Raw genomic sequence first — 114348 nt, 5'->3', positions numbered from 1 at the left:
CCAGCACCGAACCAAAGAAGAGGTTCATGGCGCGCTGCACCTGATTCATCAGCACGGCCCTGATCGCCCCCAGGCCTTCCGGTGAGAGGATCAGCAGGGCCACCAGGAAACCGGTAAACTGTGCCGGTGCATTCAGATCCGTCAGCAGGCTTTCCAGCGTATTAGCATTCATCTTGGTCACGGCAATGACCGCAATCAGATGCACGATCAGCCAGCTGGTATGCCAGAAGCTGCTGTGGGCAGAGGGTTTGCCATGATGCGGGTCGCCATCATCGCTCTCATCTTCATGCTCATAGACAAACAGGCTCTGGTGGGTTTTGGTCTGAATCAGCAGGAACACGCCATACATCGCCGCTGAAATCGCCGCGATCAGCAGTGCCTGAGTGACAGAGAAATTACCGCCCGGCAGTGCGTTGGGAAACACCAGCACCAGAATCGCCAGGGGAAAGATAGCGATCAGGTATTGCTTCACGCCCGCCAGATTCACGTATTGCGTCGCAAACTTATTACCGCCCAGCAGCAGCGCAAAGCCAACCAGTCCACCGGTTACAATCATCACGATCGAATAGAGCGTATCGCGCATCAGCCCGGGTGCGGCATCGCCGGTCGCCATCAGCGCCGAGATCAGGCTCACTTCCAGAATCACCACGGACAGACTCAGGATCAGAGAGCCATAGGGCTCGCCCAGCCGGTGCGCCAGCACGTCGGCATGTCGTACAACGCTAAAGGCACTGCTCAGAATGGCAACCAGCGCCACTAAGTTGATACCGACTACAATCGGAAATGATGTGGTTGCACCAAAAAAATAGAGTATACCCAGCGTGATAAGGGGAAGTATCAGCGAGAATTCCTTGTGACGTGTTTTTTCATGTGAAGGCATTCACCATCCTCTCTGGTTAATGATTATCCGGACACAGCGAGTGCTGCTGTTAGAAATATAATCAGTTTTAGGGCAGGGCGCAGTTTATCTTTTCACCGGTCCGAACGGGAAAAATTTACTGCTTTTTACTTAAATGCAATAAATGGTCGAAGCGGTATTAACCTGAAGTTATCTCAAATATTGCAATATTAATCAGGCCACAACAATTTCTCTTTAATCATCTATCTGACCGCCAAATGCCGGAAAATCTGCTTATCATTGTAACTTGTGTGGCCTGTTTCTGGTTTTTAATTTGAAGTGGAGATAAGTGGCTGTTTGTATTTTTGTTCTGTTGCGCCAGGCTTAACAGGAATCCATAAACTGAGGAGCCGTTATGCCTTACTCTAAACGAACCGACTTACCTGACAACGTAAAACACGTGCTTCCCGCGCATGCGCAGGATATCTATCAGCAGGCATTTAATAGCGCGTGGGAAGAATATAAAGAGGCTAAGGATCGACGCGGCGATGATTCGCGGGAAGAGGTGGCGCACAAAGTCGCCTGGGCAGCCGTAAAGAAAGAGTATGAGAAAGGTGATGACGATAAGTGGCATCCTAAACGTTAATGCCGTCGCTAGCCTGTTCACGCCAAAGGGCCAGGATTATCTGGCCCTTTTTTTCATCTTCGCTATAAGGTTTATCTGGTTTTTTTTGACCTGCGACCGGAATCACGCTTGTAACCCCGCGCGGAAATAGATTAATGTCAATTTGATGAACGAAACGCAGCGCCGTTTTGGAGATCATGTTACAGGAGCCATTCTGCAGGACGCCGTTGACGTTGAGGAGGTCGCATTGCTTACCCGGGAATTTCTATTAAAAGCGGATTGTAAAACGTCGTTCGGGGATATCGAAGAGGCATTGCTCTGGAGTTGCGAGCAGCGCGCGGCCTCGCTGGCAGCCACGCTGGCCTGTCGTCCCGATCACAGCCCGGTATGGATCTTTGGTTACGGCTCGCTGATGTGGAACCCGATTTTTGAGGCGGATGAAGTGGCGTCCGGTTCGCTGGAGGGCTGGCACCGTGCTTTCTGCCTGCGGCTGATTGCCGGACGTGGCACCGCCACGCATCCCGGTCGCATGCTGGCGCTGAAGCAGGGCGGCAGAACCACGGGTCTGGCGTTTCGTCTGCCGGAAGAGCGGCTGCATGAAGAGCTGGCGCTGCTGTGGAAGCGTGAGATGATCACCGGCTGCTATCTTCCAACCTGGTGTGAATTACAGCTGGAGGATGGTCGCAGCGTCACTGCGCTGACCTTTATTATGGATCCGCGTCATCCGCTGTATGAATCGGACTCCTGCCCGGAGGCGATTGCGCCATTAATCGCCGCGGCCAGCGGCCCGCTCGGCTCGAATGCGCAATATCTGTTTGCTCTGGAAGAGGAGCTGACCCGGCGCGGCATGGAGGAGGAGAGTCTGAGCCGGCTGGCCCATCAGGTGCGCACACTTCAGCAAGCCTGCCTGAAGCAGGCCTGAACCGGGGCTTAACCAGAGTAAAAGGGCGCGACACTGTCGCGCCCTTTTACGAGTCGACTGCGGATTACCGGGCTTAGTTACCCGGATTAATCAGCCAGGTGCCGGGCTTATCGATGTTCAGGGATTGAGTGTGCGTCTCACTGCCATTCTTAACATCAATTTTGTACTGTCCCGCCGCCAGATTCAGCGCGGCAAATCCACTGCTGCCCGGTTTTACCTCGACCGGCTGTCCGTTAAGCACCACGCTTTCACCGCTCTCCAGCTTAAGATAGACGGTCGCCAGCGCGGCCGGAACGGCAGCGGCTGACGGAATCGATGCGGGCGCCTGCGTCATGGCTGAGCTGTTGTTAACCACCTCTGGTGTGGCACTGTGGCGATTCGCCAGCCAGGTGGCGACAACCACGGCCAGAATAGCCACGGCAGCCAGACCCAGCAATCCAGGCGACAGTTTACGCACCGTGCGCGGCGTCACCGGCTCGGCGGACGCGGCGGCATGATTCATCGCCATCACCACCGGCGCAGCAGCCTCAACCGGCTCCTCGACCGGCAGAGCAGGCGACTCGCCCGGCACCGGGAAGCTGTTTACCACCGCTTCCACATCACTGACCGGCAGATCAATCAACGCGGCAAAGGCATCAATCGTTTGTGGGCGATCGCCTGGCTTCATTGCCAGCGCGCAGTCAATGGCATGCAGCAGCGGCAGTGAGTAGCCTTCTGGCTGGCGTTCCACCAGCGGCTGATAATTATCTTCAATGCAGCGCACCACGCTGACCGGCGGCGGATTACCGGTAATCAGGTTATGCAGCACCGCGCCCAGGGCGTAGATATCGGTCCACGGCCCCTGTTCAACTTCACCCTCTTCGCTGTACTGCTCAATCGGCGCAAAGCCAGGTTTAAGCATGATTTCCGTTTCGTCAGAGAGGTTGCCAATCTCTTTACGCGCCGAGCCAAAATCGAGCAGAACCGGCAGCTGGTTCTCCTGAATCTGAATATTGTCGAGCGAGATATCGCGATGCAGATAGCCGGCCTGATGGATGGTGCTGATGGCACCCAACAGCGGCGGCAGCAGGCGGCGGATCCAGGCTTCAGTGATCGACGCCGGGCTGGTTACCTGCCACTCTTTCAGCGTCATACCGCTGTAGTAGAGCGTGCCCATATAGGCTGTGCCGTTCTGCTCCCAGAAGCGCAGCACGTGCAGCAGTCCCGGATGATTAAAGCGGGCCAGCAGACGCGCTTCCTGAATAAAGCTGGTGAGCCCGGCATTAAACAGCTTCTGGAAACGCTCACCGCGCAGCTCCAGCGTTAAATCGGCGGCACGGACTGCCAGCGACACCGGCATGTACTCTTTGATTGCAATAGTGCGTTCAAGCTGGTGATCCCACGCGCGATAGACGATGCCGAAGCCGCCGCCTCCGATCACTTCCTTGATCTCAAACTCATTGAAACGGTATCCGTCAGGCAGGGCATTCGGAACGGTTTTCGGATTATCATTTGCCGACATAGTGAACTCTCTGTACACGGCCTGCTCGCCAGGCTGCGCGGTAATTAATTGATGTTACGCCAGGCACCAATGGCAGGATCAACCAGATCCGCGTGCAGGGTGTCGATGAGTAACACATTCACTTTTTGCTGTGGCATGAAATAGGGCGCCCAGTGGCTGCGCAACGTATCAACTCGCGATTTCACAGCGTCAGCATCCTGCTGCGCAGCATTCTTATCCATCTTTATCAACAGGGCACCATTGAAGCGCCAGACATGTTGTTTGGCATCAAAGGGCAGCACCAGCCAGCTATCATTCGCATCCGGGCGTGTCACAATCATGCGCTGATTGTTCGCGGCGATAACCTCCAGCTTGCTGTCCGGGATCGTCAGATTGGCGATGGGATAGCCCTGATAAAAGGTGACTGCCACCGGCGTTGGGTGGTCAGGGGTCGCCAGCATCAGCTCACTTTTGCCTTCTGCCCAGCCATCCGGTGAGCACTGCTGCTTGCTGACATCCGGGATAAACAGGGTCTGGGCATTTTCATCCCAGGCGGTGCGAAAATGGCAGCCGCTGGGGAGATCAAAATGTTGCAGCGGCGTACTGTTGGCGGGCCGAGACAGGTCAAGCGGTGCAGCATTACTCTCACTTGCGCTGGCGGTGGCATCTGCCATCACGATAGGACGCCAGTTCTGCAGCTTACTGGCGCTGCCGCTGGCCAGTACGCCACCCTCTTTACTGGTCATCTGCCAGGGCAGCTCGTCCAGTAATCCGCACTGATTAGCGAGCAGGGTGCCGACGCGCGGTAAAAAGGTGGTCAGCACCGCCGAATCCTTACTTTTGCCGGAGACGATGCGCAGTGGCAGCGTCTCTTTGCACCAGTCGTCAGGCGCTTTACTCACCACATTATCGATATAGACCTCCAGCGCCAGGCTGGGGGAGTAGACAACCCGATAATTTTCAGCCTGGGCGTGAAAGGCAATCAGCAGGGTGATGATGCCGGGCAACCACAGTTTCATAAGGATCCTTGGAATCAAAAACGAGGCGGCAGAAAGCGCGCCGAATCAGCCAGTGAATAGAGCAGCGTTGCCTCCTCCGGCTCACCAATCCAGACCGCCAGTGCGCTGAGATTATCTTTCTTAACGTTGCGGCTCACCGCCTGTTCCATCAGAGCCAGCCACTCTTCGCAGGCATTCACCATGCGCAGCGCCTGTTCCATTTCATGACTGGCCAGATTCAGCCAGAAGCCATCGGTGCAGACCAGAAACGCGTCGCCATCCTCCAGCGCAATCTCCTGCGAAAAGCTCACTAAGCGAGGCGGTTCAGCGCCGAGCGCATTATAGAGTAAATTACTGTTAATGCCGGTATTTTCATAGCCCGCTTCTTTCAGCTGCTGGGCCAGACTGTGATCGCGAGTGACCTCATGAAGCACGCCGCGGCGGAAGTGGTAAACCCGGCTGTCACCGGCATGCGCCCACCATGCGCGCTGTTTTTCACGGTCAATAAACAGGGCCGCCAGCGTGGTGCTCATGCGTGAATATTTCGGATTTTTACCCTGTGCCTCATGCAGCGCTAAGCGGCACTGTTCAATCGCCTGATGGGTTATCTCCGGCGTCAGGTCGGCGTGCGCCTGTAACTGGCTCAGCAGGGTGTCACGCACCAGCTGTGCCGCCATCTCGCCGCCGGGCAGACCGGCCACGCCATCGCAGACCACAAAGCAGGCTTTACGCTCATCCAGCTCTGCGCCGGTGCGATCCTGATTCTCATCGCGTAGCCCCTGCTGGCAGCGGCTGGCAAAAACGATTTTCATGGTTCATCTACCCGCGTCTGAGAGTCCTTGTACTGATTCACCTCCATGTCATAGGCATGGAGAAAGGCCTCGCCAAACAGCGTATGGAAATCATCTTCGATCTCTCCGGCCGTACGCTGATAATTACGGGTGAAGTAGTCCCACAGCGCCGCCTTCTTCATGGCGGAAAAGGGCATTTTTGACACCACGCCATCGGCACGCGCCTGCTCCTCCAGCCGCTGCGGATTAAAGGATTGCAGCATCGCCGCAATAATGGCGCGGATACCGGCAATCATCCCCAGCTGGTGGGCCTGCAAATCGACCAGGGCATCGCGTACCGCCTGTTCCGGCGGCATAAACCCGGGCATCTGGCTCTGGTACATCTGCATCAGCACGGTTTTGCCGGAGGGCAGGATCTTGAACGGATTGTTGGCCTCATTCAGGATCATCGTCATGTCCGCTTTGACACCACGCTTGAGAATGGATCGCGAAGAGAGCAGCGCGACAGTGCCCTGGGAAAAGAGGCTCAGCATCCGGCCAGTAATGCGCATCTGCTCTTCATCCACCGGCGTGGCGTGACCGTTGCTCAGCCCCATCCCCTCCAGCAGTGCGGCGATCAGCCGATCCTGATCCACCGGCTGCGCCGTCAGCGCCCGACGCGGCTCGCTGGCCTGGGGATCGATAGCCAGTCGCGCATCGTTGTGGCGCTCGTGGCGTGAGGGCGTTGCCTCACTGACCAGCAGCCGGTCCTCAACCTCATGATGTTCGTGGATGCCCAGCGGATTTGCGGGCTGAGCGCTGTCGCCAGCAAACAGCGCCAGCGGATCGCTCTGCGTGTCGTGGCAGGCGGGGTCTCGTACTTCCAGCGCATAGTCACCGATGCGCAACGCATCGCCATGCTTCAGCACGACCTGCATGCCGCGACCCAGGGTAATGCCGTTATGCTCCACCGGGGTCACGCTGCCCTGGTTCGTCAGACGGCACTCCCCGTCATGCGACAGGTGAACCAGCGCCTGCAGACGCGAAATGGCCCGAGTCTCATCTGGCAGCACCAGATCGTTGTCCTGACTGCGGCCAATGGTGCCGCCAGGCGGTTGAAACGCGACGCTTCTGACCGGAACATCCGTAGTGCATTGCACAATGGTAAATTGCATGAGTTATCCCAGATTGAACGGCAAACGCTTCCGGCCTCACTCGAACATCGGAGGATAGAGGCCATTACGTCCCGGCTGTGAACCTGCCGCCGGGTTAAACAGTAACGAAAACAGTTGCGCGGTGAGGTTGCCGCTGTGCTTGTGGGTCGCGTGGGCAAAACCATCACTGCGGTTACTCCACCAGTAGCTCATATGCTGCTGAGGGTCGAAACGTTCAGCCACTTCACGCCAGCTCAGCGTGCAGGGCAGATCCTGAAAACCGATCACATCCATGATTTCAGAGGGCTTCCTGGCCGGCACCAGCAGCGGTGGTAAAGCCTGTATCTGCTGCTCTAACTGCTCGCCGTTCAGCGGTGTCTGAACCGCCCGTAACAGTGTCGCGCCCAGATCCTGAAACCAGTCGCCGGAAATGGTCAGCTGAGCAGGATGCCACTGAGCCAGCGTGAAGCTGTGCAGGGCCAGCAGCGGCCAGGCGCGTCCGACGCGGTCACAGGAGGGCAGCAGACAGCCCATCTGTATCTGCGGCCGGGTCGCGGTAACCGGCAGCACAAAGTTCCACACCGGCGCATGGAGAAAGTCCGCGCTGTAGGAATACGCCTGCTGATGCCAGTGCATTAATCCCTGCTGGAACCAGTGATTCCACGGGCTAATCTGTTGCTCGCTCAGTCGATGGTGCAGAAAGTCACCGGTCGACGGCAGCTTGCCATACCAGCCGGGGGCCGTGTAAGCAGCCATGTTCACCTCACCATTACTCGCTATGCGAGTTTGATTGCGGGGCCGGGTGCCGCGGCGCTACCGCCAGCATGCCGCCCGCCTGGTCCGCAATTTTCAGATTCTCTGCAAGCTTGCGCATCATCAGTGCATTATCACGTGCATAAGGCGACGACTGAATCTGCTGATCCAGCAGCTGGCTCAGGTGCCAGTCAAGCTGCTGCAGGTCACGGGCGCTTACCGTATCGGGCAGTGAGCGCTGTAAATTTTGCAGCAGCCAGGCCCGTAAAAATTCGCCATCATAATTACGCGGTTGATAGAGCATCTGATAGGCGCGCAGCGCATTGCGGCTGTAGGCGTTATCATCACCCGGGTCGTTGCGCAGGATATTCGTGATCTGCTGCGCCACACGCGGCAGCAACAAAGACTTAAGCGCATTTTGATAAAGCACCCAGGCGGCATCGCTAATCTGATTACCCCGGTATAAGCCCGCCCGCATAGTAAGCGGCGGATTATCGAGGGAAAAGCGCGCCGAGAGCGGCAACTTCACCAGGTTATTCAGAAAGGGTAGCAGATCAAAAATATTATCAGCAGGCTGATGAATCACCTGCTGACTTTGCTCACGGATAAGCGGTACCCGTGCGGCTACCTGCTGCAGATACTGTTGATTCTGGTAGTAACTGATGCCCCACAGGCTGGAGGCGATCAGCAGGGCGCCTGCCAGCACGCCGTAGCCAATCCAGTGGAACAGCTGATTACGGTACTCCCAGCGGCGATTACTGCCGGCCAGGCCGCTCTCTTTGAATATCAGATCGCTGAGCAGGTCACGAATAAAGAAGCTCTGGCCTTTGTTACCGGGAATCGGACTGTTGCGATTAACGCTGTCCCAGGCCGCGATCGAGTGATCGCCCGCCTGACGCAACTGCAGTTTGCGGCTCAGTTCACCCATCACCCGATCAAACGGCAGGCCTTCCTGCGTTCCGCTGGTGAAGAAGAGGCCGCGCGGGCTCCAGGCGACCGCATCCTGGTGATCAGAAAAAACGATATCCAGATATTCGTTCAGCAGTGGACGCAGCGAGGCGAACTCCTGCGGGAAGAGGAAGCACTCAGCGCGCTCGTTCAGGTCGCGCTCATGGGTCATCTGCTCCGCCAGTTGTTGCTGGAGCTGCTGTTCCAGCCGCTGAAACTGCTGGCCAAAATGGCGATGCCAGTCATCTTTGTGCGGCTTGCCCAGCTCCCAGTTAAACGTGAAGCCCCAGATAGCATCTCGCCGCGCTTTATCAATCGAGCCGAAGTAGCTCATAAAGCCTTTCAGCAGATCGGTTTTGGTGACCATCACATAAACCGGGAAGTGAATACCGGTCTGCTGATGCAGTTCTGCCATGCGCTCTCGCAGCGCGCTGGCCTGGGCGAAACGCGCCTCGGCTGAATCACTCAGCAGATCGGCGACGCTGATGGTCATGATCACACCGTTAATCGGCTGGCGGGTGCGATAGCGTTTCAGCAGGTTGATAAAACTGTGCCATTCCGCGGCATCTCGCACGCGCTGGCTCTCCTGCAAAGCATAACGACCGGCGGTATCAATCAGCACCGCGCTGTCAGTAAACCACCAGTCACAGTTGCGGGTGCCCCCGACGCCGCGGACCGCATTTTTGCCCAGCGTATCGGTCAGCGGGAAATCGAGGCCGGCATTAAACAGCGCGGTGGTTTTACCGGCGCCGGGCGCACCCATGACCAGGTACCAGGGCAGCTGATAGAGATAATTAGCGTTAAAGCGTGAGAGCAGGTTCCCGCTGTGACGACGGCCAAACTGGGTGCGTTTCAGCTGCATCGCAGCTTCGCTGAAGCGCTGGTTGAGCCGCTCTTCGGTCATCTGACGTTCCGCCGGGTCGTCGTTGCCCGACAGCTGAAGCTGGGTCAGTAAGCGGCTGTTGAACCAGGCACGATAGAGCGACGGGATCAGCTGGAACAGGATCCAGAGAAAATAGAGGGCGCTCACGGTGAGCTGGCGAGGCAGCACGGGTTCCAGTGGGCGCGATTCGCCCCATGACCAGAACGGCCCCAGCATCCAGACCAGACAGCTCAGCGCCGTGACGCCAATAAAGCTCCACAGCAGGCGATGCGTTAGCAGCAGGCGAAGGGAGGCGCGCATTATTGTGCTCCTTGATGATTACTGAGCGTTTCAGGCGCGGCAAACAGGGTGATTTCAACGCGGCGGTTGCGGGTCCGGTTTTCGCTGCTGTCGTTGGGCAGCAGCGGATCGCTGTCGCCGCGGCCTTCAGAGCGAACCGTATGACCGTCAGCCAGTTGCAGTTGTAACAACTGGGTGATGGCGCGGGCGCGGGCAAATGAGAACTCATAGCTGGAGGCAAAGCGGCTGTTATCCACCGGATGATCATCGGTAAACACCGACACCAGAATGGTCCCTTTGACATCTTTCATCGCGGTTGAGACGCGGGCCAGCAGGGCGCGCCCCACCGGATTGATCACCGTGCCCTGTTCGGCGAACAGTTTGTCTGCGGGGATGATCACTTTGCTGCCAAAGGCACCATCGCTGACCTCGAGCTGCCCGGCTGCAATCACATCATTCAGGCGCTGACGCAGATCGAGCAGCGCCTGCGGGGAAGAGGGACGACGGCCCGCGGTAATCTGCGGCAGCGGCGTCTGATAGATGGTACGCAGCAGCGGTTCGGCGGCATTGCCGAGACGCCAGTTCAGGCCGCTGTAGATCAGGCAGCCGATCAGCGCGACCAGCATGGCACAGGCCCAGAGCGGCACCATCGGGCGGGCGAGGGTGCTAACCAGCGGATGCACTTCAACCAGTGGCGGTTGCGCTGTCTGGCGCTGGGCACGCGTTTCGTCAATCAGGGTTTTCAGGCGTTTACGGATACCATCGCACTGGGCGCGACCATTTTCACTGCCGCGATAGCGGCCTTCATAGCCCAGCAGCAGGCAGTATTGCACCACTTCCAGCAGCCAGAGGTGTTGTTGCGGGCTTTGTGAAATGCGCGACAGCAGTTGAAAGAATTTCTCGCCGCCCCAGCTTTCATTATGGAAGGTCACCAGCATGCCGTTGCCAGACCAGACGCCGCGCGTGCCCCATGGGGTTTGCGCCGCCGCTTCATCGAGCGCGCTGCAGATGCAGTAACGCGCGCCGATAATCATCTCAAACGGCAGCCCTGCCTGTTTACAGCGTTGTTCAAACTGGCGGATTTCATCGATCAGAGACTGGCGCAGACCCGCAGGGTCATCGTGGGTGGCTGCCTGACGAATTTGCACCACCGCGTTCAGCAGTGGCGCCGCAGCCTGAAGTAAGAGATTCTCATTGCCTGAGGGGGTCGCCTCACGCGCAGGGGATTCCACAGTCATTAATTCGTGATCTTCCAGCCAATGGCAAATCCCTGTACCCGCAGCCCGGGACGGTTCTGCGGGCAATATGCGCCGGATTTCATATTCAGTCTAAGATCCAGGTCGCGGTATCGTTAGTCCGGCAGGCTTTGCTGGCGCCGCCGACGGCCACACAGACCTGTTTCGTTTTGCGGGGACGGGGACGATCGCTCTGCACGGTGGCATCATAACGGCTGCTCTCTACACCCGCTTTTAATGGCACATAACCGATCAGTGGGCCGTCAGCCTGGTCAGCAATCGCCAGCCAGCTGTGTTCCACATTACCTAATACTTCGAACGGTTTACCCGTTTCGAGATAGCGAACCACTTTGCCGCCGTAATCAGGCGAGGTCATGACGGATGCGCCATAAAGCGCCCGCCAGGTCTGATTGACCGGCTCAAATTCAGTCGGTGCCGCGACAGCGTGTCGATGGACCAGTTTGACGCCGTTAATTTCGCTGGTAACCAGCGTATCGTCAGTGACGGGCGGCGGCGGGGCCTTACAGCCTGCCAGGGTAAGAACCGCCAGCAGCGTTAACGCAAGACTCTTTTTCACCATGTTCCTCGTGATCTCATCAAAGTATCTGCATATTGCCAGGCCCGATGCCAGGAGGCGATCTTTATCGCGCCGCATCGTGCCGAAATTCTGTTTTTAAAAAAAGGGTCAGATTACATCGGGATAGTAACGCATTCAGTTTACCTAAGACTTTTGAGAATTCAAACCATTGCACCCGCGGCTGATGCGTGATAGCAGGCGCTTTACGGGCGGGTTTCGGTATAAGAAAAGCGCCAGGTAATGTGATAGTTAAATCGAACTGAATTATCGCAGAGACAAACTGGTTGAGAACAGTGCCGCGCATTCTGACATGCAATGAATCCGATTGGAAACTATTAAGATTTACTAATAACTTGTTGCCGAAAAAATTTATCAGTTTGCGTTAAGAAACTTATCAAAATCAGATTTTACGCCCCTGCTCAGACCCTCTTTTTTCAGGAAAGCGGCACGCCTTTTGCTTTTGAAAGGTTTTAACCGCACTGAGGTGAGCAATGAGGGACGCCCTGACCTGGCTGCAGGCATCACGCGCGAGCGATATCGCCAGCCTGCAACGTCTTCTGGAAACCGGCGAGCTGATGGCTGCCGTCAGTGAACTGGTCCATCGGTTGCAGCGGGAACGTGGCGCAAACAATCTCTGGATCTGCTCTGACGGAGCGCTGTTCAGCGCCGAACGTCATGCCCGCCAGCAGGAGGTCAGCGCCGGCCTGGAGCATTTTTATCAGGCGCTGCCGGCCGCCATAGCGCAGCCCGGCTACAGCCGCTTCTGCAACCTGATTGCCGCTGCCCTGCAGGCGCTGGCCGGACTGCCTGCGCTGCGCCAGCAAATCAGCCAGCGTGAGCTTGATCAGGCCGCGGCGATGGCCGCCTTTAACCAGGTTATCCGTACTTTACTCAATCTGGTGTTTGAGGCGGCCGACACCGCCAGCTATCCCGGCATCTCCCGTGCACTGATCGCCCTGTTCAGTTTTATGCAGGGCAAAGAACTGGCCGGGCAGGAGCGGGCCATCGGCTCAGCCGGCTTTGCGGCGCGTCAGTTCACCCCCGACCAGCGCAGCCAGATGGTCGCCCTGATTGCGGCACAGGAGCAGAGCTTTATCACCTTCCGGGAGTTTGCTGACAGCGCCGCGTGTGAATCCTGGCAGCCGCTGGCTCAGGCCAGCCGCGACATCGAACGCCTTCGTCGCATCGCCTGCACCGGCGGCCGTTGTGATGAGACCGGCGCGCTGCACTGGTTTTCCCTGCTCTCTGAGCGGCTGGATCAGATGAAAATGCTGGAGGATGCCCTGACGGCGACATTGATGCAGCGCTGCCGGGCTGCCATTGATCAGGCACAACAGCAGGCGGCAGGAACAGTGGTGCAGGGCGACAGCAATTTTTCGCTTTACGTCTCCGGGGCGGACTGGCTGCCTGGCGCGGCGGCGCTCGACAGCGACGGTCTGGCCCCGCAGCTGGGGCGCTCGGTGCTATCGCTGATTGGCGAACAGTCGCAGCGTTTGCAGCAGCAGGCGGATGAACTGGCGGCGATGCGCGCCTCACTGGACGAGCGGCGGGTGATCGATCAGGCCAAACACTGGCTGATGCAGCAGCAGGGTTTCACAGAAGAGGCCGCCTGGCAGGCATTACGCAAAAGTGCGATGAATCAGAATAAGCGGGTACTGGAGATCGCGCAGGCGGTACTGGCGGTAGCGAAGACCCTGAGCAACTAACCCGGATGAGGTAGCTGCACAACCTTTGTGCGTGATCTGCGTCAGAAACGTGCAAAAACGGTTAATTTTTCAACAGTGCGTCACCGCAGATCGGCATTAAGGCTGTTTCGGCGATCTGGCACATCCTTTGCTTAATCCCTATAGAGAGTACGCATTGCTCCCGCCAATGGCGGTGGGGTCAGTGCTTTGGATAAAGGCGTCCATCCGCAGGCTTCGGCTTGTCGGAGGACGCCTTTTTTTATTTCTGTTCAGGGGCAACAAGATGAGCAAAACGCCATTTTCACTGACACGACGTCAGGCGCTGATCTCCGGCGCCGCGCTGGGTGCGGCCTGGATCGTTCCGGGATTACGAAATGCGGTCTGGGCAGCGGGATCAGATGCGCCAGAAAAAGCGCAGGTGCGGGTCGGCTTTATCCCGCTCACTGACTGCGCGCCGGTGGTGATGGCCTCTGTGAAAGGCTTCGACAAAAAGTATGGTCTCACATTGCAGGTCAGCAAAGAGGCGAGCTGGGCGGCGGTGCGCGACAAACTGACCTCCGGTGAGCTGGATGCGGCGCATGTGCTCTACGGCATGATCTACGCCCTGCAACTGGGCGTAGCGGGTCCGCAGCACGACATGGCGAACCTGATGACGCTCAACCATAACGGCCAGGCGATCACCCTGTCGAACCAGCTGAAAGCCAGTGGGGTCACCGATGCGGCCAGCCTGAAAAAGGCCATTGATGGCAGCGCCAAAGGCAGCTTTACCTTCGCCCATACCTTTCCGACCAGCACCCATGCCATGTGGCTCTATTACTGGCTCGCCAATGCGGGCATCCACCCGTTTGATGACGTGCGCACCGTGGTTGTGCCGCCGCCGCAGATGGTGATGAACATGAAAATTGGCAACATGAGCGGCTTCTGCGTTGGTGAGCCGTGGAACCAGCGCGCCATCAGCGACAACATCGGTTTTACCGCCGCCACCAGCCAGCAGATCTGGCCGGAGCATCCGGAAAAAGTGCTCGGCACCCGCGCAGAGTGGGTGAAAGAGAACCCCAACACGGCCCGTGCACTCACCGCCGCTGTGCTGGAGGCCGCGCGCTGGATTGATGCCTCGGACGACAACCGCCGCGAAACCGCGCAGGTTTTAGCCGGCCGCGCCTGGATCAATACCAAAGTGGAGACGTTACAGGGTCGGATGCTCGGTCAGTATCAGAACGGCCTGGGGCAGTCGTGGCAGGACGCTCACCCGATGCGCTTCTTTGACAACGGCAACGTCAGTTTTCCCTGGCTCTCAGACGGCATGTGGTTCCTGACCCAGATGAAACGCTGGGGCCTGCTTGCCAGCGATCCCGACTACCTCGCGGTGGCGCGCCAGATCAACCGCATCGACATCTACAAACAGGCCGCCAGCGCAGTCGGACAGGTTGCACTGCCCGCCAGTGAAATGCGCAGCAGTACCTTCATCGACGGCAAGGTCTGGGATGGCAGCGATCCTGCCGCCTATGCCGCCAGTTTCGCTATCAAACGTTAAGAGAGGTTGCTATGAAAACTGACGCGCGCGCCCTGGCGCAGCCGGTGCAGAGTCACAACAGTGCCACCGTTATTCCGTTACAGGTCACCCCGAAAGCCGCAGCCCGTCCGGCGCGTCTGCGTCCGCTGTTGCAGCGCGCCATTCCCGCCACCGGTGGCCTGTTATTAATGCTGCTGGTGTGGCAGATCGCGGCGCTGTCGCAACCGGGTTTCCCTTCGCCTTACGCCACCTGGCAGGCCGCTCAGGTCCTGTTCGCTGACCCGTTCTACAGCAACGGCCCCAACGATCAGGGCATCGGCTGGAACGTGCTGGCGTCGCTGCAACGCGTCGGCATTGGATTCGGCCTGGCCGCGCTGGTCGGCATTCCGGCGGGCTTTTTAATCGGTCGCTTTAGCTTTATGGCGCAGATGTTCAATCCCGTCATCGCCCTGCTGCGGCCGGTGAGTCCGCTGGCCTGGCTGCCGATTGGCCTGCTGCTGTTTCAGCGCGCCGAGCCTGCCGCCAGCTGGACCATTTTTATCTGTTCGATCTGGCCAATGATCATTAACACCGCCGAAGGGGTACAGCGTATTCCGCAGGATTACCTCAACGTGGCGCGGGTGTTACAGCTTTCTGAGTGGACGGTGATGCGCCGGATCCTGCTGCCCGCCGTGCTGCCCGCGGTGCTGACCGGGGTCCGTCTCTCTATCGGCATCGCCTGGCTGGTGATCGTCGCCGCCGAAATGCTGACCGGCGGACTGGGCATCGGCTTCTGGATCTGGAATGAGTGGAACAACCTCAACGTGGAAAATATTCTGGTCGCCATTCTGGTCATCGGCGTAATCGGGCTGCTGCTGGAACAGGGGCTGATGCTGCTGGTCCGTCGTTTTAGCTGGGATAAATAAGGAGAGCACGATGCAACAGATCATTCGCGTCCAGCAGGTCAGCCAGCGTTTTGCCACCGCCAGCGGCGAGTTTCTGGCGCTGGACAATGTCAGTTTTGATATTCACGAAGGGGAAACCCTGAGCCTGATCGGCCACTCCGGCTGCGGCAAATCGACGCTGCTGAACCTGATTGCCGGTTTAACCCGGCCCAGCAGCGGCGTGCTGCTGTGTGATAACCGCGAAATCACTGGCCCCGGTCCGGAGCGCGCGGTGGTGTTTCAGAACCATTCGCTGCTGCCGTGGCTGACGGCATTTCAGAATGTCGAGCTGGCGGTGCAACAGGTGTTTAAAGGGCGCTTCAGCAAAGCGGAGATGCGTGACTGGATCGAGCACAACCTTAACCGGGTGCAGATGAGCCATGCCATGCACAAGCGGCCCGGCGAAATATCCGGCGGTATGAAGCAACGCGTCGGTATTGCGCGGGCGCTGGCGATGAAGCCACGCGTGCTGCTGCTGGATGAGCCGTTTGGCGCGCTGGACGCCTTAACCCGCGCTCATCTGCAGGACAGCGTGATGCGCATTCAGCAGGAGCTGAACACCACCATCGTGCTGATTACCCATGACGTGGATGAAGCCGTGCTGCTGTCAGACCGGGTGCTGATGATGACTAATGGCCCGGCGGCGCAGGTTGGCGAGATCCTCACTGTCGATCTGCCACGTCCGCGTTCACGGGTGGCGCTGGCGGATGAGCCGCGCTACCACCAGTTGCGACAGAAAGTGCTGCATTTCCTCTATGAAAAACAGACCACTGCGGCGTAAGGAACAGACCATGAAGCAACGGTTGCTGGTGATAGGTAATGGCATGGCGGGAATGCAGATGGTGGAGAGCCTGCTGCAACGTGCACCGCAGCGCTTCGCCATCACGGTCATTGGCCGCGAGCCGCACGGCAATTACAACCGTGTGCTGCTCTCGCCGGTGCTGGCGGGTGAAACGCCGTTCAGTGAAACGCTGATCCACGATCGCGACTGGTATGAGCGGCACGGCGTCACGCTGCTATCCGGCGAAACCGTGCTGCAGGTCGATCTGGCGGCACGTACAGTGCAGACCGATTATCGCCAGCTGGGCTGGGATCGGCTGGTGTTTGCCACCGGTTCACAGCCCCGTTTGCCCGCCATTCCCGGCATCAACGCGGATTGCGTACTGGGTTTTCGCAGTATCGCCGACGTCCGGCAACTCCTGGCGTGCCAGGGACCGGTGGTGGTGTTGGGCGGTGGTTTTCTCGGCATTGAAGCGGCGGCGGCACTCTGTGCCCGTGGGCGTGAGGTTACGCTGGTTCATCACAAACCCTGGCTGCTGGATCGCCAGCTGGATGCAAAGGCGGGCGAGCTGTTGCTGACGGCACTCCAGCAGCGCGGTATCCGCTGCGTGCTGAACAGCGGACTCACGGCGATTGACGAGGCGGGTGTGACGCTGACCAGCGGTCGTCACTGCGCCGCCACGCAGGTGGTGATTGCCATCGGCGTTCAGCCGGAGATAACGCTGGCGCAGGCAGCGGGTCTGCCGTGTCAGCGCGGCATTCTGGTCGATGGGCAGTTACGCACAGCGGTCCCGTCGGTGTACGCCGTAGGCGAGTGCTGCGAAATTGCCGGCGAAACCTTTGGCCTGGTCGCACCCTGCCTGACGCAGGCGCAGATTCTGGCCGCACAGCTGGCGGGGTCGCCACTGGCGGATTTTGTCAGCCAGCCGCAGGCGACGCGGCTCAAAGTCAGTGGCATTTCGCTGTTCAGCGCCGGGGATGTCAGTGAGGCACCCTCCATCAGCAGTTTTGATCCGATCTCCGGCGACTACCGCCGTCTGTTTCTTCGTCAGGGCCGCCTCTGTGGCGTATTGCTCTCTGGCGACACCCGGCAGGGTCCCGCGCTGCTGGCGCGTCTGCTGCACACCGAAGCTGTCACGCTCGAAGCCCTGTTCGATTCCCGTCAACCTGAACCGCAGCCGCAGGCTGCAGAGAGTCCTGAGATGAGTAAACCGGTATTAGCCGTGGTGGGTCACGGCATGGTCAGTCACCACTTTCTTGAACAGCTGGTTGCCCGCGAACTGCATCAGCACTACCACATCGTGGTTTACGGCGAGGAGCGTCAGCAGGCTTACGATCGGGTGCATCTGTCGGACTATTTCAACGGCAAAACGGCCGACGATCTGTCGCTGGTCAGCGCGGACTTTTTTACCCTGCACGGCATCGAACTGCGCAGCGGCTGCGCAGTCGTAGCGATCGATCGTCAGCAGCGCAGTCTGCGTGACAGCGCGGGCAATGAGCTGGCGTGGGATAAGCTGGTGCTGGCTACCGGCTCGCGTGCTTTTGTACCGCCGGTACCGGGCCACGACGACGAACGCTGCTTTGTCTACCGCACGCTGGATGACCTTGATGCCATTGCTGCCTGCGCCCGCAATAGCCAGCGCGGCATCGTGATTGGCGGCGGCCTGCTGGGTCTGGAGGCGGCGAATGCGCTGCAGCAGCTCGGGCTGGAAACGCATGTGGTGGAGTTTGCGCCACGCCTGATGGCAGTGCAGCTCGATGAGGGCGGGGCGCTGATGCTGCGCCAGAAGATCGATGCGCTGGGCGTCACGGTTCACACCTCAAAACAGACCGAACTGATTGAGCGTCAGACCAACGGTAGCGTGGTGCTGCGCTTTGCTGACGGCAGCAGTTTACCCGGCGATCTGGTGCTGTTCTCCGCCGGTATCCGGCCGCGCGATGAGCTGGCACGTGAAGCGGGCCTGACGCTGGGACCGCGCGGCGGCATTGAGATTAACGATCGCTGCCAGACCAGCGATGAAGAGGTGTTTGCCATTGGTGAATGCGCATTGTGGAACGGTCAGATCTTCGGTCTGGTCGCGCCAGGCTATCAGATGGCACGCGTGCTGGCCGGGCATCTGGCGGCTGAATCCACCGCCTTCAGCGGCGCGGACATGAGTACCAGACTGAAACTGCTGGGGGTGGAGGTGGCGTCGTTTGGTGACGCGCATGGCCGCACGCCGGGCAGTCAGCACTATCACTGGACCGACGGGCCAAAAGGCATCTACAAGAAAATCGTGGTTTCTGCCGACAGCACCCGGCTGCTGGGCGGCGTGCTGGTCGGTGACAGCAGCGACTACGCCACGCTGCTGCAGATGATGCTCAATGAGTTACCGCTGCCTGCCGCGCCAGAAAGCCTTATCCTGCCTGCGCTGTCGGAGGCGCCGAAAGCGCCAGGCGTCGCGGCGTTGCCTGACAGCGCCCAGGTCTGCTCCTGTCACAACGTCAGCAAGGGCGAAATCTGCGCGGCGGTGAAAGGCGGATGCGGTGAGATGAGCAGCATCAAAAGCTGCACCAAAGCGGCTACGGGCTGCGGCGGCTGTGCGGCACTGGTAAAACAGGTGATGGAGTTTGAGCTGGAAAACCTCGGTGTCGAGGTAAAAAAAGATATCTGTGAACATTTCAGCTATTCGCGCCAGGAACTTTATCACCTGGTGCGGGCCGGTGAGTTCAGAACCTTTGATGCGCTGCTGACGTCACATGGTCGGGGGCAGGGTTGTGAAGTGTGCAAACCGCTGGTGGCGTCACTGCTCGCCTCATGCTGGAACGACTATCTGCTAAAACCGGCGCATCTGCCGTTGCAGGACACCAACGACCGCTATTTCGCCAATATCCAGAAAGATGGCACCTATTCGGTGGTGCCGCGCGTCCCGGCGGGCGAAATCACGCCGCAGGGGTTGATCGCGATTGGCGAGGTGGCGGCGCGTTACGATCTTTACACCAAAATCACCGGCGGTCAGCGTATCGATCTGTTTGGCGCGCGGCTCGATCAACTGCCCGATATCTGGCAGACGCTGCTGGCGGCGGGTTTTGAAACCGGTCACGCCTACGGCAAGTCGCTGCGCACCGTGAAGTCCTGTGTGGGGGCGACCTGGTGCCGCTACGGCGTGCAGGATTCAACCGCTTTCGCCATTGCGCTGGAGAACCGCTACAAAGGGCTGCGCGCCCCACACAAGATCAAGATGGCGGTATCGGGCTGTACCCGCGAATGTGCGGAAGCGCAGAGCAAAGATATCGGGGTGATCGCCACGGAAAAGGGCTGGAATCTCTATGTGTGTGGCAATGGCGGCATGAAGCCGCGCCACGCCGACCTGTTCGCCAGCGATCTCGATGATGCCACGCTGCTGCGTTATGTCGACCGCCTGCTGATGTTCTATATCCGCACCGCAGACAGGCTGCAGCGCACCAGCGTCTGGATGGACAATCTGGAAGGCGGCCTGGACTATCTGCGTCAGGTGGTGATTGAGGATAGCCTCGGTCTGGGCGAGACGCTGGAGCAGGAGATGCAGCGGGTGGTGGACGCGTATCAGTGCGAGTGGCAGACCACGCTGGCGGATCCTTCACGACTTGCGCTGTTTACCCCTACGGTCAACAGCGATCGCCCGGATGAGACGCTGCACTACAGCCGGGTGCGCGGTCAGCGTCAGCCGGAGGCCGTTACCGATCGTCCGCTGTTACCGCCGCCAGCCGAGCCGTGGAGCGCGGTGTGTACACTGGAGGCGATTCCTCAGCAGGCGGGGATCGGGGCGCGACTGGGTAGCGAACGTGTTGCGCTGTTCCGCTTTGGCGATGCGCTTTTTGCGCTGGAAGACCGCGAACCCGGCAGCGACGCCAGCGTGCTCTCACGTGGGATCCTTGGCGATGTGGGCGGCGAGCCGGTGGTGATCTCCCCGCTCTATAAGCAGCGGATACGGTTGCGTGACGGACAGAGCCTGGATAACCCGCAGCATCAGCTGCGCTGCTGGCCGGTGAAGTTGGAAGCGGGTCAGATCTGGCTGGCAAATCGTCCGCTGGATCAGCTGGCGCAGGCATCATGAACAGTACCTGTCCCTATTGCGGCGTCGGCTGTGGCGTCTGCGTCACCCCGCAGGGGGCGCATCAGGCAACCGTGATCGGCGATCCGCACCATCCCGCGAATGCAGGTCGGTTGTGCGTAAAAGGCGCAGCGCTGGGCCAGACCCTGACGCCGCAAGGGCGTTTGCTGAACGCCGAGGTTAACGGGCAGCGCGTCAGCCTGGACGCTGCGCTGGATGCGGCGGCGGCGGGATTGCGGGCGGTTATCGATCAGTATGGCCCGCAGGCGGTGGCGTTTTACGGCTCCGGCCAGCTGTTGACCGAGGATTACTACGTCGCCAATAAGCTGATGAAGGGCTACATCGGTGCAGCCAACATCGATACGAATTCGCGGCTCTGCATGGCGTCGGCGGTGGTCGGTTATAAGCGGGCGCTGGGGGCCGATGCGGTGCCCTGCTGCTATGAGGATCTGGAGCAGGCCGACCTGGTGCTGCTGGTGGGGTCTAATGCTGCCTGGGCGCATCCGGTGGTGTGGCAGCGGCTGATGCAGGCGAAGCTGCAACGTCCGGCGATGTGTATTGTCGTTATCGATCCGCGGCGTACGGCGAGTTGCGATCAGGCCGATCTCCACCTGCCGTTGCGGCCCGGCAGCGATACGGCGTTGTTTTCCGGTCTGCTGCACTGGCTGGCGCAGCAGGATGGCATTGATGCCAGCATGTTGCCGCACCTGAATGGTGTGGACGAGACGCTGACCGCCGCAGCGCAGTGGGGTGTGGCGCGAGTGGCAGAGGCATGTGACTTAACCGTGCAGCAGGTCGCGCACTTTTTCCAGCTTTTCAGCCAGCACGATCGGGTGCTGACGCTATGGTGCATGGGGATTAATCAGTCCGCCACCGGCAGCGACAATAACCAGGCGATTCTTAATCTGCATCTGCTGACGGGCAAAATAGGCCGCGCGGGCTGTGGTCCTTTTTCGCTGACCGGACAGCCAAATGCCATGGGCGGACGGGAGGTGGGTGGCCTGGCGAATCAGCTGGCGGCGCATATGAATTTTACTGAAGCGGATTGCGAACGGGTGCAGCGTTTCTGGCGCAGTCCGGCCATTGCCCGGGAACCGGGACTGACTGCACTGGATCTTTTCCGGGCACTGGCGGATGGCACGGTGAAAGCAGTGTGGATTATGGGCACCAATCCGGCGGTGTCGATGCCTGAGGGCAACCGCGTCGCGCAGGCGCTGGCGGCCTGTCCGCTGGTGATTGTATCAGATGTGATGGCGCAGACCGATACCAGCGCCTTTGCCAATATTCTGCTGCCCGCCCAGGGGTGGGGCGAGAAGAACGGCACGGTGACCAATTCCGAGCGGCGTATTTCACGTCAGCGCGCTTTTGCCGCCGCACCCGGTGACGCCCGGCCTGACTGGTGGTTGCTGTCGCAGGTGGCCAGGCGTTTAGGGTTTGATGAAGGCTTTAACTGGCAGCATCCGGCAGAGATTTTCCGTGAGCATGCGGCGTTGTCAGGTTTCGAGAACCGGGGCGCCAGGGCGTTTGATATCAGCGGCCTGGCGCAATTGAGTAATGCTGACTGGGATGCGCTGCGTCCGGTGCAGTGGCCGGTTAACGCGGCCTGTCCGCAGGGCTGCGCCCGGCTGTTTGGCAATCGTCGGTTTTTTCATCCGGATGGTAAGGCCCGGTTGCGGGTGCCGGCCACGCCGGTTGTCGCCCCGCGCGAACCGGCGTATCCGTTGTTGATGAATACCGGACGGGTGCGCGATCAGTGGCACACCATGACGCGTACCGGGCTGGTGCCGCGTCTGATGCAGCATTGCGATGAACCGTTTGTCGCGCTGCATCCGGCGGATGCGGCAACGTATGGCGTGACGGCGGGCGGACTGGCGCGGGTGCAGTCTGTTCAGGGCTGGATTAGCGTGCGGGTGCGTGTCGATGCCGGGATGCGGCGCGGCGAGCTGTTTGTGCCGATGCACTGGAACCGGCAGTTCAGTCAGCAGAGTCACGTCGATTTACTGGTGGCCGCCCGCGCCTGTCCGTTTTCGGGGCAGCCCGCGCTGAAGCAGACGTCGGTGCGGATTCTGCCGTTGAGGGTGAGCTGGCAGGGCTGGCTATGGCAGCGCGAGATAGCGCAGCCCACAGGGTTGCGTTACTGGGCGCGTACCCCCTATCCGGCGGTGCAGCGTTATGCGGTGGCGGGCGAGGGCTCGCCGCAGGTCTGGCTGGACGGGCAGGTTGTTCTTTCAGGCTGTCACAGGCAGGTTGCGACCGGCAGCGGCAATGATTACCGGTTGCTGGCATGGCGTGACGGCGAGTTGCAGCTGGCGTTTTATGCCGGCTCCGTGTTGCCGTCGATTGATAGTGCGTGGGTCGCCGAGGCCTTTAGTCATGCGCCGCAGGATGCGGCAGGGCGGCACAGTGTACTGGCAGGACAGCCCGCGCAGGGCGCGGCCACGGGACGGATTATTTGCAGTTGTATGGCGGTGGGTGAGCAGACGATTTTACAGGCGGTGGCGCAGGGGTGTCGTACAACTCAGGCGTTGGGCGAAAAGCTAAAGTGCGGCACGCAGTGCGGCTCCTGTATTCCGGAGCTGAAGCAGTTGTTGCTGTCCGAAGTGATGTCGGAGGAATGATGACACGAGCAATTGATTCTCTGGATAAGTTACTGGCCCCGGTGGATGCCGTGTCGCAACAGGGCGCGGTGTGGCTGGTGGGTGCGGGCCCTGGCGATGTGGAACTGCTGACCGTTAAGGCGTTGCGGTTGCTGCAGCGTGCTGAGGTGGTGGTATATGACCGGCTGGTGAGTGACGCGGTGATGGCGGAGGTGCCGGAGCAGGCGTTGTGTATTGATGTGGGTAAGCAGCCGGGGCAGCATGGTCTGAAGCAGGCGCAGATTAATCAGTTGCTGGTGGAACTGGCGCGCAGTGGACGCAATGTAATCCGGCTGAAGGGGGGCGATCCGTTTGTTTTTGGTCGCGGAGGCGAGGAGATGGTGAGCGTGCAGCAGGCCGGGATTCGCTGTGAGGTCGTGCCAGGGATTACGGCGGCTGTGGGCTGTGCGGCAGCCAGCGGAATTCCGTTGACGCATCGGGATTGCGCGCAGTCTTTGCGGTTGATTACCGGGCATGGGCGGAACGGCGAGCCGCAGCTGGAGGCGGCTGCGCTGACGGCGGTGAATCAGACGCTGGTGTTTTATATGGGGTTGAGCTGGAGTGCGTCGATCAGTGCGCAGTTGCAGGCGCAGGGACGTGATGCGGAGACGCCGGTGGCGATTATTGAGAATGGGACCCGGCCCGATCAGCGGGTGTTGATTACCACGCTGGGGGGATTAGCGGAGACGGTGGCGCGGGATAAGCCGGTGTCTCCGTCGTTGCTGATGGTGGGTGAAGTGGTGCGGTTTTATCGGGCGGATTTGCAGGTGCGGGGTGGGGAGACGGTGAGCCGGTGCGTCGTGCAGGAAAGACCTGCCTGATCGCAAAGGGATCCCGCATCCCTGCGGACTGAGCTCGCCATCCCTGGCTCGCACACTTTGCTCTTCAGGCAGGGCTTACCTGCACTGTTGGCATTGGTGCGGTTTTTTTTGGGATCAGATCTGGATTGAGTGCGGTTGATGAGAGTGGAAGTGCCCGAGCAGGACGAAAAGAGCAGTCCAGTGTGGGAAGGCAGGTGAGGGTTGGTAAGACGGTGCGTCGTGCAGGAAAGGCCTGCCTGATCGCAAAGGGATCCCGCATCCCTGCGGACTGGGCTCGCCATCCCTGGCTCGCACACTTTGCTCTTCAGGCAGGCCTTACCTGCACGATTAGCGATAGTACGTGCTTACAGTGGAGGCACCATCGTGCAGGTGCACTGTATAAAAGACGATGGAGCTTTAGCTGGCTTTAAAGCTCCTCCCACACAGGCAGGTTGTGAACCTTTTTTCGATATGCGTGAAACAGTGCCATTGTCGTACCGAAGAACAGACCTGCGATCAGATTGGGTATCAGCGAATAGTTGTCGTCAGACACGCCCGGAAGAGAAGGCAATAAGAGCAGCAGTGGCATCATAAGCGTGTACATGCTGGCAAACACCACAAGATTGAGCCAGAAAGGAGTGAAACTCGGGGGTGGAAGATGGATATTCATTTTCCATAACAAACGATGTAATGGCGGAGCAGAGTTACTCGGCCATATTTTCTTCGCTGCCATCAGGGCTAAAGCCCGCGCTTTCCTGCGCTCGAAAATCTCGTTTTTCATCGTTTTATCATCCGTTACATCCCTGCTTAGCATTCGCTCTGGAGCGTAACTTAATCCTGTGGCTGTCTGATGACAGCGAGTGGCTGAATCGATGTTGTTTCAACAAGCATTACATCGCCCGCTTCAGCGGCAGCGGGGCCACCAGCACTTTCACGCCTAGTGCTTCAAACGCTTTTACCTGCGCAGTGCTGATGCCGCTGTCGGTGATCAGGTAGTGGATATTGCTCCAGTCACAGGGCAGCGCGAACATCGAAACCTTGTCGATTTTGCTGGAGTCAGCGACCACGTAAACCGTGCTGGCGGATTTGATCATCGCCAGCTTTACCTTGATGTCGGTTTCACTGGGGAAGCTCAGGCCCAGACGCGGTGAGATGCAGGCGGTCGCCAGGAAGAGTTTACCGGCCAGCACGTTTTCGAAGAAGCTGGCCGCCTTTTCGCCGGAGGTAGAGAGCGTCGGAAATTTAAAGGTACCGCCGGTCAGCAGGATGTTGATCCCCGGCTCGCCGCCCAGTTTCAGGGCGATATTCACCGCGGTTGTCACGACCGACAGGCGGCGGATGTGGCTGATGGCATCGGTGATCGCGGTGGTCGTGGTGCCGGAATCGAAAATCACCGTGTCGCCATTTTCGATATGCTGCGCCGCCAGCCGGCCAATCGCCTCTTTCTCTTCCAGATGTGTCTGCCGCTCCAGCAGCATCGCCCCGGTATTCTGTTTGCCCGTCATCAGCGTCGCGCCACCATGGTAGCGCTGCACAAAGCCCTGTTTTTGCAGCATGCGAAGGTCGCTGCGTAAGGTGGCTTCGGTCAGTCCAAAGGTCTCCGTCAAAGCTTTCACCGTGACCGTGCCATCCTCACGGATCATCTCCAGAATTTTCTCGCGGCGTTGCTGCATGTCAGCGAACTGCTCACTTTTGCTTTTCAATCGAAATGCTCCCTTTTCCAATAACCTGAGAAGTCGGGCGAACAAGGTCTTTGTGGCTGAGTTTAACGCGCCATTTTTATGAATGCGAGATAGCCTGATCTGCCTTTGGTTTTCGAACGAAAATATAAAATGTGCAGGTTATTGAATCTCTCACGCTTTCCGGATTGCAACCAGCTGCCTTTATTTCGGGACTGGAAGCCAGATCACGTCTTTTCAATCAGATAAGCCGCTTTGCAGGGCAGATGGTCGAAATTTGATCTGCTCCACACAACATTTCTTTTCGATAGCTTATATTTTTGTTCGAAAATGAGTGAGTCAACGGCATCGGCAAAAATCTGAGGGGAAGAGTGGGATGAGTGGTGAATATGACGTAAACCTGCGCTACGGCGTGGATACCGCAATGAATCTGGCCGGCAAAGTGGCCGTCGTGACCGGCGGGCTGGGCGGTATCGCGATGGCGACCAATGGCATGTTGCTGGAGAAGGGCGCGAGTCTGGCACTACTCTATCCGCCGTTTGAAGCAGAGAAGGTGGCCAGCCTGAGGGCAGATTTCCCCGTCGAGCGGGTGCAGTTTGTCTGCTGTGACGTTACCGATCCCGCGTCGGTTGAACAGGCTTTTGACGATGTGGTTTCCCACTATGGCCGGATCGATATCCTGGTGAACTGCGCAGGCTACGTGATGCTGCAGCCGGTGATCGAGACCGATTTTGCCGAGTGGCAGAAGCAGATTGCGGTGAATCTCACCGGGCCTTTTCTCTGCTCACAGGCCGCCGCACGGCTGATGATCCGTGCCGGTGCGGGCGGCAAAATTATTAATATCGCTTCCCAGGCGGCATCCATCGCTATCGACAACCATGTCGCCTACACCTCAGCCAAAGCGGGCCTGCTGGGCATGACCAAAGTGATGGCCAAAGAGTTTGCCCCGCATCGCATCAACGTTAACACCCTGTCGCCCACCGTGGTGCTGACGCCGATGGGCGAAAAGGCCTGGCGCGGCGAGAAGGGCGAGCAGATGAAGAAACTGATTCCGCTCGGACGCTTTGCCTATACCGATGAGATCGCCGCTGCGGTGCTGTTTTTCGCCAGCAACGGCAGCGACATGATCACCGGCGCCGATTTGATGATCGATGGGGGCTTTACCATCTGGTAAGGCCAATCCAGCACCCGGGAATTCATACCCTGCCATAACGATAAGAGAGAACATCATGAAAAACCGTACTTTGCTGTGCACTGCCGTGGCTGCCTGTCTGGTTTCGCAGGCGGCGTTTGCCGCCGAAAAGGGCACCATTATGATTCTGGTTAACTCACTCGATAATCCCTACTACGCCTCCGAAGCCAAAGGCGCCAATCTCAAAGCGCAGGAACTGGGTTACAAAACAACGGTGCTGTCGCACGGTGAAGATGTGAAAAAGCAGAGCGAACTGATCGACGCCGCTATCGGTAAAAAAGTGCAGGGTATCGTGCTGGATAACGCCGACTCCACCGCCAGCGTGGCGGCGATTAAAAAAGCCAAAGATGCCGGGATCCCGGTGGTGCTGATCAACCGCGAAATCCCGGTGGATGATGTGGCGCTGGCACAGATCACCCACAACAACTTCCAGGCGGGTTCAGACGTTGCCAACGTCTTTGTTGAAAAGATGGGCGAAAAGGGCAAATACGCCGAACTCGCCTGTAACCTGGCGGATAACAACTGCGTGACACGCTCGAAATCGTTCCATCAGGTGCTGGATCAGTATCCTGATATGCAGAGCGTGGCACGGCAGGATGCCAAAGGCACGCTGATCGACGGCAAGCGCATTATGGACAGCATCCTGCAGGCGCATCCGGATGTGAAAGGGGTGATCTGCGGTAACGGCCCGGTGGCGCTGGGCGCCATTGCCGCGCTGAAGGCGGCCGGTCGCAACGATGTCATCGTGGTGGGGATTGATGGCAGCAACGACGAACGCGATGCGGTGAAGGCGGGCACGCTGAAAGCCACGGTCATGTTGCAGGCGCAGGCGATTGCCGCTGAAGGGGTGACCGATCTCGATAACTTCATTCAGAAGGGCGTGAAGCCGGAAAAACAGCGGGTGATGTTCCGCGGCATTCTGATTACCCCGGAAAACGCTAAAGGTGTACAGGACTTTAACTACAAGTCGTAATTAAACGCTGTCGCGCCTGCGAAAGCGGGCGCCAGGGAGAAGATGATGTCCCGAAGAGTCTGGCTGACGCTGGTGGTCTTGCTGTTAAGCGGCTGCAAAATTGTGTCGCAGCAGGAGCTGGCTGCCCTGAAAAATCCCCCCAACCCGAAAATGGCGAACATCGACCAGCTCTGGCAGCAGAAACTGGTGCCGCAGGTTCAGGCAGAGGCTAAACCGCTGGCGACGCTGATGAAGTCGCTTCAGTCTGCTAAAGACTTCGACAGTGCCTGTCAGAGCTACGGCTATCGCAGTCAGGCTGAGAATCCCTGTGTCTTCAGCGTCTCGGTTAGCGGCGAGGTGACCGCCGTAAATACCACGTCACGCAGCGGGAAGATGACCGTGAAAGATGAATCAGGTGACAGTGTCACAATCCAGGTAGGGCCAATCATTCGTGGCACCGCTTTGCGGGATGTCTACAAAGGCGTGAGCTATCAGGACTTCAATGACCAGGTGCTGTTTGGTGATTACGGCAAGGCGATTAACCAGCACGCCTCCACTCTGATGCAGCAGTTTGCGCCGAAGGTGGGCGATAAAGTGAGGGTTTCCGGCGTGTTCAGCAGCTGGGACATTCCGCAGCAGCTGCCGGATATCACTCCGGCTGCGATCACCCGGCAATAAGGAGCGGCAGATGCAAAATCCTCAACCGCAACAGTCCGGCGACGTGATTATCGAAACGCGCAACGTGTCGCGTCTTTATCCCGGCGTGACCGCGCTCGATCAGGTCAGTTATCGGGTCTACCGCAATAAAGTTAACGTGCTGATCGGTGAGAACGGTGCCGGTAAGTCCACCATGATGAAGATGCTGGCGGGTGTAGAGACGCCGTCCTCGGGCGAGATTCTGCTGGATGGCAAGGTGGTGTCGCTGAACTCCACGCATCAGGCGGAGAAGCAGGGGATCAGCATCATTTTTCAGGAGCTGAATCTGTTTCCCAACATGAACGTGATGGACAACATCTTTATCGCCAATGAGTATTTCCAGCGCGGGGTGATCAATGAAAAGTATCAGTACGCGCTGGCAAAGTCGCTGCTGGAGCGGCTGCAGCTGGATGTCGATCCTTACGCGCCGCTGGGTGAGTTGGGTATTGGTCATCAGCAGCTGGTGGAGATCGCCCGGGCGCTGTCGAAGGATACCCGGGTACTTATCATGGATGAACCGACCAGCGCCCTGAGCCAGTCTGAAGTGAAAGTGCTGTTTAACGTCATCGATCAGCTTAAGCGGCGCGGTGTCACCATTATCTACATCTCTCACCGGCTGGAAGAGCTGATGGAGATTGGCGATCACATCACCATTTTCCGCGATGGCCGTTTTATCAGTGAGCGCGAGGTACGGGACGCCAGCGTGCCGTGGATTATCGCCCAGATGGTGGGTGACAAGAAAAAGCAGTTCGACTATCAGCCTGCGCCACAGGGGGAAACGGTGCTGGAGGTAGAGGGCCTGACTGCGCTGCATCAGAACGGCGGTTACAAGCTTAATGACGTCAGTTTTACGCTGCGCAAAGGCGAGGTGATCGGCATTTATGGTCTGCTGGGTGCCGGACGCACCGAGCTGTTCAAGGGGCTGATTGGCCTGATGCCCTGTCAGTCGGGCCGGGTACGTTTAGCGGGCAGGGATCTGGCGAAGCGCAGCTTCCAGCAGCGGCTGAAAAGTGGCATAGCGCTGGTGCCCGAAGATCGCAAAGGCGAAGGGGTGATTGAACTGATGTCGGTCACCGCCAACATGACTCTCTCTGACTTCAGCCTGCGCGGTTTTCGACGTGCGCTGGGGCTGTTGAATCCTGCCAGGGAGCAGCAGCGGGTCAGTGAGATGATCGGCCATCTGGCGATTAAAGTCAGCGATCCCGACCTGCCGGTTACGGCGCTGAGCGGCGGTAATCAGCAGAAAGTGGTGCTGGGTAAAGCGCTGATGACCGGGCCACAGGTGGTGCTGCTGGATGAGCCAACGCGCGGTATCGACGTGGGTGCCAAAACCGACGTCTATCACCTGATTGGCAGTCTGGCACAGCAGGGGCTGGCAGTGATGTTCTCCTCGTCTGAACTGGATGAGGTGATGGCGCTGGCGGACCGCATTTTAGTGATGGCCGATGGCCGGATTACTGCCGATCTGCCGCGCGCAGCGGCGACGCGAGAACATCTGATTGCGGCATCAACCCCGCAGGATTAAGAGCCTGACCCATCAGGCTATTTTATTTGTCCGTCTGAACCTGGGCAGTGGTCACACAGGCTGCTTTAGCAACCTGAACGCCCGTCAGGGCGGCCCTGAAGGGGCGAGCACAGCGAGTAATCCTGACGTACTGCGTGTACGTGCCGGTTGTTCCGCGCTGTCCGTGTCCAGACTGCCTGAAACCATTACGCCTGGCGGGCCAGGCTCTAAGCTGGCCGGAGAATTTCATGAACCAAAAATATCTGCTCTATATGTACCTGCTCAAGGCCCGCACCTTTATTGCGTTGCTGATTGTGGTCGGCTTTTTCAGCGTGATGGTGCCGAACTTTCTCACCCCCTCTAACCTGCTGATCATGACGCAGCACGTGGCGATTACCGGCCTGTTGGCCATTGGTATGACGCTGGTGATCCTGACCGGCGGTATCGATCTCTCGGTGGGTGCGGTCGCCGGAATCTGCGGCATGGTGGCGGGCGCACTGCTCACCAATGGCATCCCGTTGTGGGGCGGCAATACGCTGTTTCTCAACGTGCCTGAAGTGATTCTGGTGGTGGCCATCTTTGGCGTGCTGGTAGGACTGATTAACGGCACGGTGATCACCCGACTGGGCGTCGCACCCTTTATCTGCACCCTGGGCATGATGTATGTGGCGCGCGGTGCGGCGTTGCTGTTCAACGACGGCGGCACCTACGCCAACCTGGTGGGAGTGCCCGTGCTGGGCAACACCGGCTTTTCGCTGCTCGGCTCCGGCACCGTACTGGGCGTTTATCTGCCAATCTGGCTGATGCTCGGCTTTTTACTGCTCGGCCTCTACCTGACGCGCAAAACCCCGCTGGGTCGTTACATCTACGCCATTGGCGGCAATGAGTCCGCCGCGCGACTGGCGGGCGTGCCGATTATCAAGGTGAAAGTCTTTGTCTACGCCTTTTCCGGCCTCTGCGCGGGACTCGTCGGGCTGGTGGTGGCCTCTCAGTTGCAGACCGCGCACCCGATGACCGGCAACATGTTTGAGATGGATGCTATTGGTGCCACCGTGCTGGGCGGCACGGCGCTGGCAGGTGGACGTGGTCGGGTTTCCGGCTCGATTATTGGCGCTTTCGTTATCGTCTTCCTGGCGGATGGCATGGTGATGATGGGCGTCAGCGATTTCTGGCAGATGGTAATTAAAGGTCTGGTGATTGTGACTGCGGTAGTCATCGACCAGTTCCAGCAACGTCTGCAAAGCAAAGTGGTGCTGCTGCGTCGCCATGAAAAAAAGCAGCAGGCAGCCCCCCTTACTGATGTTCGTCACAGTTAACAGGAGCGATTATGAGCCGCGAACAACGTGGAAAAACAGTGGTGATAACCGGTGCCTGTCGTGGCATCGGGGCCGGGATCGCGGCGCGTTTCGCCCGCGACGGGGCCAGGCTGGTGATGGTGTCGAATGCTGACCGGGTGTTCGCTACAGCCGACCAGCTTCAGCAGCAGTATGGCAGTGAGATTCTGGCGCTGCAGGTCGATATCACGGATGAAGCTGCGGTGCAGCAGCTCTATCAGCAGGCCTTTGAACGCTTTGGTCAGATCGACGTCTCGATACAGAATGCGGGCGTGATCACCATCGACCGCTTCGACACCATGCCGAAAAGCGACTTTGAGCGGATTCTGGCGGTTAACACCACCGGCGTCTGGCTTTGCTGCCGTGAAGCGGCGAAATATATGGTGCAGCAGCGCAGTGGCAGCCTGATCAACACCTCATCGGGGCAGGGACGACAGGGCTTTATTTACACGCCGCACTACGCCGCCAGCAAAATGGGGGTGATAGGCATTACCCAGAGTCTGGCGCTGGAGCTGGCGCCGTGGAACATTACGGTCAACGCTTTTTGCCCTGGCATCATTGAGAGTGAGATGTGGGATTACAACGATCGCGTCTGGGGCGAGATCCTCAGCAGCGAGGAGAAAACCTACGGTAAAGGGGAGCTGATGGCGGAGTGGGTGAAAAACATTCCGCTGAAGCGTGCCGGTCAGCCGGAAGATGTCGCCGGACTGGTGGCCTTTCTGGCATCAGAGGATGCGCGATACATCACCGGGCAGACCATCAATGTGGATGGCGGGTTGATCTTCTCCTGATGCGGTGAGAGATCGCAGGCCTGCTGTAAACGCAGGCCTTTTTCTGACCCGGACTTTTCTGTTATATGCACAATTCGCCGCTGCTGTCCTGCATCGCCGTCACAATATGTTAAGGTAATAGCTGATGATTTTTGTTTAATTGCAGCTACGAACTAATCAATGTGCCGGGTGACATGATACGGAAAACAGGGGTTCTCTCTTTGATTGCGCTGTCGCTGACTGCCACGCAGAGCGCCCGCGCCTTCCAGACTGAAACAGCGGTGTCAGAGACGCCATTCGACAATCCTGCGCGCTACAGTCAGTCGCTGCCGACGCTCGGCGGTGCCAGCGATCAGGATGAAGAGTGGAGCAAAAAGCTGGCGGCCGTGGCCAAAAGTATCGGTGAAGCGAGTAACAACAGCGACAGCAATGTCACGTTTGGTCAGCAGGCGGGCGTCTGGGCGTTCAATCATCTGCGCGATGAAGTGGCCGATCGGGTTGAGAGCGAAGGGCAGTCACTGCTTTCCCCTTACGGCACCGCGCAGCTGGATCTGAAAGTCGACATGAACGGAAACTTTACCGGCACCGGCGGCGATCTCTTCAGCGCACTGGCCGACGAAAACAGCCGGCTCACCTTCAGCCAGCTTGGTCTGCACGATACCGGCGATGGCCTGGTTGGCAATGCAGGACTGGGGCAACGCTGGGATGCCGGTGACTGGCTGCTGGGTTACAACGGCTTTGTTGACCGCGTGTTCAGCAGCGGCCTGCAACGCGCCTCTGTGGGCACGGAAGCGTGGAGCGATTCAATGCGCTTCTCGGCCAACTACTATCAGCCGCTTTCCGGCTGGAAAAATCTGGGCGATTCGCAGCAGCAGCGCATGGCGCGCGGCTACGATATTACCAGCCAGAGCTATCTGCCCTTTTATCGTCAGCTGGGCGTTTCGGTGAGCTATCAGCAATATCTGGGTGAGAATGTCGATCTGTTTAACAGCGGCAACCGCTATCACAATCCCTCCGCCATGTCGTTTGGCCTCTCTTACACTCCCGTGCCGCTGGTGACGCTGTCCGCTACCCATAAAACCAGCAGCGCCGGTGAGAGTCAGGATCAGCTGGGGCTGAAACTCAACTATCGCTTTGGCGTGGCGCTGCGACGTCAGCTCGATGCCGGAAACGTCGCTGAGGCGCACTCCCTGCGCGGCAGCCGTTACGATACCGTCACCCGCAGCGATACGCCGGTGCTCGCTTTCCGTCAGCGCAAAACGCTGTCCGTGTTTCTGGCAACCCCGCCCTGGCAGTTAAGCAGTGGCGAGAGTCTGCCGCTGAAGCTGCAGGTGCGCGCCAGCAATGCTATCAAGGCGGTAAGCTGGCAGGGCGATACGCAGGCGCTGAGCCTGACACCTCCGGCCAATAACGCCGATCCGCAGGGCTGGAGTGTGATCTTACCGCAATGGGATCCGTCGCCAGACGCCAGCAACGAATATCGCCTGTCGGTAACGCTGGAGGATAGCAAGCAGCAGCGTGTGACCTCTAACTGGATCACCCTGAAAATTCAGCCACCGATGACCGTGGACGAGGCCCCGCAGAACGATCGTTATGATTTGATGGCACCCGGTGGCACCACACTTTAGCAGGAATGCTTTACTGCACAGAAAGGATAGGGGGGAGTTAATAGCGGCGGTGGTGTGCAGACGGCGTTGTTAACGTCTGCAGGCCCGACAGCGGTTACTGGCAGAGATAAGTTGTCGGGATGACGAAGGCGCGGCAGAGTGACATCACTATTGATCCTGAAATGAGAGCGGGAACCACTGGGTGAAAGCAGGAACGACGCTGCGCAGCGGGCAGGGTATTTATATTAAGAAGGCGCGGGCAGCGCCGCTGTTTAGCACAGCGGCCCGGTTATCAGTTAACCATGCTCATCACAATACGCACCGCTCTGGCGTAGACTTCTCGCTGACCGTTTACCGACCGTGCCTGCTGATGCTGCAGGAATGCAATTATGTCCTGTAAGCCTGCCGTCTTGCCTGACTTCAGCAGGCTCGACACGGCCTGCCCTACAACGGCATGGACGTCAGCCATATCTGCCGGTTTATCGGTACTCAATTGAAACTCCAGCGCAACCGTTCTGTTGAATAGCACCTGAAGAGGTAACACTCAGGCGATTCAGCTTTATCAGCCTGGTCACAGGTTTTTTATAAGCCAGCATCATGGCAGGGCCTTAAGCAGCTTTTCACGCAGCGTTGCCACCTGGGTTGTCAGCTCACCGAGTTCACTACAGGCGGTATCCATCACCGAGATCATATCAGCCGGGACGCCAGCCGCCGCGACTTTAAGCTGGTGGCCCTGTTCTGTCAGGGAGATCAGCACCCGGCGCTCATCATTTCCCGTGTCACGCTGGCGGCAGATAATGCCCGCGCTTTCAAGCCGCTTCAGAAGCTGGCTGAGCGTGCCGGAATCAAGCCGGACGCGTGCACCAATATCAGAGACGGTCAGGCGATCTTTCTCCCACAGCACCAGCAGCACCAGATATTGCGGATAGGTCAGACCCAGCGGTTTTAACCGCGACTGATAGAGCTTTGTCATGGCAAGTGAGGCGGAATAGAGCGCAAAGCAGAGAAACTGGTCGATGGTTTCAGGCGCTGCACTGGCGGGAGGCGTATCGGAGATCCCCGCGGGTTCGTCATTCATATCTTTACTCATTCTGAGTCCGGGGTGGGACAGCCAGACCCCAGGCTGTTGGTCAGCCGTGAAATCTCGCGAATAGTATCTCGGGGAGATGTTGATTTCGGCAGCATCTCTTTCTGGTGTAAGACACCAGACTTTTAAGCGCTATCGCAGCGGGAGAAAAAGCCTTTAGCTGCGCCGCCGATTGAAAGTCGGCACAGTATTGAGTCAAATTAAATTGAAGTCAACATAACCGGTCGCAACCCTTGCGCACAACGTGCGCCGGGTGCAACGCAGCTAAGATCGGCAGGACAATTTCAGCATTTAACCCAGGCTGAAGCCGCCCGCCGATACGGCTTATACGGTGAAGGTCTCTACCATGCCGCGCAGGTCGCGCGCCTGGGCCAGCAGTGACTGCGATGCAGAAGAGGACTCTTCCACCAGCGCGGCGTTATTCTGCGTGACGCCATCCATCTGACTCACCGCAATACTGACCTGGGAGATGCCCTGCATCTGTTCACCGGAGGAGAGGGAGAGGTTGTCCATAGCATCGGCCAGTTCACCGACGCGGCTGACAATCTTCAGGATGCGCTCACCCGTTCCGGCCGCTACGGTCACGCCATCCTCGACCTGCGTCACGGCCTGCTCAATCAGCTGCTTAATGTCGCGTGCTGCGGTGGCGCTGCGCTGGGCCAGTGAGCGGACTTCACCCGCAACCACGGCAAATCCGCGGCCCTCTTCACCAGCGCGCGCGGCTTCTACGGCGGCGTTGAGCGCCAGAATATTGGTCTGGAAAGCGATGCCTTCAATCACCGACGTAATATCGCGTACCCGAACGGCACTCAGCGAAATGTCATGCATGGTTTCTGACAGGCGCTGGACATCTGCTTCGCCCGCCTGGGCCAGGGTGGCGGCCTCGCGCGCTGAACCGGCAGTCTGCTGCGCGCCCGCGGCGTTGCTTTTTACCGTGGCGGTGAGCTGCTCCATGCTGGCGGCCGTTTCCTGCAGCGCAGCAGCCTGCTGCTCGGTACGGGATGAAAGCTCGGTATTGCCCTGCGAAATCTCATCGGCCGCCAGCGCCACCGAGGCGGATGCCCCTTTGATCTGCGTAACCAGTTCGCGCAGGTTGGTCTGCATGCCGCTGAGCGACGCAAGCAGGCTGGTGCTGTCGCCACGGCGCAGCGTGACCGGCGAGGTGAGATCACCGGCGGCAATCGCAGCAGCCAGCGTCTGAGCCTGCACCGGTTCGCCGCCCAGCTGGCGCATCAGTATCCGCACAATAAACGCGCAGGTGACGACGGCAGCCAGCACGGAGAGCACCGCCAGGATGATCAGTATCCAGGTGGTGCGGGCGATAGCGATGCCGTTATCCACTACCGCATCCCGGCTGCTGCGCATCTCAAGCTCGGTCAGATCGTTTATCGCCTTCAGCAGGCTCTGCTGAGCCGGACGCGCCACCTTTAACAGATAGTCGGTGACCTCCTGCTGACGATTTTCCATCCCCAGTTTCCCGGCGGTCATCAGCGTGGAGAGAGCGGCCTCTTCAGTGGACTCGATTCTGCTCATCGCCTCCCGTCCTGCCTGTCCGGGGTCGGTCTGCATCATGCCTGAGAGTGCTTCGCGGTTGCTGATATAAAGCGCGCGCTGTTTTTGCAGACGTTCCCATTCTGGCTTCATGGCAACGGGATCGGTCAGCAGAGCAAGGTTACGCACCGCGATTGCCATATCCCGCACGCCACCGCGCATATCCAGCACCGTCTGGTACTTTTTCAAACGGACATTAACCACCTCGTCCATACCATCGCGAGCGCTATCCAGCGCGTGAATCGCGGTGCCGGTACAGATAATAAACAGCAGAATAAGCAAGCCAAAACCTGCGCTAAGGCGCGTTGAAATTTTCATCTCTCGTTCCGAAAGAGTTCATTGGGTAAACCGGTATCGGCAGGCGAGAGAACTTCTGGAGAGTTACGTTTAACTAAATTGTTCGCTATTTAATTTAACGAAATTAAAAACTGCACGTATACCCACCCCGTTATGCCACAAAAATCGTAACGGGAGTGATAACGAAATTCCGGCCAATATCCTGATAAATCGCTTTTTATCGCCTGACGAATGTGCGCCTTTTCGCGCTTTGTAGCCGCGCGATACGCCAGCGTCATAACCCGTTAAAAACACCGGAATGCACAAATTTAACCGGACGGGCCTGTTAATCTGGCTGCTGCTGCCGATAGAACACTATTCGACATTGATGACGTAACCGACACGCATCGGGCTTCGCAGAACGTCTGCCTCACTGCCGTAAGGCGGGTGAGAACGTGCGAATGCGATGAGTAAAAATAGCGGAGGGGTGATAATTGTCGGCAGCTTAGCAGACATTGTATGAGAAGTACGCCCCGGTTTTTTACTGAAAATTAAAACAAAACTCTGACACTTTCCATCACCGGGAACTAACGCATGCGCCTGAAACTTTTCTGGCTCGCAATGCTGAATATTGCGACCATCATTTTACTCTCCACGCTGTGGGAATTCGGGCTCGAGGCGTGGATCTCCAGCCTGCTGGGCCTGAGCTATGATCCCGATTTTGAAACCAGCGAGCGGCTGCGGTTTATCCTGACCTCCACCTCGTTTGCCGGACTGGCAATGATTATTCCGGCGCTGCTTATCGCGGGTCTGATCCACAACACGCTGCGTGCGGAAAAAAATGCGCTCAGGCTGGCCGGAACTGATGCGCTGACGGGAGTCATGAACCGCCGATCGTTCACTGCACACATTGCTGCGCTTGATGCCGACGGGACGCCCTACACCCTGACGCTGCTCGACATCAATGACTTTAAGAATATCAATGACCTGAACGGTCATCGTCAGGGCGACGCCACGCTGGTCGCGCTGGCCAATCTGCTGATCGCTTCGGCGGATACCGGGAGTCAGGTGTTTCGCATCGGTGGGGATGAATTTGCCATTGTTGCCCAGGCTTCACAGGCAGATCAGGCGCTGGCCGCCGCCGAAAGCTTCTGCCAGCATGCGGTATCCATCCGGACCGGTCCGCACACCTTCCTGAGCCTTTCAGCAGGCATCGCCAGCTCAGCCTGCACGGGTCAGGCCGATGTCGTGCGGGCGGCGGATCTGGCGCTGTACGAGGCGAAGCAGGATAAGTGCGCCTGTCTGGCACGATTCTCCCCGGACATGGAGCTGCGCTTTCGCCAGCGGGAAAGGCTGGAGCAGGAGGTTGTTGCCGCCGTTAGCGGACATGCCATCGTTCCCTTTCTGCAGCCGCTGGTTTCACTGCGCACTGGTAACATTACCGGCTTTGAGATACTGGCGCGCTGGATCACTGCGTCCGGTCAGACGGTTTCACCTGCAGAGTTTCTGCCAGTGGTGGAGCGGCTGGGGTTGATGGACAGCATGACCGTGGCGCTGCTGCAGGATGCTGTCAGTGCAACCCGGGCATGGCCAGCCGGGCTCTGCCTGTCGCTGAACATTACCCCGGAGCAGTTGCTGAGACCGTCGCTGACCAGCTGTTTGTCCAGCATTATGCAGCATGCCGGGCCGGTAATGCTGGAACTTGAAATCACCGAACAGAATGTCATGGCCATTTCTGACGATGCCCGCCAGGCGATCCGTCTGCTGAAAGAGGCCGGTATCGGAGTGGTGCTGGATGATTTTGGCACCGGCTACTCCAACCTGTCGGTTTTGCTGGGGCTGGGTATTACCAAAATCAAAATTGACCAGACGTTTATCGCCGGAATCGTGACCGGATCTGAGCAGCGAAAAGTGGTGGAAACGCTGCTGGCACTCTGTCAGGGGCTTAATGTGATCATTACTGCTGAGGGCATTGAGGATGTTGCCACGCTGAGGTGGCTGAGAAAGCGCGGCTGTGATTATGGTCAGGGATATCTCTTCAGCCGTCCGGTTCCTGCCGGGCAGGCCACCACGTTGCTGGCGTCCGCTAACGTGGAGGAATTGATGCAGGAAGAGGCGATGGCCGTTAGCTTAGTCAGGTCGCTGGGCTGAAAGCGCGTAACACTCTCTGTGGTCGTGTTTAAAACAAAAAACGGGCCCGGCGGTCAGAGCCGGGCCCGCTGTCACATCAGAACTGGTAAATCAGACCCAGGGCTGTGATGTCGTCGGTCGCCAGGCGAAGCGGATTGTTATCTTTCAACAGGTTGATGCGGTATTCACCATAGACCGACATGTTCTTGTTGAAGTAGTAAGTGGCACCCACGGCGGTGTATTTAATGATGTCGGCATCGCCGATATTCTCAATTTCCTTGCCTTTGGATGAGACGTAACCCACGGACGGACGGAAGCCGTTCAGGAACTGATACTGCGCCACGGCTTCAAAGTTCTGCGCTTTGTTAGCGAAACCGCCAGTAATTGGCGTGGCGTTCAGCGTTTCACCGTACATGGCAGCCAGATAGACCTGGTTCGCATCATATTTCACCGAGGTCGCCCAGTGCTGGGCTTTTTCGCCTTCTCCGCGTGCGGCAGCGTTCTGCGCCGTGGTGCGATCCAGGCTGGCAAACGCGCCGGCAAAACTCAGGCCGAAATCGAAGTCATAGGAAGCGGAGAGGGCGAAGCCGTCGCCGTTGGAACGACGCACGCCGTCAATGTTACTGCTGCGATCGTTTTTGCCCTGATACTGCGCGGCAAGGTTTAAGCCGTCGACCAGACCAAAGAAATTGCTGTTACGCCAGGTCAGCACACCGGTTGAGCGGCCAGAGAGAAAGGCGTCGGTATAACCGGAGTCGCCGCCGAAGAACGGCAGCATATCGGTATAACTCAGCACGTCATAGACCAGGCCGTAGTTACGTCCGTAATCCAGCGAACCCGCCTCGCCAAACTTCAGGCCAGCATAGCCCAGACGGGTACGGTTGGTGGCCTGGGCGTCACTGCCCTCGGAGTTATGCAGACTGTACTGATACTGCCAGAAACCGTAGCCGGTAAGCTGGTCAGTAATCTTTGTCTCGCCTTTAAAGCCAAAGCGGGCATAAGAGGAGGTATCACCATCGTTGTTGTTATCGTCAGAAAAGAGGTGTGACACGTTAATCTTGCCGACCAGATCCAGCTTATTGCCATCCTTGTTATAAACTTCTGCGGCCTGCGCGGAGGAGAGACCGATCAGTAACGGCATGACAGCCGCCAGTAAAGTGCGCTTCATCATTTAATTATTACCCTGTATTCATTAATTATTATTCCCCTGGTATGGGGTGAAAAGAAAATGACACAAAAAGGTAAAACTACAAAGTGCAATAAAAGTAACAAAATGTGATGTCTATATTCAGCTGATGAATAACAGCCAGGAACAGAAGATTAAATTGTAAAGTAATAAGATTTTCTTCTAATAAGTAATCATGAGTTATCTGATTTTATATATATTTATCAATGGATTGTATTTGTGTGTAGTGGTCTTAAATGGGCTTTTTTTGTACATTTTTAAATCAATATAACCCCTGATTTAATTATGGGTGATTATCCGCTAAGAATAGCCTTATAAGGCTTTTATCCTAACCATTAGTCTGCGTATTAATATTTGTTCATCTTTCTGGAATATTCTTTCTGGCCCGATAATCACCTCCGGAATAATAGTCAGAGTTGCTGATTAAATATTGATCAGCCTGTTTATAAAATAGCCTGAAAAAGATACGCAGATTAATGTGTCTGCAGGGGGAAATGAAAAACTTTTGTTAAATAAAACTAGGGTGTTCTGACATTTCCGGGCGAGTTCCCCGCGTAATGGCTGCACCAGCGCGAGGCAAACTGCGCTAAAACAGGGCAGTGGAGGGGCTTTTCTGGAGAGATAATTTATCAGCGATCACAAAAGCGATATTTCATCCCGTGAATGCATAATTCTGCTGTTTAAAACCCGGTTCTGGCGCTGCAATCAGACAACTATTCACTATATATGCAAATTAAGTGAATATTGTCAGCATGTAACTCATTGATATTACGTCGTGAAGACCATTTTATGCATTAATTCTCTGGCTGGCACGTTAACTGCACTCTACAGTAGGGCTGCACTACAACATCTTTTAACAATTTTAAAACATAAGCTTTACCCGGCCGGTAAAGTAAAGCAGGAGAGTGGGTTATGGCACTGCACGTTTCACGTCACGATTTCGATCAATGGATGATGCCGGTTTATGCGCCTGCGACTTTTATACCGGTTCGCGCGGAAGGCTCCACCGTCTGGGATCAAAACGGCAAAGATTATATCGACTTCGCCGGTGGCATCGCCGTCAATGCGTTAGGGCATGCGCATCCGGCATTACAACAGGCGCTGCAGGAACAGGCCGCACGTTTATGGCATACCGGTAATGGCTACACCAACGAACCGATCCTGCGGCTGGCGAAGCAGTTGATCGATGCCACCTTCGCTGACCGGGTGTTCTTCTGTAACTCCGGGGCGGAGGCGAACGAAGCGGCGCTGAAACTGGCGCGCAAGGTGGCACATGATCGTGTTGGTCCGCATAAAAGTGGCATCGTGGCGTTTAAGAATGCATTTCATGGCCGCACCCTGTTTACGGTAACAGCCGGTGGTCAGCCCGCTTACTCAAAAGATTTTGCGCCGCTGCCGCCAGAGATCCAGCATGCCCCGTTTAACGATCTGGCGGCGGCGGCTGAACTGATTAATGACCATACCTGCGCAGTCATTGTTGAACCGATTCAGGGTGAAGGTGGCGTGCTGCCTGCCGATCCGGCGTTTCTGCGTGGATTGCGTGAGCTCTGTGATAAGCATCAGGCTTTGCTGATTTTTGATGAAGTGCAGAGTGGCGTTGGCCGTACCGGTTCGCTTTATGCCTACATGCATTATGGCGTCACGCCGGATGTGCTCACCAGCGCCAAAGCGCTGGGCGGCGGCTTCCCGATTGGTGCGATGCTGACGCGCGAAGATCTGGCGCTGGTGATGGGCGTTGGCACCCACGGCACCACCTATGGCGGCAATCCGCTGGCGGGCGCAGTGGCAGGTAAAGTCATGGAGCTGATCAACCAGCCTGAACTGATGGCGGGTGTAACAGAACGTCACCAGTGGATTGTTGCGGCACTGGATGAGATCAACCAGCGTCTGCATCTGTTTAAAGAAGTGCGTGGTCTTGGCCTGCTGATTGGCGCGGTGCTCAGCGACGATTTTGCCGGTAAAGCCAAAGCGATCAACCTTGCCGCCGCGGAAATGGGCGTCATGGTGCTGATTGCGGGTGCCAATGTGGTGCGTTTTGCCCCGGCGCTGAATATCAGTGAGCAGGAAGTGAAGCTGGGCATGGCCCGCTTTGCCGAAGTGTGTGAAAGCCTGGTGCGAGGGTCAACATCATGATGGTAATCCGTCCGGTTGAACGCGATGACTTAAGCCAGCTGATGGCGCTGGCGGGCAAAACCGGTGGCGGGCTGACCTCGTTACCGGTTGATAGCGCGACGCTTCAGGCGCGTATCGATCGATCGCTGCAGACCTGGGAGGATTCTCTGCCACGTGCCGAACAGGGCTATGTCTTTGTGCTGGCCGACAGCGAAGATAACCGCGCCGTCGGTATCTGCGCCATTGAGGTGGCGGTGGGTCTGCAGGATCCCTGGTACAACTTTCGCGTCGGTACCCAGGTGCACGCCTCAAAAGAGTTGAATGTTTATGCCGCGCTGCCCACTCTGTCGCTGAGTAATGACCATACCGGCAGCAGTGAGCTCTGCACGCTGTTTCTCGATCCCGATTACCGTGATGGCAAAAACGGCTATCTGCTGTCGAAGTCACGCTTCCTGTTTATGGCCAGTTTCCGTGAACGTTTCACCAACCGGGTGGTGGCCGAGATGCGTGGCGTCAGCGATGAGCAGGGCCATTCGCCGTTCTGGGAGAGCGTCGGCAGCCGCTTCTTCTCTATGGAATTCAGCAAAGCGGACTTCCTTAGTGGCACCGGACAGAAATCGTTTATCGCTGAACTGATGCCGAAACATCCGCTCTACATCGACTACCTGACACCGGAAGCGCAGGCGGTGATTGGACAGGTCCATCCGCAAACCGCGCCTGCGCGGGCTGTACTGGAAGCGGAGGGCTTCCGCTACCTCAATTATGTCGACATTTTTGATGGCGGCCCGACGCTGGAGTGCGATATCGATCATATCCGCGCCGTGCGTAAAAGCCGTCTGCGCAGCGCAGAACGGGGCGAAAACCCGGCTGATGCACCGCTCTGTCTGGTTGCCAATAGCGATTATCGCCAGTTCCGTGTGGCGCTGATTCCGGCAAAGGCTGACAGCGACAGCGTGCAACTCACGGATGAACAGATGCGGGCGCTCCATTGCCAGCCGGGCGACAGCCTGCGCGTGGTGACGCTCTGCAAAGAGGAGAAAACAGCATGACACATCTGATAAATGGACAATGGCTGGACGGTGACGCTGAGATTCTGACGAAAGCGGATCCGGTCAGCGGCGAGACGTTATGGCAGGGTCACGCGGCATCAGCCGCTCAGGTCACCGCAGCCTGTGAGGCGGCGCGCGACGCATTTCCAGCCTGGGCCAGACGCCCGCTGGCGGAACGGCAGGCGATCGTCGAGAAATTTGCCGCCGGGCTTGAGGCGCATAAAACGGCGCTGGCGGAAACCATCGCCCGTGAAACCGGCAAGCCGCGCTGGGAAGCGCTGACCGAAGTGGGCGCGATGATCAACAAAATCGGCTTTTCGGTGAAGGCCTACCATAGCCGCACTGGTGAACAGCATGAAGGCGAAAGCTCGCTGCGCCACCGCCCGCATGGGGTACTGGCGGTGTTTGGTCCCTATAACTTCCCGGGACATCTGCCAAACGGCCATATCGTTCCAGCGCTGCTGGCGGGCAACTGTGTGGTATTTAAACCCAGCGAACTGACGCCGCTGACCGCCGAAAAAACCGTTGAGCTCTGGCTGGCTGCGGGCCTGCCTGCCGGCGTGCTGGCACTGTTACAGGGCGGACGTGAGACTGGTCAGGCGCTGGCCAACTGTCAGCAGATTGATGGCCTGCTGTTTACCGGCAGCGCCCATACCGGCTATCAGCTGCATCGCCAGTTTGCCGGTCAGCCTGAAAAGATGCTGGCGCTGGAGATGGGCGGTAACAATGCCCTGATTGTTGAAGATCCGGCGGACACTGATGCGGCTGTCAACATCACGTTGCAGTCAGCCTTTATTACCGCCGGTCAGCGCTGCACCTGCGCGCGGCGTCTGCTGGTCAGACGCGGCGATGCAGGGGATGCGTTTCTGCGGCGACTGGTGGAGGTGGCGGGGCGACTGCAACCCGCCGCCTGGAATGCTGAACCGCAGCCGTTTATGGGCAGCGTGATCTCCACCGGCGCAGCAGAGAAGATTATGGGTGAGTGGCAACGGCGGGTTGAGGCGGGCGGCGAGGTGCTGCTGGAAATGCGCTGGCCGGATCGCCACAGTGCCATCCTGACGCCAGGTATTATCGATTTAACCGGCGTGCAGGGCATTCCGGATGAAGAGGTCTTTGGTCCGCTGTTAGGCATAGTCCGCTATGAGACATTTGAAGAGGCGATAGCGCTGGCGAACCAGACCCGTTATGGCCTGTCGTGTGGATTGATCTCACCGTCACGTCAGCAGTTTGATCAGCTGCTGCTTGAAGCGCGTGCTGGTATCGTCAACTGGAACAAACCGCTGACCGGCGCAGCCAGTACCGCACCGTTTGGCGGCATTGGTGCCTCGGGCAACCATCGCGCCAGCGCCTGGTATGCGGCGGACTACTGCGCCTGGCCGATGGCCTCACTGGAGACGCCTGACCTGACGCTGCCCGCCACGCTGTCGCCGGGCCTCGATTTCTCCACCCAGGAGACGACGTCATGAAGGCAACCGAGGCCAACTTTGATGGGCTGGTGGGGTTAACACACCACTACGCCGGGCTGTCGTTTGGCAACGAAGCCTCGACCCGCAATCAGCTGCAGCCGTCGAATCCCCGTCTGGCGGCAAAGCAGGGGTTGCTCAAGATGAAAGCGCTGGCCGATATGGGCTACGTTCAGGGGGTGATCCCGCCGCATGAGCGGCCCAATATTGCGGCGCTGCGCCAGCTCGGCTTTGGTGGCAGCGATGAGCAGGTGCTGGCTGCGGCCGGCAAAACTGCGCCGGGATTACTCTCCGCCGTCAGTTCAGCCTCGGCGATGTGGGTCGCCAATGCTGCCACGGTCTCGCCGTCAGCGGACAGCCTTGATGGCCGGGTTCACCTGACGGTGGCGAACCTTAACAACAAATTCCACCGTGCGATAGAAGCGCCGGAAACGGCCTGGCTGCTGCGTTCCATCTTCCGCGACGATCGCCATTTTGCGGTGCATGATGCTTTGCCGCAGGTGGCGATGTTTGGCGATGAAGGGGCGGCGAACCATAACCGACTGGGCGGCGCCTATGGTGAGCGCGGCGTGCAGCTGTTTGTCTATGGCCGCGACAGCAGCCATGAGGGCAAAGCCCCGCAGCGCTATCCGGCACGTCAGACCCGGGAAGCCAGCGAGGCGGTCGCCCGTCTGCATCAGCTCTCACCGGAAAGCGTGCTGTATGCGCAGCAGAATCCTGCGGTGATCGATCAGGGCGTGTTTCATAACGATGTGATTGCGGTAAGTAACCAGCAGATGCTCTTCTGTCACCAGCACGCCTTTGTTAATCAGCCTGAACTGCTGGCGCAGCTTCGGTCGCGCGTTCCCGGTTTTGTGGCACTGGAAGTGCCGGAAAATCGGGTGTCAGTGAAAGATGCGGTGGAGACCTATCTGTTTAACAGTCAGTTGCTGAGCCGTCCCGACGGCACCATGATGCTGGTGCTGCCGGAGGAGTCACGTCAGCATCCGGGTGTCTGGCGCTACCTGTGTGAACAGGTTGAGGCTGACACGCCACTCAAAGCCCTGAAGGTGTTTGATCTGCGCGAAAGCATGTATAACGGGGGTGGTCCAGCCTGCCTGCGTTTGCGGGTGGTGCTGACACTACAGGAGCAGCAGGCAGTGAATCCGGCGGTGCTGATGAACGATCGGCTCTTCAGCACGCTGAATAACTGGGTTGACCGTCATTACCGCGATTGCCTGACCCAGGCCGATCTGGTCGACCCACAATTGCTGCGTGAGGGACGCGACGCGCTGGATGAACTGACGAAGCTGCTAGACTTAGGAAATGTATATGCATTTCAGCAGTGAAGGAGGGGGCAGCACAGGCTGCCGCCTGCTCAGGGCGAAAAGGAGGAACGATGCAGGACTTTTTACAGCAAACGCTCTCCGGCGAGGTGCCGCGTAAGCGTAGTGGTGAAACGGCGCATCTTCGCTGGCAATGGTTGTATCACGGCATACTGTTGATGGAGCCGACGGTGCCGGTTAAACAGGCGCTGGTGCTCTCTGCCGGGATCCACGGCAATGAAACGGCCCCGGTAGAAATGGTGAACCAACTGGTTAATCCGCTGCTGCGGGGCGAAAAGCCCTTACAGCAGCGCATGCTGGTGATTCTGGGTAATCCCTCAGCGCTACGCACCGGTAAGCGCTATGTGCGTTATGACATTAACCGGCTGTTTGGCGGACGCTGGCAGCAGATTGATGATGGTGATGAGGCCCGCCGCGTGCTGCGGCTGGAGCAGGCGCTGGAGACCTTCTGGCAGCTGGGCGAGTGCGATGAAACGCGCTGGCATCTCGACATGCACACGGCTATTCGTGGCTCTTATCATCCTCAGTTCGGCGTAATGCCGCATAATGAACGCCCCTGGCCGCCCGCGTTTCTTGACTGGCTGGCCGCTGCCGGGCTGGAAGCGCTGGTGTTCCATCGCTCGCCGGGCGGCACCTTTACCCACTTCAGCTGCGAGCACTTCGGTGCGGCCAGCTGTACCCTGGAGCTGGGCAAAGCGCTGCCGTTTGGCGAAAACGATCTCAGTCAGTTCAGTGCGGCACAGCAGGCGCTGGCGTCTTTACTCTATGGCGAAGCGCTGCCTGCGGCGGCGGTCAGACCGCGTCACTATCGGGTCGCGCAGCAGATCACCCGACTGAGTGAGCACTTTACGCTGCATATGTCGCCGGAAACGCTGAACTTTACCGCGTTTCCACAGGGGACGTTGCTGGCGGAAGATGGTAGCACCCGCTATTACGTGCAGCAGGCGCGGGAGTATGTGCTATTCCCTAACCCTAACGTGGCCGCCGGGCTGCGTGCCGGACTGATGCTGATTGAAGAGAGCGAACAGACTCAGGCGCTGCCGGTCTGATAGCGGTTGTTAACAGCGCAGACCCTCGGCGCTAAAAAACCGACAGGAAAAGTGGAAGATCGGCTTCCGCTTTCCTGTCGTAACCCTTACACTCCTCCATGATTTCTGCCAAATTCGCTTTAAATTCATAAACATTTTCAATTCCTCACGCCTTTCTTCTTATTCTCTTCATGATTGCCCGATTTTTATCTTTTATGCTTTCACGGCTTTACTCAGGCTCTGAGTAGTTGACGTTCAGCGTCGTATGCTTGTTTCCGAAGACGCGACAGAGTGCTGTCGTCATTATCATGAATTATAAGGACACTATTATGCGCAAACTGACTTCCCTTTTACTGGCTTCTTCGCTGGCGTTTGGTGCAGCCAGCGCCGTCCATGCAGCCGCTGACAACCTGACTCCACCGCCAGCAGGCAGCGAAAAAGCGATGCACAAGCCGCCAATGCGCCACGGCATGGAGATGATGTTTAAAGGTCTGAACCTGACCGACGCGCAGAAAACTCAGATGCGCGACATCATGAAAGAGAGCCACAAAGATATGAAACGCCCGTCACTGGACGAGCGTCGTGCGGCCCACAGCATTATTGCCTCTGACAGCTTCGACCAGAGCAAAGCAGAAGCACAGGCAGAGAAGATGTCCGCCAATGCCAAAGAGCATGCGCTGAAGATGCTGGAAACCCAGAACAAGCTCTATAACGTGCTGACGCCGGAGCAGAAAAAACAGTACAACGCTAACTTTGAAAAGCGTCTGACTGAGAAAGGCCCGCAGGAGGGCAAAATGGCACCGCCAGCAGAACCGGCTGAATAACACTCGTTAAGCGAACGGTCTGAGACCGCCGGCGCTGTCCACTGAAGGTGAGTGGGCAGCGTCGGCGGTTTTTTTATAGCGGCAGAATAGGGTAGGCACCTGACAGAATCGGGCGGCAGAGGATTTTGTAGCCGTCATGATCAAAACCGCCTTTGGGCCGCTGCAGTTTTCTGGCCTCATCCATGCTGCTGACCGAACCGAGATAGAACCAGTGGTCGATAACGTGGATCTGCGTCATCTCTTTGCCTTCCTCCACCAGCCCCACGGCACCCTGCCATGGCCAGCAGAACACCCGCACGTTTTCCAGCGCCTCCAGCAGTCGATCCTGATGATCGCTGACCGGCTCTTTTCCACAGCAGGCCCCGGCGCAACGGCGCAGTGCCGAGCGGAAGCAGCCTCGCCCCGCACTCAGCGCTTCCAGACCCAGCAGGCCATGACAGAGCTGATACTCATCCGCGAGCTGCTTGAGCCGTTCCAGCGCGGCGAAGCGACTGCGATAGAGCCCAAACAGGTTGGGGGACTGGCTGAAATCGAGGTCTTTTGCATAGACCACATTCGGTTTGCCGTCGGTAATCTGCAATGAACAGAGCTGCCGGTTTTTGCGCAGTCGCTTATTGAACAGCGGCTGCTGGGTTTTGATCATCTGCGCTTCCAGCAGCAGCGCGCCGAGGTCGCCCGCGGTAGGGATCCAGCTTACACGCCGCGACTGGCGCAGCATTTTCGCCTCATCCGGGGTGCGGAAATGGGACATCACCCGCGAACGCAGATTCACACTTTTACCGATATAGAGCGGCAGCGACTCACTTTCGCCATGAAAGGTATAGACGCCAGGATGATTTGGCAGGCCTTCCAGCCATTCACGCAGGTGTTCGGGATATTGATAAATTGCATTCGCGTCGGGTTCGGGGCGAAGTATGGCAGAACGTCTGACCAAGATGGACTCCATTTACTGGTTGTCCATACAGCATAACAGGCAGGTGAAATGATCGCCAGCCGTCTGGTTACAGAGACCGTGTTGCCCGCCAGCAGATTAGCGAGCCGAGCGTGATCATCGCCACGCCCTGCCAGAAGGCCAGCGGCGGCGTCAGGCCCAGCCACAGCGATCCCAGCAGGGCCGACAGCACCGGCGTAAAATAGGAGGCGGTGGCCAGCAGCGTCAGATTGCCCTGCTGAATTCCGTGATTCCAGACGGAATAGGCGATGGCGGTGGACAGCCCGACAAACAGCACCTCCAGCAGCGGCACCAGCGTAAAGGTCATCGGTGCAGTGTGATCGCTGAAGGCATATTTCAGCCACAGCGCCAGGGCGGTCAGGATAAAAAACAGCGTGACGCCATTGGAACCACGGGCAAAGCGGCGGGTGAGATTATTGTAGAGCGCCCAGGTCAGGGCGGCGATAAAGGCCAGTGCATAGGCGACCGGGTTGCGCAGCATATTCTGCCACAACAGCGCCGGCGATCCGTTGCCGCTGCCTTTCATTACCCAGACGATCCCCAGCAGCGACAGCAGCAGTCCTGGCCACAGCCAGACACGGAAACGCTGCTGATTAAACGGGATCGCCAGCACGATGGTCAGACAGGGCCAGAGATAGTTAATCATCCCCAGTTCCAGCGACTGGCTGCGATCGCTGGCCAGCCCGATGGCCAGCGCCAGACAGATTTCATAGCCGACAAAGAGTACGCCCCCCAGCCACAGGTAGATGGCGGGCATTGCGCCAGGTCTGGGCAGGCCCCGGCTCAGGCAAAGGAGACACGCCGTAGTGGTGTAGATCAGCGCCGCGCCACCGGTGGCGCCAAAGGCTTCACTGACGCTGCGCAGCAGGCCAACGGTCGTACTCCAGAGCAGAATGGCGACAAGCCCGATGAGGGTCGCGCGCGAAACGGTGGCAGGCATGCAGCGATCAACAAGGTCAGTGAGAGAAGCCTCCCTTGCCGCGGCAAGGGAGGGGCAGGATTACTTCCAGAAGTCGTCGAATACCGTGATCGGCGGACGACGTTTGTGCTCGGTTTTCTGATACCAGCCTTCGATGATGCGGGCGCTGTCAGGATTGATGCTTTTGCCTTCCAGGTAGTCATCAATCATCTCATAGGTGACGCCCAGCGCCACTTCATCCTGCAGGCCTGGACGATCATCTTCCAGATCGGCAGTCGGTTTCTTCAGATAGAGATGCTCCGGGCAGCCAAGGTGTTTCAGCAACTGCTTGCCCTGACGCTTGTTCAGGCGGAACAGGGGATTGATGTCCGTGCCGCCATCGCCATACTTGGTGAAGAAACCGGTCACGGCTTCAGCCGCGTGATCGGTGCCGACCACTACGCCTTTGGTCATGCCGGCGATGCTGTATTGCGCTTTCATCCGCTCACGGGCTTTTTCATTGCCGCGGACAAAATCGGAAAGCGTAATACCCGCCTCTTTCAGCGCGCGCTCACTGGCCAGCACCGACTCTTTGATGTTTACCACCAGCGAACGGTCGGGTTTGATAAAGGCCAGCGCGTCCTGACAATCCTGCTCATCCGCCTGCACACCATAAGGCAGACGCACGGCAATAAAGGTGTAGTCGTTATCACCGCTCTCCTGACGCAGTTCGGTGATCGCCCGCTGTGCCAGCGCGCCCGCCAGGGTTGAATCCTGACCGCCGCTGATCCCCAGCACCAGCGTTTTCAGGCCGCTGTGGCGTTTCAGGTAGGCTTTAAGAAAATCGATGCTGACGCGCACTTCCTGGTCGGCGTCGATAGTGGGCTTCACACCCAGGGCTTCAATAATTTCCTGCTGCAGTGACATGAACTTCTCCTCAGGTCAGTGGCCTGTCGGCTCGATGCGAACGTTTTATTAAAGCTAACGTGCCTTTGCGAAAACAACAAGCCAAAGCGGTAACTGATTGCCGTGAAACGTTGCGAAATCAGTGAGTTTTTACCTGCGGCAGCGGTTTTTTCGCCAGCACGTTAAACATCAGAATCGCCGTCATAAAGCAGCCAAAAATGGTGGCGCACATGCTCAGCACCGAGGTGCCGCCGATGCCGGTAATCGGCACGGTAATCGCACCCAGCGTGAACATCGTAACGCCTATCACTGCAGAGGCGCTGCCAGCGCGATGGCCCTGACTCTGCATCGCCAGGGACGAGGCGGTGGTAGCGATAACGCCGTTACTGGCAATGGTAAAGAACAGTGCCACCAGCAGCAGCGCTAAGGGAGCATGCAGCAACGCGGCCAGCAGCAGCAGACTGGAGGCGACAAAGGCCAGCGTCAGTCCGCCTTTCAGCACCCGATATTCGCCCCACAATGGACAGAGGCGGGCGCTGGTCTGTGAAGCAATCACCAGGCCAAACCCGTTGGCCGCAAAGCAGAAGCTAAAGGCCTGGGGCGAAAGACCATAGAGTTGCTGCAGCACGAACGGCGAGGCACCGATGTAGGCGAACATGCCGGACATCATAAATCCCTGGGTCAGGCAGAAGCCCATGAAGGGGCGATGGGTAATCACCTGACCCAATGCCGCGTAGGCGGAGAATATTGATCCTTTACTGCGGCGTGCGTCAGGCAGGGTTTCATGCAGCTTCCAGCGCGCCAGCAGGATCAGCAGAATGGCAATGCCGCCCAGCACCATGAAGATGCCGCGCCAGTTTAAAATCGTCATCAGCACGCCGCCTAATACCGGTGCGCCGATCGGTGCCAGACCGTTGACCAGCATCAGCAGAGCGAAGAATCGCGTCAGCTCGTGGCCACTGTACATATCGCGTGCAATCGCCCGTGACAGCACCGCACCGCCCGCACCTGCTAACCCTTCGAACAGCCGCGCCAGCAGCAACTGGTTAATATCCTGCGCCAGCGCACAGCCCATTGAGGCGATAAACAGCAACACCAGTGACAGGGTCAGCGGGCGCAGGCGGCCGAACTTATCGCTCATCGGGCCAAAGAGCAGCTGGCCAAAGCCGAGACCTAACAGGCCAGCGGTCAGACTCAGCTGCGCGGTAGCGGTTTCGGTATGCAGGTCCTGGGCCATTTGTGGTAGTGCAGGCAGATAGAGGTCGATGCAGAGCGGGCCCAGCGCGGCCAGCAGGCCCAGCGTAATGGCATAAACCAGGCGATTGGAGTGTACAGGGGTCATTTATCCTCGGGATTGTCAGCGATGGGGTAAACAGAAAGCGGGTAAGGCTGCGAAAAACAGCGTCCGGTAACGCGACATTCACGCCGATCTGCGTCTGCGCGGATGACGGTGCGGTCTCTGAAAACGGGGCGCTATCGGGTGCCTGTTTTGCCGGGCAGTATACGTCTGCGTTGACAGCAAAACAGCCTTCTTTACGAAATCCTGACATTTGACAGGCCACTAATTGTTCGTCATAAACTTGATAAATCAGCATTTATGTTCCAGGCTTGTTTCCACATGGACAATAAATGAGGAACAACAAGATGAATAAAGTGATGGGATGTATCGCTGCGGCGCTGACGCTGGCTGCACTGTCTGGTTGTACGACTTACGATCGTGCGGAAAGCTACGTGACTAAGCCAGTGGTAAAGGATGTTAAAAAGGGTATGACCCGTGATCAGGTTCGTCAGATCGCCGGTACGCCTTCGACTGAAATCACCATGGTTCACGCGCGCGGCACCTGCCAGACTTATGTACTGGGTCAGCGCGACGGTAAAGCTCAGACTTACTTCGTGAGCTATAGCGACACCGGCCGTGTCATGAACTACGGCTTCCAGAGCTGTGCGGAATATGACACCGATCCGCAGGTTCAGCAGTAACTCTTAGCACCCCTGAATAGTAAACGGCCCGTCATCATGACGGGCCGTTTTTCGTTGTGGCACTGACTACAAACCTGCCGGGCGCGGCACCTCAACATAATCGCCATCTATCTGCCGCTGGTAGAAGTGGCCAGCCTGCACATAGAAGCGTTTGCCGTTAAAGTCGAGTACCCGCATTTCACTGCTGACCCGCGACTCTGCAGGCGGCTCTGCCACCACATACTCATCGCCGTGACGCTGATAATAATTGCCGTTGAGCAGATAGTAAGTCAGTCCGCCTATCAGCACCGCGGTTGCGGCTTCAGGCAAAAAGCGCACCGGCCCGGGTCCGCCCCAGTGTGGCCCGTGGCCGCCATGGCGATCCCATCCACCCGGCGGGCCCCAGTCGCCAGGATGAGCGAAAGCCAGAGCGGGTGTCAAAAGCGTCAGCGTCAGAAGCGAGGCGATTATCTTTTTCATCAGGTGTTCTCCTCATAAGACTGGATGCAGAATTCGCTTTTTACCCGGCAAAGACAAGCACTAAAGCGGCGATTTTTCGCCTGTTTACCATGCTTAACGCTTTCTTAACGGCGTTGCCATTAATGGGGGAGATTATGGAGAAGAAGGGCGGGAATAACCTGGCGCGGGCGCGCCAGGTTCAAAGCAGATTAGCGGTGCGCCAGTTCGGCGTTGTCGTCGCTTTCCAGGACACGCTTATCGGTCATACCTAACCAGCGACTGGTGAGAGAACCGGCGGTCATGGAACCGTTGACGTTCAGGGCTGTACGACCCATATCGATCAGCGGCTCAATGGAGATCAGCAGCGCCACCAGGGTGACCGGCAGGCCCATCGCAGGCAGGACAATCAGCGCCGCGAAGGTTGCACCACCGCCGACACCGGCAACGCCTGCTGAGCTCAGCGTCACGATCCCGACCAGCGTCGCAATCCACAGTGGGTCAAACGGGTTGATCCCGACGGTTGGCGCAACCATCACTGCCAGCATAGTTGGATAGAGACCGGCACAGCCGTTCTGGCCGATAGTGGCACCAAAAGAGGCCGCGAAGCTGGCAATCGACTCAGGCACGCCAAGACGACGGGTCTGGGTTTCCACGCTCAGCGGAATGCTGGCTGCGCTGGAGCGGCTGGTAAAGGCGAAGGTAATAACCGGCCACACTTTACGGAAGAAGCGCATCGGGTTGATACCATTTACCGACAGCAGCAGGGCGTGGACACCAAACATGATGGCCAGACCGAGGTAAGAGGCGACCACAAAGCTGCCCAGCTTGATGATGTCCTGCAGGTTAGAACCGGCAACCACTTTGGTCATCAGCGCCAGCACACCATAAGGTGTCAGCTTCATCACTAAACGCACCAGCTTCATGACCCACGACTGCAGCGTATCGATCGCGACCAGCACGCGCTGACCTTTAACTTCATCATCTTTCAGCAACTGCAGTGCAGCTACACCCAGGAAGGCGGCGAAGATAACGACGCTGATAATCGAGGTCGGACTGGCTCCGGTCAAATCGGCAAACGGGTTTTTCGGGATAAAGGAGAGCACCAGTTGCGGCACGGTCAGGTCAGCCACTTTGCCGACATAGTTGCTCTGAATCGCACTGAGACGCGCAGTCTCCTGCACGCCCTGAACCAGACCTTCTGCGCTCAGGCCAAACAGGCCGGTCACGAAGACGCCGACCAGCGCCGAGATCGCGGTGGTAAACAGCAGTACGCCAATCGTCAGTACGCTGATTTTTCCCAGCGACGAGGCGTTATGCAGACGGGCGACCGCACTCAGAATGGAAACGAACACCAGCGGCATTACGACCATCTGCAGCAACTGGACATAGCCATTACCGACGATGTTAAACCAGCTGATAGACTCTTTGACCACTGCGCTGTTTTCGCCGTAGATCAACTGCAAAACCAGGCCGAACAGTACGCCGATTACCAGACCGGTCAGCACTTTTTTCGACAGGCTCCAGTTCTGACGGCTGAAGCGAGAGAGCAATACCAGCAGCACCACAAAGGCTACGATATTAAGCGTAAGAGGAAGGTCCATACTGAAACTCCAGAGTAATGCGGCCTTTCGCTCTGGAAAGGCCGCATAATGTTAATCACGAATTAAGACAGCAGGAATGGTAACAGCAGGCGAAGAGGGTGCCTTATATCCAAATGGCATGGTTTATAACTTAAAGGCGTTTTGTGCTGATTTATTGTGCAGTATGACTGGAAATCAACCGTCCGACGCCATTTTGTAGCGTATCGAACAGCTGTGACGGCCAGCCGTTTGCACCAAAAGATGGCATGCCCACCGGAAACCAGAGCGCATATCCCACCAGTCCCAGGCACAATGCCCGCTCAAGCTGGTTGCCTTTCTGGCTGCGCAGAATCGGCAGCCGGAAACGCCAGCGGCAGGGCCACAGCAGCGGAACCCCGGCAGGCGTCAGCATATCGGCCACAATATGGCTAAGGTAGCCCAGCGTCAGACCCTGCAGGACATCAGGCGGTATCGGCGACGACTGGGGCAGGTTTATCTGAAAAAGCCATAAACCGGCGGCTATCGCCAGCAAACTGTGGGTAAAGCCGCGATGGCCGAACGCGCGCGCAATAGGATGAGAGAGCCAGCGCAGTCGCTGTCCCAGCAGAGATTTAGGGTGATCGATATCGGGCAACAGACATGTCAGCAGCGCTGAGGGAACAAGATGCCACCAGTCGGCCTGCGCCAGCACTGGTGTCAGCTCAGCACGCTTCGCAAAGATAGCGCTGGCAATGGCAAAAATGATGTGGCCTTCGCCCGTCATGATAGAACCTGGTTGCAAAGAAAACTGTCGATGCATCCAGTATAGGGATTTATCCAGTAAATGAGAACATGTGACGCTGTAACGAAGCATGAATATTATTAACAAGGCGGACAGCGATGAAACCCTGTCCGCCAGTAAGGTTAACGCGCCAGCCAGCCGCCATCCACCGCCAGGGTGTAGCCATTCACGTAGTCAGACGCGGAAGAGGCCAGGAAGACTACCGGGCCCATCATGTCATCCGGCACGCCCCAGCGGCCTGCCGGAATACGCCCCAGAATCTCTTCACTGCGCGACTCATCATTACGAAGCTGTTCCGTATTGTTGGTGGCCATGTAACCGGGAGCGATGGCATTGACGTTAATGCCATGTTTTGCCCACTCGTTCGCCATCAGACGGGTCAGTCCCATCACGGCACTTTTCGACGCCGTATAAGAGGGCACCCGGATACCGCCCTGGAAGGAGAGCATGGAGGCGATATTGATGATCTTGCCGCCATTACCCTGCGCGATAAACTGACGGGCAACCTGCTGCGACAGGAAAAACAGGCTCTTGCTGTTAAGGTTCATCACGTCATCCCAGTCCTGCTCGCTGAAATTCAGTGCGTCCTCACGGCGGATAATGCCGGCATTGTTGACCAGAATGTCAATTTTACCGGCAGCGGCCAGCGCCTGTTCAACCACTGAGGCCACCACGCTGGTCTGCATCAGATCGGCCTGCACCGGCCAGAACCGGCGACCCAGCGCCTCCACTTTACTTTGGGTATCATCCGGGCCATCACGGTTAACGCCGACGATATCACAACCCGCCTGGGCCAGACCCAGCGCCATACCTTGCCCTAAACCGGTGTTACAGCCGGTCACCAGCGCGACTTTACCTTCCAGGTTAAACGTACTCAGTACCATGGTATTTCTCCTCTGCTCAGCGCAGTTCACTGATTTTGACGTGGTCCATGTCATCAAAGACCTGATTCTCACCCACCATGCCCCAGATAAAGGTGTAACGCTGGGTGCCGACACCGGCGTGAATTGACCAGCTGGGTGAGATCACCGCCTGCTCGTTGTGTACCAGCAGATGGCGGGTTTGCTGCGGTTGCCCCATCATGTGGAAGACAGCGCACTCTTCGCTCATATCGAAGTAGAAATAGACTTCCATGCGGCGTTCGTGGGTGTGGCAGGGCATGGTGTTCCACAGGCTGCCTTCATCCAGTTTGGTTAAGCCCATGGTGAGCTGGCAGGTGGGCAACACATCCGGCACGATAAATTTGTTAATGGTGCGGCGATTGGAGGTCGCGGCATCACCCAGCGTCGCGGTGGCCGCTTCCTGCAGCGTGATCTTCTTGTCCGGGAAGGTGCTGTGTGCTGGCGCACTGTTGTAATAGAATTTGGCCGGCTGTGCCGGGTTCAGGCTGCGGAACAGCAGGTTGCGCGCACCTTTGCCGATGTAAAGTGCCTCTTCGTGACCGATTTCCCACGCTTTACCGTCAACTTCTACCAGACCCGGGCCGCCAATATTGATCATACCCAGCTCGCGGCGTTCAAGAAAATAAGCGACGCCCAGCTGTTTTCCCATCTCATCACCGATAGTGACCGGATTATTCACCGGCATGACGCCGCCAATAATGATGCGGTCGATATGGCTGTAGGTCAGGGTGTAATCATCGGCAGTAAATATCTTCTCAATCAGGAACTCGCGGCGCAGTGCTTCAGTGTCGAGTTGCTTAGCGTGATCGCTGTGAATGCTTTGACGAACGTCCATCTCAGGCCTCTCTGCAGGTCAGGTTATTCATGCCCCAAACGGGGACGCTTTTGGCATCTTAGGCAGAGCGGGATGGGAATTCAATAAAAATGAAACGTTGTTTTATTTTTTGCGGGTCAGATCAAGTGACAGGTGCAACAGGCAATAAAAAGCCCGCCATAAGCGGGCTGATATTATCCCTGCAGATGCTGCAGGCTAAGCTGGGTCAGATTGTCCAGCCGGACATCCGCCAGCGTCCAGCGGGGATCGTCACGGTGTTCAGCGGCGGGCACCACAATCGATCGCATTCGCGCTGCTTTGGTGGCGATCATGCCGTTAAACGAATCTTCCAGCGTGACGCAGTTGAGCGGATCGATCGCAAGGCTGGCGGCGGCGTTGAGATAGACCTGCGGATGGGGCTTGCTGTAGGGCAGCGCTTCTGCTGAAGCCAGTACGTCGAAATAAGGGCGCAGATTGAAGATCTCCAGCACCTGTTCCAGCATCTTTAGCGGTGATGCGGAGGCAAGGCCGATTTTCAGCCCCTGTTCCCGGCACAGTTGCAGCGCCGTTTCCACGCCCGGCAGCAGTGGCCGCGTCTGATCCACCAGCGTCATGGCGCGCGTAATAATCCGCTCAGTGACCTCCTGCTGAGAGGGGCCATGCCAGGGCAGTGTTTCGTACCACATCCGTACAGTCTGATCGATGCGCAGACCCAGGGTATCGGGCATTTCACTGCGACGTGACAGGTCAACATCCAGCGTTGAAAAGATATCCAGCTCAGCCTGATCCCACAGAGGCTCAGAATCGATCAGTAAGCCATCCATATCAAACAGGGCGGCAAGGACAGGGCGGTGATAAGGCATCAGGGGGTCTCCTTTTAAAGTCAGCTTTACCTTAACATCATTCTTTGCTGGCGCACGCTCTGCCCGACAGGCCACGCTTTATTTGGGAAATTTCACCGTTGGCAGGTAAACTGACGGCAAATTGGATTCCGGGTTCAGGAGATATTATGACCTATCAACAGGCTGGCCGTATCGCCATCCTCAAGCGAGTGGCAGGCTGGGTGCTCTTTTTAGTGGCGCTGCTGTCGACCATTATTTCTGTATTGAGCTTTATGTTTAAGCATAGCGAAAAGCAGCCAGGCATTGATGCCGTCATGCTCGATTTCGTCCACGTCATCGTCGATATGCTGCGCTTTAACACGCCATTCCTGAATGTCTTCTGGCATAACTCGCCGGTACCGGAATTTAACGGTCAGATGAACCTGGGTTTCTGGCTAATCTACATTCTGATTTTTGTCGGGCTGGCGCTGGAGTCGTCAGGCGCGCGGATGGGACGTCAGGCGCGTCACGTCAAAGAAGGCATTGAGGATCAGATGATTCTGGAGCAGGCAAAAGGCAGTGAAGGGCGTAGCCGTCAGCAACTGGAAGAGAAGGTGCGCGTACCTCGCCACACCATCTTCCTGCAGATCTTCCCGCTCTATGTCCTGCCGGTGGTGATTGCGATAGCCGGTTATTTTGCGCTGTCGCTGCTGGGCTTTATCTGACCGCGAGCTTTGTCAGGCCGGTCTGGCCTGACTGGCGCCCAGCGCATCCTCATCCAGCAACTGGCCAATGGCGAACTGTGCATCGCCTGGCCAGTGCCCGCCAAAGACGTTAGCCCGGTTGAGCAGATAGTAGAGCTGGTAGACCGGCAGACGCTGCGAAAAACCATCCGGTAACGGCCACACCGCCTGATAACCGTCGTAAATCTGGCGAGGCAGGTCAGGGTACCAGCTCAGCATAGCTAAATCGCACTCACGGTCGCCCCAGTAACAGGCAGGATCGAACAGCCAGGGGCCACTCTCACTGCTGGCGCAGTTAGCCGGCCAGAGGTCGCCATGCAACAGCGACGGCTGCGGATGATGTGACGCGAGCACCCGCTGCACGCAGGCAACGATCAGCTCTGTATCCCCGTACTGAATTCCCTTTTCCGCTGCCAGTTGCAGCTGCCAGCCAATGCGCTGTTCAGCAAAAAAAACCGACCAGCGGCGCAGCCAGCTATTGGGTTGGGGCGTCGTGGTGATGTTATTGTCGAAATCGAGGCCGAACTGCGTCTGCTCGCTCCACTGATGCAGATGCGCCAGTTGCTGACCGAGCTGATATGCACTCTGCTCATCAAGCGGCTGTGGCCTGATATATTCCAGCAGCAGAAAGCTCTCCTCGCGATGATGACCCACACCATAGACTTTAGGCACCCGAACCGTGCCGGTGCGCGCCAGCAAATCCAGCTGGTCTGCTTCCCAGGTAAAGAGCGACAGCATATCGCGGCTGTTACTTTTGACGAAGACGTCGTGATCACCGTAGCGGATCTGCCAGGTGGGATGGATATCACCCCCCGCGAGGGCGTGACGTTGAATGATTTCGGCGTTGCCTAACTGCTCGCTTAACAGACGACTAATGGCTGACCACATTGGGCTATCCTCGTTATTCGCTGCGTAAGTTCGATTGTATTGCGTAAATATTCACCAAAAACCGCGCAATTGCACCCTTTATTCTGGCGCTGAGGTGGCAGGGCGATGATCGGCAGCATCGCGCAGATACTCTTCGAAGGTCGTGACGGTCACCTCGGGTTCCTGACCCAGCGCGCTTTCACCGGCCGCAGTGACCTGCTGCCGCAGATCCTCAGCCTCCAGCGTGCTGACGATGCCATAGCTGTTCGTACCGAGTTCATGCGGATGGCCGTCGTCATCTGTCATCGTGGTCGTGAAACCTGCGGCGGTCATTGCGCTGGTCAGCTCCAGGATGTCACTTAAGCCCGACTCCTGATAATGAAAGGTCACGATATAGCGGGTTAAGGTGTTGCTCATGAGGCACCTCCGGGGAAGGGAAACTGAACTGAGCGTAGACCATGGTGAAAAATCAGGCGAATTATGAAGGAGATGCCGTGTGTGTGACGTGATGCATAGCGTAAATTCGTGTCAGGAGCCAGCAGCATAACGTAAAAATCTTCTGCCGTTGCGTCTGGCTTTTCATTTGGGCAGCACTATAATGCGCCACGTTAATAAGATGAGTCCCAATTAACAGGGGTTGTCAGGGCGATTCCAGGCATTTTGTGTAAGTTAATAATTTTTTACAAAACTTACCGTAAATTGCATTGAATGCCCGGCAAAACGCTTCAGACTCTCCGTTTTTTAAACAGTCGCACGGATCACATTTAATGAAAGCCTATAACAAGCTGTCTGCTGTTCTTTTGCTCTCCGCCGGAGCTTTTTGTCACCAGGCAATGGCCGATAACGCCGTATTTACGTCAATGGATGACCCTTCAACAGCTAAAAAGCCGTTTGAAGGTTCTGCTGCTGCGGGATATCTGGCGCAAACCGGTAACACCACCAGTTCATCAATGACGGCTCAGACCAATATGACCTGGTATCAGTCATCTATGGCTTACAGCTTGTGGGGTAACGCAGCCAACACCTCGTCAAACGATGAGCGCTCTTCTGAAACTTACAACATCGGTGGTCGTTCACGTTACAACCTCAACTCGTATGACTACCTGTTTGGACAGGCGAGCTGGTTAAGCGATCGTTTCAATGGCTACGATTCACGCGACGTGCTGACAGCCGGTTACGGTCGTCAGATTCTGAATGGACCGGTGCACTCGCTGCGTGCGGAATTGGGTCCGGGTGTACGTTATGACGATTATCACGCGGGTGGTCATCAGACCAAAGCGCTGGGCTATGGCGCAGTCAGCTATCAGTGGCAGCTGACCGACACCACTAAATTTATTCAGGGCGTGTCAGTGCTGAGCAGCTTTGGAGAAGACACCACGGTGAACTCCGAAACTGGTCTGCAGGTGGCGATCAACAGCCACTTCGCGCTGAAGCTGGCTTACAACGTCAGCTGGAACAACAATCCGGCGGAATCTGCGCCTGATCGCACCGATACCAAAACCTCAATCATGCTCTCTTACGCTATGTAAGCGCATTTTTGCAGCAGCATTCACAGCGGCCTGACAGTGTGTCAGGCCGCTTTTTTTTGATTTCTCCAGGGCTTAGCGAAAAAGGCATGGGTTTTTCTCGCCGGGGAAAACTGCTATCATCGGCCCCGCACTGAAATCCTGGCGACATTCCGACAATGTGGGTCTGATATCACGCCGGGTCACTAATTTTACATTACGTTGCATGTAGGCTTTCGTGTGGCTTACCACTGCAAATAAGGATATGAAATGCCTGTAATTACGCTTCCTGATGGCAGCCAGCGCGTGTTTGACCGCCCTGTCAGTGTGATGGATATTGCGCTGGACATCGGTCCTGGGCTGGCGAAAGCCTGTATCGCTGGCCGTGTTAACGGTGAACTGGTTGATGCTGTTGATCCCATCACTGAAGATGCCGCCGTAGCGATCATTACCGCTAAAGATGAAGCGGGTCTGGAAATCATCCGTCACTCCTGTGCGCACCTGTTAGGGCATGCGATTAAACAGCTGTGGCCGGATACCAAAATGGCGATTGGCCCGGTCATTGATAACGGCTTCTATTATGATGTCGACATCGATCGTACCCTGACCCAGGAAGATATCGACCTGCTGGAAAAACGCATGCATCAGTTGGCTGAAACCAACTACGATGTGGTGAAGAAGAAGGTCAGCTGGCAGGAAGCTCGCGACGTCTTTGCGGCGCGCGGCGAAATTTACAAGACCACCATTCTTGATGAAAACATCAGCCATGACGATAAGCCTGGCCTGTATCATCACGAAGAATATGTCGACATGTGCCGCGGTCCGCACGTGCCGAACATGCGGTTCTGCCATCATTTTAAACTGCAGAAGATCTCCGGTGCCTACTGGCGCGGCGACAGCAACAACAAAATGCTGCAGCGTATTTATGGCACCGCATGGGCAGACAAAAAGCAGCTGGCAGCCTATCTGCAGCGTCTGGAAGAGGCGGCGAAGCGTGACCATCGTAAGATTGGTAAGCAGCTGGATCTCTATCACATGCAGGAAGAAGCACCAGGCATGGTCTTCTGGCATAATGACGGCTGGACCATCTTCCGCGAGCTGGAAGTGTTTGTCCGCAGCAAGTTAAAAGAGTACCAGTACCAGGAAGTTAAAGGTCCATTCATGATGGATCGCGTCCTGTGGGAAAAAACCGGGCACTGGGAAAACTATAAAGAAGCAATGTTCACCACCTCATCTGAGAACCGTGAATATTGCATCAAACCGATGAACTGTCCTGGGCATGTTCAGATCTTTAATCAGGGTCTGAAATCCTACCGTGACCTGCCGCTGCGTATGGCAGAGTTCGGCAGCTGTCACCGTAATGAACCCTCAGGCGCACTGCACGGCCTGATGCGTGTTCGTGGCTTTACCCAGGATGATGCACACGTCTTCTGTACTGAAGAGCAGGTGCGTGACGAAGTGAACAGCTGTATCCGCATGGTTTATGACATGTACAGCACCTTCGGTTTTGAAAAGATTGTGGTGAAGTTATCCACCCGTCCTGAGAAGCGCATCGGTACGGATGAGATGTGGGATCGTGCCGAGGAAGATCTGGCTGCGGCGCTGAACGAAAACAATATTGAGTTTGAGTTCCAGCCAGGCGAAGGCGCGTTCTACGGTCCTAAAATTGAGTTTACTTTGTACGATTGTCTTGATCGCGCCTGGCAGTGCGGAACAGTTCAGCTAGACTTCTCCCTGCCAAAACGCCTTGAAGCAACCTACGTGGGTGAAAACAATGATCGTCAGACGCCAGTGATGATTCACCGTGCGATTCTGGGGTCAATGGAGCGTTTCATCGGTATTCTGACCGAAGAATTCGCCGGTTTCTTCCCAACCTGGCTGGCACCGCTGCAAGTCGTGGTAATGAATATTACCGACGGACAAGCAGAATATGTTGAGTCTTTGACGCGTAAGCTGCAGAATGCTGGCATTCGTGTGAAGGCAGACTTGAGAAATGAGAAGATAGGCTTTAAAATTCGCGAGCACACATTACGTCGCGTCCCTTATATGTTGGTCTGCGGTGATAAAGAGGTGGAATCTGGCAAAGTTGCCGTTCGCACCCGCCGTGGTAAAGACCTTGGGTCGATGGATGTCGATGTGTTTGTTGAGAAACTTCAACAAGAGATTCGCAGCCGAAATCTTCAACAATTGGAGGAATAAAGTATTAAAGGCGGAAAACGAGTACTACCGACGCGTCCGAACAAAATCAACAGTGAAATCCGCGCAACTGAAGTGCGCTTAACAGGCATGGATGGCGAGCCGATTGGCATTGTCACATTACGCGAAGCTTTGGAAAAAGCCGAGGAAGCGGGCGGCGACTTAGTCGAAATCAGCCCGAATGCCGAACCGCCGGTCTGCCGCATCATGGATTACGGCAAGTTCCTCTATGAAAAAAGCAAATCTTCTAAGGAACAGAAGAAGAAGCAAAAAGTTATTCAGGTTAAGGAAATCAAATTCCGTCCTGGAACCGATGATGGCGACTATCAGGTCAAACTACGCAACCTGATTCGCTTTCTGGAAGAAGGCGATAAAGCCAAAATCACGCTGCGTTTCCGCGGTCGTGAGATGGCGCACCAGCAGATCGGTATGGAAGTGCTTAACCGCGTCCGTAAAGACCTGTGTGAAGATCTGGATTTGGCCATTGTCGAATCCTTCCCTTCGAAGATCGAAGGCCGCCAGATGATCATGGTGCTCGCTCCTAAGAAGAAACAGTAGGCTTTCAAGTAACACTAACCGCGCAGCGTTCGCGCTGTGCGGTTAAGTGTTCGCCTGTCTGGGTCATGTTATTAACAATGCGAAGTGGATATTTTTAAAATGCCAAAGATTAAAACTGTACGTGGTGCGGCTAAGCGCTTCCGCAAGACCGCTTCTGGCGGCTTCAAGCGTAAACACGCAAACCTGCGTCATATTCTGACCAAAAAATCTACTAAGCGTAAACGTCACCTGCGCCCTAAAGGCATGGTGTCAAAAGGCGATCTGGGTCTGGTAATTGCCTGCCTGCCGTACGCATAAGTAATTTTTTCATTAAATCAGAATATTAAACAGGAGAGCTAAATGGCTCGTGTAAAACGTGGTGTAGTTGCTCGCGCACGTCACAAAAAAATCTTAAAACAAGCTAAAGGCTATTACGGTGCACGTTCACGTGTTTACCGCGTTGCCTTCCAGGCTGTTATCAAAGCTGGTCAGTATGCTTACCGTGACCGTCGTCAACGTAAGCGTCAGTTCCGTCAGCTGTGGATCGCGCGTATCAACGCAGCGGCTCGTCAGAACGGCATGTCTTACAGCCGTTTCATCAATGGTCTGAAAAAAGCAGCCATTGAGATTGACCGTAAGATCCTGGCCGACATCGCGGTATTCGATAAAGTGGCATTCTCTGCACTGGTCGAAAAAGCGAAATCAGCCCTGGCGTAAGTCAGATGGAAAAGGGAGCTTGCTCCCTTTTTTATTGCCTGTAACTTACGCAAAAGATTGACATTTCCGGCGCTGAGCATTTCAATAGACCCCCTGTATCGCATGACAAGGTAACCGCAAGCATGAACGCTGCTATTTTCCGTTTCTTTTTTTACTTTAGCGCCTGACATCCAGGGGCTTTTGCGCATAAGAAAAGAAACGAAAAATCGCGCTAAAAGCCTCCCTCGTGGAGGCTTTTTTGTTTCTGGCGCTAGCATATTGGACCGGCAGGTCCCAACGAGAACTGACCAGCCTGACTGGAAAAAGAGGAAACTATGTCCCAACTCGCAGAACTGGTGGCCAGCGCCACGGCGGCCATCGACGGGGCGACGGATATCGCCGCCCTTGACGCGGTGCGCGTCGAATACCTGGGTAAGAAAGGACATCTGACACTGCAGATGACTACGTTACGCGAGCTGCCAGCCGAAGAGCGCCCGGCAGCGGGTGCGGTAATCAATGAAGCGAAGCAGCAGGTCACCGAGCGTCTGAATGCGCGCAAAGATGCCCTGGAAGCTGCGGTGCTGAATGCCCGTCTGGCTGAAGAGACTATTGATGTCTCTCTGCCAGGTCGTCGCATTGAGAATGGCGGCCTGCATCCGGTGACCCGCACCATGGATCGCATTGAGACCTTCTTTGGTGAGTTAGGCTTTGGCGTCGTAACCGGGCCAGAAATTGAAGATGATTATCATAACTTCGATGCGCTGAATATTCCTGCCCATCACCCGGCCCGTGCCGATCACGACACCTTCTGGTTTGACGCCACGCGCCTGCTGCGTACCCAGACGTCCGGCGTGCAGATCCGTACCATGAAGGCTCAGCAGCCGCCGATTCGCATTATTGCGCCGGGCCGCGTCTACCGTAACGATTACGATCAGACCCATACCCCGATGTTCCATCAGATGGAAGGGCTGATTGTGGATAAAAATATCAGCTTTACCAACCTGAAAGGCACGCTGCACGATTTCCTGAACAACTTCTTCGAAGAAGATCTGCAGATTCGTTTCCGTCCTTCCTATTTCCCGTTTACTGAGCCATCAGCAGAAGTAGACGTCATGGGTAAAAACGGCAAGTGGCTGGAAGTGCTGGGTTGCGGCATGGTTCACCCTAACGTGCTGCGTAATGTCGGCATCGATCCGGAAGTCTACTCCGGTTTCGCCTTTGGTATGGGCATGGAGCGTCTGACCATGTTGCGCTACGGCGTGACCGATCTGCGTGCCTTCTTTGAAAATGATTTACGTTTCCTCAAACAATTTAAGTAAGGGCAGGATATCCAATGAAATTCAGTGAACTCTGGTTACGCGAATGGGTAAATCCAGCCCTGGACAGCGCTGCGCTGTCTGAACAAATCACTATGGCCGGTCTGGAAGTTGACGGCGTTGATCCGGTTGCCGGTGCGTTCCACGGCGTCGTGGTCGGGGAAGTGGTGGAGTGCGGCCAGCACCCGAATGCAGACAAGCTGCGTGTGACCAAAATCAATGTGGGCGGCGATCGCCTGCTGGATATCGTCTGTGGCGCGCCGAACTGCCGTCAGGGACTGAAAGTCGCGGTCGCCACCGTCGGTGCCGTGCTGCCAGGCGATTTCAAAATCAAAGCGGCTAAACTGCGTGGCGAGCCGTCTGAAGGCATGCTCTGCTCTTTCTCCGAGCTGGGGATTTCCGACGACCACAACGGCATCATCGAACTGCCAGCCGATGCGCCGATTGGCACTGACATCCGCACCTGCCTGCAGCTTGAGGACAACACCATCGAAATCAGCGTCACGCCTAACCGCGCTGACTGTCTGGGTCTGATCGGTATCGCCCGTGATGTCGCCGTCCTCAACGGTTTGCCACTGAACGTGCCGGAGATGCAGCCGGTCGCTGCGACGCTGAACGACACTTTCCCGATTCAGGTTGACGCGACAGAAGCCTGTCCACGCTATCTGGGCCGCGTAGTAAAAGGCATAAACGTTAAGGCGTCAACGCCATTGTGGATGAAAGAGAAGCTGCGTCGTTGTGGTATTCGTTCTATCGATCCGGTGGTGGATATCACTAACTACGTTCTGCTGGAGCTGGGTCAGCCGATGCACGCCTTCGATCTCGACCGCATCGACGGTGGTATCGTGGTGCGTATGGCGAAAGAGGGCGAAAAGCTGACGCTGCTGGATGGCACTGAAGCCAGCCTGCAGAGTGATACCTTAGTGATCGCCGATCATCAGAAAGCGCTGGCGATGGCTGGTATCTTTGGTGGCGAACATTCGGGCGTGAACGGCGAAACGCAGAATATCCTGTTCGAGTGCGCTTACTTTGATCCGCTCTCTATTACCGGCCGCGCCCGTCGTCATGGTCTGCATACCGACGCGTCACATCGCTACGAGCGTGGTGTTGACCCGGCGCTGCAACACACCGCACTGGAGCGTGCTACCCAGCTGCTGCTGTCAATCTGCGGCGGTGAAGCGGGCCCGATCATCGATCAGACTCATCAGGCAGCCCTGCCTGTGCCAGCGACGATCACGCTGCGTCGTGAAAAGCTGGACCGTCTGATTGGCCACGTGATCGCAGATGTGCAGGTGACTGACATTCTGACGCGCCTCGGCTGTGAAGTGACCGTGGGTGAAGGGCAGTGGCAGGCCGTCGCCCCGAGCTGGCGCTTCGATATGGCGATTGAAGAAGATCTGGTTGAAGAAGTGGCCCGTATTTACGGCTACAACAACATTCCGGATGTGCCGGTACAGGCGGGTCTGGTGATGACTCAGCATCGCGAAGCGAATCTGTCGCTGAAGCGCGCGAAAAACCTGCTGGTGGACAAGGGCTATCAGGAAGCGATTACCTATAGCTTCGTCGATCCGAAAATTCAGCAGCTGCTGCACCCGGGTGAAGAGGCGCTGTTGCTGCCGAGCCCAATCTCCAGCGATATGTCGACCATGCGTCTCTCACTCTGGACCGGCCTGCTCAGCGCGGTAGTCTACAACCAGAACCGTCAGCAGAGCCGCGTGCGCCTGTTTGAGAGCGGCTTACGCTTTGTGCCGGATACCCAGGCAGATTTGGGCATCCGTCAGGATCTTATGCTGGCTGGCGTCATCAGCGGTAACCGCGTTGAAGAGCACTGGGATCTGGCGCGTCAGACAGTTGACTTCTATGATTTGAAAGGCGATTTAGAATCGCTGCTCGATTTAACCGGCAAACTGGATGACATCAGCTTCCGTGCTGAAGCGAATCCGGCGTTGCATCCAGGACAGAGCGCGGCGATTTATTTGCATGATGAACATATCGGATTTATCGGCGTGGTTCATCCTGAGCTGGAACGTAAGCTTGATCTCAATGGCCGCACCTTAGTCTTTGAACTGCTTTGGAATAAGGTCGCAGACCGCGTCCTGCCTGACGCGCGCGAGATTTCTCGCTTCCCGGCGAACCGTCGTGATATTGCCGTTGTGGTGGCTGAAAACGTCCCCGCAGCAGATATCATCGCGGAGTGTAAGAAAGTTGGCGTAAATCAGGTAGTTGGCGTAAACTTGTTTGACGTGTACCGCGGTAAGGGCGTTTCTGAGGGCTACAAGAGCCTCGCAATCAGCCTGATTTTGCAGGATACCAGCCGGACACTCGAAGAAGAGGAGATTGCCGCGACCGTTGGCAAATGCGTTGCGGCATTAAAAGAGCGATTCCAGGCAACCTTGAGGGATTGAACCTATGGCGCTTACAAAAGCTGAGATGTCAGAGTACCTGTTTGAGAAACTCGGGCTGAGCAAACGCGATGCCAAAGAGTTAGTAGAGCTGTTTTTCGAAGAGGTACGTCGCGCTTTGGAGAATGGAGAACAGGTAAAACTGTCTGGGTTTGGTAATTTTGACCTGCGTGACAAAAACCAGCGTCCTGGCAGAAACCCGAAAACGGGTGAAGATATTCCGATTACTGCGCGTCGCGTAGTAACGTTCCGCCCAGGACAGAAGCTGAAAAGCCGCGTAGAGAACGCTACACCCAAAGAGACTGACTGAATTTCAGCGTTTCAAAAAGGCCGCGCAAGCGGCCTTTTTTCATGGTTTCAGTACGCAGTAATCCCGCTTCCCGCGCCCGTTAATCTCCCTGACGGCAACGAGCAAACCGCCTCATCTGCCTTTCTTTTTTCTGCAATCCCTCTACAATCAAATCTCTGTTTTCTCAGCTAATCCCGCTTATGTCTCTGCTCGACCAGCTCGCGCGCCAGGCCGACCAGCGCGGCCAGAAATGGCTTATTGTGTTAGCACTTATGCTCTCTGCACTGCTCTGTCTCAGCCTGTGTGCCGGTGACAGCTGGATCGCGCCCTCAGACTGGTTCACGGAAAGCGGCAGGCTCTTTGTCTGGCAGTTGCGGCTGCCCCGCAGTCTGGCGGTGGTGCTGGTCGGGGCATCGCTGGCGGTATGTGGTGTGGTGATGCAGGCGCTGTTTACAAATCCGCTGGCGGAGCCCGGCCTGCTCGGCGTCTCGAACGGTGCCGGTATTGGCCTGGTGCTCGGCGTGCTGCTGGGCAGCGGTTCGCTGTGGAGCCTTGGGCTGGCGGCGATGGCCGGTGCACTGATAATTACGCTCATCCTGCTGCATTTTGCCCATCGTCAGCTCTCGGTCACCCGGCTATTGCTTACCGGCGTAGCGCTGGGGATTATCTGTAGTGCCATCATGACCTGGGCGGTCTACTTCAGTACCAGCCTCGATCTGCGCCAGTTGATGTACTGGATGATGGGGGGATTCAGCGGGATTGACTGGCGCTATGGCTGGATGATGCTGGCGCTGCTGCCGGTGATGCTGGCCCTGGGAGCGACCGGGCAGATTCTTAATCTGCTGGCGCTGGGCGAGACATCCGCCCGCCAGCTCGGACTGTCTCTCTTCTACTGGCGTAACCTGCTGGTGCTGGCCATGGGCTGGCTGGTCGGCATCAGCGTCGCGATGGCCGGTGCTATTGGCTTTATCGGACTGGTGATCCCGCATCTGCTGCGTATGAGCGGCATCAGCGATCACCGTTATCTGCTGCCGGCATCGGCGCTGGCTGGCGCAGGTGTCTTACTGGCAGCCGATATTGTGGCACGTCTGGCGCTGACGTCGGCGGAATTACCGATAGGCGTCGTGACGGCGACACTGGGCGCGCCGCTGTTTATTATTTTACTGGTGAAATCTTCACGCTAGCTTCGGCTGGCGACTCTGCATCCACAACAGCATCCACAACAGGAAACAGCATGAACATTTATCAAACTGAACTGGTTACGCTCGATGGGGAAAAAACCACGCTGTCACAATGGCAGGGCAAGGTACTGCTGGTGGTCAATGTTGCCTCGAAATGTGGTCTGACGCCGCAATATGAAGAGCTGGAGAACCTGCAGAAAGCCTGGCAGGATCAGGGCTTCAGCGTACTCGGTTTTCCCTGCAACCAGTTTCTGGAGCAGGAGCCGGGCAGCAGTGAGGAGATTAAAACCTTCTGCAGCACCACGTATGGCGTCACGTTCCCGATGTTTGCTAAAACCGAGGTGAATGGCGCAGGCCGTCATCCGCTCTATGCTCAGCTGATCGCGGCCCGACCTGACGCGGTGCGTCCGGAAGGCAGCGGCTTTTACGAGCGTATGGAGAGCAAAGGACGCGCGCCGAAAGAGCAGGGCGACATCCTGTGGAACTTCGAAAAATTCCTTATTGGCCGTGACGGCAGCGTGATCCAGCGTTTTGCACCTGACATGACGCCGGAAGATCCGATCATTCTGGAAACCATTAAGCAGGCGCTGGCAAAATAGATGCTGTTGCGCCTGCAACAGGCCGCCGTCCCCGGACGGCTGCTGCCACTGACCGGTGAGCTTGCCGCCGGTCAGCTGCTGCACGTGGCAGGCCCGAACGGTGCAGGCAAAAGCACCTTACTCAGTGTGATTGCGGGACTGCAACCCGCCTCCGGCACGGTGCTGCTGGACGAACAGCCGCTGAGTGACTGGAACGGCGCAGCGATGGCCCGGGTTCGCGGCTGGCTGCCTCAGCAGCAGGCACCGCTGAGTCAGATGCCGGTCTGGCACTATTTGCGTCTGCATCTGAAACAGGCGGGGGGGCAGACAGACGATCGCCTCAGCACGCTGCTGAAACGGCTTCAGCTGCAGGATAAGTTATCGCGTTCACTGACCCGGCTCTCCGGTGGTGAATGGCAGCGCGTCAGGCTGGCGGCGGTCTGTATGCAGGTTGATCCCAACATCAATCCACACGGGCGGCTGCTGATCCTTGATGAACCCATGACCGCGCTGGATATCGCCCAGCAAAAAGCGGTGGACGATCTGATTGCCGACCTGTGCGCGGCGGGCATCAGCGTTATCGCCAGCAGTCACGACCTCAACCACAGCCTGCAACAGGCGGATCGGGTCTGGCTGATGGATCAGGGAGCGTTGATTGCGCAGGGTGAACCGGCTGAGGTTCTGACGCCGCAGCGCCTGACACCGATCTACCAGATTGCTTTCCGGCAGCTTGAACTTGAAGGACGCACGCTGCTGACCGTATTGCCCTGACACTTGCTACCCGGCGGGCTTTACCGCTACATTAAGCCGGTTGCAACTTCTGATAAGGACATTTGGCGATGCGCCTGGGTTTGCTGATTTTAGTTCTGCTGCTGACGGGATGCAGTCATCACGCTCCGCCGATTAATGGCCGTCTTTCCGATTCGATCACCGTGATTGCGGAACTGAACGATCAGCTCGGTAACTGGCGTGGGACGCCTTATCGCTATGGCGGCATGAGTCGTAACGGGGTTGACTGCTCCGGCTTTGTCTATCTGACTTTCCGCGATAAATTTGCGCTGCAACTGCCGCGCACCACCTCAGCTCAAAGCGATATCGGCACCCGAATCAGCAAAGACGAGCTGCTGCCAGGCGATCTGGTCTTCTTCAAAACCGGTCGCGGGGAGAATGGCCTGCATGTGGGCATTTATGACACCGATAATGCCTTTATTCATGCCTCAACCAGCCAGGGCGTCATCCGCTCCTCGCTCGACAATGTCTACTGGCGAAAAGTGTTCTGGCAGGCCCGTCGTATTTAAACGCAGGTCCGGGAAATCAGACTTAAGTCCAATTTTAAATAGAGTTAAAACAGAGAGTAAAAGGTTTATTTTAAATGACAGTTATTGAGCGTGGGTTTTAATAAACATAATAAACGCTTATTTAATTCCACTAATAACCGCTGTTTTATCGCTACTATTTGGCTTAAGGGTGATCGCCTGCTGCCAAACGGCAATGGAACAGTAAAGAAGTTCGTCTCTTCAATGATTTGGCACTATTGCCTGCGCCTGACCATTACTATACGATATCCCCATCGCCGCATATTCTGGCATTAAAATGAAAATTCATCTTTCGGCCGACTATCAGTCGGAAATCTGGTTTTATCCTGTCTGTGATGTTAATGGGCGACTTACTGCTGTCGAGCTGGTCACGCAGTTTGTGCATGAAAGTGCCCCCATCACCCTGCCGCAGGATCTGTTGCTGCCGCAGCTCGATGAGTCGCAGCAGCTGCGCCTGCTGCAAAGTCAGATTGGATTGCTGGAGCAGAATCGCGGCTTTTTTGAAGCGCATTCCGTGTCAGCATTTATACGTATTGATGAAGGCATGGCCCGGACGCTGCTGGCCAGCGAATTAGTGATGCGCAAAATAAAGCAGTTGCCATTCATTCTGTTGAATATCACTGAAACGTTTCCGCAACTAAAACTGGGAAAAAATAATCCCCTGCTGGCAAGCCTGCATGCTGAGTTTAATTTAGCGATTTCTCATTTCGGCGCGGGTAAGACCCCCTCTAATGCAGTCTACGATAATTTATTCAGCTGTATCTGCCTGGACAAAGAGTTTATTCATTCGCTGGCAAAGCGCGCTTCATTCGTGCCATTTATTCAGAGCATTATCGATAATTTCCGCGCCCATTGTGACCGGCTCATTATTTGTGGCATTGATGACGACGTGCTGCTGGATAAAGTCAGCCAGCTGAGCGGTGCTGAGTTTCAGGGTGCGCTCTTCCCGGTGGTAAAATCTGACGCGCTGCGTTCGCTGATCTGCGCCGACGATCGTGTGCCATCCGCGCAGCATCCCGGCTGATACTTCCTGTTAATCCCCGCTATCAGCGTTACACTAGAGGACTAACCTTAAGTAACGCTGAGCATCGCATGGGAGAAACAATGTCCTCAGGCAAGGCCTCTTTTGACAACACCTGGTTCCGTGAACTTACCGGGTGTTACACCGCGCTGAACCCCACGCCACTTGCAGGCGGACGCCTGCTGTATCATAACGCACCGCTTGCAGCCTCAATGGGGCTGGATAGCGCGCTCTTTGCCGATAAGGGGCATGCCGTCTGGCACGGTGCCGCACTGCTGCCCGGCATGCAGCCGCTGGCGCAGGTCTACAGCGGCCATCAGTTTGGCGTCTGGGCGGGCCAGCTTGGCGACGGGCGCGGCATTCTGCTGGGTGAGCAGCGTCTGGAGGATGGCAGCAAGCTGGACTGGCATCTCAAGGGCGCAGGCCTGACGCCTTATTCCCGCATGGGTGATGGACGTGCCGTGATCCGCTCCAGCGTGCGTGAGTTTCTCGCCTCGGAAGCGCTGCATCATCTGGGCATTCCCACCACGCGTGCGCTGACCCTGTCGATAGGTGATGAACCGGTCTACCGCGAAACAACAGAGCGTGGCGCGATGCTGATGCGCATTTCACCGAGTCATCTGCGTTTCGGTCATTTCGAGCATTTCTTTTACAGCCAGCAGCAGGAGAAAGTGCAGCAACTGGCCGACTACGCCATTCGCCATCACTGGCCGCATCTGGACGCTGAAGCAGACCGCTATCAACAGTGGTTTACCGACATTGTGTTACGCACTGCGCGTCTGATTGCGCTGTGGCAGAGCGTGGGCTTTGCTCATGGAGTGATGAACACGGACAACATGTCGATTCTGGGTCTGACCATCGACTATGGCCCCTTTGGTTTTCTGGATGATTATCAGCCTGACTTCATCTGTAATCACAGCGACTATCAGGGGCGCTACAGCTTTGAAAATCAGCCAATGATCGGCATGTGGAATCTTAACCGGCTGGCACATGCACTGTCGGGTCTGCTGACCACCGAGCAGTTGCGGACGGCACTGAGCGCCTACGAACCTGAACTGATGCGGGTCTGGGGCGAACGGATGCGGGCGAAACTCGGTCTGCTGACACAGCAGAGCAGCGATAATGAGATTCTGACCGATCTGCTGGCACTGATGACGCAGGAGCATAGCGATTACACCCTGACGTTCCGCCTGCTCAGTGAGACGCAACAGGCTGACAGCCGTTCACCGCTGCGGGATGAGTTTATCGATCGTGAGGCGTTTGATAGCTGGTATCAGCGCTACCGCAGCCGTCTGATGGACGAGCAGGTCAGCGATGCAGAACGCCAGGCCGTGATGAAGGCGGCCAATCCGGCGGTGATTCTGCGCAACTATCTGGCGCAGCAGGCGATTGAAGAGGCGGAGCGGGGAGAGCAGGGGGCGCTGGCACGTCTGCATCAGGCGTTACAGCAACCCTTTAGCGATCAGACAGCCGCTGAATATCGTCAGCGGCCGCCAGACTGGGGCAAAACCCTGGAAGTGAGCTGCTCCAGCTGATGCAGACTCAGAGGCGGTGAGAAACCGCCTCGGCCAGCAGGGCGAGCACCTTTTCGCTCTCCTGCCAGCCGAGGCAGGGATCGGTAATCGACTTGCCGTAGACCAGCGGTTCGCCGCTGACGACTTTCTGATTGCCCTCTTCCAGGAAGCTTTCAATCATCACACCAGCAACGGCCTGCGATCCCGCTTTAATCTGTTCTGCCACCTCTGCCGCGACATCCATCTGACGACGATGCTGCTTCAGGCAGTTACCGTGACTGAAGTCGATCACCAGCTGCTGTGGCAGATTAAACGCCGACAGACTTTCGGCTGCGGCGGCGACATCACTGGCATGATAGTTAGGCTGTTTGCCGCCACGCAGGATCACATGACCATGCGGGTTGCCGCTGGTCTGATAGATAGTCATCTGGCCCAGCTTATCGGGCGAAAGGAACATGTGGCTGGCGCGCGCGGCGCGAATCGCATCCACGGCAATCTGTACGTTACCATCGGTGCCGTTTTTAAAGCCGACCGGGCAGGAGAGGGCCGATGCCATTTCGCGGTGGATCTGGCTTTCGGTGGTGCGTGCGCCAATCGCGCCCCAGCTAATCAGATCGGCAATAAACTGGCCGATCACCATATCCAGGAATTCCGTGGCGGTAGGCAGGCCCAGCGCGTTGATATCAATCAGCAGCTGGCGGGCGATGCCTATGCCGCGGTTCACATCGTAGCTCCCATCCAGATCCGGATCGGAGATTAAACCTTTCCAGCCCACTACGGTGCGCGGCTTTTCAAAGTAGGCGCGCATCACAATCTCCAGCCGATCTTCATAGCGGCTGCGTAACGCGTTCAGACGCTCAGCATATTCCAGTGCCGCTTTCGGGTCGTGCAGCGAGCAGGGGCCAATCACCACCAGCAGGCGGGGATCTTCACCCGTCAGAATACGGGCAATACGTTTACGGGCAGCGGTGACATTGTCGGCAATTGCCGGAGAGACAGGATGCTCGGCCGCCAGGCTGGCGGGGGTAATCAGACTACCAATGCGTGCGGTACGCAGTTCGTCGGTTTTGTTCATGGGTTTCTCGAAAACAGTTCTTCGCAGCGGTGAAATACCGGGAAGTGATGGTGGTCACAATAAACCATTAGTCTGCGAATTCAACCCGGAATTTAATAATGAAATCAAAAGCGACGGCAGCGCCGCTTTACAGTTCAGCGCCAGTTACCCATCAGTACATGCGGCGAGTCAGGCCCATAATGTCGAGAATTTTGGTCGCAATCTCCTCCACGGAGTAGTTGGTGCTGTTGAGATAGCGGATCTGATGAGTGCGAAACAGCGCTTCCACTTCGCCCACCTCCAGCCGGCACTGACGCATCGAGGCGTAACGGGTATTTTCCGCCCGCTCCTGACGTATCGCAGCCAGCCGTTCCGGGTCGATGGTCAGCCCGAACAGTTTATTCTGATGCGCGCGCAGCGCGGGCGGGAGTTTAAGGTTATCCATATCGTCGGCAATGAATGGATAGTTGGCGGCGCGAATACCAAACTGCATTGCCAGATAGAGGCTGGTGGGTGTTTTGCCACAGCGCGAGACACCTAACAGAATCACCTGCGCATCTTCCAGCCCGCGCAGCGAGATGCCGTCATCATGCGCCAGGGTGTAATCGATGGCCGCGATACGTGCGTCATATTTACCCAGGTTACTGGCATCCAGTCCATGGGTACGGTGTGCCACCGGCGCGGGCGATAACCCCAGCTCCTGCTGAAGCGGGGCGACCAGCGCCTGGACGATATCCTGACAAAAGCCGTCACTCTGTACGATGATGTCGCGCACTTCCGGCGTCACGATGGAGAAAAAGACCAGCGGCCGGACACCGCTCTGCTGATAGAGCGCGTTAATCTGGGCTTTTACCGCCAGCGCCCGCTGAACATTTTCCACAAACGGCAGCGTCAGGCTGGTGATATTGACCGGAAACTGCGACAGCACCGCATGACCCAGCACTTCAGCCGTAATGGCCGTACCATCGGAGATATAAAAAACGCTTCTGTCAGTTGTCATAACGAAATCAGCCTCAGACAAGAGTGAGCATTCAGCATGGGCCATGCGATTAAATAAATCATCTCTGATTTTAATTTCTGGAATGTCTGTCCGGATTATTTGTCTGTCGTTTCATCACGATACTAAAAATGAAAGGGTGGCTCGTTGAGCCAGCATTCTTTTTAATCCGTCGTTAAGCCGCAAATAGCCACGCAGTTGTTGCGCAACAAAACTGAATGCTTAAGTGGCTGAAAATCTGCCATTTCCTGTGGCATCAATCATTTAGAGAAAAAAGGCGACTTTGCGCAACAGCAAAATAATGCGCTCACAATTCCGAAACTGTGGCTGAAATTCTGCTTTAACGATTCAACAGATCGTTATTGAGAGGGTGATATGCCAGGCTGAAGACAGATTACTCCCTGTGTCCATTCATTGATAATTGATAAAGGATAAGCTCAATGTCCAGTAAAGGCGAACAGCCACTCGTGCTCTGGTATAACCAGCTTGGCATGCATGATGTTGACCGGGTGGGGGGCAAAAATGCCTCTCTGGGTGAAATGATTACTAATCTGTCGTCGCTGGGCGTTTCCGTGCCCAACGGTTTCGCGACCACATCCTACGCCTTTAACCTGTTCCTCGATCAAAGCGGGCTGAATCAGCGCATTTATGCGCTGCTGGATGAGACCGATATTGATGACGTTGATGCACTGGCAAAAGCGGGTAAGCAGATTCGTCAGTGGGTCGTGGAGACACCGTTCCTGCCCGAGCTGGAGTCCGCCATTCTGGACGCCTATAAGCAGCTTTCTGCTGATGATGATGCCGCGTCGTTTGCCGTGCGCTCCTCTGCAACCGCAGAAGATATGCCTGATGCCTCTTTTGCCGGCCAGCAGGAAACCTTCTTGAATGTACAGGGCATCGACGCCGTCATGGTGGCGGTAAAGCATGTCTTCGCCTCGCTGTTTAATGACCGCGCTATCTCCTACCGTGTGCATCAGGGCTATGACCATCGTGGTGTTGCGCTCTCAGCGGGAATACAGCGCATGGTGCGTTCAGACCTGGCCGCCTCGGGTGTGATGTTCACCATTGATACCGAGTCCGGCTTTGATCAGGTGGTCTTTATCACCGCCGCACTGGGGCTGGGGGAAATGGTGGTGCAGGGTGCCGTTAACCCGGATGAGTTCTATGTGCACAAGCCAACCCTGGCAGCCGATCGTCCGTCGATTGTGCGCCGCAATATGGGCTCGAAAAAGGTTCGCATGGTCTATGCCGATTCCCAGGCGCATGGCGAGCAGGTGCGGATCGAAGATGTGCCTGAGGCCGAACGCGACCGTTTCTGCCTGAGCGATGAGGAAGTGCAGGCGCTGGCGAAGCAGGCGGTGCTGATTGAACAGCACTATCAGCGCCCGATGGATATTGAGTGGGCCAAAGATGGGCACACCGGCAAACTGTTTATTGTTCAGGCGCGCCCTGAAACCGTACGTTCAAATGGTCAGGTAATGGAGCGTTATACGCTGCAGGGGCAGGGCAGCGTTGTCGTGGAAGGTCGTGCTATCGGTCATCGTATTGGCGCAGGCGTGGTGAAGGTCATCCACGATATCAGCGAAATGAATCGCATTGAAAAAGGCGATGTGCTGGTGACCGACATGACCGACCCGGACTGGGAACCGATCATGAAAAAGGCGTCAGCGATTGTGACTAACCGTGGCGGACGGACCTGTCATGCGGCGATCATCGCGCGTGAGCTGGGCATTCCGGCAGTGGTGGGCTGTGGTGACGCCACCGACCGGCTGAAAGAGGGGCATAACGTCACTGTCTCATGTGCCGAAGGTGATACCGGCTACGTCTACGATCAACTGCTCGACTTCGACGTCACCAGTTCGCAGGTCGATTCACTGCCTGAACTGCCGCTGAAGATCATGATGAACGTGGGCAACCCCGATCGCGCCTTTGATTTCGCCTGTCTGCCTAACGAAGGCGTGGGTCTGGCGCGGCTGGAATTTATCATTAACCGTATGATCGGCGTCCACCCTAAAGCGCTGCTGGAGTTTGACCAACAGACGCCGGAGCTGCAGCAGCAGATCCGTAAAATGATGAAAGGATTTGATGATCCGGTGGAGTTTTACATCGCTCGCCTGACTGAAGGAATTGCCACGCTTGGCGCCGCTTTTGCGCCGAAACGCGTAATTGTCCGACTTTCTGACTTTAAAACCAATGAATATGCCAACCTGGTGGGTGGAGAACGCTACGAGCCGGAAGAGGAAAACCCGATGCTGGGATTCCGGGGTGCGGGTCGCTATGTCGCTGACAGCTTCCGGGACTGCTTTGCACTGGAGTGCGAAGCGGTGAAACGTGTTCGCAACGAGATGGGCCTGACAAACGTCGAGATTATGGTTCCGTTTGTGCGCACCGTTGAGCAGGCGAAGGCTGTGGTGGAAGAGCTGGGGCGTCAGGGACTGAAGCGCGGCGAGAACGGGCTGAAGATCATTATGATGTGCGAGATCCCGTCAAATGCCCTGCTGGCGGATCAGTTCCTGGAGCACTTCGATGGCTTCTCTATTGGCTCAAACGACATGACTCAGCTGACGCTGGGGCTGGACCGCGACTCTGGCGTCGTCTCCGCGCTGTTTGACGAGCGTAACGAGGCCGTGAAGATGCTGCTTTCAATGGCCATAAGGGCCGCGAAGCAGAAGGGGAAATATGTCGGAATCTGCGGGCAGGGACCGTCAGACCATCAGGATTTCGCCGCATGGCTGATGGAAGAGGGCATCGACAGTCTGTCACTGAACCCGGACACGGTGGTGGAGACCTGGGTGAGTCTGGCGCAGTTAAATAAAACACCCTGATACGGGTTGTTAGCACTCTTCAGGGCCCGCTATGCGGGCCTTTTCTGTTTATATCTGGTCAGATTCAGGCAAAAAAAAAGCCCATCACAGGGGATGGGCAAAGACTACACACAGCAATTCTTTACTCTACTCAGGGGAATGAGATTGTCTGAAAATCATCAGGTTGATTTCGAACATAGGAAACATGTTATTCATACGGCTGGCTGTCGTCTTTAAGAATCCTCTTATTAGTTTAAAGCCAATAATCTTTTGTGACCTTTACTTCGCCATTTGGCTTAAGAAACAGTGCAGAAAGTAATCTTTTTTGGCCCGAAAAGGTCACTTTCAGGCCAAAGGTGGCTTTTTTCTTAAAAATCGCTAATGGAAAACAGAATTTATCTGATCTGAGAGAAGGGGTGCGGTTAATCATCATTAACCGCACTAATCAATGCTTATGGGGGCTAGCGGCGCAGCGGGTTATTGCATCTCATCATACAGCAGGCGGGGTATCATCGTGATCCGCCAGGGCATCAGCCACGGCCAGTTGGTCACTATCCGGGGCAGGCGCTTCATGAACCCAGACGGAAACCAGACGGTAGGAGACCGCCAGAACCACCGGCCCGATAAACAGACCAATCATCCCGAACGCAAACAGTCCACCAATAACACCAGAAAGAATCAGGATCATCGGCAGATCGGCACCCATACGGATCAGCATCGGGCGCAGCACGTTATCCATCGTGCCGACCACACAGCTCCAGACCAGCAGCACCGTTCCCCATGTTGTATCTCCGCTCCAGTAGAGGTAGATAATGGCGGGAACCAGCACCAGTAGCGGGCCGAGCTGTACCAGACAGCAGAGGATCATCAGTACCGTCAACAGCGTGGCGTAAGGAATGCCGGAGATCGCCAGACCGATACCGCCCAGCACGCCCTGCACCAGCGCCGTCACTACTACGCCAAGCGCCACGGCACGAATGGACTGCGCCGCCAGCAGTACGGCGGCATCACCGCGCCGTCCCGCCATGCGGAAAGCAAAGTGACGAATGCCCTGGGCAGCCTGTTCGCCACGCCAGTAAAGCAGCACGCTGAACAGTAACATCACGCCCAGATGGATCATAAAGCGTCCGAAATGACCGGCCTGCGCGACAAAAAAGCCGGTGGTACGGCCGATATAGGGCTGTATTTTCGCCATGACGCCGGCACCGCCGCTCGCCACCAGCGTGTCATAACTGACATAAAGCTTCTTGCCGACCATCGGGACATCGTTGAGCCATAACAGTCGCGGCATCATATGCCCCTGGGTAACCCAGGCAATCACCGGCGCGCTGTTATCAATCAGGCTGCTGACCAGCAGGGCGATAGGGATAATAAACAGCAGCAGCAGCAGCAGTGTCATCACGATCACCGCCAGGGAACGGCGTCCCCATAACAGTCGCTGGAATTTCAGCATCAATGGCCAGGTGGCAATCACCACCATGCTGGCCCAGGCAAAGCCCAGAATAAACGGCTGCACGACCCATAAACAGGCGACAATCAGCAGCAAGATGAACATCAGGGTGAAGAGTATTTGCGGTAAATCCATATCCCGGTACTGGCTTTTCATCATTGACTCATAACCTCGTCTTAATCCTTCATTTTCAGGCATTCGGATGCCCGTTTTTATCATGATCTATTTGCTGAGGTTTAAACAGAGTTGCGGAGAAAGGTTTTTGCCTTTTCTGAAAAAAGGGCAGGCGCAGGAAAAATATGATAAAACGAGAAATCGCTAATCTATAAACGCAAACGTTTACAACACCTTCGGTCAGACAATCATGATCCCACAGATTTCGCAGGCACCGGGCCTCGTTCAACTGGTGCTGACGTTCCTTGAGTCGTTGAAAGAGCAGGGTTTTACCGGTGACATGGCAACCAGCTATGCCGACCGTCTCTCACTCTCCACCGATAACAGCATCTATCAATTGCTGCCCGACGCGGCGCTCTTTCCGCGCTCGACTGCGGATGTTGCGCTGCTCGCCCGCGTGGCCGGAGAAGCGCGCTTTGCCAGTCTGGTATTTACCCCGCGCGGCGGCGGTACCGGCACCAACGGTCAGTCGCTGAATCAGGGGATTGTGGTGGATATGTCGCGCTACATGAACCGTATCCTGGAGATCAATACCGATGAGGGCTGGGTGCGGGTTGAAGCGGGGGTGATCAAAGATCAGCTAAACGCCTGGCTGAAGCCATTCGGCTTTTTCTTCTCGCCGGAGTTATCCACCAGTAACCGTGCCACGCTGGGCGGCATGATTAATACCGATGCGTCCGGCCAGGGCTCACTGGTCTATGGCAAAACCTCGGACCATGTGCTGGGCCTGCGCGCCGTGCTGCTGGGCGGCGATATCCTTGATACGCGTCCAATGGCTACCGCGCTGGCTGAAACCCTGGCGCAGACGGCGACTCCCGAAGGCCGGCTCTATCAGCAGGTGCTGACGCGCTGCCGCGAGCATCGTGCGCTGATTCTGGAAAAGTTTCCAAAGCTGAATCGGTTCCTGACCGGATATGACCTGCGCCATGTCTTCAGCGACGATATGCAAACCATTGACCTGACGCGCCTGCTGTGCGGCGCAGAGGGCACGCTGGCCTTTGTCACGGAAGCGCGGCTTGATATCACGCCGCTGCCTAAAGTGCGCCGACTGGTGAATATCAAATATGACTCCTTTGACTCCGCCCTGCGCAATGCGCCTTTTATGGTGGAAGCGCAGGCGCTCTCGGTAGAGACCGTTGACTCTAAGGTGCTGAACCTGGCGCGCGAAGACATTGTCTGGCACTCAGTTCGCGAATTGATCGCCGATGTACCCGACAAAGAGATGCTGGGCCTGAATATTGTTGAGTTTGCCGGCGACAACGCCGCGCTGATCGATCAGCAGATTGAACAGCTTTGTGGCCGCCTTGACGCATTGATGGCGCAGCAGCAGGGCGGCGTGATTGGCTATCAGTTCTGTAACGACCTGGATGGCATTGAACGCATCTATAACATGCGTAAAAAAGCGGTGGGTCTGTTGGGAAATGCCAAAGGCCGGGCTAAACCGATTCCCTTTGTGGAAGATACCGCGGTTCCACCGGAAAAGCTGGCGGACTACATCGTCGAGTTTCGCGCGCTGCTCGACAGCCACGGGCTGAGCTACGGCATGTTTGGCCATGTCGATGCAGGCGTACTGCATGTGCGTCCGGCGCTGGATATGTGCGATCCGCAGCAGGAGATGATGATGAAGCAGATCTCCGACGAAGTCGTAGCGCTGACAGCGCGCTACGGCGGCCTGCTGTGGGGTGAACATGGCAAAGGGTTTCGAGCCCAGTACAGTCCGGCATTCTTCGGTGAGACGCTGTTTAACGAATTGCGCCGCATCAAAGCGGCCTTTGATCCGCTCAATCGCCTGAATCCGGGCAAGATCTGTACGCCATTCAACAGTAATGATGAAATGATGCAGGTCGATGCGGTGAAGCGCGGAACCTATGATCGTCAGATCCCGTTAACGGTCCGGGATGAATGGCGTGGCGCGATGGAGTGTAACGGCAACGGGTTGTGTTTTAACTTTGATGCCCGCAGCCCGATGTGTCCCTCCATGAAGATCACCCGCAACCGCATTCACTCGCCCAAAGGGCGGGCAACACTGACGCGGGAGTGGCTGCGGCTGCTGGCCGGGCAGGGCGTCGATCCGCTCACCCTGGAAAAGCAGCTGCCTGAAAATCGGCTGTCGCTTCGCACCCTGATTGCCCGTACCCGCAATAGCTGGCACGCCAGCAAAGGGGAGTATGACTTCTCGCACGAGGTGAAAGAGGCGATGTCGGGCTGTCTGGCCTGCAAAGCCTGCTCTACCCAATGTCCGATTAAAATTGACGTGCCCGCTTTCCGCTCGCGCTTCTTACAGCTCTACCACACCCGTTATCTGCGTCCGGTCAGCGATCACCTGGTGGCTGCAGTGGAGGGCTATGCGCCGCTGATGGCAAAAGCACCGAAAGTATTTAACTTCTTCCTGCGCCAGCCGTGGCTGAAAGAGATAAGTAAAACCCATATTGGTATGGTCGATCTGCCGCTGCTTTCGGCCCCTAATCTGAAACAGCAACTCAGTGGTCATCCTGCCATGAACATGACGCTGGAGCAGCTGGAAGGGGTGTCAGCCGCTGAACGCGCAAACTGTGTGCTGGTGGTGCAGGATCCCTTTACCAGCTTCTATGAGGCGCAGCTGGTTAACGATTTTGTCAGGCTGATTGAGAAACTGGGCTACCGGCCCGTGCTCCTGCCATTCTCGCCAAATGGCAAAGCGCAACATGTGAAAGGTTTCCTGCAACGTTTCGCCCGCACGGCGTCCCGCACCGCCGATTTCCTGAATCGGGTGGCAAAACTGGGGTTGCCCATGGTCGGTGTCGATCCGGCCACGGTGCTCTGCTATCGCGATGAGTATCGTCAGACGCTGGGCGAATCACGCGGCGACTTTAACGTCCTGCTGGTACATGAGTGGTTAGAGCGTGCACTGGCAGAGCGTGACGTGCAGGCCACGGGCGGAGAATCCTGGTATCTGTTTGCACACTGCACCGAGGTGACCGCGCTGCCCTCCACCCCGAATCAGTGGCAGGCGATCTTCTCCCGTTTTGGCGCGAAGCTGGAGAACATCAATGTTGGCTGCTGCGGTATGGCAGGCACCTACGGTCACGAAAGTAAAAACCTCGAAAACTCGCTGGGGATCTACGCGCTCTCCTGGCATCCCCAGCTTCAGCGCCTGCCACGCCAGCGCTGCCTGGCCACTGGCTATTCGTGCCGCAGTCAGGTCAAGCGTGTAGAGGGCAACGGAATGCGTCATCCACTTCAGGCATTGTTAGAGCTAATGTAAAAAAATTGTGCGCGACGTCACGCCCTGGCTGGATTAGAATATCCAGCCTGCGTGACGCATGAAGTCACTTTGCAGCGCAGTGGCCTGGTTCCACTCCCCGACCATTGCCAGTTGATGGCAGAGGCGGGTCAGGGACAATCGCGCCAGTTGATAAGCCTGAAGGCGAAACAGGCGATCGCGATCGCTGTTTCCCATCTCCTGCACCAGTCGGTGATGCAGTTTACCCATGGCATGCAGGTAACTCTGGTCGTCACCGTTCAACTGGCAGATTTCTGCCATATCCTGACAGGCATCGTTAAACTGACGTAGCTGATGAATCGTGCAGTCGGCCCGGTCGAGCTTTGCCTGCGCCATATAAAAGTCGACGGTGATATCACGCACCGCAAACTGATATTCGTCGATTTTGTGCTGCAGCCAGGCTGAGACAGAAAGCGTCATAACGCCACCCTGAATGTGAATGATAATAATTATCATATTCAATTGGGCTGTGATTGCAATTGGCGGGCAGAAAAATTTATCGATTTATCCTGCCTGTCGGTATAATCGGAAATAACAATCTGTTTACATCGCAGAAAGGCGTAACCTATCAATAAGCATTTTTATCAAAAATGGTTATTTAAAAAAGAGTGATTTATTAATAGGTTAACACTGGCTTATTTATGCTGACGCGCTCACCACAAGGTGAGCTGAAGAGGCTATGCTTAATAATTAAGCAAATAAAACCGCACAAGATGATTATCCCTGCAAAACAAGAGGTTGAAGTGATTGGTCAGATCACTACCATAGGGGGATAGCCTGAAAAGGTCCGGACTCAAGAGGTATCAACATGGCATCCGTTAATACAGACTCTTTCTCACCCGACGATTTTGTCTGGAAAGGGCTGACGCTGACTGAAACCGCAGCGCAACAAATTCTCAATCTGGCGGCTCAGGACCCCGATGTCAAGGGTCTGCGGCTCGGCGTAAAACAATCCGGCTGCGCCGGTTTTGGTTACGTCATGGATCTGGTGAAAGAGCCAGTCGAGGATGATTTGCAGTTCTCATTCCATGGCGCAACGCTGTTTGTGCCGCTACAGGCGATGCCATTCGTTGATGGCACCGAACTGGACTACGTTCGTGAAGGCCTGAATCAGATTTTTAAATTCAATAACCCTAAAGCTCAGCACGCCTGCGGGTGCGGTGAGAGCTTTGGCGTCGAGTAAGTGAAATATGTCACGACACAGCGAAACATCTGACGATGTACAAATCTGGGAAGGCAAGCTCAACTACAAAGAGGGCTTCTTTACCCAACTGCAAACCGAAGAATTTGCCAACGGCATCAATGAAGATGTGGTGCGGGCGATCTCGGCCAAGCGTAACGAGCCAGAGTGGATGCTGGAGTTTCGTCTTAAAGCGTTTCGTGCCTGGCTTGAAATGGAAGAGCCACACTGGCTGAAAGCGCACTACGAAAAACTCGACTATCAGGATTACAGCTACTACTCCGCGCCTTCCTGCGGCAACTGTGATGACAGCTGCGCATCAGAACCCGGTGCACTGCAGGCTTCAGGCAGCGCGCCAGCCAGCGATTATCTGACACAGGAAGTGGAAAACGCCTTTAATCAGCTGGGTGTCCCGGTGCGTGAAGGCCGTGAAGTGGCGGTTGACGCCATTTTTGACTCCGTTTCGGTGGCGACCACCTATCGCGGCAAGCTGGCGGAGCAGGGGATTATCTTCTGTTCCTTTGGCGAAGCGATCCAGGAGCACCCGGAGCTGGTGAAGCAGTATCTCGGCACGGTTGTTCCGGCGAACGATAACTTCTTTGCGGCGCTGAACTCGGCAGTCGCCTCTGACGGCACCTTCGTTTATATCCCGAAAGGGGTGCGTTGCCCGATGGAGTTGTCGACCTATTTCCGCATCAACGCAGCGAAAACCGGTCAGTTCGAACGCACCATCCTGATTGCCGATGAAGACAGCTACGTCAGCTACATCGAAGGCTGTTCAGCGCCAGTGCGTGACACCTATCAGCTGCACGCGGCCGTGGTGGAAGTCATCATCCACAAAAATGCCGAAGTGAAATATTCGACGGTTCAGAACTGGTTCCCGGGCGGCGAAGGTGAGGGGGGTATCCTGAACTTCGTGACCAAGCGCGCGCTGTGTGAAGGTGACCACAGCAAGATGTCCTGGACACAGTCTGAAACCGGCTCTGCTATCACCTGGAAATACCCAAGCTGCATTCTGCGCGGGGACTATTCAGTGGGTGAATTCTACTCAGTGGCACTGACCAGCGGTCGTCAGCAGGCCGATACCGGCACCAAGATGATCCACATTGGTAAAAACACCAAATCGACCATCATCTCCAAAGGGATTTCGGCCGGTAAAAGTCAGAACACCTATCGCGGGCTGGTGAAAATCATGCCAACCGCGACCAATGCCCGTAACTTTACGCAGTGTGACTCGATGCTGATCGGTCCTGATTGCGGCGCACATACTTTCCCGTATGTGGAGACCCGCAACAATACCGCTCAGCTTGAGCATGAAGCCACGACATCACGTATCGGCGAAGATCAGATGTTCTACTGTCTGCAACGCGGTATCAGTGAAGAAGACGCCATCTCGATGATCGTGAACGGCTTCTGTAAAGACGTATTCTCGGAGTTGCCACTGGAATTTGCTGTGGAAGCCCAGAAATTGTTAGCCATCAGCCTTGAGCACAGTGTGGGCTGATGCCGTCACACGCGTTGCCGGAAGCAATGTGAAGGAATAAGTATGTTAAGCATTAAAGATTTGCAGGTCAGTGTTGAAGATAAAGCCATTCTGCGTGGCCTGAATCTCGAAATTAAACCCGGCGAAGTGCATGCCATCATGGGCCCGAACGGCTCAGGTAAAAGTACCCTGTCAGCGACGCTGGCAGGCCGTGAAGATTATGAAGTAACCGGCGGTTCGGTCAGCTTCAAAGGTAAAGATCTGCTGGAACTGGCCCCTGAAGAGCGCGCCGGTGAAGGCATCTTTATGGCATTCCAGTATCCGGTAGAAATTCCGGGCGTCAGCAACCAGTTCTTTTTGCAGACCTCGGTCAATGCGGTACGCAAATATCGTCAGCAGGAAGAGCTGGATCGCTTCGATTTCCAGGACTTTATTGAAGAGAAAATTGAGCTGCTGAAGATGCCCGCAGATCTGCTGACCCGCTCAGTCAACGTTGGCTTCTCCGGCGGTGAGAAGAAGCGTAACGACATCCTGCAGATGGCGGCGCTGGAGCCAGAACTCTGCATCCTGGATGAGACCGACTCAGGCCTGGATATCGATGCGCTGAAAATTGTTGCGAATGGCGTAAACAGCCTGCGCGACGAGAAGCGTGCCTTTATCATCGTGACCCACTACCAGCGTATTCTGGATTACATCAAGCCAGACTTCGTTCATGTTCTGTATCAGGGCAAAATCGTGAAATCTGGCGACTTCTCGCTGGTGAAACAGCTGGAGGAGCAAGGTTATGGCTGGCTTACCGACGAAGAGTGATTCTGCGCTGCAACAGTGGCATCACCTGTTTGAGTCGCGTGGCGACGTGCGTTCTCTGCAGGCACAGCAGCACTGGCAGCAACTGATGCGCGTTGGCCTGCCAACCCGCAAGCACGAAAACTGGAAGTACACGCCGCTGGACACCTTACTGTCACAGCAGTTTGTACTACCTGACGCGCCGCAGACCCTGAGCGCTGAACAGGTTGATGCACTGGCGCTGCCGCTGGATGCGATCCGTCTGGTCTATGTTGACGGTCAGTTCCAGCCAGCCTTCAGCAGTCGCGACTGCGAACTGTTTGAGGTTCAGCACAGCGTGGCCGCCGAGCGCCGTCCGCTGCCTGCTGCGGTTCAGCCTGAAGTCTTCCTGCATCTGACAGAGAGTCTGGCAGAAGAGGTGACGACCCTGCGTCTGGCACGCGGTAAATCCGCTGCGCGTCCGGTCTATCTGCTGCATATCACCAGCGGTCAGCAGACGGGTATGAACACGGTTCACTATCGTCATCACCTGCAGCTGGAAGAGAGTGCCGAAGCGGAAGTGATTGAGCACTACGTTTCACTGGATGAGCGCGCCCATTTCACCGGCACGCGCTTTACCTTTGCGGTAGGCGACAATGCAAAACTGACGCACACGAAGCTGGCCTTTGAAAGCAGCGCCAGCTATCACTTTGCGCATAACGATCTGGTCATTGGCAACGATGGCCAGGTCAGCAGCACCAGCTTCCTGCTGGGTGCCGGGCTGTCGCGTCACAACACCAGTACCCAGCTGAACGGCGAAAACACCACGCTGGCGATCAACAGCCTGGTGCTGCCAGTGAAACAGGAAGTGGCGGATACCCGTACTTACCTGGAGCACAACAAGGGCTACTGCGTCAGCCGCCAGATGCATAAAACCATCGTGCGTGACAAAGGCCGTGCGGTGTTTAACGGCCACATTAAAGTGGCACAGCATGCGCTGAAGACCGACGGGCAGATGACCAACAACAACCTGTTGCTGGGCAAGCTCTCAGAAGTCGATACCAAACCGCAGCTGGAAATTTATGCGGATGACGTCAAGTGCAGCCACGGTGCCACTATCGGTCGTATTGATGATGAGCAGATGTTCTACCTGCGTTCGCGCGGTATTGAGCAGGATGCTGCACAGACCATGATTATTCATGCGTTTGCCGCAGAACTGACCGAAACACTGGAAAATGAGGTGATGCGTCAGGCCGTGCTGCAGCGTATCGCGCAACGTTTTCCCGGAGGCGACATATGATGAACTTCGATCTCGAACGCGTCAGGGCTGATTTTCCTATCCTGAAGCGTGAGGTCAACGGTCATCCGCTGGCCTATCTTGACAGTGCGGCCAGCGCACAGCGCCCACTCTCGGTGATTAACGCCGAGAGTCATTTCTATCAGCACGGCTATGCGGCCGTGCATCGTGGTATCCATACGCTGAGCCAGCAGGCGACCAGCGACATGGAGAACGTGCGCGATCAGGCTGCCCGTTTTATCAATGCGCAGTCACAGGAAGAGATTGTCTTCGTCAAAGGCACCACCGAAGGCATCAATCTGGTGGCGAACACCTGGGGCAGCAGTAACCTCCAGGCTGGCGATAACCTGATCATCACTGAGATGGAGCATCACGCCAATATCGTTCCATGGCAGATGCTGGCCCAGCGCACCGGCGCAGAAGTGCGTGTCCTGCCATTAAATGACAACGGTGAGCTGGCGCTGGAGCAACTGGCGGGGCTGATCGACAGCCGTACGCGGTTGCTGGCGGTGACGCATGTTTCAAACGTGCTCGGCACGGTTAATCCGGTTAAGGCGATCGTTGCTCAGGCAAAAGCCGCTGGCGTGGTAACGCTGGTGGATGGTGCCCAGGCGGTGATGCATGACAAGGTTGATGTGCAGGATATCGGCTGCGACTTCTACGCCTTCTCCAGCCATAAACTCTATGGACCGAACGGCGTGGGTATTCTCTACGGCCGCAAAGCGCTGCTGGATGAGATGCCACCATGGGAAGGGGGCGGTTCAATGATTGAGCGCGTCATGCTGCCTACCGGCACCACCTGGAACAGTGCGCCGTGGCGCTTTGAAGCGGGTACGCCGAATACCGGCGGTATTATCGGCTTTGGTGCGGCGATGGCCTATGTGCAGGCGCTGGGACTGGATACGATTCATCAGCGCGAGACGGCACTGATGAACTATGCGCTCGATAAACTGGGCACCGTTCCGGATATCCAGATCTACGGTCCGCAGTCACGAGCTGGCGTTATCGCCTTCAATCTCGGTAAACACCACGCCTACGATGTCGGCAGCTTCCTGGATCAATATGGCATTGCCATCCGCACCGGACATCACTGCGCGATGCCGCTGATGCAGCATTACAATGTACCGGCGATGTGCCGTGCCTCCTTCACGTTCTATAACAGTGAAGAGGAAGTGGATCGTCTGGCTGCCGGTTTGACGCGCATTCATCGTCTGCTGGGCGGCTGAACAGTTTTAACGGAGTCACTGATGGCGAATTTGCCTGAAAAAGAGAAACTGGTTCGCAACTTCAACCGTTGCGCTAACTGGGAAGAGAAGTACCTCTACATTATTGAGCTGGGTTCAAAGCTTCCGGAATCTTCTGAAACCTTGCACCAGCCGGAGAACGTGATTTCGGGTTGTCAGAGTCAGGTGTGGATCAGAATGACCCCGCAGGCGGATGGTTCCATTGCGTTTGAAGGCGACAGCGATGCCGCTATTGTTAAAGGTTTGATTGCTATCGTATTTAGCCTCTATCAGAACCTGCCGCCCGCCGATATCCTGGCGCTGGATGTGCGCCACTGGTTTGGCGAACTGGCACTGATGCAGCACCTGACGCCCACCCGGTCGCAGGGGCTGGAGGCGATGATTCGGTCTATTCGCCATACCGCTCAGAACCTCAGCTAAGTTACACTCCACAGACGCCATCCGGCGTCTGTTTTTTTATCTGACGAGAAAATTGCATGAAACCTGCTTTACGTTTAGCCGGTGCATTGCTGCTGACCTGCTTTGGGCTCTCTGCACCCGCGTTCGCCACCGAATATCCGCTGCCACCACCTGACAGTCGCCTGATTGGCGAAAACGTCCTGACTCAGGTTCCTGACAATAAGCAACCTCTGGAAGCGATTGCGGCGCGCTACCAGGTCGGCCTGCTGAGCATGCTGGAGGCAAATCCCGGTACCGATCCCTGGCTGCCCAAAGCGGGCACCCAGCTGACGGTTCCACTGCAGATGATCCTGCCCGATACGCCGCGCGAAGGGATTGTGGTGAATCTGGCCGAGCTGCGTCTCTACTACTATCCCAAAGGGGAGGATAAGGTCATTGTCTATCCCATCGGTATTGGCCAGCTGGGTGCAGCCACGCCAGTGATGGTGACGCAGATCAGCCAGAAGATCCCTAATCCCACCTGGACGCCCACGGCGAACATCCGCAAACGCTACGCCAAAGAGGGCATTACGCTGCCTGGCGTGGTCCCCGCCGGACCGGATAACCCGATGGGGCAGTTTGCCATGCGTCTGGCGCGCGGCACCGGCCAGTATCTGATCCATGGCACTAATGCGAAATTCGGCATCGGCATGCGCGTCAGTTCAGGCTGTATACGTCTGCGTTCAGAAGATATCGAAGCGCTGTTTAACTCAGCCCCGAAAGGGACGCGGGTACAGATCATCAATCAGCCGGTGAAGTACGCTGTAGAGCCGGATGGGAAACGCTACGTGGAAGTGCATCAGCCGCTGTCACGCAACGATAAGGACGATCCACAGACCATGCCGATTGCACTCACTGCCGGAGTGAAGCAGTTTATGAAAAGTGAGAAGAGTGATAGTGCCCTGATTAAAGCCAGCTTAGCGCGACGCTCAGGCATGCCTGTGCTGGTCAGCAGTGGGGAGCCGGTGCAGAGTGATACCGTGCCGCCTGCGGGGCTTGAGAGCGCATCTGTGGGGGCTGATAGCCCGGTGACACAGGCTGAGGGCAACGCGGTTCAGCCCTGAACGGATAAGTGCCTGTGAAGGGCACTGAATTCGGAGCAAAAAAAATGGCGCCATAAAGGCGCCATTTTTAAACCAGAACTCTTACTTACGGTAAGAGTGAGCCTGGTTGTCCAGACGCTGGTTAGCGCGTGCTGCGTCATCTTTAGCAGCCTGAACGTCTGAACGCACTGCGTTCACGTCGTTGCTCAGCTGGTCAACTTTAGCGTTCAGAGTCTGAACGTCTGAAGACAGCTGGTCGATTTTAGCGTTGCTTGAGCAACCAGCCAGCATAGTTGAAGCCAGAACTACCGCGCCCAGTACCAGTTTAGTACGATTCATTATTTATACCCTCTAGATTGAGTTAATCTCCATGTAGCGTTACAAGTATTACACAAAGCTTTTTAAGTTGAGAATAAATTTTTGATGAGAAGATGCTTAAATTTGATCGTTCGCTCAAAGAAGCAGCGAATCACAGAATATGATAAAAAAATTTAGCGAAAACAGAGAGATTTAATCGGATTAACCTTAATATTAAGAGTATTTGAATAGTTATTTTCGATTGGAATTTTCTGACATTTGGTTTAAGTAGAAATAAAAAAAAGCGCCCGATAAAGGCGCTTCAAAATAATGGTCAGAGAGCGTTTTACAGAACGTGTACAGAAGCAGTGTTGGTAGTTCCGCTTGGTACTAATGCACCTGACACCAGCACCACGACATCGCCTTTCTGGCCGTAGCCACTTTCCAGCGCCGCTTCTTTACCCAGACGATAGAAATCGTCGGTTGAAGCGATCTCAGTCACCAGACGTGTCTCAATCCCTTTGCTCAGGATCAGCTGACGGGCAGTCATCGGATTGGTGGTCAGCGCCAGGATGGTCGCGTTCGGGAAGTATTTACGTACGGCTTTAGCAGATTTACCCCCTTCGGTAGCAACCACAATCAGTGGCGCTTCCAGCTTCTCAGCGGTCTCTACCGCACCACGGCAGACAGCTTCTGTGATACGCATTTTGCGGTTATCACTCTGGCTGTCGATGCGGGACTTCATCACGCGATCGGTACGCTCACAGATGGTCGCCATGATGGTGACCGACTCCAGCGGATAACGGCCTTTGGCGCTCTCACCTGACAGCATGACAGCATCGGTACCGTCAAGAATGGCGTTTGCCACGTCACCGGCTTCTGCGCGGGTAGGGCGCGGGTTCTTGATCATGGAATCGAGCATCTGGGTAGCCGTGATGACCACTTTGCGTGCTTTATTACATTTTTTGATCATCATCTTCTGCGCGAAGATCACTTCTTCAACCGGGATCTCAACGCCCAGATCGCCACGCGCAACCATGATGCCGTCTGAGGCTTCGAGGATTTCGTCGAAGTTGTTCAGGCCTTCCTGGTTTTCGATTTTGGAGATGATCTGGATATGCTCGCCGCCGTTCTGTTTCAGGTGCTCGCGAATTTCCAGCACGTCTGAACGTTTACGGATGAAAGAGGCGGCGACGAAGTCTACGCCCTGCTCACAACCAAAAATCAGGTCGCGCTTATCTTTTTCGGCCAGTGCTGGCAGCTGGATAGAGACGCCTGGCAGGTTAACGCCTTTGTTTTCGCCCAGATCGCCATTGTTCAGGACTTTACACACCACGGTATTTTCAGTGACTTCGGTCACTTCCATACCAATCAGGCCATCATCGACCAGCACCGTGTTGCCGATTTTCAGGTCAGCAGTGAAACCCGGGTAGGTCACCGCAACGCGCTCGCTGTTGCCAATCACGCTCTGGTCTGTAGTAAAGGTAAAGGTCTGACCCGCTTTCAGAGCCGCATCGTTGCCGCCTTCCAGTTTCATGGTGCGGATTTCAGGGCCTTTGGTATCCAGCAGAATAGCGGCCTGACGGCCGGTTTTTTGCATAACGGCACGCATGTTGGTGATGCGTTGGCCATGCTCAGCGTAGTCGCCGTGAGAGAAGTTAAGACGCATAACATTCATGCCAGCTTCAAGCAGCTGAGTCAGCATCTCTTCGGATTCGGTTTTCGGGCCGATTGTACAAACGATTTTAGTCTTTTTCATGACGGATTTTCTGTAAGTTGTGATGGATGAATAAGGGCGGAATCCGATGGCAGCGCATCGAAATGAAATTTCTGATTGAGACTGAAAAGGGCAGTACTGAGTAAGAATAGGTGACGAAGGCCAGGCGTGCAGGGAAGTTGTGCGGTTACGGTTGGTAACCACCACGCTGTTGTTGCGCAAATCATTTGAGTTATCGCAGTAAGCACGTGATCGCTGAAACCTTTCAAGTAAGCAACGCGGGACAGTATAGACGCTAAGTATGCGAAAACCAATCAAAAAGCAGAAGGGGGAAGCGATGCAGATCAATAAAAGTGGAGTTGCGCAAGCTGAAGGAATTCTGAAAGTGGTGCGCTCTAATGGACTCGAACCATCGACCCCCACCATGTCAAGGTGGTGCTCTAACCAACTGAGCTAAGAGCGCATACTGAATATTGGTGCGTCCGAGTGGACTCGAACCACCGACCCCCACCATGTCAAGGTGGTGCTCTAACCAACTGAGCTACGGACGCACTTGGTGCGCTCTAATGGACTCGAACCATCGACCCCCACCATGTCAAGGTGGTGCTCTAACCAACTGAGCTAAGAGCGCAACATGCTGTCAGGGCGACAGCGGGGACGAATATTAACGGCAGCGTGTGAGGCTGGCAAGGGGAAAATAGTTTTTTCGCCATGACTGCACAGCAACTGTGCTAACCGTCGTTTTTTTCGTCATTGCGGGCCATGAATGACCCGCCTCGAACGTTATCGCGCTGCACGCGTCAGGATAATCTCCGCCGGTGATTGCTGTAACCGTCTGATGCGCCAGATCATCATCACCGCAGCCGAGGTCAGGCCGATAATAAAGCCGCACCAGAAGCCCGCAGGTCCCATGCGCGGCACCACCCAGTCGGTCAGCGCCAGCAGATAACCGGCGGGCAGCCCCAGCAGCCAGTAAGCGATAAAGGTAATAAAGAAAATCGACCGCGTATCTTTATAGCCGCGCAGGATCCCGCTGCCAATCACCTGTATCGAGTCTGAGAACTGATAAATTGCCGCCAGCAGCATCAACTGTGCCGCCAGCGTCACCACTTCAGGGTTGTCGTTATAGAGCAGGGCAATCTGATGACGGAACGTCACGGTAAAAATGGCGGTTAGCGCCGCCATGCTGATGCCTACACCCTGTGCGGTCCAGGCCGCGACCCGTGCCTGCTCGGTGGAGCCCTGGCCCAGACGATAACCGACGCGGATGGTGGTCGCGACACCCAGCGACAGCGGCAATACGAACATCAGTGAACTGAAATTGAGCGCAATCTGGTGACCGGCCACGTTAACGATGCCCAGTGGCGAAACCAGCAGGGCGACAACGGCGAACAGCGTGACCTCAAAGAAGAGTGCCAGCGCCACCGGCAATCCCAGCGTCATCAGGCGGCTCAGAATCGGACGGGAAGGGGGTGACCAGCGGCTCTCCATACGGATATCGCGCATGCTACCCATCCGGCGCACCCAGAAGCGCATGCAGATAAACATCACCCAGTAGACCGAGGCGGTCGCCACGCCGCAGCCGACACCGCCCAGGGCTGGCATGCCGAAGTGGCCATAGATAAAGACATAGTTAAGCGGGATGTTGAACATCAGGCCTAAAAAGCCCAGCACCATGCCGGGTTTGGTTTTCGACAGCCCCTCGCACTGATTGCGGAGCACCTGGAAGAAGAGGTAGCCAGGCGCGCCGAACAGCAGGGCATGCAGATAGCCTTCTGCCTTCAGCGCCAGCACTGGATCAATGTCATGCATCGCCCGGATAAGATAACCGGCATGCCACAACAGCACCATAATCAGCAGGGAGACGAAAAAGGCGAGCCAGTATCCCTGGCGGATCTGTTCACCGATGCGTTCGCGGCGGCCAGAACCATTGAGTTGCGCAACGGTGGGCGTCAATGCAAGCAGAAGACCATGACCAAACAGGATGGCCGGTAGCCAGACAGAGGTGCCGACAGCAACGGCGGCCATATCCGTGGCGCTGACTGCGCCGGCCATAATGGTATCCACAAATCCCATTGCGGTTTGAGCCACCTGAGCAAGGATGACCGGAATCGCAAGGGCCAGCAATTGACGCGCTTCTGTTAAATACTTCTGCACGTTAACACCTGACTTATTGAATGAATTAAAAGGGGCAGGAAGCCCGGGGAATTTCGCGAGCTAGTGTAACTGGCGTAACAGAATTCGCCAATCTTTGTCACACAATGCGGTTTGCTCCGCTATAAAGCGGCGGTGCGGGCTGAAATCTAACAGCCGACCTGAGCTGTGATAAACTAGCGTAAACTTCGCAGAGGCAAAGACTATGTTTACCGGTATTGTGCAGGGCACCGCAGAAATCGTGTCCATTGAAGAGAAAGAACTGTTTCGTACCCATACTGTCCGCCTGCCGCAAGAGCTCTTACCGGGTCTGGCGCTGGGCGCATCCGTAGCCCATAACGGTTGCTGTTTAACCGTAACGGCAATTGAAGGCGACCGCGTCAGTTTTGATTTAATTAAAGAGACATTGCGGGTGACTAACCTTGGCGATTTACGTCAGGGCGATGTGGTCAATATTGAGCGTGCAGCGAAATTCAGCGATGAAATAGGCGGACACCTGATGTCTGGTCATATTATGACCACCGCTGAAATCTGCAAGATTATCCAGTCAGAACATAACCGCGAAGTCTGGTTTAAAATCCAGGATGCGGCGCAGATGAAATATATTCTGCATAAAGGGTTTGTCGGCATCGACGGTATCAGCCTGACGGTAGGCGATGTGACTAAGACTAAGTTCTGCGTCTATCTGATTCCGGAAACGCTGGAGCGTACCACGCTGGGGGCGAAGACCTTTGGCGACCGGGTGAATATTGAAATCGATCCGCACACGCAGGCAATCGTGGAGACTGTTGAGCGGGTGTTAGCACAGCGCGATGCCGCGGCGGCGATGAGCATGCTGACCGGCCAGTCAAAGACAGAGAGTTAATAAAAGGCGCGTAAGCACCGCAGACAGCCCAATCGGTTTTACTCTGTCAGCATTATAAAAGCGCAGGGCACCGGCTCAGAAGAGGAAAGCGTCCCGCCGCCCGGATAAAAACGCCGGGAGCGTTTTTGAACAACGCAAAGCGTTGGCCCGGCAACGGGCGTACCTCAGGGATGAGGTGCGTAATCGCGTGGGCCGGGCGTGTCAGGGATGACGGGTTTTGCGACTTTCCGATCTGACCCCGTTCCTTGCGCAACGCACCCTGTTAAAGCAAAACAGGCCCTTCTTTTCAAGTGTTCAGCCGGGGCAGCGCCTTCTTAATTGCCCGCTTTTTAACCCCTACCGCGCCACCCGTAATCCCCCCTCAACACCGCGACTGAACACGATCTGCCACAGCTGAATATCACGCGCCCGGAAGGCACCTGCACAGGCATTCAGATAATAGGAGAACATCCGTTTAAAGCGTTCGCCATATTTATCGGCCAGCTCTGGCCAGGCCTGCAAAAAGCGTTCATGCCAGGCCATCAGTGTTTTATCGTAGTCTGCGCCGAAGTTGTGCCAGTCTTCCAGAATAAAATGGGGTTCGCTGGCATCGGCCACATGGCGCACCGAAGGCAGGCAGCCGTTGGGGAAGATATATTTATCGATCCAGGGATCGACACTCATATCGGTTTTAATCGCGCCGATGGTGTGAAGCAGGAAAATACCGTCAGGCTTTAAATTACGATCGACCACGTCAAAATAGGTCGCGTAATTTTTCGGTCCGACATGTTCAAACATACCCACCGACACAATACGATCAAACTGCTCATTCAGATCGCGATAATCCTGCAACAGAATCGTGACGTCTAATCCGCTGCAGCGCTGCTGCGCCAGTTTCTGTTGTTCGGCGGAAATCGTCACGCCATGCACTTTAACGCCATAATAACGTGCGGCAAATTCCGCGAGTCCGCCCCAGCCACAGCCGATATCCAGCAGTGACATTCCGGGTTCCAGCGCTAATTTACGGCAGATCATATCCAGCTTGGCTTCCTGCGCCGTCGCCAGTGTCGTCGCCTCTTTCCAGTAGCCACAGGAGTATTGCATATAGGGATCGAGCATCAGTGAAAAGAGGTCGTTGCCCAGGTCGTAATGCTCTTTACCGACAATCCACGCCCGTTTTTTTGACTGCAGATTGGTTAAGCGTGCGGCGGCAATGCGCAGCGTATCTTTGAAGTGATGAGGCAGCTGCTGATCGAGTTTATGTTTAAGTACCTGGTGGAAGAAAATATCCAGCCGGTCACACTCCCACCATCCATCCATATAGCTCTCACCGAGCCCAAGAGAGCCCTCCTGCAGAACACGTTTAAAAAAACCAGGATGATTAATATGAATATCCCAGGGACGTGAACCATTAATTTCGATATCCGCTTTTTCCAGCAGTTCATGAACGATGCGATACCAATGGTTTTCTTCGAGGCTCACTTCTTCTGCATAAGATGAACTCATAGATATTCCACCACCTGTCCAATCTGAACCTGAACAAAGAGTAGCCAATTTATTCAGGCAATGAGAAACGATGCGGATGGCTCCGCAAACCGGTTATCTGTGTGATACAGAGGACTGGAACAGCCTGCAGCAGGTCGGGTAAGGTGAGAATAACGCGCGCGAATACCGTCCCGGCAGCAGGGTGCCAATCAGATTATTACGTTATTATATTGTTGATTTATTACAGATTTGTTGACCCGGATGAGTATATGCTCACGCGGGTCAATATTCAATAACTTATTGTTAGGGCGCTAACTAAAAAGTCAGTGTGTCACTGATTATCCTGGCAGGCAGTTTGCGCAGAGGCAACAACAGTTTGTGCGCTTGCGGCTCGCTGCATGGCGTAACCCATCAGCGCCAGCACAATTGTCACCGTCATCATCAGTGTGGTGGTAAATAGCGGCTGAGTTAAGCCGGCCGACACCGCCAGGCTGGCAGCGAAACAGAGTCCTAACTGCAGTGTGTTCTGCAACGCGGCGGCTTTACCGGTAGCGGTCGGAAAGGGCATCAGCGCACTGGACACCACAATCGGATAGATCGCGCCGTTAGCCAGCGCCATACCGCAGAACGGTACCATCAGACTCACCAGCGTGCTGCTGCCAGCAAGCGCAACAGCAAACAGCGCCAGAATGCTCAGGCTGTAGACGGCCAGCAGCCAGGGCAGCAACTGTGCGCCGTTAAAGCGGTTGAGCAGGGTGCGACAGCCGAAGCCACCAATTAAAAAGGCGAGCGTCTGGGGCACATAACTCAGACCGATATCGGCGGGCGACAGACCCAGATCCGCCAGAATAAAGGGCGATCCGGTCAGCCAGGCAAAGAAGCTGGCTGAGCAGGCGGAGTAGATCAGCACGTTGCCGCTGTAGACCCGTGATTTAAGCAGCGTGAAAAAGCCGGGCTGCGCACCTTTTTCTCCCGCGGCCTTGCGCACGGTGGGCAGACGCAGCGTGGTCAGAATCAACGCCACCGCAATCAGGGTCAGCACCAGGAAAATCGAACGCCAGTGGAAGTGGCCGATCAGCCAGGCACCCAGTAGCGGAGCCAGCGCCGGAGAGAGCGCAACCAGCGGCATAATGGTGGCAAAGACTTTGTTAGCGCGCGCTGCAGGGTAGCGATCCACCACCAGCGCCTGCCAGCTTACGGCAGCGGCACAGACGCCAATCGCCTGGACAAAACGCAGCGCCAGCATCAGATAGATATCATTCACCCACAGCATGCCTGCGCAGCCAGCGCCAAACATGGCCAGTCCGGACAGCAGCACCGGTTTACGACCGATGCGATCGGAAAGCGGTCCCCAGAAGAGCTGACCCACGGCGAAGCCGCCCAGGAAGAGACTCATACTGGCGCTGATCAGACCGGGTGAAGTGTTAAAGGTTTGCTGCATCGCACCAAAGGCGGGCAGGTACATATCAGTGGCTAAAAAGCCCAGCATGCTCAGCAGGGCAAGGTAGGGCATAAACCCTTTATTCGACAGCATCTGATTCTCATTTTTGCAGGATAAACGCGGCAGAGTGTAAAAGGTGCGTTTGCTGCTGTGAAACGGTAATATTTGCCGATTGCTGTTAAAATTTTTGAAGGCAGATTATGTGGTCAGAATATGCATTAGAAGTGGTTGACGCTGTCGCCCGTGGGGGGAGCTTCAGCGCCGCCGCGCAGGAGTTACATCGGGTGCCCTCTGCCATCAGCTATACGGTGCGTCAGCTGGAGAACTGGCTGGCGGTACCGCTGTTTGAACGGCAGCATCGCGAAGTGGTTCTGACCCCGGCGGGTGAGCATTTTGTCCGGGAAGGACGCAGCGTCATCAAAAAAATGCTTGCCACCCGGCGACAGTGTCAGCAGCTGGCTAACGGCTGGCGCGGCCAGCTAAGCATTGCCGTTGACCGTATCGCTAAACCTCAGCGCACCCGACAACTGGTCAAAGATTTCTATCGCCACTTTCCCGATATGGAGCTGATCATCAGCTATGAAGTCTTTAACGGCGTCTGGGATGCGCTGGCCGATGGCCGGGTGGAAGTGGCGATTGGTGCCACGCAGGCGATACCGGTGGGCGGACGCTTTGCTTTTCGGGATATGGGCACGCTTAACTGGCGCTGCGTGGTTGCGCCCGACCATCCTCTGACGCAGGCGAGCCAGATAGATGATGACACGCTGCGGAGCTGGCCATCCCTGGTGCTGGAAGATACTTCACGGGCACTGCCGCGTCGTATGACATGGACGCTGGATAACCAGCGCCGGCTGGTGGTGCCGGAGTGGCAAACCGGGCTGGATTGCGTGCAGGCGGGATTGTGTGTGGCGATGGTGCCGGGTCATCTGGCCAGGCCACTGCTCGACAGCGGCGAGCTGGTTGAACTGACGCTGCCGGTGGCGTTTCCGGACAGCCCATGCTGCGTCAGCTGGGCAGAGGATCGCGCATCACCGGCGACAGGCTGGTTGCTCAGCTATCTGGGTGATGCGCAAACGCTTAATCAGGAGTGGTTAAGCGAGCATTAACGGCGATAGTCGCGGAACGGGCCATCGGCCACGGAACGGCGCTCAATCAGCGTGGGATGGACCTCAATCGTTTGTGACACTTCGCGTTTACTGGTAATGCGGTCCAGCAGCATTTCCAGCGCTTTCTCACCCAGCTGGGCTTTAGGCTGATGCACTGTGGTCAGGGCCGGTGCAAAATAACGGGCGTTGCGCACATTGTCATAGCCGATCACCGAAATATCCTGGGGGACGCGTAAACCCATTTCGTCGGCGGCGCAAATCGCGCCCATCGCCATGATGTCACCGCCACAGAACACCGCCGTGGGACGCTGCTTCTGCGACAGGATCTGCTGCATCGCCTGATAGCCCGACTCCGGCTCAAAGTCACCCTGCACAATCCACTCGGCGCGTGGCTGAATACCCGCTTCTTCCATCGCCTTCAGGAAACCGGCATGACGTCCGCCACCGGTGTTACGCTCCATCTGGCCGGGGATTGCACCAATATCCCGGTGTCCGCGTTCAATCAGATAGCGTCCCGCCAGATAGCCGCCCTGAAAAGCATTATCCAGTACCGTGTCGGTGAAGTCGGCGCGCGATTCACCCCAGTCCATCACCACCATCGGGATATTGCGGTTCTCTTCCAGCATCTGCAGCAGATCGTCCGGATATTCAGAGCACATCACCAGCAGCCCATCGACGCGTTTCTGCGCCATCATGCTGAGATAGGCGCGCTGTTTTTGCAGATCGTTATGCGCATTACCCAGAATCAGCGTATAGCCTTTGTCAAAGCAGTGATTTTCGACCGCTTCGATAATTTCAGCGAAATAGGGCGCTTCGCTGGAGGTGGCAAGCAGGCCCAGCGTTTTGGTGTGGTTCACTTTCAGGCTGCGCGCCACGGCGCTCGGCGAGTAGTGCAGTTCTTTAATCGCCTGCCAGACCGCGTTGCGCGTCTCTTCAGCCACAAAGCGGGTTTTATTGATGACGTGCGAAACGGTGGTCGTTGAGACGCCAGCGCGTTTCGCCACATCTTTAATTGTTGCCATGAAAATCGGACTCCAGTGCTTATCTAACTCTATGATAAGCGTAGTGTTAAACGTTTGCGTCTGCTCAGGGTTTTTTCCGCAAAAATGCAGCTTTTAAGGCCAGTCAACAGGCCGCTGGCGGCGTAAAAACGCCTGAAAACGTGCGCAAACGGAATAAGGGTTGCGCGCGTTGCGCAACAAAGGCGGGATTCTAACAAGGCTGAACGGATAAAACGAGATTTTTACCGGGCCCTGTGGGAAAATGCGATACCCCTACTGATTGTGTGACTAAGGAGCAAGCAATGAGTACCGATCTTAAACTGGCTTTAATGACCACCGCGGGCTGTCTGCTGATGATTGTGGCCTTTAGTTTTACCGCTATTCTGCACTAATAAAAAAGCCGGGATTATCCCGGCTCTCTTCTGGTTGTTCTGCTGCTCAGCGTATGGTTTTCGGCGTCATCACCCGACGGGCACCAATATAGTGGCGCTGCCAGTAATCTTCTCCTAACGCGCTGATCTGAATATCTTTGCCGGTGCGTGGCGACTGGATAAACTTGCCATCACCCAGGTAAACGCCGACATGGTCCGCAGTACCGCGTCCATTGATACGGAAGAAGACCAGATCGCCTTTCTCCAGCGACTCACGCTTGATCGGGGCGGCGTCACGCAGGTGGTACATCTCGTTAGCGGTACGTGGGATCTTAAACTTCACCAGATCTTTATAGGCGTACCAGACCAGGCCGCTGCAATCGAAACCGGTATGGGGAGAGGTGCCGCCCCACTGATAGGGTTTACCCAACTGACCCATCAGCTTGGTCATCGCGGTTTCACGGGCCTTCTGGTAGCGCTGACGGTGAGATTTGCTCATCTTAATCGTGCCGGTCTCGCTGGTGGTGACCTCAGCGGTTTTCAGCAGGCGTTGATGACCATAACGTTTTTTCTCTTTGTTCTTACTGAGACGGGCGGTTTTTAGCGAGGTCTTTTTAGCAGGCGTCTGTTTCGCGGTGAGTTCGACTTTTTTCAGTTTTTTTGTTTTTAGTTTTTGAACCGGGCTGAGGCGAGTCTTTTTCGTCACCGTTTTGACCGGGCGACGCTTGCGACGCTCATCGTCGCGCGCACTCTTTTTCTCTGCTTTATGCGTACTGACGTTCACCGGCGCGTGAGGCGACGCAGCGGCGATGTTGAAAAACAGTTGCGCAAAGGCCAGCATGAAAAACGTAATGATTAAACGCATAGTCCGTTGATTAGTTAAGTTGTCAGGGCCACTACGCACCGCGACAAAGTTGAGATTAATCTGATCCAGGATCAGCGCCCAGGCCATTCTAGTCCAGTTCTTTTAAAAACTGTAATGCCTTTTAATATTAATCTTTGCAACCCACGCAATTGTGCTGAAAATGAACATTTTCAGCGTCTTATATCAACGAAATTATTACGAATTATTAATCTGTTACCTGCTGTTAATAATCAGGAATTCAGGTGGCCCGGAGCAGGACTTAACAATGATGGCGATTTAATCGGGCAGCGATCAAAATCTCGTTTTCAGTCACGCTGCGAAGTCGCTACAATAAACAAACACGATGTGACGAATTAAGGAAGGCAATTATGAGTACTGTAGAAAAAATTCAGCGCCAGATCGCAGAAAACCCGATCCTGCTGTACATGAAAGGTTCCCCGAAACTGCCAAGCTGCGGTTTCTCTGCACAGGCGGTGCAGGCGCTGTCAGCCTGCGGTGAGCGTTTTGCTTACGTGGATATTCTGCAGAACCCGGACATTCGTGCCGAGATGCCGAAATTCGCTAACTGGCCAACTTTCCCGCAGCTGTGGGTTGATGGCGAGCTGGTCGGTGGATGCGACATCATCGTTGAAATGTTACAACGTGGTGAACTGCAGACGCTGATCAAAGAGACCGCAGAAAAATTTAAAGAAGCAGAATAAAAAAAGGCCGACATCACGTCGGCCTTTTTCATTGCGGCATCCCTTATGCGGATGTCGTGGCTTCTGCATCGCCTTCCGCGAAGGGCAGTGGCCAGCCGCCTAACCGTTTCCAGCGGTTCACCAGCTCGCAGAACAGCGTTGCCGTCTGCTGAGTATCATAGAGCGCAGAATGCGCCTGCGTACTGTCAAACTCCATGCCCGCCGCAATACAGGCCTTCGCCAGCACCGTCTGCCCTAAAACCAGCCCGCTCAGGGCCGCGGTGTCAAAGGTGGCAAACGGGTGAAACGGATTGCGCTTCAGGCTGGCTCGTTCCGCCGCCGCTGACATAAAGTTCAGGTCGAAAGTAGCATTGTGCGCCACCATAATGGCGCGATTGCAGCCGCTGTCTTTAATGCCCTTGCGCACCATTTTGAAAATGGCGTGCAGCGCCTCATATTCACTGACCGCGCCGCGCAGCGGATTGCTGGGATCGATGCCAGTAAAGGCCAGGGCTTCGGGATGCAGCAGCGACCCGACAAAAGGTTCGACGTTGAAATGCAGCGTCTGGTCAATCTGAATCCATCCCTCTTCATCCATTTTCAGCGTGATAGCGGCAATCTCCAGTAACGCATCGGTTTGCGCATTGAAACCCGCGGTTTCAACGTCGATCACCACCGGATAGAAGCCACGGAAACGTTGATTGAGTGCATTAGGGGAATTCGATTCAGACATCAGGATCTCGTTGCAGAAAAAGGGCAGCGCGTATTATGGCAAAAAACGGGGCCGGGTGCAGCAGATGAAGCGCAGAGAAGGGGATTCAGCCCACCCGATCGGGCAGGCTGACAGGCAGGTTTAGTTGCCGAGGCCGTTACCGGCATCTTTGTTTTCGATCAGCTCGATTTTGTAACCATCGGGATCTTCAACAAAGGCAATAATGGTGGAGCCGCCTTTAACCGGGCCAGCTTCACGCGTCACGTTGCCGCCATCTTTGCGGATACGTTCGCAGGCCGCTGCTGCGTCATCAACGCCCAGCGCAATATGACCATAGGCATCACCGAGGTCATACTTATCGACGCCCCAGTTGTAGGTCAGTTCGATCACCGCACCTTCGCTCTCGTCGGTGTAGCCCACAAATGCCAGGGTATATTTGTATTCGGTGTTTTCGCTCTGACGTAACACGCGCATGCCCAGCACACGGGTGTAGAAATCGATTGAACGTTGCAGATCGCCAACGCGCAGCATGGTATGAAGTAAACGCATAACATCCTCTTTTAAATAAAACGCCATCGCCCGATGACTCAGGCGCTAAGTATAGCGATGAAAATCGCTATTGAATAATGGCTGCCGTCATCATCCCGGACGGCAGCCCGAACCGGTTACAGCGTTGGGTAGTCGATATAACCTTCCGCGCCGCCGCCGTAGAAGCTTTCCGGACGCTGTGGATTGAGTGGGGCGTCCTGCTGCAGACGCTCAACCAGATCCGGGTTAGCAATGTAATCGCGACCAAACGCAACCGCATCGATCAGACCGCGACCAATCAGGTCATCCGCTTTCTCAACGGTATAGGCACCGGCACCAATGATGGCACCCGGGAAGAGATCACGCACTTTCTGACGGAAAGCGTCGGTATAAGGCTGACCGCCGGCCCAGTCTGGCTCGGAGAGATGCAGATAGGCGATGTTGCGTTTTGCCAGCTCGCCGATATACCACAGCGCCGCTTCCTCTTCATCCGGGCCGTTGTCCAGATTCTGGAAGCTGCCGATAGGTGAGACGCGAATACCAATGCGATCGGCTGACCAGTTAGCGATCACCGCATCAACCACTTCCAGCGCAAAGCGACCGCGTTTTTCGATGCTGCCGCCATATTCATCAGTACGCTGGTTTGAGCCAGGTGCCAGGAACTGGTGCATCAGGTAACCGTGCGCCGAGTGCAGCTCAAGCAGGTCAAAGTCCGCTTCACGCGCGTTGGCCGCAGCCTGGCCAAAATCTGCCACAATCTGCTTAATCTCTGGCACTGTCAGCTCACGCGGCGTTGAGGTATCTTCGCGATAGACGCTGCCATCTTCAGCACGCAGTGAGGTACGGGTGCCAGCGGCAATCGCCGATGGCGCAACCGGTGCTTTGCCTTCCGGCTGCACGCTGTTATGTGAGATACGACCGGTGTGCCATAACTGTACTGCGGTGTGACCGCCAGCCTGATGCACGCCTTCGTTAATCGCTTTCCACGCTGCAATCTGTGGCTGAGTATGTAAGCCTGGCGCACCGGCATAGCCTTTCGCCTGGAAAGAGATCTGGGTCGCTTCGGTGATGATCAAACCGGCGCTGGCGCGCTGGCGATAATATTCAGCCATCATCGGGGTAGGGATGTCGCCTGGCTCAATGCTGCGCAGACGGGTCAGCGGTGCCATAAATACGCGGTTTGGGACGGTAATTGCACCGACTTTTAGCGGACGAAACAGCTGGGTACTCGCCATAATAGCTCCTGATTAGTAGACCAGTCGTCTACAAACATGTTTTTTAAAAATCAGCGGCGTTCAAGCCACTGTTCGATGGTACTCAATGCCAGACGCAGTGGCTGCGCCTCGCGGGAAATTTTGCTCTGCAGGCTGGCACCCAGCCACAGCAGCGACAGCAATTCCGCCATCTGCGCGGGGGGCTGCGGCAGGCTCAGCGACTCCTGCTGCTCTGCGGCAATCAGGGTCCGGGCGTAGAGTGCCGTGATCTTTCCGGCACCCTGCTGCAGTGCATCACGCATCGGCTCTGAGAGATCGCACACCTCCGCGGAGACTTTGACGCCCAGACAGCCTACGATGTGGCCCTGCTGAACAAACAGATCAACGGCAGCACGAAAGTGGTTAAGCAGACGCTCCCGCGGCGTGCCTTCGGTCTGGTTAAGCTGCAACGCCACATCCTGCAGGAAACGCGCAAAATAGCGCTCCAGTAACGCCACGCCAAACGCCTCTTTAGAACGGAAGTAGTAGTAGAAGGAGCCTTTCGGCACCGCCGCCTGCGTCAGCAGTTCGCTGAGGCCCATTCCGGTAAAACCGCGTTGCAGACAGAGTTGCTCACCTGTCTGGAGCAGGTGTTCGCGGGTTTCGTTGCGTTGTAGCGTCTTATTCATGGCAGTGAGATTAGTAGACCAGTCGGTCTAATGCAACGCAACCCTCTCTATTTGGCACAGAGTGTTCACTCCTGAGTCAAAGAACAGGATAATTCTGGCCGGGTGGGGCTTACTTCCTGCGCAACCAGGCTACGCTTTTTACTGGACTGTTTATTCTGTGAATCCGGAGGCGTGGTGGCCGAGCAGCTTGAGTTTTTCCCGGTTCCCAGCCCCTGTCGCGGCATCTGCCAGACGGATGCGCGCGGCTACTGCCTGGGATGTTTACGCAGCCGCGATGAGCGGTTCAACTGGCTGCGCTTTAGCGATGCGCAAAAGCGTGAGGTCATTCGTCTCTGTCAGCAGCGGCGTCAGCGTCTGCAACGGCAACAGAAAGGTGAGGAGCCACACGCGCCCCAACAGCCGGAGTTATTCTGACGACTTTGCGCTTTCCGTTATACTCTCTGACACGCTAATTTCAGCCAACGCGCAACAGGGAGATCGTCATGTTAGAACCGCAAGCCATCGCTTCACAGGGGCCCGATTTTTCACCGCTGGTCATGGGGTACTGGCGTCTGATGGAGTGGGGGATGTCGCCACAGGAACGGGTCGCCTTTATTGAGCACCATGTGAGGCTCGGCATCACTACCGTTGACCATGCGGACATCTACGGTGACTACCAGTGTGAGGCGGCGTTTGGCGAGGCACTGAAACTGGCACCCGGCTTGCGCGACCAGCTACAGATTGTCACCAAGTGCGGCATCGCCACCCGCGCTCAGCCTGAGCATCAGATAGGCCACTACATTACCGACAAACGTCATATCCTGCAGAGTGCTGAAAACTCACTGCGCCATATCCACACCGATCGTCTCGACCTGTTGCTGATCCATCGTCCCGATCCGCTGATGGAGGCTGACGAGGTGGCCGAAGCCTTTATGGCGCTGCATCACAGCGGCAAGGTTCTGCATTTTGGCGTTTCCAACTTCTCACCATCACAGTTTTCCCTGCTGCAATCCCGTCTGCCGTTCTCGCTGGTGACAAATCAGCTGGAGATCTCACCCGTGCAGCAAAGTGTGCTGCTGGATGGATCGCTGGATCAGTGTCAGCAGCTGCGTATTCGTCCGATGGCCTGGTCCTGTCTGGGTGGCGGTCGCCTGTTTAACGATCCCCATTTCCAGCCGCTGCGTGACGAACTGGAAGCCGTGCGGCAGGAAACCGGTGCCACCAGCCTTGAGCAGGTGGTCTATGCCTGGATACTGATGCTGCCATCGCGCCCGCTGCCAATCATCGGCTCAGGTAAAACGGCGCGGGTCAGCGAAGCCGCCGGAGCACTGAACTTATCCCTGTCGCGTCAGCAGTGGTTCCGTATTCGCAAGGCGGCGCTGGGATTTGATGTGCCCTGAAGCGTAAAACTGCGTCAATCTCCGGCAAAATAGTGCAACAGCGACCAGACTTATCTCAAACCCTGGTATGCAAATGGAGTCACCATGAAAATGAAAGTAGTTGCCCTATTCGCACTGATCGCCTGCGGCTCAGCACTGGCTGCCAGCGAGCAGGTTACGATCCATCAGGTTACCGCTGAAGGGATTGGGAAATCGCTGGGCACCGTTAAGATTGACGAGACACAGTATGGTCTGCAGTTCACGCCGGATCTGCAGGGCCTTCAGCCGGGCATTCATGGTTTCCATGTTCATGCTAAAGGCAGCTGTGAACCGGGCGAGTCTGAAGGCAAAGTGGTCGCCGCCGGTGCGGCGGGTGGTCACCTTGATCCGGCCAACAGCGGCAAACATCTGGGGCCTTATGCAGAGGGGCACCTGGGCGACCTGCCCGCGGTCTATGTCGATGACAAAGGCAGCGCCACTTATCCGGTGCTGGCGCCGCGTCTGAAATCGTTAAAAGAGATCAAAGGCAAAGCGCTGATGGTGCACGTCGGCGGTGACAATCATGCCGACCATCCTAAACCGCTGGGCGGTGGCGGGGCACGCTACGCCTGCGGTGTAATCTGAGTTTCCGGGCGGCAGGCGATGGCCGCCCGCTTTTCTCCTGCCTGTTTATGAATTGTTGTACCATCCCTGACATTTCCCCCCTATGATATTGATTCAGGTAAGAAAGCGTGATGGGGAAAGGAGCAGGAAAATGAAATTCAAGGGCGCATTACTGCTGTGTCTGCTGCTGGTGGGATGCGATAAACCCAATGATACGCAACTGGTCACCGAAACCGGACGCGAACTGCAGCGCACCATCGATACCAACCCAATGCGTATCACCTGTGAAAAGATCGCGAAGGGTCGTGAATGGCTGAGCCGCAACATGGTGCGTAAGCTGAAAGCGCAGGGTTGCGATCAGGTCTTTCGCAGCGCCACCGAAACCAATTTCACGGATAGCACTATTTATCGCCGCACCATGACTATGGTGTGCGGTGGCATTCATGGTCAGAGTTTTACCGGTACCGAACTGACACGCCGGTTTATCTTCTCACCCGATGAGAAAGTGCTGGTGATTGAACCGATGACCGAAATGGATAAAACCCGCTTCGAAGGCCATAAAACGCTGCAACAGCTGCAGGATGATTTTAACCGGCAACAGCAGCAATATTGCCAGTGATCACTCCGGCACCGCCTGCTTCAGCTGTGCCAGTGAACAGCGTAACCGCCAGATAATCCCCGCCAGCTCGCTGGCCTCATTGCTTTCCAGTGCCAGTAACGCGGTGATGGTCTCCTCCAGTTCCGTCAGCATCCGATCCAGCGAGCTGTGGCGCACGCCGCGGCTGCTGATAATCTGCTGTAAGTCTTGCAGGCAGTGATCGCGAAACCCCATCAGTGCGGCTGAACCGGCGCGCCATTCACGCAGCTGCCAGACGATATGCGAGCAGTTGAGCAGCACCACGCCCCAGCGCAGTAGCCAGACGCGTGCCTGCTCGTCCCGGCTGTGACTGAGCTGGCTGATGCGGTGGTAAATCTGCGATTCGAAGCGGCTCTCGCTGAGCCGGGGCCGCTGCCGCAGCTGATCGAGAAACGCCAGCCGCAGCGCCCGGATATGCCGTCGGCTGCGCCGCGCATCGGAGCTGGGTCGCAGAATCTGGAACGCCAGCCAGGCGAGCAGCACCCCGCAGACTTTGGCGATGTTATCGTTAAAGAAGTCCTGATAATCCCATGTGGGCGGATTAGTCACCGCGATAAACGAGCCCATAAAGACGATGAACTGTCCCCACATCCCGGCGCGCTGTTTCTGTTGCAGCTTAAAGAGTTGCAGCGTCACCAGCAGCGGGAACAGAAACAGCAAAAACTGCCACAGCTGACTGATCTGCACCATCAGCCCAAACTTCATCACAAAACTAAACGCAAACAGCCACAGCAGGGTCTTCAGCAGCAGCGTGACGCTGCCGCCAGGTGAGGGTGATGAAGCGTAGAGCACACAGGCAATGGCGGTTAAGGTGAGCGCGGCGGCACCTGAAGACCATTGCGTATTGATCCAGAAGGCGCAGCCCAGCACGATAACGCAGAAGGTACGCAGGGCGCTCCAGCCCGCCTCGGCGCTGTCACTGTCGCGCGCCAGCGCCGGAACCGGCGGTGGCTGAAAACGGGTGTCGGCATCGGCGCGATCCAGCAGGCGGATCCAGCGCAGCACGTTGAGGTACATCCAGCAGAAGTAGCGCAGCCGCTGACAAAAAGCGCGCTGCCGGTAGTCGCCATCCGCTGCCGGGGTCACGCTGCGCAGGATTTGTGCCAGACGATATTTATCACACGCCGGTTTCGCCAGTTCCACCATCAGTTGTTGCAGCGCCTCAAACAGCGCCTCAGGCGCGTCGGGCCAGTTTAGCAGCATGCGTCGCAGGCTGGAGAGCACGCTGGTGAGTCGCAGCTGCTGGTGCAGCACATAGTTCAGCACGTTGTTCTGTCGGCGAAAGCGGTAGTGGCTCCAGAACGCCTGAATCCGCAGCAGATTCATGGTCAGAATCTGGCTGATGACATTTTCATGCGCGGTCCGGATGGTCTCGCTGGCTGAGGGCTGCAGCAGTAACACCGCATGTTCCAGCAACCGGGCATGCATCTGTTTCAGCGAGGTAATCAGCGTCTCACCATCGGAGGTACTCGGCAGTACCATCATCATCAATCCGGCGCAGAGAATGCCGGAGATCACCTCGCAGACCCGTGCCTGAGCGATGGTCCATAGCGAGGTGATATCGGTGATGTTAACGCTGCTAAAGGCGATGATGGCGGCGGTGTAGCCCGCCAGCGAAAAGGCGTAGGCAACGTTATTCTGGTAGTGATTCGCTATGCCGGTACAGAGCGCCAGCCAGCCGGCAATGGCAAAGGTAAACAGCCACGGCTCATTAAGCGTATGTCCGGCGATCAGCAGCGCGGCGCTGGCCCCCATCAGACTGCCAACAATGCGCCCCAGACTTTTACTGATCGCGCCGCCGACGGTGGGAAAGCTAATCACGGCGGCAGAGGTCATTGCCCAGTAGGGCTCATCCAGATCCAGTGCGTAGGCGATGCTCAGCGCCAGACACATCGCAATAGCGTTACGCAACGCATAGCGCCACTGGCCGGCGTTCGCCTTAATCCAGGGAAGTTGATCCCAGGCCAGCCACTGAAAATTCATGGCTGGATGGTGATGGTGCAGCTGGTTCCCGCCACCAGGTCTGCATCGGCAGGGAGCGGGTCGAGACGAATACGCACCGGCACTCGCTGCGCCAGCCGCACCCAGGGCACGTTAGGTTTGATATCGGGCACCAGGCCGCTGTCGGTCTCAATGCTTTGGTCATAGATGGCGCGGCCAATGCTATCCACCTGACCCTGCAGCCGCATGCCATTGCTGTAGAGCACCACCTGGGCCGCTGCGCCTGGGTGAATATGGCGCAGTTTGGTCTCTTCGAAGTAGCCCATTACGTAGTAAGAGTGGCTGTCGACCAGGGCAAACAGAGGCGAACCCGCGGTGGCATAGTTGCCGGGACGCAGCGTCAGATTGGTGATCCAGCCATCCGCCGGTGCGGTCAGCGTCGTCTGCTGCAGATTCCAGCGCGCCCGTTCCCACTCCGCCTGTGCCGCTTTGGTGCTGGCGGCCGCCGCGCCGGCGCTTAATCGCGCGGCATCAAGGTCCTCTGCAGAGATGATGTTGCGCGGCAGGCTGCTGCGACGATTAAATTCATGCTGCGCTTTCGCGAGATCCGCCTGCGCTTTGCTGAGCTGGGCGGCGGCATTGTCGAGCGCGATCTGCCACGGCACCGGGTCCAGCGTTAACAGCTGCTGGCCCTGATGCACAAACTGATTGTCTTTGACCTTCAGTTGCGTAATTCGTCCCGACACCTGAGGCGTGATATCCACCAGCTCTGCCCGTACTTTCCCGTCACGGGTCCAGGGCGACTGCATATAGTAGTTCCAGAGCCAGCCACCGGCCAGCAGCGCCAGGGCAAACACGATCAGCGTGGAGAAGTATTTTACCGCGTTAAATTTCATATCGATTATCCGTGACCGATGAGCCAGAGTGCGGCGGTAACGCACAGCACAAACAGGGAGAGATCAAACAGGGTGGGATGCCAGACATCGCCGGAGTAGATCCAGCCACGCACCAGAGGGTGGATCAGCAGCCAGAAAAAGAAGCCGAGGATCACCGCTTTGAATATCGGCGGGAAAAACAGTGAGGCGCCCACCACCAGATCGGTCAGCGGATTCGCACCTGAAAAAGCAGGAGTGAGCACGTGATAACATCCTTCGTTAACCCAAACAGCAGAGTGAAAGCGCTGCCACGTTATGGTGGCCTGGTCCGGGATTTGTAATTTGTCCTGTAAACTCGCAGAATAGTGTAAAATCTGGCTTGATAGCTAGCAAGCTAATTATAAGGAGATGAAATGGATACGCCCCTCGGAACGGATTTATCTCGCCTGGTGCGCATCTGGCGCGCGTTGATTGATCAGCGGCTGAAGCCGCTTGAGCTGACTCAGACTCACTGGGTGACGTTGCACAATATTCATCAACTGCCGCCCGAACAGTCGCAGATTCAGTTAGCCAAGGCGATTGGTATTGAACAGCCTTCGCTGGTGCGCACGCTGGATCAGCTGGAAGAGAAAGGATTAATCACCCGTTCGACCTGCGCCAACGATCGTCGTGCCAAGCGCATTAAGCTGACGCAGCAGGCCGAGCCGATAATCGAACAGGTTGAGAGTGTGATTGATGAGACGCGGGATGACATTTTGTCCGGCATCAGTCGGGAAGAGATCAGTCAGATGGTGACGCTGATCGCCCGGCTTGAGAAAAACATTCTCGAACTTCAGCATAAAGAGAAATAAAAAAACCGACGCCCAGGCGTCGGTTTTTTGTTTAGCTTCATTAGCGAGGTGAAACCGTCACCTGGCTGCCGTTGGATGCCATCACAACGCGCTGGCCAACAGAGTAACGCGTGGCGGCCTGTTTCTGAACCACCATGATGGTGTTGCCATCATCCTTACGGATTTCCAGCTCAACGCCATCGGTTTTATTGACTGCGCCCTGTACGCCCTGGCCTGCTACGCCACCCAGAACCGCACCACCGGCTGTCGCCAGGCTACGTCCGCTGCCGCCACCAATGGTGTTACCCAGGAAGCCACCCAGCACCGCACCACCGATAGCACCGATGACATTGCTCTCATCGCCGCCCTGGATTTTCACCGGACGTACTGAGACTAAGGTACCGTACGAAACGCTCTGCACCTGCTTAGCTTCACTGGCACTGTAGGTATCACCCGACAGCGTACTGGTATTGCTACAACCTGCCAGCATCACACCGGCCAGAGCGACCACAATTACACGCTTGATCATTTGAAACTCCTTTAGTCGAGAAGGTGCCACGTTTACCGCTGTATCCTGCTCACAGTATAAGACACAAACCTGGCAAATTAATCCCTGTCCGAATAAAACACGGCTGGACGAAGCATAGACTATGCAGGATCAACAATAATTCAATCGTGGACTAAAAATAGTCCCATTACGTTATCAGTCAGCACGATTGGATAAAAAGAATTTAATCATAGAATTAGCGATCATTATTTGTCAGGCTAACCGCAGATGAATTGCACTTCCGGCCGGAAGTAAGGAATGGCTATGAAATCAGGACGCTATATTGGGGTAATGTCAGGCACCAGCCTGGATGGAGTGGATGTGGTGCTGGCTGCCATTGATGAAAATATGGTGGCGCAGCAGGCCAGCTACTGCCATCCGATGCCACCAGAACTGCGTCAGGCGATTCTGGCGATATGTCAGGGACAGTCCCTGACGCTGTCGCAGCTCGGCCAGCTTGATACCCGCCTCGGCCAGCTGTTTGCTGAAGCGGTAGTGACATTAATGAAGCGCGAATCGCTTGAAGCCAGCGATATCACGGCGATTGGCTGTCATGGTCAGACCGTCTGGCATGAGCCGCAGAGTGACGCACCCAATACGCTGCAGATTGGCGATCATAATCAGATCGTGGCGGCCACCGGCGTCACCGTGGTAGGGGATTTCCGCCGCCGTGATATGGCGCTGGGCGGGCAGGGCGCGCCGCTGGTGCCTGCCTTTCATCAGGCGCTGCTGATGGATGCTTCTGAACGCCGCATGGTGCTGAATATTGGCGGCATTGCCAATCTCTCGCTGCTGATCCCAGGTCAGCCGGTGCGCGGCTTCGATACCGGCCCCGGCAATATGCTGCTGGACGCCTGGATCTGGCGTAATCAGGCTCAGCCGTATGACAAAGATGCGCAGTGGGCGCGCAGCGGGTCGGTGATTCCGGCACTGCTGGAGGCGCTGCTACGTGAGCCCTGGTTTGCGTTGCCGCCGCCGAAAAGCACCGGGCGCGAACACTTCAACCTCAGCTGGCTGGAGCAGCATCTGCGCTATTTCCCGGGTCTGGCTGCGCAGGACGTGCAGGCTACGCTGGTCGAGCTGACCGCCATCACCATCACGCAGCAGGTGTTACTCAATGATGGCTGCGACCGTCTGCTGGTGTGTGGCGGCGGCAGCCGCAATCCGCTGCTGATGGCACGACTGGCAGCGCATCTTCCGGGAACGGAAGTAACGACTACCGATGCGGCGGGTGTCAGTGGTGACGATATGGAAGCGCTGGCGTTTGCCTGGCTGGCTTTCCGCACGCTCTCCGGCCTGCCGGGCAATCTGCCTGCGGTAACGGGCGCACGGGAAAAAAGCGTGATTGGCGCAATCTTTCCGGCGAATTCACTCTACCGACGCTAAGCGGGGAGTCGGGGGCAATCTGCCCCC

Annotated in this window: 106 protein-coding genes, 3 tRNA genes, 1 other RNA gene and 1 other annotated feature (1 of these 111 only partly in view); of the genes, 59 read left to right on the top strand and 51 right to left on the bottom strand. The window is 56.4% G+C overall.

All coding sequences use genetic code 11. The features are described from left to right. A protein-coding gene (gene chaA / locus OK412_RS09840) for a sodium-potassium/proton antiporter ChaA (protein ID WP_010669990.1) crosses the window boundary here: on the bottom strand, positions 1–880 show its 5' portion. It extends 212 nt beyond the left edge of the window; the window shows 880 of its 1092 coding nt (coding positions 1–880); its start codon is at positions 878–880; the stop codon falls past the left edge of the window. A gap of 373 nt (positions 881–1253) precedes the next feature. On the opposite strand from chaA, the gene chaB reads away from it, so the two are divergent. Next, positions 1254–1484 carry a putative cation transport regulator ChaB gene (gene chaB / locus OK412_RS09835; RefSeq protein ID WP_010245846.1) on the top strand — a complete coding sequence of 77 codons (231 nt, stop codon included), beginning with the start codon at positions 1254–1256 and terminating at the stop codon, positions 1482–1484. Here chaB and OK412_RS09830 read toward each other — a convergent pair. Next, entirely contained in the window at positions 1474–1662 is a 189-nt protein-coding gene (locus OK412_RS09830; RefSeq protein ID WP_033771581.1) for a hypothetical protein, read from the bottom strand. The genes chaB and OK412_RS09830 overlap by 11 nt on opposite strands. A gap of 48 nt (positions 1663–1710) precedes the next feature. Between OK412_RS09830 and OK412_RS09825 the strand changes: the two genes are divergently transcribed. Next, positions 1711–2385, top strand: a complete 675-nt coding sequence (locus tag OK412_RS09825; protein ID WP_164480396.1) for a gamma-glutamylcyclotransferase — start codon at positions 1711–1713, stop codon at positions 2383–2385. Positions 2386–2458: 73 nt separating this feature from the next. Here OK412_RS09825 and OK412_RS09820 read toward each other — a convergent pair whose 3' ends face one another. The 8 genes from OK412_RS09820 to OK412_RS09785 all read right to left on the bottom strand — a co-directional run bounded on the left by OK412_RS09820 (position 2459) and on the right by OK412_RS09785 (position 11465). Next, complete coding sequence (locus tag OK412_RS09820) at positions 2459–3886, bottom strand: serine/threonine protein kinase (protein WP_264353118.1); 1428 nt, start codon at positions 3884–3886, stop codon at positions 2459–2461. A gap of 44 nt (positions 3887–3930) precedes the next feature. Then, positions 3931–4884, bottom strand: coding sequence for a hypothetical protein (locus OK412_RS09815; RefSeq protein ID WP_010245838.1), 954 nt, complete (start codon positions 4882–4884; stop codon positions 3931–3933). Positions 4885–4898: 14 nt separating this feature from the next. Continuing rightward, positions 4899–5675, bottom strand: a complete 777-nt coding sequence (locus tag OK412_RS09810; protein WP_010669994.1) for a PP2C family protein-serine/threonine phosphatase — start codon at positions 5673–5675, stop codon at positions 4899–4901. Next, positions 5672–6808 carry a type VI secretion system-associated FHA domain protein TagH gene (gene tagH / locus OK412_RS09805; RefSeq protein ID WP_010669995.1) on the bottom strand — a complete coding sequence of 379 codons (1137 nt, stop codon included), beginning with the start codon at positions 6806–6808 and terminating at the stop codon, positions 5672–5674. The genes OK412_RS09810 and tagH overlap by 4 nt, the downstream gene beginning before the upstream one ends. Positions 6809–6844: 36 nt before the next feature. Beyond that, the gene (gene tagF / locus OK412_RS09800; protein WP_010245828.1) at positions 6845–7543 is read right to left on the bottom strand and encodes a type VI secretion system-associated protein TagF; all 699 of its coding nucleotides are present in this window, start codon (positions 7541–7543) and stop codon (positions 6845–6847) included. A gap of 13 nt (positions 7544–7556) precedes the next feature. Beyond that, positions 7557–9671: a type VI secretion system membrane subunit TssM gene (tssM, locus tag OK412_RS09795; protein WP_033771588.1), complete on the bottom strand. Its 2115-nt coding sequence runs from the start codon at positions 9669–9671 to the stop codon at positions 7557–7559. Continuing rightward, positions 9671–10888: a type IVB secretion system protein IcmH/DotU gene (icmH, locus tag OK412_RS09790; protein WP_010669997.1), complete on the bottom strand. Its 1218-nt coding sequence runs from the start codon at positions 10886–10888 to the stop codon at positions 9671–9673. Before icmH ends, tssM begins: the two co-directional genes overlap by 1 nt. Before the next feature lie 85 nt (positions 10889–10973). Continuing rightward, positions 10974–11465: a hypothetical protein gene (locus OK412_RS09785; protein ID WP_010245819.1), complete on the bottom strand. Its 492-nt coding sequence runs from the start codon at positions 11463–11465 to the stop codon at positions 10974–10976. A gap of 488 nt (positions 11466–11953) precedes the next feature. Between OK412_RS09785 and OK412_RS09780 the strand changes: the two genes are divergently transcribed. The 7 genes from OK412_RS09780 to cobA all read left to right on the top strand — a co-directional run bounded on the left by OK412_RS09780 (position 11954) and on the right by cobA (position 23893). Next, positions 11954–13168 (top strand): nitrate regulatory protein, encoded by a 1215-nt coding sequence (locus tag OK412_RS09780; RefSeq protein ID WP_010245817.1) that lies wholly within the window; start codon positions 11954–11956, stop codon positions 13166–13168. 262 nt (positions 13169–13430) lie between these two features. After that, on the top strand, positions 13431–14681 hold the full coding sequence (locus OK412_RS09775) for a CmpA/NrtA family ABC transporter substrate-binding protein (protein ID WP_010245814.1): 1251 nt from the start codon (positions 13431–13433) through the stop codon (positions 14679–14681). Positions 14682–14692: 11 nt separating this feature from the next. After that, on the top strand, positions 14693–15565 hold the full coding sequence (gene ntrB / locus OK412_RS09770; protein WP_010245811.1) for a nitrate ABC transporter permease: 873 nt from the start codon (positions 14693–14695) through the stop codon (positions 15563–15565). Between the two features lie 10 nt (positions 15566–15575). Beyond that, a complete protein-coding gene (locus OK412_RS09765) occupies positions 15576–16364 on the top strand; it encodes an ABC transporter ATP-binding protein (protein ID WP_010245808.1) in 789 nt (262 codons plus the stop codon). A 10-nt stretch (positions 16365–16374) separates the two neighbouring features. Then, positions 16375–20439 carry a nitrite reductase large subunit NirB gene (nirB, locus tag OK412_RS09760; protein ID WP_264353117.1) on the top strand — a complete coding sequence of 1355 codons (4065 nt, stop codon included), beginning with the start codon at positions 16375–16377 and terminating at the stop codon, positions 20437–20439. Beyond that, complete coding sequence (locus tag OK412_RS09755; protein ID WP_010245802.1) at positions 20436–23054, top strand: nitrate reductase; 2619 nt, start codon at positions 20436–20438, stop codon at positions 23052–23054. The genes nirB and OK412_RS09755 overlap by 4 nt, the downstream gene beginning before the upstream one ends. After that, positions 23054–23893 (top strand): uroporphyrinogen-III C-methyltransferase, encoded by an 840-nt coding sequence (gene cobA / locus OK412_RS09750; protein WP_010670001.1) that lies wholly within the window; start codon positions 23054–23056, stop codon positions 23891–23893. Before OK412_RS09755 ends, cobA begins: the two co-directional genes overlap by 1 nt. A 406-nt stretch (positions 23894–24299) precedes the next feature. Here cobA and OK412_RS09745 read toward each other — a convergent pair whose 3' ends face one another. Together OK412_RS09745 and OK412_RS09740 are read right to left on the bottom strand one after the other, a co-directional pair. Next, complete coding sequence (locus tag OK412_RS09745) at positions 24300–24653, bottom strand: DUF6404 family protein (protein WP_031292988.1); 354 nt, start codon at positions 24651–24653, stop codon at positions 24300–24302. A gap of 109 nt (positions 24654–24762) precedes the next feature. Continuing rightward, positions 24763–25575 carry a DeoR/GlpR family DNA-binding transcription regulator gene (locus OK412_RS09740; protein WP_010245789.1) on the bottom strand — a complete coding sequence of 271 codons (813 nt, stop codon included), beginning with the start codon at positions 25573–25575 and terminating at the stop codon, positions 24763–24765. 352 nt (positions 25576–25927) lie between these two features. Here OK412_RS09740 and OK412_RS09735 point away from each other — a divergent pair, with 352 nt between their 5' ends. The 7 genes from OK412_RS09735 to OK412_RS09705 all read left to right on the top strand — a co-directional run bounded on the left by OK412_RS09735 (position 25928) and on the right by OK412_RS09705 (position 33627). Continuing rightward, entirely contained in the window at positions 25928–26725 is a 798-nt protein-coding gene (locus OK412_RS09735) for a GolD/DthD family dehydrogenase (protein WP_010245786.1), read from the top strand. 55 nt (positions 26726–26780) lie between these two features. Further along, complete coding sequence (locus tag OK412_RS09730; RefSeq protein ID WP_010670004.1) at positions 26781–27716, top strand: D-ribose ABC transporter substrate-binding protein; 936 nt, start codon at positions 26781–26783, stop codon at positions 27714–27716. Positions 27717–27761: 45 nt separating this feature from the next. After that, positions 27762–28373, top strand: coding sequence for a DUF2291 family protein (locus OK412_RS09725; RefSeq protein WP_010245779.1), 612 nt, complete (start codon positions 27762–27764; stop codon positions 28371–28373). 10 nt (positions 28374–28383) lie between these two features. Continuing rightward, the gene (locus OK412_RS09720) at positions 28384–29916 is read left to right on the top strand and encodes a sugar ABC transporter ATP-binding protein (protein WP_033757441.1); all 1533 of its coding nucleotides are present in this window, start codon (positions 28384–28386) and stop codon (positions 29914–29916) included. A gap of 227 nt (positions 29917–30143) precedes the next feature. Further along, positions 30144–31211 carry an ABC transporter permease gene (locus OK412_RS09715; protein WP_264353116.1) on the top strand — a complete coding sequence of 356 codons (1068 nt, stop codon included), beginning with the start codon at positions 30144–30146 and terminating at the stop codon, positions 31209–31211. 11 nt (positions 31212–31222) lie between these two features. Further along, entirely contained in the window at positions 31223–32020 is a 798-nt protein-coding gene (locus tag OK412_RS09710; RefSeq protein ID WP_010245769.1) for an SDR family oxidoreductase, read from the top strand. 173 nt (positions 32021–32193) lie between these two features. Further along, the gene (locus tag OK412_RS09705) at positions 32194–33627 is read left to right on the top strand and encodes a YchO/YchP family invasin (RefSeq protein WP_171820329.1); all 1434 of its coding nucleotides are present in this window, start codon (positions 32194–32196) and stop codon (positions 33625–33627) included. Positions 33628–33898: 271 nt separating this feature from the next. Here OK412_RS09705 and OK412_RS09700 read toward each other — a convergent pair whose 3' ends face one another. The 3 genes from OK412_RS09700 to OK412_RS09690 all read right to left on the bottom strand — a co-directional run bounded on the left by OK412_RS09700 (position 33899) and on the right by OK412_RS09690 (position 36562). Continuing rightward, positions 33899–34099 carry a hypothetical protein gene (locus OK412_RS09700; protein ID WP_194709459.1) on the bottom strand — a complete coding sequence of 67 codons (201 nt, stop codon included), beginning with the start codon at positions 34097–34099 and terminating at the stop codon, positions 33899–33901. Between the two features lie 102 nt (positions 34100–34201). Next, positions 34202–34696 (bottom strand): MarR family winged helix-turn-helix transcriptional regulator, encoded by a 495-nt coding sequence (locus OK412_RS09695; protein WP_010245760.1) that lies wholly within the window; start codon positions 34694–34696, stop codon positions 34202–34204. Positions 34697–35017: 321 nt separating this feature from the next. Then, positions 35018–36562: a methyl-accepting chemotaxis protein gene (locus tag OK412_RS09690; RefSeq protein ID WP_010245756.1), complete on the bottom strand. Its 1545-nt coding sequence runs from the start codon at positions 36560–36562 to the stop codon at positions 35018–35020. Between the two features lie 552 nt (positions 36563–37114). Here OK412_RS09690 and OK412_RS09685 point away from each other — a divergent pair. Continuing rightward, the gene (locus tag OK412_RS09685) at positions 37115–38671 is read left to right on the top strand and encodes a putative bifunctional diguanylate cyclase/phosphodiesterase (RefSeq protein WP_052271691.1); all 1557 of its coding nucleotides are present in this window, start codon (positions 37115–37117) and stop codon (positions 38669–38671) included. A gap of 76 nt (positions 38672–38747) precedes the next feature. Here the strand turns inward: OK412_RS09685 and OK412_RS09680 are convergent, their stop codons facing one another. Then, positions 38748–39821 carry a porin gene (locus OK412_RS09680; protein ID WP_022625766.1) on the bottom strand — a complete coding sequence of 358 codons (1074 nt, stop codon included), beginning with the start codon at positions 39819–39821 and terminating at the stop codon, positions 38748–38750. A 927-nt stretch (positions 39822–40748) separates the two neighbouring features. On the opposite strand from OK412_RS09680, the gene OK412_RS09675 reads away from it, so the two are divergent. The 6 genes from OK412_RS09675 (at position 40749) to spy (ending at position 47637) form a co-directional block, all read left to right on the top strand. Continuing rightward, positions 40749–41969: an aspartate aminotransferase family protein gene (locus tag OK412_RS09675; protein ID WP_010245746.1), complete on the top strand. Its 1221-nt coding sequence runs from the start codon at positions 40749–40751 to the stop codon at positions 41967–41969. Then, positions 41966–42997 (top strand): arginine N-succinyltransferase, encoded by a 1032-nt coding sequence (astA, locus tag OK412_RS09670; protein WP_010245743.1) that lies wholly within the window; start codon positions 41966–41968, stop codon positions 42995–42997. Before OK412_RS09675 ends, astA begins: the two co-directional genes overlap by 4 nt. Next, positions 42994–44463: a succinylglutamate-semialdehyde dehydrogenase gene (gene astD / locus OK412_RS09665; RefSeq protein ID WP_264353115.1), complete on the top strand. Its 1470-nt coding sequence runs from the start codon at positions 42994–42996 to the stop codon at positions 44461–44463. Before astA ends, astD begins: the two co-directional genes overlap by 4 nt. Then, positions 44460–45788, top strand: coding sequence for an N-succinylarginine dihydrolase (astB, locus tag OK412_RS09660; protein WP_264353114.1), 1329 nt, complete (start codon positions 44460–44462; stop codon positions 45786–45788). Before astD ends, astB begins: the two co-directional genes overlap by 4 nt. 50 nt (positions 45789–45838) lie before the next feature. After that, positions 45839–46834 carry a succinylglutamate desuccinylase gene (gene astE, locus OK412_RS09655; protein ID WP_033771611.1) on the top strand — a complete coding sequence of 332 codons (996 nt, stop codon included), beginning with the start codon at positions 45839–45841 and terminating at the stop codon, positions 46832–46834. A 308-nt stretch (positions 46835–47142) separates the two neighbouring features. Next, complete coding sequence (gene spy, locus OK412_RS09650; protein WP_264353113.1) at positions 47143–47637, top strand: ATP-independent periplasmic protein-refolding chaperone Spy; 495 nt, start codon at positions 47143–47145, stop codon at positions 47635–47637. 73 nt (positions 47638–47710) lie between these two features. On the opposite strand, the gene cho is transcribed toward spy, so the two are convergent. The 4 genes from cho to OK412_RS09630 form a co-directional block, all read right to left on the bottom strand. Then, the gene (gene cho / locus OK412_RS09645) at positions 47711–48571 is read right to left on the bottom strand and encodes an excinuclease Cho (protein WP_010245728.1); all 861 of its coding nucleotides are present in this window, start codon (positions 48569–48571) and stop codon (positions 47711–47713) included. A gap of 67 nt (positions 48572–48638) precedes the next feature. Beyond that, positions 48639–49529: an aromatic amino acid DMT transporter YddG gene (gene yddG / locus OK412_RS09640; RefSeq protein ID WP_264353112.1), complete on the bottom strand. Its 891-nt coding sequence runs from the start codon at positions 49527–49529 to the stop codon at positions 48639–48641. A 60-nt stretch (positions 49530–49589) separates the two neighbouring features. Next, positions 49590–50414 (bottom strand): ammonia-dependent NAD(+) synthetase, encoded by an 825-nt coding sequence (gene nadE, locus OK412_RS09635; RefSeq protein WP_010670018.1) that lies wholly within the window; start codon positions 50412–50414, stop codon positions 49590–49592. A 118-nt stretch (positions 50415–50532) separates the two neighbouring features. Then, entirely contained in the window at positions 50533–51735 is a 1203-nt protein-coding gene (locus OK412_RS09630; protein WP_264353111.1) for a multidrug effflux MFS transporter, read from the bottom strand. A gap of 302 nt (positions 51736–52037) precedes the next feature. On the opposite strand from OK412_RS09630, the gene osmE reads away from it, so the two are divergent. After that, positions 52038–52373 (top strand): osmotically-inducible lipoprotein OsmE, encoded by a 336-nt coding sequence (osmE, locus tag OK412_RS09625; RefSeq protein ID WP_264353110.1) that lies wholly within the window; start codon positions 52038–52040, stop codon positions 52371–52373. A 66-nt stretch (positions 52374–52439) separates the two neighbouring features. Here the strand turns inward: osmE and OK412_RS09620 are convergent, their stop codons facing one another. The 6 genes from OK412_RS09620 to hxpB all read right to left on the bottom strand — a co-directional run bounded on the left by OK412_RS09620 (position 52440) and on the right by hxpB (position 57751). Beyond that, positions 52440–52832 carry a DUF6515 family protein gene (locus OK412_RS09620; RefSeq protein ID WP_033757987.1) on the bottom strand — a complete coding sequence of 131 codons (393 nt, stop codon included), beginning with the start codon at positions 52830–52832 and terminating at the stop codon, positions 52440–52442. Between the two features lie 188 nt (positions 52833–53020). Then, the gene (locus tag OK412_RS09615) at positions 53021–54412 is read right to left on the bottom strand and encodes an L-cystine transporter (protein WP_010245712.1); all 1392 of its coding nucleotides are present in this window, start codon (positions 54410–54412) and stop codon (positions 53021–53023) included. Positions 54413–54563: 151 nt separating this feature from the next. Beyond that, positions 54564–55154 carry a metal-dependent hydrolase gene (locus tag OK412_RS09610; RefSeq protein WP_010245708.1) on the bottom strand — a complete coding sequence of 197 codons (591 nt, stop codon included), beginning with the start codon at positions 55152–55154 and terminating at the stop codon, positions 54564–54566. 140 nt (positions 55155–55294) lie between these two features. Then, positions 55295–56056 (bottom strand): 2-dehydro-3-deoxy-D-gluconate 5-dehydrogenase KduD, encoded by a 762-nt coding sequence (gene kduD / locus OK412_RS09605; RefSeq protein WP_010245706.1) that lies wholly within the window; start codon positions 56054–56056, stop codon positions 55295–55297. A gap of 16 nt (positions 56057–56072) precedes the next feature. Continuing rightward, a complete protein-coding gene (gene kduI / locus OK412_RS09600; protein WP_010245701.1) occupies positions 56073–56909 on the bottom strand; it encodes a 5-dehydro-4-deoxy-D-glucuronate isomerase in 837 nt (278 codons plus the stop codon). A gap of 173 nt (positions 56910–57082) precedes the next feature. Beyond that, positions 57083–57751, bottom strand: coding sequence for a hexitol phosphatase HxpB (hxpB, locus tag OK412_RS09595; protein ID WP_010670023.1), 669 nt, complete (start codon positions 57749–57751; stop codon positions 57083–57085). A 146-nt stretch (positions 57752–57897) separates the two neighbouring features. Between hxpB and OK412_RS09590 the strand changes: the two genes are divergently transcribed. Then, the gene (locus OK412_RS09590) at positions 57898–58434 is read left to right on the top strand and encodes a YniB family protein (RefSeq protein WP_010245694.1); all 537 of its coding nucleotides are present in this window, start codon (positions 57898–57900) and stop codon (positions 58432–58434) included. Positions 58435–58446: 12 nt separating this feature from the next. Here the strand turns inward: OK412_RS09590 and OK412_RS09585 are convergent, their stop codons facing one another. After that, positions 58447–59340 carry a fructosamine kinase family protein gene (locus OK412_RS09585; RefSeq protein ID WP_050679949.1) on the bottom strand — a complete coding sequence of 298 codons (894 nt, stop codon included), beginning with the start codon at positions 59338–59340 and terminating at the stop codon, positions 58447–58449. A 78-nt stretch (positions 59341–59418) separates the two neighbouring features. Further along, positions 59419–59736, bottom strand: coding sequence for a type V toxin-antitoxin system endoribonuclease antitoxin GhoS (ghoS, locus tag OK412_RS09580; RefSeq protein ID WP_010245691.1), 318 nt, complete (start codon positions 59734–59736; stop codon positions 59419–59421). Between the two features lie 350 nt (positions 59737–60086). On the opposite strand from ghoS, the gene OK412_RS09575 reads away from it, so the two are divergent. The 15 genes from OK412_RS09575 to OK412_RS09505 all read left to right on the top strand — a co-directional run bounded on the left by OK412_RS09575 (position 60087) and on the right by OK412_RS09505 (position 73891). Further along, entirely contained in the window at positions 60087–60848 is a 762-nt protein-coding gene (locus OK412_RS09575) for a YdiY family protein (protein WP_010245689.1), read from the top strand. 246 nt (positions 60849–61094) lie between these two features. Next, positions 61095–63023, top strand: coding sequence for a threonine--tRNA ligase (gene thrS / locus OK412_RS09570; protein ID WP_010245687.1), 1929 nt, complete (start codon positions 61095–61097; stop codon positions 63021–63023). Between the two features lie 3 nt (positions 63024–63026). Beyond that, entirely contained in the window at positions 63027–63578 is a 552-nt protein-coding gene (gene infC / locus OK412_RS09565) for a translation initiation factor IF-3 (RefSeq protein WP_029519030.1), read from the top strand. A gap of 99 nt (positions 63579–63677) precedes the next feature. Continuing rightward, on the top strand, positions 63678–63875 hold the full coding sequence (rpmI, locus tag OK412_RS09560; protein ID WP_010245683.1) for a 50S ribosomal protein L35: 198 nt from the start codon (positions 63678–63680) through the stop codon (positions 63873–63875). Positions 63876–63917: 42 nt separating this feature from the next. Continuing rightward, the gene (rplT, locus tag OK412_RS09555) at positions 63918–64274 is read left to right on the top strand and encodes a 50S ribosomal protein L20 (RefSeq protein WP_003853267.1); all 357 of its coding nucleotides are present in this window, start codon (positions 63918–63920) and stop codon (positions 64272–64274) included. A gap of 117 nt (positions 64275–64391) precedes the next feature. Continuing rightward, positions 64392–64517: a sequence feature (Phe leader region), on the top strand. Continuing rightward, entirely contained in the window at positions 64397–64441 is a 45-nt protein-coding gene (pheM, locus tag OK412_RS09550; RefSeq protein WP_106120997.1) for a pheST operon leader peptide PheM, read from the top strand. It overlaps the preceding feature by 45 nt. Positions 64518–64588: 71 nt before the next feature. Then, positions 64589–65572, top strand: a complete 984-nt coding sequence (gene pheS, locus OK412_RS09545) for a phenylalanine--tRNA ligase subunit alpha (RefSeq protein ID WP_010245680.1) — start codon at positions 64589–64591, stop codon at positions 65570–65572. A 14-nt stretch (positions 65573–65586) separates the two neighbouring features. Further along, positions 65587–67974, top strand: a complete 2388-nt coding sequence (pheT, locus tag OK412_RS09540; protein WP_264353109.1) for a phenylalanine--tRNA ligase subunit beta — start codon at positions 65587–65589, stop codon at positions 67972–67974. Positions 67975–67978: 4 nt separating this feature from the next. Beyond that, entirely contained in the window at positions 67979–68281 is a 303-nt protein-coding gene (gene ihfA, locus OK412_RS09535) for an integration host factor subunit alpha (RefSeq protein WP_003853259.1), read from the top strand. A gap of 179 nt (positions 68282–68460) precedes the next feature. After that, positions 68461–69444 (top strand): vitamin B12 ABC transporter permease BtuC, encoded by a 984-nt coding sequence (gene btuC, locus OK412_RS09530; protein ID WP_033771623.1) that lies wholly within the window; start codon positions 68461–68463, stop codon positions 69442–69444. A gap of 50 nt (positions 69445–69494) precedes the next feature. Beyond that, positions 69495–70040, top strand: coding sequence for a glutathione peroxidase (locus OK412_RS09525; RefSeq protein WP_010670029.1), 546 nt, complete (start codon positions 69495–69497; stop codon positions 70038–70040). Continuing rightward, the gene (gene btuD / locus OK412_RS09520; protein WP_033779297.1) at positions 70041–70790 is read left to right on the top strand and encodes a vitamin B12 ABC transporter ATP-binding protein BtuD; all 750 of its coding nucleotides are present in this window, start codon (positions 70041–70043) and stop codon (positions 70788–70790) included. Between the two features lie 68 nt (positions 70791–70858). Continuing rightward, positions 70859–71317 (top strand): C40 family peptidase, encoded by a 459-nt coding sequence (locus OK412_RS09515; protein ID WP_010245666.1) that lies wholly within the window; start codon positions 70859–70861, stop codon positions 71315–71317. Positions 71318–71612: 295 nt separating this feature from the next. Next, a complete protein-coding gene (locus OK412_RS09510; protein ID WP_010670031.1) occupies positions 71613–72359 on the top strand; it encodes an EAL domain-containing protein in 747 nt (248 codons plus the stop codon). Positions 72360–72439: 80 nt separating this feature from the next. Next, positions 72440–73891, top strand: a complete 1452-nt coding sequence (locus tag OK412_RS09505) for a protein adenylyltransferase SelO (RefSeq protein WP_010245658.1) — start codon at positions 72440–72442, stop codon at positions 73889–73891. 7 nt (positions 73892–73898) lie between these two features. Here OK412_RS09505 and OK412_RS09500 read toward each other — a convergent pair whose 3' ends face one another. Beyond that, the gene (locus OK412_RS09500; protein WP_064704418.1) at positions 73899–74945 is read right to left on the bottom strand and encodes a 3-deoxy-7-phosphoheptulonate synthase; all 1047 of its coding nucleotides are present in this window, start codon (positions 74943–74945) and stop codon (positions 73899–73901) included. A gap of 151 nt (positions 74946–75096) precedes the next feature. Next, positions 75097–75924: a pyruvate, water dikinase regulatory protein gene (locus tag OK412_RS09495; RefSeq protein ID WP_010245652.1), complete on the bottom strand. Its 828-nt coding sequence runs from the start codon at positions 75922–75924 to the stop codon at positions 75097–75099. Positions 75925–76361: 437 nt separating this feature from the next. Here OK412_RS09495 and ppsA point away from each other — a divergent pair, with 437 nt between their 5' ends. Then, a complete protein-coding gene (ppsA, locus tag OK412_RS09490) occupies positions 76362–78746 on the top strand; it encodes a phosphoenolpyruvate synthase (protein WP_264353108.1) in 2385 nt (794 codons plus the stop codon). A gap of 69 nt (positions 78747–78815) precedes the next feature. On the opposite strand, the gene rprA is transcribed toward ppsA, so the two are convergent. Continuing rightward, positions 78816–78923, bottom strand: an RNA gene (gene rprA / locus OK412_RS09485) — antisense sRNA RprA. 292 nt (positions 78924–79215) lie between these two features. Then, positions 79216–80334: an AI-2E family transporter YdiK gene (gene ydiK, locus OK412_RS09480; protein ID WP_010670033.1), complete on the bottom strand. Its 1119-nt coding sequence runs from the start codon at positions 80332–80334 to the stop codon at positions 79216–79218. 205 nt (positions 80335–80539) lie between these two features. Here ydiK and OK412_RS09475 point away from each other — a divergent pair, with 205 nt between their 5' ends. Continuing rightward, a complete protein-coding gene (locus OK412_RS09475; protein WP_264353107.1) occupies positions 80540–83593 on the top strand; it encodes an FAD-binding and (Fe-S)-binding domain-containing protein in 3054 nt (1017 codons plus the stop codon). A 33-nt stretch (positions 83594–83626) separates the two neighbouring features. Here OK412_RS09475 and OK412_RS09470 read toward each other — a convergent pair whose 3' ends face one another. Next, positions 83627–84031 (bottom strand): hypothetical protein, encoded by a 405-nt coding sequence (locus OK412_RS09470; protein WP_010670035.1) that lies wholly within the window; start codon positions 84029–84031, stop codon positions 83627–83629. Between the two features lie 388 nt (positions 84032–84419). On the opposite strand from OK412_RS09470, the gene sufA reads away from it, so the two are divergent. The 7 genes from sufA to OK412_RS09435 are packed head-to-tail and all read left to right on the top strand — an operon-like array spanning position 84420 to position 91082. Continuing rightward, positions 84420–84794 (top strand): Fe-S cluster assembly scaffold SufA, encoded by a 375-nt coding sequence (gene sufA, locus OK412_RS09465; protein WP_010245637.1) that lies wholly within the window; start codon positions 84420–84422, stop codon positions 84792–84794. Positions 84795–84801: 7 nt separating this feature from the next. Beyond that, positions 84802–86295 carry a Fe-S cluster assembly protein SufB gene (gene sufB, locus OK412_RS09460; RefSeq protein ID WP_010245634.1) on the top strand — a complete coding sequence of 498 codons (1494 nt, stop codon included), beginning with the start codon at positions 84802–84804 and terminating at the stop codon, positions 86293–86295. A gap of 42 nt (positions 86296–86337) precedes the next feature. Next, positions 86338–87084: a Fe-S cluster assembly ATPase SufC gene (sufC, locus tag OK412_RS09455; protein WP_010245631.1), complete on the top strand. Its 747-nt coding sequence runs from the start codon at positions 86338–86340 to the stop codon at positions 87082–87084. Further along, positions 87059–88339, top strand: coding sequence for a Fe-S cluster assembly protein SufD (gene sufD, locus OK412_RS09450; RefSeq protein ID WP_010245628.1), 1281 nt, complete (start codon positions 87059–87061; stop codon positions 88337–88339). The genes sufC and sufD overlap by 26 nt, the downstream gene beginning before the upstream one ends. Then, a complete protein-coding gene (sufS, locus tag OK412_RS09445; protein WP_033779783.1) occupies positions 88339–89562 on the top strand; it encodes a cysteine desulfurase SufS in 1224 nt (407 codons plus the stop codon). The genes sufD and sufS overlap by 1 nt, the downstream gene beginning before the upstream one ends. Positions 89563–89583: 21 nt before the next feature. Beyond that, on the top strand, positions 89584–90000 hold the full coding sequence (sufE, locus tag OK412_RS09440; protein WP_010245623.1) for a cysteine desulfuration protein SufE: 417 nt from the start codon (positions 89584–89586) through the stop codon (positions 89998–90000). 56 nt (positions 90001–90056) lie between these two features. Next, complete coding sequence (locus OK412_RS09435) at positions 90057–91082, top strand: L,D-transpeptidase family protein (RefSeq protein ID WP_010670037.1); 1026 nt, start codon at positions 90057–90059, stop codon at positions 91080–91082. Positions 91083–91163: 81 nt separating this feature from the next. Here OK412_RS09435 and OK412_RS09430 read toward each other — a convergent pair whose 3' ends face one another. The 6 genes from OK412_RS09430 to OK412_RS09405 form a co-directional block, all read right to left on the bottom strand. Further along, on the bottom strand, positions 91164–91400 hold the full coding sequence (locus tag OK412_RS09430) for a major outer membrane lipoprotein (protein WP_003853216.1): 237 nt from the start codon (positions 91398–91400) through the stop codon (positions 91164–91166). Positions 91401–91704: 304 nt separating this feature from the next. Further along, entirely contained in the window at positions 91705–93117 is a 1413-nt protein-coding gene (gene pykF, locus OK412_RS09425) for a pyruvate kinase PykF (protein WP_010245613.1), read from the bottom strand. A gap of 344 nt (positions 93118–93461) precedes the next feature. Then, a tRNA-Val gene (locus OK412_RS09420) sits at positions 93462–93538 on the bottom strand. 11 nt (positions 93539–93549) lie between these two features. After that, positions 93550–93626: transfer RNA gene (locus tag OK412_RS09415), tRNA-Val, on the bottom strand. A gap of 3 nt (positions 93627–93629) precedes the next feature. Continuing rightward, positions 93630–93706, bottom strand: a tRNA-Val gene (locus OK412_RS09410). Between the two features lie 152 nt (positions 93707–93858). Beyond that, positions 93859–95232 carry an MATE family efflux transporter gene (locus OK412_RS09405; RefSeq protein WP_022625743.1) on the bottom strand — a complete coding sequence of 458 codons (1374 nt, stop codon included), beginning with the start codon at positions 95230–95232 and terminating at the stop codon, positions 93859–93861. Positions 95233–95434: 202 nt separating this feature from the next. Here OK412_RS09405 and OK412_RS09400 point away from each other — a divergent pair, with 202 nt between their 5' ends. Further along, the gene (locus OK412_RS09400) at positions 95435–96094 is read left to right on the top strand and encodes a riboflavin synthase subunit alpha (protein ID WP_264353106.1); all 660 of its coding nucleotides are present in this window, start codon (positions 95435–95437) and stop codon (positions 96092–96094) included. A 336-nt stretch (positions 96095–96430) separates the two neighbouring features. On the opposite strand, the gene cfa is transcribed toward OK412_RS09400, so the two are convergent. Continuing rightward, the gene (gene cfa / locus OK412_RS09395; protein ID WP_033786194.1) at positions 96431–97579 is read right to left on the bottom strand and encodes a cyclopropane fatty acyl phospholipid synthase; all 1149 of its coding nucleotides are present in this window, start codon (positions 97577–97579) and stop codon (positions 96431–96433) included. 310 nt (positions 97580–97889) lie between these two features. Next, positions 97890–99092, bottom strand: a complete 1203-nt coding sequence (punC, locus tag OK412_RS09390) for a purine nucleoside transporter PunC (RefSeq protein ID WP_022625741.1) — start codon at positions 99090–99092, stop codon at positions 97890–97892. Positions 99093–99199: 107 nt separating this feature from the next. Here punC and punR point away from each other — a divergent pair, with 107 nt between their 5' ends. Then, positions 99200–100105, top strand: a complete 906-nt coding sequence (punR, locus tag OK412_RS09385; RefSeq protein WP_033771638.1) for a DNA-binding transcriptional activator PunR — start codon at positions 99200–99202, stop codon at positions 100103–100105. Here the strand turns inward: punR and purR are convergent. Then, entirely contained in the window at positions 100102–101127 is a 1026-nt protein-coding gene (gene purR, locus OK412_RS09380; RefSeq protein ID WP_010245595.1) for an HTH-type transcriptional repressor PurR, read from the bottom strand. The two genes, punR and purR, sit on opposite strands and share 4 nt — an antisense overlap. Before the next feature lie 281 nt (positions 101128–101408). Between purR and OK412_RS09375 the strand changes: the two genes are divergently transcribed. Next, positions 101409–101498 carry a YnhF family membrane protein gene (locus tag OK412_RS09375; RefSeq protein ID WP_010245592.1) on the top strand — a complete coding sequence of 30 codons (90 nt, stop codon included), beginning with the start codon at positions 101409–101411 and terminating at the stop codon, positions 101496–101498. A 46-nt stretch (positions 101499–101544) separates the two neighbouring features. Here the strand turns inward: OK412_RS09375 and OK412_RS09370 are convergent, their stop codons facing one another. Beyond that, the gene (locus OK412_RS09370) at positions 101545–102342 is read right to left on the bottom strand and encodes a C40 family peptidase (protein WP_010245589.1); all 798 of its coding nucleotides are present in this window, start codon (positions 102340–102342) and stop codon (positions 101545–101547) included. Positions 102343–102707: 365 nt separating this feature from the next. Here OK412_RS09370 and OK412_RS09365 point away from each other — a divergent pair, with 365 nt between their 5' ends. After that, positions 102708–103043, top strand: coding sequence for a Grx4 family monothiol glutaredoxin (locus OK412_RS09365; protein WP_170933470.1), 336 nt, complete (start codon positions 102708–102710; stop codon positions 103041–103043). A 43-nt stretch (positions 103044–103086) separates the two neighbouring features. Here OK412_RS09365 and rnt read toward each other — a convergent pair whose 3' ends face one another. From rnt to OK412_RS09345, 4 genes are all read right to left on the bottom strand, one after another. Further along, complete coding sequence (gene rnt / locus OK412_RS09360) at positions 103087–103755, bottom strand: ribonuclease T (protein WP_010245582.1); 669 nt, start codon at positions 103753–103755, stop codon at positions 103087–103089. A gap of 120 nt (positions 103756–103875) precedes the next feature. After that, entirely contained in the window at positions 103876–104283 is a 408-nt protein-coding gene (gloA, locus tag OK412_RS09355; RefSeq protein WP_010245580.1) for a lactoylglutathione lyase, read from the bottom strand. Between the two features lie 116 nt (positions 104284–104399). After that, complete coding sequence (locus OK412_RS09350) at positions 104400–105497, bottom strand: alkene reductase (protein WP_010245578.1); 1098 nt, start codon at positions 105495–105497, stop codon at positions 104400–104402. Positions 105498–105547: 50 nt separating this feature from the next. After that, the gene (locus OK412_RS09345) at positions 105548–106144 is read right to left on the bottom strand and encodes a TetR/AcrR family transcriptional regulator (RefSeq protein WP_010245576.1); all 597 of its coding nucleotides are present in this window, start codon (positions 106142–106144) and stop codon (positions 105548–105550) included. Between the two features lie 174 nt (positions 106145–106318). Between OK412_RS09345 and OK412_RS09340 the strand changes: the two genes are divergently transcribed. The 4 genes from OK412_RS09340 (at position 106319) to OK412_RS09325 (ending at position 108724) form a co-directional block, all read left to right on the top strand. Then, positions 106319–106558 carry a DUF1289 domain-containing protein gene (locus OK412_RS09340; protein ID WP_010245573.1) on the top strand — a complete coding sequence of 80 codons (240 nt, stop codon included), beginning with the start codon at positions 106319–106321 and terminating at the stop codon, positions 106556–106558. Between the two features lie 68 nt (positions 106559–106626). Beyond that, positions 106627–107523 carry an aldo/keto reductase gene (locus OK412_RS09335; RefSeq protein ID WP_207090910.1) on the top strand — a complete coding sequence of 299 codons (897 nt, stop codon included), beginning with the start codon at positions 106627–106629 and terminating at the stop codon, positions 107521–107523. Positions 107524–107607: 84 nt separating this feature from the next. Then, positions 107608–108126, top strand: a complete 519-nt coding sequence (gene sodC, locus OK412_RS09330) for a superoxide dismutase [Cu-Zn] SodC (RefSeq protein ID WP_256849310.1) — start codon at positions 107608–107610, stop codon at positions 108124–108126. Between the two features lie 130 nt (positions 108127–108256). Beyond that, on the top strand, positions 108257–108724 hold the full coding sequence (locus OK412_RS09325) for a hypothetical protein (RefSeq protein ID WP_111533751.1): 468 nt from the start codon (positions 108257–108259) through the stop codon (positions 108722–108724). Here OK412_RS09325 and OK412_RS09320 read toward each other — a convergent pair whose 3' ends face one another. From OK412_RS09320 to OK412_RS09310, 3 genes are read right to left on the bottom strand one after another with little or no spacing between them, the layout of a single operon-like run. After that, the gene (locus tag OK412_RS09320) at positions 108725–110725 is read right to left on the bottom strand and encodes an FUSC family protein (RefSeq protein ID WP_187499998.1); all 2001 of its coding nucleotides are present in this window, start codon (positions 110723–110725) and stop codon (positions 108725–108727) included. It lies immediately after the preceding gene. Beyond that, positions 110722–111579 (bottom strand): HlyD family secretion protein, encoded by an 858-nt coding sequence (locus OK412_RS09315; protein ID WP_033779281.1) that lies wholly within the window; start codon positions 111577–111579, stop codon positions 110722–110724. Before OK412_RS09315 ends, OK412_RS09320 begins: the two co-directional genes overlap by 4 nt. A 5-nt stretch (positions 111580–111584) precedes the next feature. Then, positions 111585–111821, bottom strand: coding sequence for a DUF1656 domain-containing protein (locus OK412_RS09310; RefSeq protein WP_010245554.1), 237 nt, complete (start codon positions 111819–111821; stop codon positions 111585–111587). A 150-nt stretch (positions 111822–111971) separates the two neighbouring features. On the opposite strand from OK412_RS09310, the gene slyA reads away from it, so the two are divergent. Beyond that, positions 111972–112409, top strand: a complete 438-nt coding sequence (slyA, locus tag OK412_RS09305; RefSeq protein WP_010245551.1) for a transcriptional regulator SlyA — start codon at positions 111972–111974, stop codon at positions 112407–112409. Between the two features lie 40 nt (positions 112410–112449). Here the strand turns inward: slyA and slyB are convergent, their stop codons facing one another. Beyond that, positions 112450–112917 (bottom strand): outer membrane lipoprotein SlyB, encoded by a 468-nt coding sequence (gene slyB / locus OK412_RS09300; RefSeq protein ID WP_010245548.1) that lies wholly within the window; start codon positions 112915–112917, stop codon positions 112450–112452. A 282-nt stretch (positions 112918–113199) separates the two neighbouring features. Here slyB and anmK point away from each other — a divergent pair, with 282 nt between their 5' ends. After that, on the top strand, positions 113200–114321 hold the full coding sequence (gene anmK, locus OK412_RS09295) for an anhydro-N-acetylmuramic acid kinase (RefSeq protein ID WP_122458590.1): 1122 nt from the start codon (positions 113200–113202) through the stop codon (positions 114319–114321). Positions 114322–114348 lie beyond the last annotated feature (27 nt).

This window comes from Pantoea sp. JV6 (genome assembly GCF_025910055.1).
GTDB classification, from domain to species: Bacteria; Pseudomonadota; Gammaproteobacteria; order Enterobacterales; family Enterobacteriaceae; genus Pantoea; species Pantoea agglomerans.
This window is presented reverse-complemented; position numbering and strand designations above follow the sequence as displayed.

What these genes read in the sequence shown, in the direction of transcription:
- OK412_RS09745 (WP_031292988.1), bottom strand. Translation starts at nt 24,653, where the DNA reads ATGAAAAACGAGATTTTCGAGCGCAGGAAAGCGCGGGCTTTAGCCCTG.
- hxpB (WP_010670023.1), bottom strand. Translation starts at nt 57,751, where the DNA reads ATGCCTTATCACCGCCCTGTCCTTGCCGCCCTGTTTGATATGGATGGC.
- OK412_RS09370 (WP_010245589.1), bottom strand. Translation starts at nt 102,342, where the DNA reads ATGCGTTTAATCATTACGTTTTTCATGCTGGCCTTTGCGCAACTGTTT.
- ihfA (WP_003853259.1), top strand. Translation starts at nt 67,979, where the DNA reads ATGGCGCTTACAAAAGCTGAGATGTCAGAGTACCTGTTTGAGAAACTC.
- gloA (WP_010245580.1), bottom strand. Translation starts at nt 104,283, where the DNA reads ATGCGTTTACTTCATACCATGCTGCGCGTTGGCGATCTGCAACGTTCA.
- kduD (WP_010245706.1), bottom strand. Translation starts at nt 56,056, where the DNA reads ATGGTACTGAGTACGTTTAACCTGGAAGGTAAAGTCGCGCTGGTGACC.
- OK412_RS09320 (WP_187499998.1), bottom strand. Translation starts at nt 110,725, where the DNA reads ATGAATTTTCAGTGGCTGGCCTGGGATCAACTTCCCTGGATTAAGGCG.
- ydiK (WP_010670033.1), bottom strand. Translation starts at nt 80,334, where the DNA reads ATGATGAAAAGCCAGTACCGGGATATGGATTTACCGCAAATACTCTTC.
- OK412_RS09350 (WP_010245578.1), bottom strand. Translation starts at nt 105,497, where the DNA reads ATGGCGAGTACCCAGCTGTTTCGTCCGCTAAAAGTCGGTGCAATTACC.
- thrS (WP_010245687.1), top strand. Translation starts at nt 61,095, where the DNA reads ATGCCTGTAATTACGCTTCCTGATGGCAGCCAGCGCGTGTTTGACCGC.
- sufS (WP_033779783.1), top strand. Translation starts at nt 88,339, where the DNA reads ATGAACTTCGATCTCGAACGCGTCAGGGCTGATTTTCCTATCCTGAAG.
- OK412_RS09610 (WP_010245708.1), bottom strand. Translation starts at nt 55,154, where the DNA reads ATGACGGGCGAAGGCCACATCATTTTTGCCATTGCCAGCGCTATCTTT.
- OK412_RS09475 (WP_264353107.1), top strand. Translation starts at nt 80,540, where the DNA reads ATGATCCCACAGATTTCGCAGGCACCGGGCCTCGTTCAACTGGTGCTG.
- chaB (WP_010245846.1), top strand. Translation starts at nt 1,254, where the DNA reads ATGCCTTACTCTAAACGAACCGACTTACCTGACAACGTAAAACACGTG.
- punC (WP_022625741.1), bottom strand. Translation starts at nt 99,092, where the DNA reads ATGCTGTCGAATAAAGGGTTTATGCCCTACCTTGCCCTGCTGAGCATG.
- pykF (WP_010245613.1), bottom strand. Translation starts at nt 93,117, where the DNA reads ATGAAAAAGACTAAAATCGTTTGTACAATCGGCCCGAAAACCGAATCC.
- OK412_RS09690 (WP_010245756.1), bottom strand. Translation starts at nt 36,562, where the DNA reads ATGAAAATTTCAACGCGCCTTAGCGCAGGTTTTGGCTTGCTTATTCTG.
- OK412_RS09575 (WP_010245689.1), top strand. Translation starts at nt 60,087, where the DNA reads ATGAAAGCCTATAACAAGCTGTCTGCTGTTCTTTTGCTCTCCGCCGGA.
- OK412_RS09815 (WP_010245838.1), bottom strand. Translation starts at nt 4,884, where the DNA reads ATGAAACTGTGGTTGCCCGGCATCATCACCCTGCTGATTGCCTTTCAC.
- slyB (WP_010245548.1), bottom strand. Translation starts at nt 112,917, where the DNA reads ATGATCAAGCGTGTAATTGTGGTCGCTCTGGCCGGTGTGATGCTGGCA.
- astB (WP_264353114.1), top strand. Translation starts at nt 44,460, where the DNA reads ATGAAGGCAACCGAGGCCAACTTTGATGGGCTGGTGGGGTTAACACAC.
- OK412_RS09620 (WP_033757987.1), bottom strand. Translation starts at nt 52,832, where the DNA reads ATGAAAAAGATAATCGCCTCGCTTCTGACGCTGACGCTTTTGACACCC.
- pheT (WP_264353109.1), top strand. Translation starts at nt 65,587, where the DNA reads ATGAAATTCAGTGAACTCTGGTTACGCGAATGGGTAAATCCAGCCCTG.
- kduI (WP_010245701.1), bottom strand. Translation starts at nt 56,909, where the DNA reads ATGGACGTTCGTCAAAGCATTCACAGCGATCACGCTAAGCAACTCGAC.
- OK412_RS09400 (WP_264353106.1), top strand. Translation starts at nt 95,435, where the DNA reads ATGTTTACCGGTATTGTGCAGGGCACCGCAGAAATCGTGTCCATTGAA.
- purR (WP_010245595.1), bottom strand. Translation starts at nt 101,127, where the DNA reads ATGGCAACAATTAAAGATGTGGCGAAACGCGCTGGCGTCTCAACGACC.
- OK412_RS09715 (WP_264353116.1), top strand. Translation starts at nt 30,144, where the DNA reads ATGAACCAAAAATATCTGCTCTATATGTACCTGCTCAAGGCCCGCACC.
- osmE (WP_264353110.1), top strand. Translation starts at nt 52,038, where the DNA reads ATGAATAAAGTGATGGGATGTATCGCTGCGGCGCTGACGCTGGCTGCA.
- OK412_RS09515 (WP_010245666.1), top strand. Translation starts at nt 70,859, where the DNA reads ATGCGCCTGGGTTTGCTGATTTTAGTTCTGCTGCTGACGGGATGCAGT.
- OK412_RS09705 (WP_171820329.1), top strand. Translation starts at nt 32,194, where the DNA reads ATGATACGGAAAACAGGGGTTCTCTCTTTGATTGCGCTGTCGCTGACT.
- OK412_RS09675 (WP_010245746.1), top strand. Translation starts at nt 40,749, where the DNA reads ATGGCACTGCACGTTTCACGTCACGATTTCGATCAATGGATGATGCCG.
- OK412_RS09435 (WP_010670037.1), top strand. Translation starts at nt 90,057, where the DNA reads ATGAAACCTGCTTTACGTTTAGCCGGTGCATTGCTGCTGACCTGCTTT.
- OK412_RS09695 (WP_010245760.1), bottom strand. Translation starts at nt 34,696, where the DNA reads ATGAGTAAAGATATGAATGACGAACCCGCGGGGATCTCCGATACGCCT.
- OK412_RS09785 (WP_010245819.1), bottom strand. Translation starts at nt 11,465, where the DNA reads ATGGTGAAAAAGAGTCTTGCGTTAACGCTGCTGGCGGTTCTTACCCTG.
- spy (WP_264353113.1), top strand. Translation starts at nt 47,143, where the DNA reads ATGCGCAAACTGACTTCCCTTTTACTGGCTTCTTCGCTGGCGTTTGGT.
- cobA (WP_010670001.1), top strand. Translation starts at nt 23,054, where the DNA reads ATGACACGAGCAATTGATTCTCTGGATAAGTTACTGGCCCCGGTGGAT.
- rpmI (WP_010245683.1), top strand. Translation starts at nt 63,678, where the DNA reads ATGCCAAAGATTAAAACTGTACGTGGTGCGGCTAAGCGCTTCCGCAAG.
- OK412_RS09325 (WP_111533751.1), top strand. Translation starts at nt 108,257, where the DNA reads ATGAAATTCAAGGGCGCATTACTGCTGTGTCTGCTGCTGGTGGGATGC.
- nirB (WP_264353117.1), top strand. Translation starts at nt 16,375, where the DNA reads ATGAAGCAACGGTTGCTGGTGATAGGTAATGGCATGGCGGGAATGCAG.
- astE (WP_033771611.1), top strand. Translation starts at nt 45,839, where the DNA reads ATGCAGGACTTTTTACAGCAAACGCTCTCCGGCGAGGTGCCGCGTAAG.
- astD (WP_264353115.1), top strand. Translation starts at nt 42,994, where the DNA reads ATGACACATCTGATAAATGGACAATGGCTGGACGGTGACGCTGAGATT.
- punR (WP_033771638.1), top strand. Translation starts at nt 99,200, where the DNA reads ATGTGGTCAGAATATGCATTAGAAGTGGTTGACGCTGTCGCCCGTGGG.
- sufA (WP_010245637.1), top strand. Translation starts at nt 84,420, where the DNA reads ATGGCATCCGTTAATACAGACTCTTTCTCACCCGACGATTTTGTCTGG.
- sodC (WP_256849310.1), top strand. Translation starts at nt 107,608, where the DNA reads ATGAAAATGAAAGTAGTTGCCCTATTCGCACTGATCGCCTGCGGCTCA.
- OK412_RS09735 (WP_010245786.1), top strand. Translation starts at nt 25,928, where the DNA reads ATGAGTGGTGAATATGACGTAAACCTGCGCTACGGCGTGGATACCGCA.
- sufE (WP_010245623.1), top strand. Translation starts at nt 89,584, where the DNA reads ATGGCGAATTTGCCTGAAAAAGAGAAACTGGTTCGCAACTTCAACCGT.
- OK412_RS09525 (WP_010670029.1), top strand. Translation starts at nt 69,495, where the DNA reads ATGAACATTTATCAAACTGAACTGGTTACGCTCGATGGGGAAAAAACC.
- pheS (WP_010245680.1), top strand. Translation starts at nt 64,589, where the DNA reads ATGTCCCAACTCGCAGAACTGGTGGCCAGCGCCACGGCGGCCATCGAC.
- OK412_RS09775 (WP_010245814.1), top strand. Translation starts at nt 13,431, where the DNA reads ATGAGCAAAACGCCATTTTCACTGACACGACGTCAGGCGCTGATCTCC.
- rnt (WP_010245582.1), bottom strand. Translation starts at nt 103,755, where the DNA reads ATGTCTGAATCGAATTCCCCTAATGCACTCAATCAACGTTTCCGTGGC.
- slyA (WP_010245551.1), top strand. Translation starts at nt 111,972, where the DNA reads ATGGATACGCCCCTCGGAACGGATTTATCTCGCCTGGTGCGCATCTGG.
- OK412_RS09335 (WP_207090910.1), top strand. Translation starts at nt 106,627, where the DNA reads ATGTTAGAACCGCAAGCCATCGCTTCACAGGGGCCCGATTTTTCACCG.
- OK412_RS09830 (WP_033771581.1), bottom strand. Translation starts at nt 1,662, where the DNA reads ATGATCTCCAAAACGGCGCTGCGTTTCGTTCATCAAATTGACATTAAT.
- sufC (WP_010245631.1), top strand. Translation starts at nt 86,338, where the DNA reads ATGTTAAGCATTAAAGATTTGCAGGTCAGTGTTGAAGATAAAGCCATT.
- astA (WP_010245743.1), top strand. Translation starts at nt 41,966, where the DNA reads ATGATGGTAATCCGTCCGGTTGAACGCGATGACTTAAGCCAGCTGATG.
- yddG (WP_264353112.1), bottom strand. Translation starts at nt 49,529, where the DNA reads ATGCCTGCCACCGTTTCGCGCGCGACCCTCATCGGGCTTGTCGCCATT.
- OK412_RS09505 (WP_010245658.1), top strand. Translation starts at nt 72,440, where the DNA reads ATGTCCTCAGGCAAGGCCTCTTTTGACAACACCTGGTTCCGTGAACTT.
- OK412_RS09315 (WP_033779281.1), bottom strand. Translation starts at nt 111,579, where the DNA reads ATGAAATTTAACGCGGTAAAATACTTCTCCACGCTGATCGTGTTTGCC.
- cfa (WP_033786194.1), bottom strand. Translation starts at nt 97,579, where the DNA reads ATGAGTTCATCTTATGCAGAAGAAGTGAGCCTCGAAGAAAACCATTGG.
- OK412_RS09590 (WP_010245694.1), top strand. Translation starts at nt 57,898, where the DNA reads ATGACCTATCAACAGGCTGGCCGTATCGCCATCCTCAAGCGAGTGGCA.
- sufB (WP_010245634.1), top strand. Translation starts at nt 84,802, where the DNA reads ATGTCACGACACAGCGAAACATCTGACGATGTACAAATCTGGGAAGGC.
- OK412_RS09820 (WP_264353118.1), bottom strand. Translation starts at nt 3,886, where the DNA reads ATGTCGGCAAATGATAATCCGAAAACCGTTCCGAATGCCCTGCCTGAC.
- OK412_RS09710 (WP_010245769.1), top strand. Translation starts at nt 31,223, where the DNA reads ATGAGCCGCGAACAACGTGGAAAAACAGTGGTGATAACCGGTGCCTGT.
- OK412_RS09345 (WP_010245576.1), bottom strand. Translation starts at nt 106,144, where the DNA reads ATGAATAAGACGCTACAACGCAACGAAACCCGCGAACACCTGCTCCAG.
- OK412_RS09510 (WP_010670031.1), top strand. Translation starts at nt 71,613, where the DNA reads ATGAAAATTCATCTTTCGGCCGACTATCAGTCGGAAATCTGGTTTTAT.
- btuD (WP_033779297.1), top strand. Translation starts at nt 70,041, where the DNA reads ATGCTGTTGCGCCTGCAACAGGCCGCCGTCCCCGGACGGCTGCTGCCA.
- OK412_RS09430 (WP_003853216.1), bottom strand. Translation starts at nt 91,400, where the DNA reads ATGAATCGTACTAAACTGGTACTGGGCGCGGTAGTTCTGGCTTCAACT.
- OK412_RS09495 (WP_010245652.1), bottom strand. Translation starts at nt 75,924, where the DNA reads ATGACAACTGACAGAAGCGTTTTTTATATCTCCGATGGTACGGCCATT.
- OK412_RS09725 (WP_010245779.1), top strand. Translation starts at nt 27,762, where the DNA reads ATGTCCCGAAGAGTCTGGCTGACGCTGGTGGTCTTGCTGTTAAGCGGC.
- OK412_RS09730 (WP_010670004.1), top strand. Translation starts at nt 26,781, where the DNA reads ATGAAAAACCGTACTTTGCTGTGCACTGCCGTGGCTGCCTGTCTGGTT.
- rplT (WP_003853267.1), top strand. Translation starts at nt 63,918, where the DNA reads ATGGCTCGTGTAAAACGTGGTGTAGTTGCTCGCGCACGTCACAAAAAA.
- icmH (WP_010669997.1), bottom strand. Translation starts at nt 10,888, where the DNA reads ATGACTGTGGAATCCCCTGCGCGTGAGGCGACCCCCTCAGGCAATGAG.
- OK412_RS09630 (WP_264353111.1), bottom strand. Translation starts at nt 51,735, where the DNA reads ATGACCCCTGTACACTCCAATCGCCTGGTTTATGCCATTACGCTGGGC.
- OK412_RS09680 (WP_022625766.1), bottom strand. Translation starts at nt 39,821, where the DNA reads ATGATGAAGCGCACTTTACTGGCGGCTGTCATGCCGTTACTGATCGGT.
- nadE (WP_010670018.1), bottom strand. Translation starts at nt 50,414, where the DNA reads ATGTCACTGCAGCAGGAAATTATTGAAGCCCTGGGTGTGAAGCCCACT.
- OK412_RS09615 (WP_010245712.1), bottom strand. Translation starts at nt 54,412, where the DNA reads ATGGACCTTCCTCTTACGCTTAATATCGTAGCCTTTGTGGTGCTGCTG.
- OK412_RS09810 (WP_010669994.1), bottom strand. Translation starts at nt 5,675, where the DNA reads ATGAAAATCGTTTTTGCCAGCCGCTGCCAGCAGGGGCTACGCGATGAG.
- tagH (WP_010669995.1), bottom strand. Translation starts at nt 6,808, where the DNA reads ATGCAATTTACCATTGTGCAATGCACTACGGATGTTCCGGTCAGAAGC.
- OK412_RS09755 (WP_010245802.1), top strand. Translation starts at nt 20,436, where the DNA reads ATGAACAGTACCTGTCCCTATTGCGGCGTCGGCTGTGGCGTCTGCGTC.
- OK412_RS09375 (WP_010245592.1), top strand. Translation starts at nt 101,409, where the DNA reads ATGAGTACCGATCTTAAACTGGCTTTAATGACCACCGCGGGCTGTCTG.
- OK412_RS09585 (WP_050679949.1), bottom strand. Translation starts at nt 59,340, where the DNA reads ATGTGGTCAGCCATTAGTCGTCTGTTAAGCGAGCAGTTAGGCAACGCC.
- OK412_RS09500 (WP_064704418.1), bottom strand. Translation starts at nt 74,945, where the DNA reads ATGAACAAAACCGACGAACTGCGTACCGCACGCATTGGTAGTCTGATT.
- sufD (WP_010245628.1), top strand. Translation starts at nt 87,059, where the DNA reads ATGGCTGGCTTACCGACGAAGAGTGATTCTGCGCTGCAACAGTGGCAT.
- ntrB (WP_010245811.1), top strand. Translation starts at nt 14,693, where the DNA reads ATGAAAACTGACGCGCGCGCCCTGGCGCAGCCGGTGCAGAGTCACAAC.
- OK412_RS09765 (WP_010245808.1), top strand. Translation starts at nt 15,576, where the DNA reads ATGCAACAGATCATTCGCGTCCAGCAGGTCAGCCAGCGTTTTGCCACC.
- OK412_RS09685 (WP_052271691.1), top strand. Translation starts at nt 37,115, where the DNA reads ATGCGCCTGAAACTTTTCTGGCTCGCAATGCTGAATATTGCGACCATC.
- ppsA (WP_264353108.1), top strand. Translation starts at nt 76,362, where the DNA reads ATGTCCAGTAAAGGCGAACAGCCACTCGTGCTCTGGTATAACCAGCTT.
- btuC (WP_033771623.1), top strand. Translation starts at nt 68,461, where the DNA reads ATGTCTCTGCTCGACCAGCTCGCGCGCCAGGCCGACCAGCGCGGCCAG.
- tssM (WP_033771588.1), bottom strand. Translation starts at nt 9,671, where the DNA reads ATGCGCGCCTCCCTTCGCCTGCTGCTAACGCATCGCCTGCTGTGGAGC.
- tagF (WP_010245828.1), bottom strand. Translation starts at nt 7,543, where the DNA reads ATGGCTGCTTACACGGCCCCCGGCTGGTATGGCAAGCTGCCGTCGACC.
- ghoS (WP_010245691.1), bottom strand. Translation starts at nt 59,736, where the DNA reads ATGAGCAACACCTTAACCCGCTATATCGTGACCTTTCATTATCAGGAG.
- OK412_RS09720 (WP_033757441.1), top strand. Translation starts at nt 28,384, where the DNA reads ATGCAAAATCCTCAACCGCAACAGTCCGGCGACGTGATTATCGAAACG.
- anmK (WP_122458590.1), top strand. Translation starts at nt 113,200, where the DNA reads ATGAAATCAGGACGCTATATTGGGGTAATGTCAGGCACCAGCCTGGAT.
- OK412_RS09780 (WP_010245817.1), top strand. Translation starts at nt 11,954, where the DNA reads ATGAGGGACGCCCTGACCTGGCTGCAGGCATCACGCGCGAGCGATATC.
- OK412_RS09470 (WP_010670035.1), bottom strand. Translation starts at nt 84,031, where the DNA reads ATGACGCTTTCTGTCTCAGCCTGGCTGCAGCACAAAATCGACGAATAT.